This window comes from Bariatricus sp. SGI.161, assembly GCF_050313695.1.
Lineage (GTDB): Bacteria > Bacillota > Clostridia > Lachnospirales > Lachnospiraceae > JAFBIX01.
This window is the reverse complement of record NZ_JBNPLX010000008.1, coordinates 1-115343: the sequence shown is the minus strand read 5'-3', so window position 1 is coordinate 115343 and position 115343 is coordinate 1. Positions and strand designations below refer to the sequence as shown.

General features: G+C 39.0%; 107 protein-coding genes, 1 tRNA gene and 2 riboswitches (1 of these 110 running past the window's edge). Of the genes, 7 read left to right on the top strand and 101 right to left on the bottom strand.

Going from position 1 to position 115343, the window contains the following annotated elements:
- The 6 genes in view from lspA to ACQRBH_RS06815 are tightly spaced (at most 22 nt apart) and all read right to left on the bottom strand, a layout consistent with a single transcriptional unit that may run on beyond the window.
- Positions 1–479 carry the 5' portion of a signal peptidase II gene (gene lspA / locus ACQRBH_RS06840; RefSeq protein ID WP_427742022.1) on the bottom strand. Its footprint begins 67 nt before the window's first position, so only the first 479 of its 546 coding nucleotides appear in the window; it begins with the start codon at positions 477–479; its stop codon lies beyond the left edge, outside the window.
- 11 nt (positions 480–490) lie between these two features.
- Positions 491–1246 (bottom strand): RNA-binding protein, encoded by a 756-nt coding sequence (locus tag ACQRBH_RS06835; RefSeq protein WP_427742021.1) that lies wholly within the window; start codon positions 1244–1246, stop codon positions 491–493.
- Positions 1247–1251: 5 nt separating this feature from the next.
- Entirely contained in the window at positions 1252–1797 is a 546-nt protein-coding gene (locus tag ACQRBH_RS06830; RefSeq protein ID WP_235231457.1) for a cell division protein SepF, read from the bottom strand.
- Between the two features lie 22 nt (positions 1798–1819).
- Positions 1820–2515, bottom strand: coding sequence for a YggS family pyridoxal phosphate-dependent enzyme (locus ACQRBH_RS06825; protein ID WP_427761247.1), 696 nt, complete (start codon positions 2513–2515; stop codon positions 1820–1822).
- A 17-nt stretch (positions 2516–2532) separates the two neighbouring features.
- Positions 2533–3909 (bottom strand): HlyD family efflux transporter periplasmic adaptor subunit, encoded by a 1377-nt coding sequence (locus ACQRBH_RS06820; RefSeq protein ID WP_427761246.1) that lies wholly within the window; start codon positions 3907–3909, stop codon positions 2533–2535.
- Between the two features lie 17 nt (positions 3910–3926).
- Positions 3927–4877 (bottom strand): TIGR01212 family radical SAM protein, encoded by a 951-nt coding sequence (locus ACQRBH_RS06815; protein WP_427761245.1) that lies wholly within the window; start codon positions 4875–4877, stop codon positions 3927–3929.
- An 82-nt stretch (positions 4878–4959) separates the two neighbouring features.
- On the opposite strand from ACQRBH_RS06815, the gene ACQRBH_RS06810 reads away from it, so the two are divergent.
- Positions 4960–5160, top strand: coding sequence for a DUF378 domain-containing protein (locus ACQRBH_RS06810; protein WP_235231453.1), 201 nt, complete (start codon positions 4960–4962; stop codon positions 5158–5160).
- Between the two features lie 49 nt (positions 5161–5209).
- Here the strand turns inward: ACQRBH_RS06810 and ACQRBH_RS06805 are convergent, their stop codons facing one another.
- The 34 genes from ACQRBH_RS06805 to mscL all read right to left on the bottom strand — a co-directional run bounded on the left by ACQRBH_RS06805 (position 5210) and on the right by mscL (position 38188).
- The gene (locus ACQRBH_RS06805) at positions 5210–6184 is read right to left on the bottom strand and encodes a D-alanyl-D-alanine carboxypeptidase family protein (protein ID WP_427742017.1); all 975 of its coding nucleotides are present in this window, start codon (positions 6182–6184) and stop codon (positions 5210–5212) included.
- The gene (gene mgsA, locus ACQRBH_RS06800) at positions 6168–6563 is read right to left on the bottom strand and encodes a methylglyoxal synthase (protein WP_235231451.1); all 396 of its coding nucleotides are present in this window, start codon (positions 6561–6563) and stop codon (positions 6168–6170) included. Before mgsA ends, ACQRBH_RS06805 begins: the two co-directional genes overlap by 17 nt.
- A 12-nt stretch (positions 6564–6575) precedes the next feature.
- The gene (locus ACQRBH_RS06795; protein ID WP_235231450.1) at positions 6576–7700 is read right to left on the bottom strand and encodes an FtsW/RodA/SpoVE family cell cycle protein; all 1125 of its coding nucleotides are present in this window, start codon (positions 7698–7700) and stop codon (positions 6576–6578) included.
- Complete coding sequence (locus tag ACQRBH_RS06790) at positions 7697–7909, bottom strand: cell division topological specificity factor MinE (RefSeq protein ID WP_235231449.1); 213 nt, start codon at positions 7907–7909, stop codon at positions 7697–7699. Before ACQRBH_RS06790 ends, ACQRBH_RS06795 begins: the two co-directional genes overlap by 4 nt.
- Positions 7910–7921: 12 nt before the next feature.
- The gene (gene minD / locus ACQRBH_RS06785; RefSeq protein ID WP_235231448.1) at positions 7922–8713 is read right to left on the bottom strand and encodes a septum site-determining protein MinD; all 792 of its coding nucleotides are present in this window, start codon (positions 8711–8713) and stop codon (positions 7922–7924) included.
- On the bottom strand, positions 8695–9285 hold the full coding sequence (locus ACQRBH_RS06780; RefSeq protein ID WP_235231447.1) for a septum site-determining protein MinC: 591 nt from the start codon (positions 9283–9285) through the stop codon (positions 8695–8697). Before ACQRBH_RS06780 ends, minD begins: the two co-directional genes overlap by 19 nt.
- A gap of 18 nt (positions 9286–9303) precedes the next feature.
- Positions 9304–12246 (bottom strand): penicillin-binding transpeptidase domain-containing protein, encoded by a 2943-nt coding sequence (locus tag ACQRBH_RS06775; protein WP_235231446.1) that lies wholly within the window; start codon positions 12244–12246, stop codon positions 9304–9306.
- Entirely contained in the window at positions 12239–12757 is a 519-nt protein-coding gene (gene mreD / locus ACQRBH_RS06770; RefSeq protein ID WP_235231445.1) for a rod shape-determining protein MreD, read from the bottom strand. The genes ACQRBH_RS06775 and mreD overlap by 8 nt, the downstream gene beginning before the upstream one ends.
- A 3-nt stretch (positions 12758–12760) precedes the next feature.
- A complete protein-coding gene (mreC, locus tag ACQRBH_RS06765) occupies positions 12761–13639 on the bottom strand; it encodes a rod shape-determining protein MreC (protein WP_427742016.1) in 879 nt (292 codons plus the stop codon).
- 1 nt (position 13640) lies between these two features.
- A complete protein-coding gene (locus ACQRBH_RS06760) occupies positions 13641–14663 on the bottom strand; it encodes a rod shape-determining protein (protein WP_235231443.1) in 1023 nt (340 codons plus the stop codon).
- Between the two features lie 15 nt (positions 14664–14678).
- Positions 14679–15371, bottom strand: a complete 693-nt coding sequence (gene radC, locus ACQRBH_RS06755) for a RadC family protein (RefSeq protein WP_427761244.1) — start codon at positions 15369–15371, stop codon at positions 14679–14681.
- A gap of 36 nt (positions 15372–15407) precedes the next feature.
- Positions 15408–15668: a DUF4321 domain-containing protein gene (locus ACQRBH_RS06750; RefSeq protein ID WP_235231441.1), complete on the bottom strand. Its 261-nt coding sequence runs from the start codon at positions 15666–15668 to the stop codon at positions 15408–15410.
- 106 nt (positions 15669–15774) lie between these two features.
- Entirely contained in the window at positions 15775–17400 is a 1626-nt protein-coding gene (locus ACQRBH_RS06745; RefSeq protein WP_427761243.1) for an NAD(P)/FAD-dependent oxidoreductase, read from the bottom strand.
- Positions 17401–17426: 26 nt separating this feature from the next.
- Positions 17427–18650, bottom strand: coding sequence for an NAD(P)/FAD-dependent oxidoreductase (locus ACQRBH_RS06740; protein ID WP_427761242.1), 1224 nt, complete (start codon positions 18648–18650; stop codon positions 17427–17429).
- A gap of 14 nt (positions 18651–18664) precedes the next feature.
- Entirely contained in the window at positions 18665–19951 is a 1287-nt protein-coding gene (locus ACQRBH_RS06735) for an aminotransferase class I/II-fold pyridoxal phosphate-dependent enzyme (protein ID WP_235231438.1), read from the bottom strand.
- A 28-nt stretch (positions 19952–19979) separates the two neighbouring features.
- Positions 19980–20273 carry a hypothetical protein gene (locus tag ACQRBH_RS06730; protein ID WP_235231437.1) on the bottom strand — a complete coding sequence of 98 codons (294 nt, stop codon included), beginning with the start codon at positions 20271–20273 and terminating at the stop codon, positions 19980–19982.
- Positions 20267–21208, bottom strand: a complete 942-nt coding sequence (miaA, locus tag ACQRBH_RS06725) for a tRNA (adenosine(37)-N6)-dimethylallyltransferase MiaA (protein WP_427761241.1) — start codon at positions 21206–21208, stop codon at positions 20267–20269. The genes ACQRBH_RS06730 and miaA overlap by 7 nt, the downstream gene beginning before the upstream one ends.
- Before the next feature lie 2 nt (positions 21209–21210).
- A complete protein-coding gene (mutL, locus tag ACQRBH_RS06720; RefSeq protein ID WP_427761240.1) occupies positions 21211–23142 on the bottom strand; it encodes a DNA mismatch repair endonuclease MutL in 1932 nt (643 codons plus the stop codon).
- Positions 23143–23145: 3 nt separating this feature from the next.
- Positions 23146–25794, bottom strand: coding sequence for a DNA mismatch repair protein MutS (mutS, locus tag ACQRBH_RS06715; protein WP_427761239.1), 2649 nt, complete (start codon positions 25792–25794; stop codon positions 23146–23148).
- Positions 25795–25874: 80 nt separating this feature from the next.
- Positions 25875–26291 carry a putative ABC transporter permease gene (locus tag ACQRBH_RS06710; protein WP_427742009.1) on the bottom strand — a complete coding sequence of 139 codons (417 nt, stop codon included), beginning with the start codon at positions 26289–26291 and terminating at the stop codon, positions 25875–25877.
- Positions 26292–26369: 78 nt separating this feature from the next.
- Positions 26370–27809 carry a tRNA (N6-isopentenyl adenosine(37)-C2)-methylthiotransferase MiaB gene (gene miaB, locus ACQRBH_RS06705; protein WP_427761238.1) on the bottom strand — a complete coding sequence of 480 codons (1440 nt, stop codon included), beginning with the start codon at positions 27807–27809 and terminating at the stop codon, positions 26370–26372.
- Positions 27775–27957, bottom strand: a complete 183-nt coding sequence (locus ACQRBH_RS06700) for a DUF4250 domain-containing protein (protein WP_235231432.1) — start codon at positions 27955–27957, stop codon at positions 27775–27777. Before ACQRBH_RS06700 ends, miaB begins: the two co-directional genes overlap by 35 nt.
- Before the next feature lie 5 nt (positions 27958–27962).
- Positions 27963–28538 carry a 5-formyltetrahydrofolate cyclo-ligase gene (locus ACQRBH_RS06695; RefSeq protein ID WP_347376675.1) on the bottom strand — a complete coding sequence of 192 codons (576 nt, stop codon included), beginning with the start codon at positions 28536–28538 and terminating at the stop codon, positions 27963–27965.
- Entirely contained in the window at positions 28507–28728 is a 222-nt protein-coding gene (locus ACQRBH_RS06690; RefSeq protein ID WP_347376668.1) for a DUF896 domain-containing protein, read from the bottom strand. The genes ACQRBH_RS06695 and ACQRBH_RS06690 overlap by 32 nt, the downstream gene beginning before the upstream one ends.
- 119 nt (positions 28729–28847) lie before the next feature.
- Complete coding sequence (locus ACQRBH_RS06685; RefSeq protein ID WP_347376669.1) at positions 28848–29228, bottom strand: hypothetical protein; 381 nt, start codon at positions 29226–29228, stop codon at positions 28848–28850.
- Between the two features lie 46 nt (positions 29229–29274).
- On the bottom strand, positions 29275–30096 hold the full coding sequence (locus ACQRBH_RS06680) for a pyridoxamine kinase (RefSeq protein WP_347376670.1): 822 nt from the start codon (positions 30094–30096) through the stop codon (positions 29275–29277).
- A 2-nt stretch (positions 30097–30098) separates the two neighbouring features.
- Positions 30099–31769: a putative polysaccharide biosynthesis protein gene (locus ACQRBH_RS06675; protein ID WP_427761237.1), complete on the bottom strand. Its 1671-nt coding sequence runs from the start codon at positions 31767–31769 to the stop codon at positions 30099–30101.
- A gap of 12 nt (positions 31770–31781) precedes the next feature.
- Entirely contained in the window at positions 31782–32276 is a 495-nt protein-coding gene (gene ybeY / locus ACQRBH_RS06670) for an rRNA maturation RNase YbeY (protein ID WP_427761236.1), read from the bottom strand.
- A complete protein-coding gene (locus tag ACQRBH_RS06665; RefSeq protein ID WP_235231426.1) occupies positions 32273–33280 on the bottom strand; it encodes a PhoH family protein in 1008 nt (335 codons plus the stop codon). Before ACQRBH_RS06665 ends, ybeY begins: the two co-directional genes overlap by 4 nt.
- Before the next feature lie 3 nt (positions 33281–33283).
- Positions 33284–34540, bottom strand: coding sequence for a sporulation protein YqfD (locus tag ACQRBH_RS06660; RefSeq protein ID WP_235231425.1), 1257 nt, complete (start codon positions 34538–34540; stop codon positions 33284–33286).
- 16 nt (positions 34541–34556) lie between these two features.
- Complete coding sequence (gene yqfC / locus ACQRBH_RS06655; protein WP_235231424.1) at positions 34557–34838, bottom strand: sporulation protein YqfC; 282 nt, start codon at positions 34836–34838, stop codon at positions 34557–34559.
- A 509-nt stretch (positions 34839–35347) separates the two neighbouring features.
- Positions 35348–37387, bottom strand: coding sequence for a polyphosphate kinase 1 (gene ppk1, locus ACQRBH_RS06650; RefSeq protein WP_427742004.1), 2040 nt, complete (start codon positions 37385–37387; stop codon positions 35348–35350).
- 136 nt (positions 37388–37523) lie between these two features.
- Entirely contained in the window at positions 37524–37652 is a 129-nt protein-coding gene (locus tag ACQRBH_RS06645; protein ID WP_268826667.1) for a hypothetical protein, read from the bottom strand.
- A 101-nt stretch (positions 37653–37753) separates the two neighbouring features.
- Complete coding sequence (mscL, locus tag ACQRBH_RS06640) at positions 37754–38188, bottom strand: large conductance mechanosensitive channel protein MscL (RefSeq protein WP_427742003.1); 435 nt, start codon at positions 38186–38188, stop codon at positions 37754–37756.
- Between the two features lie 173 nt (positions 38189–38361).
- Positions 38362–38470, top strand: a riboswitch (TPP riboswitch).
- A 174-nt stretch (positions 38471–38644) separates the two neighbouring features.
- Here mscL and thiC point away from each other — a divergent pair.
- Positions 38645–39955: a phosphomethylpyrimidine synthase ThiC gene (gene thiC, locus ACQRBH_RS06635; RefSeq protein WP_427761235.1), complete on the top strand. Its 1311-nt coding sequence runs from the start codon at positions 38645–38647 to the stop codon at positions 39953–39955.
- Positions 39956–40743: 788 nt separating this feature from the next.
- On the opposite strand, the gene ACQRBH_RS06630 is transcribed toward thiC, so the two are convergent.
- The 6 genes from ACQRBH_RS06630 to ACQRBH_RS06605 form a co-directional block, all read right to left on the bottom strand.
- Complete coding sequence (locus ACQRBH_RS06630; RefSeq protein WP_427761234.1) at positions 40744–41151, bottom strand: PH domain-containing protein; 408 nt, start codon at positions 41149–41151, stop codon at positions 40744–40746.
- Between the two features lie 84 nt (positions 41152–41235).
- A complete protein-coding gene (locus ACQRBH_RS06625) occupies positions 41236–42882 on the bottom strand; it encodes a glycoside hydrolase family 43 protein (RefSeq protein WP_427761233.1) in 1647 nt (548 codons plus the stop codon).
- 19 nt (positions 42883–42901) lie between these two features.
- Entirely contained in the window at positions 42902–44239 is a 1338-nt protein-coding gene (locus tag ACQRBH_RS06620) for a glycoside hydrolase family 30 protein (RefSeq protein WP_427761232.1), read from the bottom strand.
- Positions 44236–46242 (bottom strand): beta-galactosidase, encoded by a 2007-nt coding sequence (locus ACQRBH_RS06615; RefSeq protein ID WP_427761231.1) that lies wholly within the window; start codon positions 46240–46242, stop codon positions 44236–44238. The genes ACQRBH_RS06620 and ACQRBH_RS06615 overlap by 4 nt, the downstream gene beginning before the upstream one ends.
- Before the next feature lie 19 nt (positions 46243–46261).
- Positions 46262–47650 (bottom strand): MFS transporter, encoded by a 1389-nt coding sequence (locus ACQRBH_RS06610; RefSeq protein WP_427761230.1) that lies wholly within the window; start codon positions 47648–47650, stop codon positions 46262–46264.
- A gap of 34 nt (positions 47651–47684) precedes the next feature.
- Positions 47685–48854: a glycoside hydrolase family 5 protein gene (locus tag ACQRBH_RS06605; RefSeq protein WP_427741994.1), complete on the bottom strand. Its 1170-nt coding sequence runs from the start codon at positions 48852–48854 to the stop codon at positions 47685–47687.
- 187 nt (positions 48855–49041) lie between these two features.
- Between ACQRBH_RS06605 and ACQRBH_RS06600 the strand changes: the two genes are divergently transcribed.
- Positions 49042–50250, top strand: coding sequence for a helix-turn-helix domain-containing protein (locus tag ACQRBH_RS06600; RefSeq protein ID WP_427761229.1), 1209 nt, complete (start codon positions 49042–49044; stop codon positions 50248–50250).
- On the opposite strand, the gene ACQRBH_RS06595 is transcribed toward ACQRBH_RS06600, so the two are convergent.
- The 27 genes from ACQRBH_RS06595 to ACQRBH_RS06465 all read right to left on the bottom strand — a co-directional run bounded on the left by ACQRBH_RS06595 (position 50240) and on the right by ACQRBH_RS06465 (position 77083).
- Entirely contained in the window at positions 50240–50896 is a 657-nt protein-coding gene (locus tag ACQRBH_RS06595; RefSeq protein WP_427761228.1) for an HAD family hydrolase, read from the bottom strand. The two genes, ACQRBH_RS06600 and ACQRBH_RS06595, sit on opposite strands and share 11 nt — an antisense overlap.
- A 1-nt stretch (position 50897) precedes the next feature.
- The gene (gene ribH / locus ACQRBH_RS06590) at positions 50898–51371 is read right to left on the bottom strand and encodes a 6,7-dimethyl-8-ribityllumazine synthase (protein ID WP_427741990.1); all 474 of its coding nucleotides are present in this window, start codon (positions 51369–51371) and stop codon (positions 50898–50900) included.
- 21 nt (positions 51372–51392) lie between these two features.
- Entirely contained in the window at positions 51393–52604 is a 1212-nt protein-coding gene (locus tag ACQRBH_RS06585) for a bifunctional 3,4-dihydroxy-2-butanone-4-phosphate synthase/GTP cyclohydrolase II (protein WP_427741988.1), read from the bottom strand.
- Between the two features lie 28 nt (positions 52605–52632).
- Entirely contained in the window at positions 52633–53289 is a 657-nt protein-coding gene (gene ribE / locus ACQRBH_RS06580) for a riboflavin synthase (RefSeq protein ID WP_427761227.1), read from the bottom strand.
- On the bottom strand, positions 53271–54380 hold the full coding sequence (gene ribD, locus ACQRBH_RS06575; RefSeq protein ID WP_427761226.1) for a bifunctional diaminohydroxyphosphoribosylaminopyrimidine deaminase/5-amino-6-(5-phosphoribosylamino)uracil reductase RibD: 1110 nt from the start codon (positions 54378–54380) through the stop codon (positions 53271–53273). The genes ribE and ribD overlap by 19 nt, the downstream gene beginning before the upstream one ends.
- Positions 54381–54507: 127 nt before the next feature.
- A riboswitch (FMN riboswitch) is annotated at positions 54508–54622 on the bottom strand.
- 67 nt (positions 54623–54689) lie between these two features.
- Positions 54690–55301, bottom strand: a complete 612-nt coding sequence (locus ACQRBH_RS06570) for an HAD family hydrolase (RefSeq protein WP_427761225.1) — start codon at positions 55299–55301, stop codon at positions 54690–54692.
- 12 nt (positions 55302–55313) lie between these two features.
- Complete coding sequence (locus ACQRBH_RS06565; RefSeq protein WP_235234081.1) at positions 55314–55799, bottom strand: GNAT family N-acetyltransferase; 486 nt, start codon at positions 55797–55799, stop codon at positions 55314–55316.
- A 12-nt stretch (positions 55800–55811) separates the two neighbouring features.
- On the bottom strand, positions 55812–56291 hold the full coding sequence (gene rlmH / locus ACQRBH_RS06560; protein ID WP_427761224.1) for a 23S rRNA (pseudouridine(1915)-N(3))-methyltransferase RlmH: 480 nt from the start codon (positions 56289–56291) through the stop codon (positions 55812–55814).
- Between the two features lie 8 nt (positions 56292–56299).
- Positions 56300–57022, bottom strand: coding sequence for a DNA alkylation repair protein (locus ACQRBH_RS06555; RefSeq protein ID WP_235234076.1), 723 nt, complete (start codon positions 57020–57022; stop codon positions 56300–56302).
- Positions 57023–57086: 64 nt separating this feature from the next.
- Positions 57087–57938 carry a DegV family protein gene (locus ACQRBH_RS06550; protein WP_347375813.1) on the bottom strand — a complete coding sequence of 284 codons (852 nt, stop codon included), beginning with the start codon at positions 57936–57938 and terminating at the stop codon, positions 57087–57089.
- Positions 57939–57962: 24 nt separating this feature from the next.
- The gene (locus ACQRBH_RS06545) at positions 57963–58676 is read right to left on the bottom strand and encodes a YczE/YyaS/YitT family protein (RefSeq protein WP_427761223.1); all 714 of its coding nucleotides are present in this window, start codon (positions 58674–58676) and stop codon (positions 57963–57965) included.
- Positions 58677–58756: 80 nt separating this feature from the next.
- Positions 58757–59533, bottom strand: coding sequence for a ZIP family metal transporter (locus tag ACQRBH_RS06540; protein ID WP_427761222.1), 777 nt, complete (start codon positions 59531–59533; stop codon positions 58757–58759).
- A gap of 146 nt (positions 59534–59679) precedes the next feature.
- Complete coding sequence (gltA, locus tag ACQRBH_RS06535) at positions 59680–61068, bottom strand: NADPH-dependent glutamate synthase (RefSeq protein WP_347375816.1); 1389 nt, start codon at positions 61066–61068, stop codon at positions 59680–59682.
- Positions 61068–61955: a sulfide/dihydroorotate dehydrogenase-like FAD/NAD-binding protein gene (locus ACQRBH_RS06530; protein WP_347375817.1), complete on the bottom strand. Its 888-nt coding sequence runs from the start codon at positions 61953–61955 to the stop codon at positions 61068–61070. Before ACQRBH_RS06530 ends, gltA begins: the two co-directional genes overlap by 1 nt.
- 141 nt (positions 61956–62096) lie before the next feature.
- On the bottom strand, positions 62097–63278 hold the full coding sequence (locus ACQRBH_RS06525) for an iron-containing alcohol dehydrogenase (protein ID WP_235234070.1): 1182 nt from the start codon (positions 63276–63278) through the stop codon (positions 62097–62099).
- An 897-nt stretch (positions 63279–64175) separates the two neighbouring features.
- On the bottom strand, positions 64176–65450 hold the full coding sequence (locus tag ACQRBH_RS06520; protein WP_427761221.1) for a chitobiase/beta-hexosaminidase C-terminal domain-containing protein: 1275 nt from the start codon (positions 65448–65450) through the stop codon (positions 64176–64178).
- A 14-nt stretch (positions 65451–65464) separates the two neighbouring features.
- Positions 65465–66304 carry a bifunctional methylenetetrahydrofolate dehydrogenase/methenyltetrahydrofolate cyclohydrolase FolD gene (folD, locus tag ACQRBH_RS06515; protein WP_427761220.1) on the bottom strand — a complete coding sequence of 280 codons (840 nt, stop codon included), beginning with the start codon at positions 66302–66304 and terminating at the stop codon, positions 65465–65467.
- A 38-nt stretch (positions 66305–66342) separates the two neighbouring features.
- A complete protein-coding gene (locus ACQRBH_RS06510) occupies positions 66343–68742 on the bottom strand; it encodes a DNA translocase FtsK 4TM domain-containing protein (protein ID WP_427761219.1) in 2400 nt (799 codons plus the stop codon).
- A gap of 62 nt (positions 68743–68804) precedes the next feature.
- Entirely contained in the window at positions 68805–69503 is a 699-nt protein-coding gene (locus tag ACQRBH_RS06505) for a ClpP family protease (protein ID WP_347375822.1), read from the bottom strand.
- Between the two features lie 50 nt (positions 69504–69553).
- Entirely contained in the window at positions 69554–70834 is a 1281-nt protein-coding gene (locus ACQRBH_RS06500) for an O-acetylhomoserine aminocarboxypropyltransferase/cysteine synthase family protein (RefSeq protein WP_427743511.1), read from the bottom strand.
- A gap of 10 nt (positions 70835–70844) precedes the next feature.
- Positions 70845–71609 carry a CFI-box-CTERM domain-containing protein gene (locus tag ACQRBH_RS06495; RefSeq protein WP_427761218.1) on the bottom strand — a complete coding sequence of 255 codons (765 nt, stop codon included), beginning with the start codon at positions 71607–71609 and terminating at the stop codon, positions 70845–70847.
- 33 nt (positions 71610–71642) lie between these two features.
- Entirely contained in the window at positions 71643–72374 is a 732-nt protein-coding gene (locus tag ACQRBH_RS06490) for a YebC/PmpR family DNA-binding transcriptional regulator (RefSeq protein WP_235233406.1), read from the bottom strand.
- Positions 72375–72437: 63 nt separating this feature from the next.
- Positions 72438–73226 (bottom strand): hemolysin family protein, encoded by a 789-nt coding sequence (locus tag ACQRBH_RS06485; RefSeq protein ID WP_427743556.1) that lies wholly within the window; start codon positions 73224–73226, stop codon positions 72438–72440.
- 24 nt (positions 73227–73250) lie between these two features.
- The gene (locus ACQRBH_RS06480; protein ID WP_235233450.1) at positions 73251–73598 is read right to left on the bottom strand and encodes a type II toxin-antitoxin system PemK/MazF family toxin; all 348 of its coding nucleotides are present in this window, start codon (positions 73596–73598) and stop codon (positions 73251–73253) included.
- A gap of 80 nt (positions 73599–73678) precedes the next feature.
- Positions 73679–74848, bottom strand: a complete 1170-nt coding sequence (gene alr, locus ACQRBH_RS06475; RefSeq protein WP_427743515.1) for an alanine racemase — start codon at positions 74846–74848, stop codon at positions 73679–73681.
- Complete coding sequence (locus tag ACQRBH_RS06470; protein ID WP_427761217.1) at positions 74814–76349, bottom strand: NAD(P)H-hydrate dehydratase; 1536 nt, start codon at positions 76347–76349, stop codon at positions 74814–74816. Before ACQRBH_RS06470 ends, alr begins: the two co-directional genes overlap by 35 nt.
- A gap of 89 nt (positions 76350–76438) precedes the next feature.
- Positions 76439–77083, bottom strand: a complete 645-nt coding sequence (locus tag ACQRBH_RS06465) for a redox-sensing transcriptional repressor Rex (RefSeq protein ID WP_347375828.1) — start codon at positions 77081–77083, stop codon at positions 76439–76441.
- 130 nt (positions 77084–77213) lie between these two features.
- Between ACQRBH_RS06465 and abc-f the strand changes: the two genes are divergently transcribed.
- Positions 77214–79169: a ribosomal protection-like ABC-F family protein gene (gene abc-f, locus ACQRBH_RS06460; RefSeq protein ID WP_427761216.1), complete on the top strand. Its 1956-nt coding sequence runs from the start codon at positions 77214–77216 to the stop codon at positions 79167–79169.
- Here the strand turns inward: abc-f and ACQRBH_RS06455 are convergent, their stop codons facing one another.
- From ACQRBH_RS06455 to mgtE, 16 genes are all read right to left on the bottom strand, one after another.
- On the bottom strand, positions 79170–79892 hold the full coding sequence (locus ACQRBH_RS06455) for a flavodoxin family protein (RefSeq protein ID WP_427761215.1): 723 nt from the start codon (positions 79890–79892) through the stop codon (positions 79170–79172).
- A gap of 27 nt (positions 79893–79919) precedes the next feature.
- Positions 79920–80096: a DUF6472 family protein gene (locus ACQRBH_RS06450; protein WP_427743521.1), complete on the bottom strand. Its 177-nt coding sequence runs from the start codon at positions 80094–80096 to the stop codon at positions 79920–79922.
- Positions 80097–80215: 119 nt separating this feature from the next.
- Positions 80216–81412 carry an NADP-dependent isocitrate dehydrogenase gene (locus ACQRBH_RS06445; protein WP_427761214.1) on the bottom strand — a complete coding sequence of 399 codons (1197 nt, stop codon included), beginning with the start codon at positions 81410–81412 and terminating at the stop codon, positions 80216–80218.
- A gap of 21 nt (positions 81413–81433) precedes the next feature.
- Entirely contained in the window at positions 81434–82087 is a 654-nt protein-coding gene (locus tag ACQRBH_RS06440; RefSeq protein WP_427743524.1) for a GntR family transcriptional regulator, read from the bottom strand.
- 20 nt (positions 82088–82107) lie between these two features.
- Positions 82108–83508, bottom strand: a complete 1401-nt coding sequence (locus ACQRBH_RS06435; protein WP_235233418.1) for a 2-isopropylmalate synthase — start codon at positions 83506–83508, stop codon at positions 82108–82110.
- Positions 83509–83687: 179 nt separating this feature from the next.
- Positions 83688–84902, bottom strand: a complete 1215-nt coding sequence (gene ilvA / locus ACQRBH_RS06430) for a threonine ammonia-lyase (RefSeq protein ID WP_235233419.1) — start codon at positions 84900–84902, stop codon at positions 83688–83690.
- Positions 84903–84919: 17 nt separating this feature from the next.
- Positions 84920–85858 (bottom strand): signal recognition particle-docking protein FtsY, encoded by a 939-nt coding sequence (gene ftsY, locus ACQRBH_RS06425; RefSeq protein ID WP_235233420.1) that lies wholly within the window; start codon positions 85856–85858, stop codon positions 84920–84922.
- Between the two features lie 9 nt (positions 85859–85867).
- Positions 85868–89428: a chromosome segregation protein SMC gene (gene smc, locus ACQRBH_RS06420; protein ID WP_427761213.1), complete on the bottom strand. Its 3561-nt coding sequence runs from the start codon at positions 89426–89428 to the stop codon at positions 85868–85870.
- 7 nt (positions 89429–89435) lie between these two features.
- On the bottom strand, positions 89436–90131 hold the full coding sequence (rnc, locus tag ACQRBH_RS06415) for a ribonuclease III (protein WP_235233422.1): 696 nt from the start codon (positions 90129–90131) through the stop codon (positions 89436–89438).
- Between the two features lie 53 nt (positions 90132–90184).
- Positions 90185–90418, bottom strand: a complete 234-nt coding sequence (acpP, locus tag ACQRBH_RS06410; RefSeq protein ID WP_235233423.1) for an acyl carrier protein — start codon at positions 90416–90418, stop codon at positions 90185–90187.
- Between the two features lie 34 nt (positions 90419–90452).
- Entirely contained in the window at positions 90453–91475 is a 1023-nt protein-coding gene (gene plsX / locus ACQRBH_RS06405; protein WP_427761212.1) for a phosphate acyltransferase PlsX, read from the bottom strand.
- Between the two features lie 124 nt (positions 91476–91599).
- Positions 91600–91779 (bottom strand): 50S ribosomal protein L32, encoded by a 180-nt coding sequence (rpmF, locus tag ACQRBH_RS06400; RefSeq protein WP_004606185.1) that lies wholly within the window; start codon positions 91777–91779, stop codon positions 91600–91602.
- 3 nt (positions 91780–91782) lie between these two features.
- Entirely contained in the window at positions 91783–92316 is a 534-nt protein-coding gene (locus ACQRBH_RS06395) for a YceD family protein (RefSeq protein WP_235233425.1), read from the bottom strand.
- 203 nt (positions 92317–92519) lie between these two features.
- On the bottom strand, positions 92520–93710 hold the full coding sequence (locus ACQRBH_RS06390; RefSeq protein ID WP_235233427.1) for an acetate kinase: 1191 nt from the start codon (positions 93708–93710) through the stop codon (positions 92520–92522).
- Between the two features lie 45 nt (positions 93711–93755).
- Positions 93756–94757, bottom strand: coding sequence for a phosphate acetyltransferase (pta, locus tag ACQRBH_RS06385; RefSeq protein ID WP_235233429.1), 1002 nt, complete (start codon positions 94755–94757; stop codon positions 93756–93758).
- A 136-nt stretch (positions 94758–94893) separates the two neighbouring features.
- Positions 94894–96231, bottom strand: coding sequence for a magnesium transporter (gene mgtE / locus ACQRBH_RS06380; RefSeq protein ID WP_235233453.1), 1338 nt, complete (start codon positions 96229–96231; stop codon positions 94894–94896).
- 165 nt (positions 96232–96396) lie between these two features.
- Here mgtE and ACQRBH_RS06375 point away from each other — a divergent pair, with 165 nt between their 5' ends.
- On the top strand, positions 96397–97680 hold the full coding sequence (locus ACQRBH_RS06375) for a nucleotidyltransferase (protein ID WP_427743558.1): 1284 nt from the start codon (positions 96397–96399) through the stop codon (positions 97678–97680).
- 2 nt (positions 97681–97682) lie between these two features.
- On the opposite strand, the gene ACQRBH_RS06370 is transcribed toward ACQRBH_RS06375, so the two are convergent.
- Genes ACQRBH_RS06370 through polA form a run of 6 tightly spaced genes read right to left on the bottom strand, consistent with a single transcriptional unit; the run spans position 97683 to position 104288 of the window.
- Positions 97683–98540 (bottom strand): DegV family protein, encoded by an 858-nt coding sequence (locus ACQRBH_RS06370; protein WP_427743538.1) that lies wholly within the window; start codon positions 98538–98540, stop codon positions 97683–97685.
- A gap of 15 nt (positions 98541–98555) precedes the next feature.
- Positions 98556–99920 (bottom strand): PFL family protein, encoded by a 1365-nt coding sequence (locus tag ACQRBH_RS06365; RefSeq protein WP_235233431.1) that lies wholly within the window; start codon positions 99918–99920, stop codon positions 98556–98558.
- Between the two features lie 29 nt (positions 99921–99949).
- A complete protein-coding gene (locus tag ACQRBH_RS06360; protein ID WP_235233432.1) occupies positions 99950–100222 on the bottom strand; it encodes an ACT domain-containing protein in 273 nt (90 codons plus the stop codon).
- A 28-nt stretch (positions 100223–100250) separates the two neighbouring features.
- On the bottom strand, positions 100251–101048 hold the full coding sequence (locus ACQRBH_RS06355; RefSeq protein WP_235233433.1) for an MBL fold metallo-hydrolase: 798 nt from the start codon (positions 101046–101048) through the stop codon (positions 100251–100253).
- Between the two features lie 21 nt (positions 101049–101069).
- Positions 101070–101660 carry a dephospho-CoA kinase gene (gene coaE / locus ACQRBH_RS06350; RefSeq protein ID WP_235233434.1) on the bottom strand — a complete coding sequence of 197 codons (591 nt, stop codon included), beginning with the start codon at positions 101658–101660 and terminating at the stop codon, positions 101070–101072.
- Positions 101661–101672: 12 nt separating this feature from the next.
- Entirely contained in the window at positions 101673–104288 is a 2616-nt protein-coding gene (gene polA / locus ACQRBH_RS06345) for a DNA polymerase I (RefSeq protein WP_427761211.1), read from the bottom strand.
- A gap of 186 nt (positions 104289–104474) precedes the next feature.
- Here polA and ACQRBH_RS06340 point away from each other — a divergent pair.
- Positions 104475–104557: transfer RNA gene (locus ACQRBH_RS06340), tRNA-Leu, on the top strand.
- Between the two features lie 104 nt (positions 104558–104661).
- On the opposite strand, the gene ACQRBH_RS06335 is transcribed toward ACQRBH_RS06340, so the two are convergent.
- From ACQRBH_RS06335 to ACQRBH_RS06315, 5 genes are all read right to left on the bottom strand, one after another.
- Entirely contained in the window at positions 104662–105303 is a 642-nt protein-coding gene (locus ACQRBH_RS06335) for a hypothetical protein (RefSeq protein ID WP_427743544.1), read from the bottom strand.
- A gap of 87 nt (positions 105304–105390) precedes the next feature.
- Positions 105391–106665, bottom strand: coding sequence for a diaminopimelate decarboxylase (locus tag ACQRBH_RS06330; RefSeq protein ID WP_427743546.1), 1275 nt, complete (start codon positions 106663–106665; stop codon positions 105391–105393).
- Positions 106662–107345: a TrmB family transcriptional regulator gene (locus tag ACQRBH_RS06325; RefSeq protein ID WP_427743559.1), complete on the bottom strand. Its 684-nt coding sequence runs from the start codon at positions 107343–107345 to the stop codon at positions 106662–106664. The genes ACQRBH_RS06330 and ACQRBH_RS06325 overlap by 4 nt, the downstream gene beginning before the upstream one ends.
- 201 nt (positions 107346–107546) lie before the next feature.
- Positions 107547–108983 (bottom strand): pyruvate kinase, encoded by a 1437-nt coding sequence (gene pyk / locus ACQRBH_RS06320; RefSeq protein WP_347375836.1) that lies wholly within the window; start codon positions 108981–108983, stop codon positions 107547–107549.
- A gap of 39 nt (positions 108984–109022) precedes the next feature.
- Positions 109023–109895, bottom strand: coding sequence for a rhomboid family intramembrane serine protease (locus ACQRBH_RS06315; protein ID WP_427743547.1), 873 nt, complete (start codon positions 109893–109895; stop codon positions 109023–109025).
- 234 nt (positions 109896–110129) lie between these two features.
- Between ACQRBH_RS06315 and ACQRBH_RS06310 the strand changes: the two genes are divergently transcribed.
- Entirely contained in the window at positions 110130–114374 is a 4245-nt protein-coding gene (locus ACQRBH_RS06310; RefSeq protein WP_427761210.1) for an acyl-CoA dehydratase activase-related protein, read from the top strand.
- Between the two features lie 8 nt (positions 114375–114382).
- Here ACQRBH_RS06310 and ACQRBH_RS06305 read toward each other — a convergent pair whose 3' ends face one another.
- Positions 114383–115279: a ComEC/Rec2 family competence protein gene (locus ACQRBH_RS06305; protein ID WP_427761209.1), complete on the bottom strand. Its 897-nt coding sequence runs from the start codon at positions 115277–115279 to the stop codon at positions 114383–114385.
- Positions 115280–115343: the final 64 nt, after the last annotated feature.

Sequence of the window (115343 nt, the reverse complement as noted above, 5' to 3'; positions counted from 1 at the left end):
AAGCATATTAAGATTGCCAACGCAATCGTTGATACGGTGACATAAATATCTGCCACATTGAAGATTGGAAAATCTATCAGCTTAAAATAGAAAAAATCAACAACGTAATTAAGACGTATTCGGTCTATACAATTTCCCCATGCACCAGCCATGATGCAGACAGCACATATTCTCAGCGGAAGATATCTTTGTTCCATTGGAGCTTTGTAATAAAAAAGTACTACAATAATAGTTATCAAAATTACACTTGCGAAAAAGAAAACACGCTGGTTCTGGAATAATCCAAAAGCAGCTCCTCTGTTTTCCAAATACTCAAGTTGAAATACATTTTTAATGATAATGTAAGGTGACTGATTTTTCAGATTTTTTATTGCACATAATTTTGTGATTTGATCTAAAATGATGAGAACAACCATACATATGATTGATGTCAGATAGTGCTTATAAGTTTTTTTCCCTGTATTCATAGCAATATTCATTATTCCCTCGTCTATATATATTTGCGAACAGAAACCATATATCGTCCTTTTTTAGTCTCAGATAATATTCCTGTATATGATATTCGTCCCATTTTGCGAACAGAGATCATATCTCCTTCTTTTAGATGATACCCATTACTTGTGATTAATTTTCCGTTGACAAATACCCTTCCGGATTCAATCAGGGGTGTTAATTTACTCCTTGATAAAGGATATGCAATAGAAAGAATGGTATCCAGGCGAATAGAAGGAACTGTTCCCTTTAATTCTTCATACTTCGGCTCATATGACACTTCATAATCTGGTATGATTTTAGCCTGTACTGTCGTATGTTTGATACGGGTGAGATTTTCCTTGATATAATCAGCCAATTCTTCTTTGCTAAATAGAATTGCCCTGCCATTATCAACAATAATATCTCCAAGTTTACTTCGTTCGATTCCAAGATTCATTACAGATCCCAGATAATCTCTATGACTTAAATCTTCTGAAAATTTTTGGTTGATTGGTGCTATTTCTACCATCTGAATGGGATATTGATAATCATAATAAAGAGCATCAGGTAGAAATGCAACCATCTGACGCTCTGATAAGTCATACCCGCCATATGTCTCATATTGAGACATAAACAAATTTTTTGGAGTGGTATGTAATATATTTAATTCATTCAGATTTAGAAAATCAGAGAATGTAACAATCCCACGGGCATATGTAATTTTTGACAGTTCAATCAGCCGTTTTTGTAACAATATCTCTTCTTTATTCATAGCTATTAGAATCTTGAACGCATGGATGATGCGTCGAAAGAAGTATTTAATAAATCCTGTAAATCTCCAGAAATATCGACATTTGTAGGTGTTACCAAGAATATGTAATTGGAAATCTTCTGCAAATTACCGCTGATTGCAAACGCTGCACCAGAAGTAAAATCGATAATACGCTGCGCAACTTCGAGATCCAAGCCTTCCAGATTCAGGATTACAGTACGTCCACTTAATAAAGTCTCTGTAATTTCACGAGAATCCTCAACAGAGTTAGGTTTGATTACACAAACTTCCATGCTGACATTATTTCTTCTGGCCGGCTGACGCATCGGTGTTACTTTATTATTAGAAGAACGTGTAGACTTTGTCTTTACAGGAGGTTCATAATCATCGTCATAATCATCATAAACTTCTTCTTTATCTTTTCGGAAAAAACTTTTCTTTGGCTTTTCTTCGTAATCATCGTCATAATCATCATCGAAGAAATCGTCATCTTCATAATCGTCGTCATCACTCAGTTTCATAATATCTAAAAACTTATCTAATACTCCCATCTAAATTATCTCCTATCTTCGGTTATACTAGAGCATAATTGCGCGCACCAAAAATTCCGGTTCCCACCCGGACCATCGTTGCGCCCTCTTCTATGGCTACCTGATAATCATTTGTCATGCCCATTGAAAGAATGCTCATAGTAATATTATCAACGTTTTTCGCTGCGATGTCAACAGATAATTTGCGTAAACGCGCGAAAATTGGGCGGTTTTCTTCAGGATCTTCTACAAAAGGAGCGATTGTCATCAGCCCTTTTACCTGAATATGTGAAAAACCAGCAATTTTTTCAATGAATTCATCCAATTCTTCTGGCATTATTCCAAATTTGCTTTCTTCTTTTGCAACATTTACTTCAATTAGAATGTTGGCTGTCAGATTGTGTTTTGCGGCTTCTTTCTCAATCGTTTCTGCAAGACGTACAGAATCTACGGAATGAATCAGATCGACTTTATCGATAATATACTTTACCTTATTCCTTTGCAAATGACCAATCATATGCCAATGAATATCTTTGGGAAGTACTTCATATTTATCTGCCAGTTCTTGCACTTTGTTTTCGCCAAAAACACGGATACCTAAATTATATGCCTCTTCCAGTGTTTCAACAGGTTTGGTCTTGCTCACCGCAATTAATGTGACATCCTTTCTATCTCTGCCAGAGCGCTCACATGCAGTCTGAATCTGATTTTCAACGGATGTTAGATTTTCTTTTAACATAAGTTAACCACTCCTTCTTAAAATACCACATCATCTGTACGGACGCTATCTCCATATAATGCTATGTGGTCATAATTTGTCAGACCATAATCTTGACCAGATGCAACAATATAATACTCATCACTTTCACATAGAATCTGCACTTGTCTGAATATAGCATATCCTTTGTTGATATTATACACACCTTTCAATTTCTTGGTTTTAGTCAATTCATAGGTCTCGGATGAATCCGGTTTTTTTAATACAGTATTTGAATCAAAAGCATCATAATCAAGATAAACCAAATTCGATTCTTCGTCAGAATAATAAACTTCCACACTTTGGAATTGTGATTGATCTTTACCGATATCAACGAGTACACCTGTACCACTGCTGTTTCCTCCAGATGTCAGATAATCCTTTGGAACGGTATAGAACTTTTTCGTTACTACAGAAGATTTTGGAATCTTAAGCCCTGATTCATCTTCCAGAATTAATTCCAGATCCAGATACCTTTCTTCCGCATAGCGAATCATGGAGCTGTCGAAGGTAAGAATTCCATAGGAGGTATCTTTTTTCGTTTGTATGGAAAAGCCAGCATATGTAGTCTCGTTATCCTTAGAAAAAGAGACTTTTACACGATTTACATCTGCTAATTCTTTGGCTGTCTCATCATTTAGAAGAATAACAACAGACCAATCATTAGAACGAATTAATTTATATACAGGATCTCCAGCTTTGATTTTTGTATTATCAGTTAGATTTTTTGACTCATAATTAGTTTTTGATATGTCATCTTCTGTCACTTGATCAGTGGTTATGTTTTCATAACCGTCTGTAGAATAGAGAATGATTCCGTCAGAAACAGCTGTATATATCTGAAGATCATTGTTTCCTGCTGCAACCATAGCGTCTAATTGAGCTTGTCTGCTTTGATTAGATTTGCTTTCCAATACATTTGTAATATTATTTTTTAATGTATATACATCACTAAATTGTTCTTCTCTAAAATTTTCTGAAAATGACTGAGTCTTCATCAATATAGAGTTCTGTTCCTCAGAAGTAAGTTCCAGAGATTCTTCGTCAGTATTCGAGGTTAATTCCAGCTTTTTATCAGACAAGGTATATACGCGGGTCTTTGCTCCAACTTTGCTTCCTTCCAAAGCAAAATAATTGATATAGCCATCAGATTCTGCCTGTACAATTGTCTCGTCTCTGACAATAAAGCCAGTATAAGCGTTATCTTTTAAGATGGATCCTTCTCTTACTTCGTAAGCAGTTACATGATTCCCTGTCAGATATAGTAAAACTGTTACAACCAGATAGATGAATACAGCCCCGAAAATGATAACTCCTATATTTATATTCCATTTTTTTCGATAAACCTGAATGTTTGTAAGTTTGTTTCCTGCCAAAAATAAAGCCTCCTGTTTTATGTCTCTAATTCTTTCAGAGCAGCTCCGTTCAGATAATGATATTCTTTTCCCTGATAACTATTAGTCTGTTCCATATATGTCAACAATTCATCTCGTAATTTCCACCAGCTGCAACCCCAATTACAGAATACGGCATCTTTTTCCGGGATACGGCTAAAGAGCCGTTCCACAGCGATATCTGGACTTAGATATTCCAGAAACGCAGCTAGTCTTTTGATGTAATCTTCTTTTGAACATAAAGCTATTGTACCATTTTCGTAGGCGTTGCACAACTGTGTGTTTTTTGCAATGTACAGTGAATGAGCTTTAACGATTTGTATATGAAGTGCAGATAATATCTTTGCATTCTCAATGGCATCCAGCATATCATCTCCCGGCAGATTTAATATTACATGAGTACACAGATCAAAATCGTACCGATGAATTTTCAAAACAGCATCTATAAATTCTGCCAATGTATGTCCACGGTTTATGCTTTGAAGTGTATGACAGTTTGTAGTTTGAAGCCCTAATTCTATTGTGATTCCAACCTGGTAAGATTCTTTTAATGACTGAAGAACATCCAGATAACTTTCGGTGATACAATCAGGTCGTGTCGAGACGGCAATCTCTATTATATCAGGAACTTTTACAGCTTCATTCATATAAAACGCGAAATCATCTAATGGAAGAAAAGTATTTGTATAGTTTTGAAAATAAGCAATAAATTTATGCGCATGATATCTATTTTCAATATATTCCTTTGTTTTTTCTAATTGCTTATGAACAGGAATATGACAGTCCATAGCTTCAAATCCAGTCCCTGATTCAGCGCAAAAAGAGCATCCGTGACCATTTCTGCGATTCGGGCAGCTGACCGGAAGGTTGACAGGAAGCTTATACACTTTTTCACCGTATTTATTTTTTAAATAATCAGAATAAGGATAATATGGCAATTGTTGATTCATTTGATATTTTTTTCCTTTCCCATGTATAATTATATCTCCATAAGCCATACTAATGGTAGCATGTTAAAAGGAGGAATTTTGCATGAAATGGTTTGATAATACCGCTCTGACAATCGTAATCATAGGTGCCATTAACTGGCTTTTGATTGGGATATTCCGTTTTGATCTGGTGGCATTTCTATTCGGTAATCTTTCGTGGATTTCACGTATTATTTACACAATTGTCGGGCTGTGCGGCCTTTATCTTATTAGTTTGTACGGCAGAGTCACCAGTTTTTCATAATAATATGGTTTTTACAGACAAGAGGGGTATCCCGTTCGAGATGCCCCTCTTATTGCTTTTCTGGTATCGCATTTATTAGCATTGTCATATCCTGATAAAGGATACCTTTTGTATCTGCGCCCATTACAATGGAGATATATGGATGCTCATTAGCGCCTTTTTCTAATAGGATCAGACAATTTCCTGCTTCCTGGGTTGTTCCGGTCTTACCGCCGATAACTCTCGCAGAATCGGGTAATTCAGCTTCACCAGTCGCATAAAAATTCGTTGGCTGCCAGGTGATCTGTCGAACGGTTCCGTCTGCCCCTGTAATAGAAGCTACATGAGAATCAGCACTGATAATATTAACAAATTCATCATATTTTAGGCATTCATTGAAAATCAAATACAGATCATAAGCAGTTGTATAATGATTTTCATTGTGAAGACCATTAGAGTTTACAAAATGTGTGCCTGTAGCTAATAAATCCTGTGCTTCATCATTCATCATTTGCACGAAATGATCCATACTTCCACCTACATACTCAGCAATTGCAACAGCATTATCATTTCCTGAATATAAAAGGAGCCCATAAAGCAGATCAGAAAGTGTAAGTTGGTCTCCCGCATGGATTCCGCAAGTCTGTTCATCTGCTGCGAATCTTGCGGCGTCTGCATTGGCAGAAACTGTCACCATATCCGACAAATCTGCATTTTTTAGTGCCACCAGCGCAGTTAATATCTTTGTTGTACTTGCTGGATATAATCTTTCAAAAACATGATATGAAAAATCAACTTTTTTTCCATCCAAGTCAAATAAAGCAGCTGCATGTAAACCTGAAGTATCAGGAGTCCCCTCCAGATCAACGTCTTCGGAAACTACACACAAATTATCTGCAAATAAATCAGCTTTATAAATAGCTTTGTTATAGTTTTCTGTTTCATATGCTGCTACTACTTCTTCCTTTTTTCCACATCCTGATACAAGAAGTAAAAAAGAAGTAATAACAATTAGCACCTTGCCAAACTTACCGATACATTTCACGCCAATCAAGATCTCCTCTATCAATTGCTAATATAATTAATTCTGCGGTGGCAAGATTGGTTGCCATCGGGATATTATACATATCACAGAGACGTATAACGTCATTCACATCTGGTTCATGAGGTTTTGGGTTATTGGGCTCTCTTAAAAAGATAAGCGCGTCAATATCATTCTGTGCAATCTGTGCACCTAACTGCTGCTTACCCCCCAATGGTCCGGCAAGATACTTGTGGACATTCAGATTGGTTACTTCTTCAATTAAGCGTCCGGTTGTTCCGGTCGCATATAGATTGTGTTTACTAAGGATGCCTCTATATGCAATACAAAAATTTTGCATTAAAGTCTTTTTTGAATCGTGCGCTATCAGGCCAATGTTCATTGTTCTCACTCCTTATTGATATTTTTTCGGTTGCAACCCGACGTTCAAGACAAAACCTATACCCATATATAAACTAACTAGAGAAGTCAGCCCATAACTTACGAATGGTAACGGAACTCCGGTATTAGGTAATAACTGTGTGGCAACACCTATATTAATAAAACTTTGGACACCAATAAGACTGCCCACTCCACAACAGATGATCTTTCCCGCCAGGTCCTGCGATCGAGTACCTATTAAAATACATTGTATCACAATTAATAACAATAACGCAATAACTATACAACTACCAATAAAACCAAGTTCTTCACCTACAATTGCAAAAATAAAGTCTGTCTGCGGCTCAGAGATGAAATTCCCATTTTTGACAGAGGTGGTCGTATTATTATTTAACCCTTTTCCTGTCAACTGACCGGAACCGATTGCCATCACAGAATTCTTTTGTTGATATGCTTCATCACTGGCATATTTTTCTGGTTCCAGGAAGGCAAGGATACGTTTCTGCTGATAATCTTTTAAGAGCGGTTGGTTGGGCTGAACTACAATGCTTAGGAAAATAATTGCGACCGGAACAAGAACGACCAATACTGTTCCAATAAATTTATAACTCAGACCTCCGATATAGATTAAAATACAGATAACTGCTGCCGTACAAATAGTCGTAGAAAGATTAGGCTCTGATACGATTAATACAAGCGGTATTCCTGCAAGAATCGCATATTTTATAATCGTAAATTTATCACTGATATCCTCCTCATGCTCCATGATAAATTTGGCGAAAAACAGAATCAATAGAATCTTGGCAAGTTCGGACGGCTGGAATGTTGTAAAACCAAGATCGATCCAACGAGTTGCACCATTGACTTCTGTTCCAAAAACCAGAACTACAGCCAGAATCACTATTGAGAACAGATAAATCAGCCAATAAAAATTCAAGATCCATACATAATCAATCAACGATATTATAACCATGACGACAAGACCAATTCCAAGTCCTAAAATCTGTTTAGACTGATAAGCCGGTTTGGCACTGCCGACAGCAAGAACCCCCAGTATGGATATTGCTACGACAAGGATGATTAAACTGAATTTATAATCTTTTAAATGATAAGGTTTTGTAAATCTAGGTAATCTCACGTTTCTTCTCCTGCAAATGTAATAATAACTTGTGTCCGTTTTATATCTACCTGAAAATTTTCTTCTGTAAGTTCAAAATATTTGGAAAGGGATTCATATAATTCTTTGCAAATATTATCATATGCTTCTGGAGTACATTGCACACGGTCAGATACGACCAATGCTTTCAATCGGTTCTTTGCGATAGAAACAGAAGATCTTTTCAGCATTCTTATATCCTCCTATTCTTTTTTGAAGAGGTGTGAAAGCTTTGAAAAAATACCAGTGTTATGTTCCAGATCCATAAATGGAACTTCTACTCCCATGATCCGCTTACAGATGTTCATATATGCTGTCCCAGCCTGAGAATTTAATCCAACGACCGGTTCGCCCTGATTAGTTCCAATGACTACCTGTTCATCATCAGGAAGTGCTCCGATCAAAGGAACGGATAATATCTCTGTTACATCATCTATAGACATCATATCTCCACGTTTTACCATGTCCATACGAATTCGATTGATGATCAGATCAATTGTTTTTATCTGGTTCTTTTCCAATAGACCAATGATTCGATCTGCATCTCGGATTGCAGATACTTCAGGTGTTGTCACTACGATGGCGCGGTCTGCACCAGCAATCGCATTTTGAAATCCTTGTTCAATTCCAGCCGGACAATCCAAAAGTATGTAATCAAATTCTTCTTTTAATTCAGAAGTCAGTTTTTTCATCTGACCTGGCGATATTGCTGATTTGTCTTTTGTCTGTGCTGAAGGCAAAAGATAGAGATTTTCATAGCGTTTATCACGAATTAATGCCTGTTTTAATCGACAAGTCCCTTCAATCACATCTACAAGATTATAGACAATCAGATTTTCAAGTCCCATGACTACATCAAGATTGCGAAGACCAAGATCTGTATCTATGACCACAACTTTTTTGTCGAATTTTGATAGACCTGCACCTATATTTGCTGTTGTTGTCGTTTTGCCGACTCCACCTTTTCCTGATGTAATTACAATAACTTCGCCCATGAATAACTTCCTCCTATTACTGGTTTTACTTCAATGTCTCCTATTTTTAGCTTTGCGCGCTTTATTTGGAGTGCTGCTATTATCGCATCGTAACGACCAGATGCACCGGCAATGACAGTTCCGTAAATTGTACCAGTAGATATGACATTTCCTTTTGATATCACTTTGGCACCTTCCTCGATGTCACCGATAATCACGATACTTGTTTCAGATTCTAAAATCTGTCTTTCTCTTAGCGTACCTCTATAAAACCTGCCGTCTCTCTCATGGATGGCTTTCAGACTTTCATCCAGCATTCGTTTATGAATCTTTTCTGTAACAGTATCTTTTTCGATAATACATAATATACGTATCCCGGCAGCATCTTGAATAACTTCTGTCAGATACTGCTCTTCTTCTTTTGTGAAAGTACGGCCTTCAAATTCCACAGCCATTTCTGCATGATTAAAGAAATGTGCAGAAGCCTGGAATTTATTTTCCACCTCGGATATCAGTTCTTTGTAAGGTATATCCGGTTCAAAATAGATGGTGATGCCGTATCTGTTACTCTTAATGAGTACCGGTTCTTTCACATATGGTCATCCTTTCCCTTAATCTCCTCCTGATGTTCCTGTACTAATTTCTGCGGCTGCTCCGGTAATGATTTCATTTTCCGGTGTTATCTGATAATAGTATTCCATCACATTATTCCCAATTTCAGCAGCATAAGTAGAACTATATCCGTTTGCAATACGAATTGCAAATGCCACCTCTTGACTTTCATCTTGAACGAATCCAACGAAAAGTCCGTGGTCAGGATGTGTGTTACTCTGTTGTGCAGTACCAGTTTTCCCGTACAAAGACAGGCCACTGGAATTTAATTTGGAAAATATATCACTATGTGCGACGGTTACTACCCTTTGCATACCGTTATGAACGGCCGTCCAGGTGGAAGATGCGACATCCGTTATGGTGTTTGTTACTTCCGGCTCATAGTCTTTAATGATTTCTCCGTCTACAGAAGTGACTTTATCAATCAGGCTTAGATTATAGACAGTTCCCTTATTGGCAACTGCTGTAATATATCTTGCCAACTGACTCGTTGTATAATTGTTAGTACCCTGTCCAATCGCTGATGGGACAGATGATTCATCGGATATCTGTGGCTCAGATTCTGGAATTTCCAATCCCGAAGTTTCTCCAAGGCCAAACGCCTCCGCGTATTTTTTCAAAGTATCTGTTCCCAGATCACTAGAATAATATGTGCTTGTAGCTTTACCTTCTACGTTGTCAGAACTAATCTGGTCAAGGCCACTATCTTGCAAACTTAATCGATATCCTACTTCATAGAAGAAATTATTACATGAATTTTGAATAGCACCTTCTACATTTAAACTGCCGTGAGCATTCGGATAGATCCAGCATTTTGGATTTGGTTCCACTTTTTTATAAATACCGGTACAAGGGAGAATTGTATTCACATCAATAACCCCTTCTGTCAAGCCGGCAATTGCGACTAGCGGTTTATAAGTAGAACCCGGTGCAGTTTTTTCTTGTGTTGCATTATTATAGAATGGTCTGGCCTGATCAGTTACCAGTTTATTATAATAATTGGAATCCATGGTATTTGCCAGGCGATTATTGTCATAACCAGGATAAGATACACAGGCAAGTACTTCACCACTGTTCGGATCCGTCACAACCATGGAACCGGTACAAGGCTCTAAGGCAAGTTGTCCAGGTGTAATCTCCAGTGTCTGAATCTTACCGCGAAGGAAATCATAGGCAGTAATACTACCTGAATTCAGACCATCATATTGTGCCTGATCATATTCCAGAACTCCCTGTTCATACAACATCAGACATATCTGTCTTCCAGAGACTTCGCCTGATTTGATCATATATTTGTATATCAGTTTATCAAAACTATTATCAGAACTGATGTAATCAAGGAGATACGCAACAATTCCCTGATAAAGTTCACTGGAATCGGAATATTCTTCACCTTTTGAAACATATTCTTTTAACAGAGAAGTATCGATCCAGTTTTGAGAAATTGCATAATTTAAATACGTATTGATATTAATGCTTTCGTCGTCTTTCCATGCTTTATAAGTACTGTCATTGGTATTAATAGCATCTGGCATAATAATCTGAGTCCCATTTGTCAGAACATCTGTCACAAGATAGGTTAAATATGCCTGAATCTCTTTGGGCTGATCTTTATATGCAGCAGCATTTGTATCCTGAAGAATGTCAGAAATTTGCTGAACAACCTCTTCTTTTCTGTTGGTAAAGATACCATAGACTTCCTGTTCGGCAGCGCCGGCATCCTCTTCACCAAAATGTGTCATATCCAGAATATCATTGCTGATAAAGGTATTGTATACATCACCAATAGGAATGATAACATCGCTTCCATCCTCGACCTGATTTCGATCATAATCTAATGCGTTTTGTATCTTCGCCAGAAGAATTCCGGCTAATTCCTGTTCAATGATATGGTATGCAGCTTTTTGAAGATTCGCGTCAATCGTAAGATGGACATCGTTTCCAGCTTCAGGATCTTTTCCTTTTACTGTCTCAATAACCTTTCCGACACTGTTAACGTATAGTTTTACTTCTCCTTTTTTCCCTTGAAGCATGGTATCCATCGTCTTTTCCAGTCCAGACTTCCCTACAGTGTCCGTTTTTGAATATGTTTCTTGCTCTTCTTTGCTTAATGCATCATATTCTTCCTGGGAGATCTGTCCGGTATATCCAATAATATTGGCAAAACAGTAACTGTCTGTATATCTTCTTAAAGATTCTTCTTCGATATTGACTCCCTGCAGACTATCTAGATTTTCCATAACATCTGCAACCGTTTCTTCACTGACATCTTCTGCGATTGTAGTTGTTATATATTTTTGGAAATTATTCAAAGAAATTGCGTAGCGGACATTTATCAACTTCAACACATCTTCTTTTTCCATTTTTTTCTGGTCAATTCCATAACCATATATTTCGTCTGTACACAAATAATCAATGATATCCTGCGCAGACATATTTTGTTGTTTTTTAGACAATTCGTCAATTGTTTTTTTGCCAAACACATCCGCGATAAATCTTAATTTCTGTGTCTCATTTTCATGGACAAACATATACTCGTTATCATTATCCAGAATAATGCCAAAACTATTGATTACAGTATCTCCATTGGATTCGACCATCTCAATGACGGTTGTAATGACTTTATTCATCTCTTTGTTTTTTTGCTTGATACTGTCATATTCTCCCGTATCTTCAATCGTTACAGAATATGCCAGTTCGTTATATGCAAGAAGGTTACCATTGCGATCGTATATATTACCACGGGTACCTTGAACTTCCTTCGTCTTCTGAATCTGAAGTTTATAGTCATCATAATATTCCTGGCCTTTGACAATCTGCAGGTAAAAGACACGCTGAACAAGAATTGCTGACATTACACAAAATACTACAATGATAACAAATATTCGGGATTGTAAGAATTCCAATATTCCGGTTTTGATCCGGTCCCATAAATTATACAAATTTGCTTGCACTCCTTTGTTCTTCTACTTCAAGTTTCTTATTGACATGTAATATAATTTGATATAGTACCAGAGTAACCAGAATTGTGTATACCAGTTCTGGCAAAATAATGCTTGTCAAGTGATGAAAAAATGCAAAATCACCTTGAAGCATATACATACAAATATAAATGATCAAACCATAGACAAGTTCACTTGCTCCAATTAACGCGATTGGAAGTTTGATATCGTCATCATAGAATAATCGTTGGAAAAATCCATTAATATATCCAATAACTGCATATAACAACATATGGAATCCCAATACATTGCCCCAAAAGATATCGACAAGAAGACCGGAAAAGAATCCAACAAAAAGCCCTTCCTTTTTCCCACGCATAAATCCAAATGATGATGTTACGATAATCAAAAGATTCGGCTTAATGGAAGCAAAGGATAAATGATGGAATACAGAACCTTCCAGTAAAAAACAGAGGATAATAATAATAAAAGTTATTAACTTTCGCTTCATAGACTATTCTCCTTTACTGCTGTCATCCTTAGAATCCAACAAGTCCTGCTTGGTAGTTGTGATTACCAGAACTTCCTGTAAATTACTGAAATCAACAGCCGGTGTAATATAACCGGAGCGTGTCAGATTATTCGCATCCACTTCAATTTCACTGACATATCCAATAAATAGTCCCTGAAGAAAACGATTGCTGACATGTGATGTTACTACCTGCTCTCCAACTTCGATTTCATTTTCGTTATTGGCAAGTTTTTCAAAACGAATTCTTCCGTCCGCCATTAGCTCCAGATCACCTCGAACAACACACGTATCAGAAGTAGAAAGCATCATGGCACTGATATTGCTTGAGTCATCAATAATAGAACGTACGCGGGCATAATCAGGACCAACTTCTGTTACAATCCCTGCCAGACCACTGCCCGCAAGAACATTGGAATTGACTTGTACACCGTCATTGCTCCCCTTATCAATAGTAAAATCGTTGAACCAATTACTCCCATTATTGGCGATTACATGGGCACCGATTTTTTCATAGTCAGAATAATTCTGATCTAACTTGTATAATTCTCTAAGGCGCTCTAATTCATATTGCTCCTGTCGAAGTCTGGTATTATCAATCGTAAGCTCGTCAACCTTAGACTGCAGTTCTTTATTTTCTTTCTTCACATCTTCTAAGGTCTCAAAATTACCGGATACATCACTCATAAAACGACCCACATAACTGATTCCTTTCTGCATAGGAATTACTGTATAATTAGCAATAAAACGTAAAGGACCGCCACCATCTGAAAAACGTTCAATGCCCAGCAGGATGATACAGATGGCTGCAAGGATCAAGAGCCAGTATTTACTTGAAAGGGAAGATTGATTTTTTATTTTCATTTTATCTCATCCACCTATAATTTTCATTCAACATTGAGTAAGTAAGTTTCTTTAAATCTTTTGACATAATGATCTTTTTTAGACCGGACACAGCACAGATATCAGGTTCCAATGCTGTCCTTGTTGTAATTCCGACCATCTCTTCGATATAAGTCTCCAATCCCTGTGTATGGGCCACTCCTCCTGTTAAGAAGATGCCATTCTCATGAATTGCTTTACGTACTTCCGGTGGTGTACGGTCAAGCAACGAATTAATCGCATGTACACATTCCAAAAGAGGATCTTTCATAGCAGACCTCACAAGATTGATGGAAATCGGTTTTCTCATCGGTACACCGGTAATCAGATCACGTCCTGCCGCCGGAAGAACAGAATCAGAATCGCTGGTAAAAATCCCGAAATTCTTGCGCAATTCTTCGGCAGTATGTCTTCCAATCAGGAAATCGTGGCTGTGACGTATTAATGTCACAACAGACTGATCGAAAGTCGAACCTCCAATCTTCAGCAGACGATTCATAACCATACCACCGCCTGCAATTACAGATAATTCCGTAGTTTCCCCACCAAAATTAACGATAAACAATCCCTTTGTGTTCTTAACATCCAGGTTCAGTCCCACAGCATCTGCGATAGCACGTTCAACAATATTGACTTCTTTTGCTTTTGCCGTAGAATGAATCACCAGATCAAAGAAAGCCTTTTTCTCAACTTCCGTAACATCCGTTGGCACTGCAATAACATATTCGGAACCTCTTGCAAATTGTCTTCCTTTTTTCAAAAGATTCTGAAGCAGGAACTGCATATAATTAAATCGTGATATGACTCCCTCTTTCATCGGAAATACAACTTCAATATTAGAAGGTGCCTTTTCATACATCTCGAAAGCATCATCTCCCACGGCAAAAATATCCCGTGAATCTTTGATTGCAATGACATCTTTCTCTTTCCATATAGTATCCTTCTTCTTATCATAGACCTTGATTTCATAAGAACCAAGGTCTAATCCGTATACATTTCTTGCCATTTGATACGATCCTTTCTAAAGCATTCCCTCCTCCCGGAAACTTATATAACAATTATTGCCAATGATGATATGGTCTAACAATTCTATTCCGATCAAAGCCCCTGCATCAAGGATTCTCTTGGTTGTCAGCATATCTTCACGGCTGGGAGTTGGATCACCACTTGGGTGATTATGCATAATAATTATGGATACAGCATTCTTTTGTAATGCTTCTATAAAAAGCTCTCTTGGTGTGATTAAGGAAGCGTTTACAGTTCCTTTTGATATATTAGTCTCACCAATCAATTTTGCTCTTGAATTCAACATTAATAATTTCATCTGTTCTTGTTTTTCATGCCGCATATCTTCCATATAATATTTTGCAACTGTTTCCGGGCACGAAAAACTTAATGTATCCTGATAGGAAGCTTTTGCAAGCCTTTTGGCAAGTTCTGAGATACATGATATCTGAATTGCTTTTACCTTGCCAATCCCTTTAATTTTTTGCAAACGCTCCAGATTAAACTGATGGATTCCTAATATTCCTGTTTCTCCTGCGTGATAAAGAATTCTCCTTGCAAGAGAAAGTGCGTTTTCACCATGAGTGCCGGTACGTAATAATACAGCAAGCAATTCTTCATCACTTAAACTGCCAGCTCCTTTTTGTTCGCATTTTTCATAGGGACGTTCCATTTCAGGTATTTCTTTCATGGTATTTGACTGATTCATCTTATCTTTAGATTCGTACGACACTCATAATAGAAGTTATAAGAAACGATAAATGATAATAGCAAGAATCATGCCAATAATACTTGCGATGGTAATCTTGATGGAAAGGCCAAATGTCAGAACCAGTATCCCAAGATTCAGGACAATCGGTTCTTCAAGTCCAAAGGACTGTCCATAGGCCAGCCAACCAAGAGCGGGAGTGCCTTCAGCCAGCATTCCAATAAAACCTCCCAACACAATTCCTGTTAATAATAACAGAAATAAAGACCAGGCATTCTTGCTTCCTGTTCCCTTCATATGTACTCCTCCTCGTTTTTCTCTATCTAAAAAACTCACTACATTTTATCATATTTCAGAATCAGTGTATAGACTTATCCCATTAAAAATTTCTTAAGCATTTCGACTAATTGTCGAAAATTTGGTATTTTTGGGCGATGGATTCTGCAACCTTTAGGCCATCCATAGCAGCAGATGTAATACCTCCGGCATAGCCAGCACCTTCTCCGCAAGGATATAGCCCACACAAATCACTTTGCATAGTATCATCACGGTGAATACGCACCGGAGATGATGTACGGCTCTCCACGCCCGAAATGACAGCATCCGGGCGAGAATACCCGGAAAGCTTGGTTTCAAAGGTCTTAATACCGTCTTCCAGCGAAGCGGCAAGTTCTTCCGGAAAAATGGCTCTTACGTTAGTCCAAGTGTAATCCCCTTTCATCTGCGGAGTAATATTTCCCGGTTCTTTTGATGGGAGATTTTGACAGAAATCAGCAAACAATTGTACTGGAATTTTTCCAGAACCAGCTTGATAAGCTTTCTCTTCTAGTCTTCGTTGAAATTCCACACCTGAAAGAGCATTTTCAGCTCCGTAGTCCTCCGGTGTTACTGTTACAATGACGGCACTGTTGGCATTACGTCCATCTCTTGCATGATAACTCATTCCATTTACCGCCAGGCGACCGGATTCCGAAGATGCATTGACAACGTATCCGCCGGGACACATGCAGAAAGTATACACGCCTCTTCCGTTGGGGAGATTGGCAGTTAATTTATATGCAGCGGCAGGAAGGTCTTTGGAATACCTCTCTCCATATTGATTCTGATTAATCATTTCTTGAGGATGCTCCATTCGAATACCGACAGCAAAAGACTTTGCATCCATTGGAATACCATTTTTATAAAGCATAGAAAATGTATCCCTTGCACTATGTCCTATCGCAAGTACAGCAAGATTTGTATTTAGGATGCTGAATGTTCCGTCTAACAAATTCTTAACCTTTAATGCAGTCAGTTTTTTTTGCCCATTATAAGTTTCAGTCTGAATATCCACTACTTGTGTGTGAAAATGGACTTCTCCTCCATGAGAAAGGATAAATGCTCTTATATTCTTTACAACCCTGGCCAGAATATCCGTTCCGATATGCGGTTTATTCTGATATAAAATTTCTTTTGGCGCACCCTGTTCTACGAAGATTTCAAGGACGCGAGTATTGCGGCCTTGTGAATCATGCACTAGAGTATTCAGTTTTCCATCTGAAAAAGTTCCTGCGCCACCTTCCCCAAATTGAACATTAGAATTTAAATTCAATAATCCTTTTTCCCAGAATCTATCTACATCTGCGATTCGCTCATCTACAGATGCTCCGCGTTCCAGAAGAATTGGACGATATCCGAGTAATGCCAGTTGATATCCGCAGAAAAGTCCGGCAGGACCGGTGCCAATGATAACAGGACGACAGGATAGTTTTTCAGTCCCAGTTACATGCACTGTATAAGGAATTGGCTTCTCTCGAAATAAGATGTTCTTATTTTTTATGTGCTTTTTCAGAGCTGATTCATTTTTTACTATAACATCTATCGCATAGACATAAAAAAGATCCGGTTTTTTACGGGCATCTATAGACTGCTTCTGAATAGAATAAGAAAGAAGCGCATCCTCCTTTATGCGAAGGGTTTTGAGAATCTTCGCTTTTAGATCCGCCTCTGAGTGGTGAATATCTAATTTCAATTGATTGATTCTTATCATACATGTCTCTCCTTTCGAAGTAATGATCAAGATGCGGCAGAGCCACCGGCCAGATATCCTGTTGCCCATGCCCATTGAAGATTATATCCTCCACAGATACCGTCTACATCAAGCAATTCTCCTGTCAGATAAAGACCTTCTACATATTTAGATTCCATTGTTGCAGAATATATTTCTTCGGTACACACACCACCAGCGCAAATCTGGGCATTTTCAAATCCATTCGTATCCGAAATGGTTAAGACAGTTTTCTTGCACGTATCCACAAAAGTTTGTAATTGTTTATGCGTGAGATCACCAACTTTTGTCTGGATACGAATATGCGCCTGTTCTAATAACCTTGGAATTAATTTCTTGTTGAATATTCCTGTCAGATAATCACCAATATACATATCTTCATGCCCGTTTTTTCGTTCAAAGAGAAAATCCCTGAATTCACTGTGTGTTATATCTGGCAAAAAATCGATATGCACTTCTGTATTTTGTTTGTTATACAATCCATTTGCAATGTAACGACTGATCTGGAATACGGGAATTCCAGAAATTCCATATGCCGTAATCTGTAATTCACCTGTGTCAGAACCCAGTTCATTTCCACTGACATAGGCGGTCACTCTTGCATCTGTGCGTACACCAGAGGCCTTGGCAAATGGATGCTTCTGTACTTTCAACTGAACCAATGCGGGAAACACCGGTATGATTGAATGTCCCATAGATCTGGCCAGTGAATATCCACTCCCATCAGAACCCAATGCACTGGATGCCTTTCCACCGCAGGCAAGAATTACTTTATCAGCCCGGAACGTCTGTTCTTTTGTATATACGCGAAATCCCCTTTTACTTTTTTCCAGTTTTGTCACATGAACACCGGTATATATCTGTACCCCTAGTCGTTTCAGTTCCAGTATCAATAGGTCTAATACGGATGATGCCTGGTCAGAACGGGGATATATATAATTCCCACGAGATTTGGTAATCAGCCCAAGAGAATGAAAAAAATCCAGTGTTGCCTGATATCCAAAACGGTTCAGAACTTCTTCTACAAAGGAAATATTTTCACTATGGTAACAGGTAGCCTCCATTATCTGATTTGTCAGATTGCATCGTCCATTACCCGTTGCCAATATTTTTTTTCCAATTGTATCTTTATGTTCAAGAATGAAAACTTGTGTATGACTGTCTGATCTGGCGGCTGAGATCGCTGCAATAATTCCCGAGGCACCACCACCGATAATTCCAATTCGTTTCATAAGCTCTCCTTACTTTATAACGTTACAATTCCTTCTCGGACCAGATATTCCAGAGACATCAGTATTCCAAGTTTTGCATGCGGCCAGGTCAATCCTCCCTGAAAATATACAGCATAAGGTGGCTTGATCGGACCATCAGCGCTCAATTCAATGGAGGAACCTTGCACGAAAGCTCCTGCCGCCATAATCACATCACTGTCATACCCCGGCATTGCCCATGGCTCTGGGGTAACATAAGAATCAACTGGTGCAGCCGCCTGAATTCCTTTACAGAATGCAATGACTCCTTCTGGAATACCGAATTCTACAGCCTGAATAATATCATGACGACTTTCCGTGCCGTTCGGGACCACATGATATCCTAATTTCTCATAAATATTTGCAGCAAAAATTGCACCCTTCAGTGCACCTGCTACAACGGTAGGTGCAAGGAATAATCCTTGATAAAAAGAGCGCATAATACCGAGGGATGCACCAACTTCTTTTCCTAATCCAGGTGATGTCAACCGATAACCGCAAGAATCAATCAAGTCTTTTCGGCCAGCAATATAACCGCCAATTGGAGCAAGTCCACCTCCCGGATTCTTAATCAAAGAACCAACGACCATATCTGCACCCACATCACTTGGTTCAATAATTTCCACAAACTCACCGTAACAATTGTCTACCATGCAGATGATATCGGGATTAATCTTTTTAACAAAAGCAATTGCTTCCCCAATTTGTTTTACAGAGAAACTTGGACGTGTCTGATAACCTTTGGAACGCTGGATCGTAGCAATCTTGGTGTGTTCATTGATAGCTTTGCGAATATTATCATAATCAAAGCTACCATCTTCCAATAGATCTACTTGGGCATAAGTGATACCATATTCAGCAAGTGAACCATTCGATGGACGAATTCCAATTACTTCTTCTAAAGTATCATATGGTTTCCCGGCAATGGAGAGAAGTTCATCTCCCGGTCTTAGATTCGCACTAAGTGCCAGAGCCAAAGCATGTGTGCCACAAGTAATCTGTGGACGTACCAACGCACTTTCTGTATGAAACACAGATGCATATACTTTTTCCAGTGTATCACGACCATAGTCATCATACCCATATCCACTGGCATAATTAAAGCATGTGGCATCTACCCTGTTTTCCTGCATTGCGCGGATGACTTTCAGCTGATTATACTCCGCAATCTGATCAATGTTTTCAAAGCGTTCTTTCAAATCAGCCTCTATGGCCTGACCAAATTCCAGTACTTTAGGCTGAATGCCAATTTCTTTATATAAATGTTCTTTTTCATCTAACATAATATTCCCTTTCCATTTTTACAATACTCTATAATGCTTCCAGAATTTTTGTTTTTACAATTGCGCACTGTGCGTTAAACTCTGGATTTATTGGCTGGATTTCAACAATCACATCCGCTGCCTCTCGATAACGTTTCATATCATATAACAAAGAAGCGCGATTTAGCTGGAACCAGGCTTCTTCTCCTTCCGTACGGATTAATGGCTTTAATTCCATTAACTGTTTATAAGTAGAAGATGTATTTTGTGACTGTGCATAGACTTCCATTAATATATTCATCTTTTTTAAAAAAGCAGATCTGCCAAATAATCTTCTTAACATATGACTCCTTCCAAAGATTTTATCATCTCATGTAATATTTTTTCCTCATCGTAGTTATAATCTTTCTTATTAATCCAGCTTACCTGTCTTTCGCGTTTGAACCAGGTAAGCTGACGTTTTGCGAAATGTCTTGTGTCACGTTTTATTTTGTAAATAGCTTCTTCTATACTGCAGGCACCTTCCAGATAATCAAGAATTTCTTTGTAACCTAGCCCTTGCATGGATACCATCTCTCTGGTACATCCCATCTCCTTCAAATGTGCTACTTCTTCTACCAATCCGTCCTGAAGCATTTGGTCAACTCTTTGATCAATGCGGTGATATAGATTCTGTCGGTCATCATTCAGCACAAAATACTTAAAACAATATGGTGATTCTTTTTGGCGTTCCTTTTCATTATGTTCAGAAATGCGCTCTCCTGTCTGATAATAAAATTCCAGAGCACGAATGACACGTTTTACATTATTCGCATGAATTTCTTTAGCAGCATTAGGATCAATATCAAGCAAACGCTCATGAAGTTTTTCATTGCCGTATGTTCTTGCATATTCTTCCAATTCATGACGATAGGATAAATCTCCATCATTTTCCGAAAAATCAATATCATAAAGCAACGCCTGAATATAAAAACCAGTACCGCCTACAATGATTGGAATATGGTGGTGAGAATAGATTTCTTCCATTGCTTTTTTGGCCATCTGTTGAAATCGTACTACATGAAATTCTTCCCAAGGTTCTAGTTCATCTACAAGATAATGAGGAATACCCTGTATTTCATCCTGGCGAATTTTCGCGGAACCAATGTCCATGTGCTTATATATCTGCATGGAATCTGCAGATATGATCTCTCCGCCGATTGCTTTTGCAAGTCCTATAGATGCTTTGGTCTTTCCGACAGCCGTAGGCCCGGTTAGAACTACTAATGGTTTTTTCATATTTAAACAATCCTTTTGAATTTTTTCTCTAACTCTCGTTTACTCATTGCAATAATCGTTGGCCGTCCATGTGGGCAATGGTATGGATTCTCCAATGTCAAAAGTTCGCCAATCAGCGAATCTACTTCAGCTGCAGATAATTTCATATTTCCTTTTACAGCAGCCTTACATGACATGGAAGCAACTTTTTCATCAATCATATCCGGCGAAAGATTACGGTGAATTTCATCAGAAAGACTATCCAACATCTGTAATAACAAATCTTTTTTGGCAATTCCAAATAGGTTATCCGGAACTGCTCTGACAGCATAAGATTCTTGCCCAAATTCCTCAAATTCAAATCCAATCCGTGTGAACTGATCCATATACCGGTTCAATAATTCAGCTTCCTGCATGCTTAGATCTAATACAATCGGGGGACTGATCATCTGAGATGTGAATTCTCTTGTCTTCATACTTTTTAGAGTTCTTTCATACAGAACTCTTTCGTGGGCCGCATGCTGATCTATAATATAGAGATTGTCATGGAATTCTACCAGCCAGTATGTCTCAAATACTTGTCCAATTAGTTTATATTCATTTTTCGCCTCTTTGGTTAATAACTTTTCTTCAAAGAAGTCTAATTGTTTTGCTTCTTCTTCCTTTTTCGCGTAACTTACTGTTTCACGAATCCTGTCTGCCTGTATCTCTGGCTTGAAGATCTTCTTCTGCTCAACAACTTCCGCAGAAGAATTCTGATTATGATATGATTGCACACGCTCCCGCATCTTTGACATAAAATAATCAAGATTTCGTTCTTGCTGCGGGGCAGATGAACTGTTTTTTTTCTCGGTTGACTTTGCCGGGACAGTACGCATGAGTACATTGTTCTTTACTTCCTTTGGCATAGGCGGTGTAACTGGTGGATCCGCTTTTGGTATGGACACTTCCACGTGAGGAATCAGCTCTTGAGCATGTAGTCCCTGGTCAACTGCAGTATATACTGCATTATAAACCTCCTGTTGATTATTAAAACGTAATTCCATCTTAGTCGGATGCACATTGACATCCACATGTTCTCCATCAATTTCAATATGAAGAACGGTAAAAGGATATTTATGCTGCATGGTGAAGTCTTTATATGCATCTTCAATAGCTTTTGAAATAATAGTACTTTTTACATATCTTCCATTAATAAAATAATTTTCAAAATTACGGTTACCTCTTGAAATTATCGGTTTTCCCAGAAATCCTGTAATCTTTATTCCATTAGACTCATAGTCTGCTTTCAGAAGATTCGATGCAATCTCTCGGCCATAGACATGATAAATGACATCTTTCAAATTGCCATTACCTGAACTATGCAGCTTGGATTGCTGATTATTGATGAACTGAAATGATATCTCAGGGTGAGACAATGCCATTTTTGTCATTAAGTCACCAACATGGCTTGCTTCTGTCATAGGAGTTTTTAAAAATTTTCTTCTTGCTGGTGTATTATAAAAGAGTTGTCGAATCAAAAATGTAGTTCCATCTTTTGCTCCTGTATCATCCAGCTCCTCTTCCTTTCCGCCGGAGATGCGGTAAAGTGTTCCAAAGGTCTGTTCTTTTGTCTTTGTAATCAATTCTACCTGAGAAACTGCTGCAATACTGGACAACGCCTCTCCGCGGAATCCGAGAGAACCGATGTGTACCAGATCATCAACAGAGCGAATCTTGCTGGTGGAATGTCTCAAAAATGCATTTGGAACATCTTCTTTTCCGATTCCGCATCCATTATCAGCAATGCGGATCAAAGCGATCCCCCCATCCTGGATTTCCACAACAATTGCTGTAGCACCTGCATCAATGGCATTTTCAACCAATTCTTTCACAACAGACGCGGGACGTTCAATAACTTCTCCTGCTGCGATTTTATCAATGGTTACCGAATCTAATATGTGTATCTTGCTCATGTTTTACCACCTGTTTTTTAGTTTGTTCTGTAATTGGTATAAGGTATTTAAAGCTTCAATCGGTGTCAGATTACTGATATCAAGACTTTTGATTTCATCGATTACATCATCATCTTTTACAGTATCGAACAGAGACATCTGTGCCAGGTCTACTTCATCATAATGTTTTGGCTTCGCTTTAGGTTGTTCATGTCCATGAGATGCTATATCTTTGATGCGCTCTGTAATATCTGCATGAACCAGTTCCTCTACGATTTCTTTCGCACGCTGAATCACAGAATCCGGCACTCCGGCAAGTCTTGCCACCTGAATTCCATAGCTCTTATCTGCGCCTCCTTTTACAATTTTACGAAGAAAGATGATATCATCTCCTTTTTCTTTGACAGCGATACAGTAATTATTTACATTATCAATTTTGCCTTCTAGTTCTGTAAGTTCGTGATAATGGGTTGCAAAAAGTGTCTTTGCTCCTAATAGCTTACTGTTGCTGATATGTTCGATCACTGCCCAGGCAATACTTAATCCGTCAAAAGTACTGGTCCCTCGCCCAATCTCATCAAGAATCAAAAGGCTTTTATTCGTCGCATTTCTTAAAATATTAGCAACTTCTGTCATTTCTACCATAAAAGTACTTTGTCCACTAGCCAGGTCATCAGAGGCTCCGACTCGGGTGAAAATACGATCTACCAGTCCGATGTCTGCACTGGCAGCCGGAACAAAAGATCCAATCTGTGCCATTAATACAATCAACGCTGTTTGACGCATATATGTAGATTTTCCTGCCATATTAGGACCAGTAATAATTGAAATACGGTTTTTCTTATCATTCAGGTAAGTATCGTTGGCGATAAACATGTCATTTGGAATCATCTTCTCTACAACTGGATGACGTCCATCTTTGATATTGATCACACCTTTTTCATTGATCTTAGGCCTTACATATTGATTTCTCTCGGCGACCAACGCCATTGAGGCAAATGTATCAAGTTGTGCGATGGCATGAGCAGTACTTTGAATTCTAAGAATTTCTTTTGCAATCTGATCGCGTACTTCGCAATAAAGCTGATATTCTAATGCATACAGTCTGTCTTCTGCACCTAAAATAGTATCTTCAAGTTCTTTTAATTCTGGTATGATATATCGTTCAGCGTTTGCAAGTGTCTGCTTACGAGTATAATAATCAGGCACCAGATTCTTGAAAGAATTGGTAACTTCCAGATAATAACCAAATACTTTATTATAACGAATACGAAGGTTTTTAATGCCTGTCTTTTCTCGCTCATCTGCTTCCAATTTTGCAAGCCATTCTTTACCATCTGATTTTGCTGATCGGAGTCGGTCTACTTCTTCATTGTAACCATCTTTTATGATTCCGCCTTCTTTCATAGCAAGTGGCGGATCATCCTGAATTGCTGTTTGAATCAGATTGCACAATTCCTCCAATGTATCAAGATTTTCATAGATCTCGTGTAAGAGTGGTGCTTTCATTTCCTGAAGAATGTATTTTATATGCGGAAGCATGGACAATGAGCTTTCAAATGCAATCAGATCTCTTGGGTTCGCAGACTGATAAGTAATCTTGCAGACCAATCGTTCCAGATCATAGATTGGAGAAAGATATTCTCGTATTTCTTCCCGTGAGATTGCGTTATTCTTCAACTCATCTACAGCATCCAGTCGACGTTCGATTTCTTTGCGATCAATCAATGGCTGTTCAATATATTTACGCAGAGTTCGCGCTCCCATAGCCGTTTTAGTCTTATCCAGTACCCAGAGTAAAGATCCTCTTTTCTGCTTTTCTCGTAATGTCTCGCATAGTTCTAAGTTTCGTCTTGTTGAACTGTCCAGAAGCATATATTTTCCAGAAGCATATACAGATAATTTGGTAATATGAGATAAATCTCTTTTTTGTGTTTCCAGCAGATATTGAAGCAGTGCTCCAGCTGCAATGACTCCACAGTCATAATCCGCAAGTCCCAGACCTTCCACTACATTCACATGAAAATGCTCTTTTAAAGTCCGCTGACAGATGGCATCATCAAAATACCATGCATCCAAAGAATAGATTGTGATGCCTAACTTTTCTTTTAATAGTTCCAGATCCATGCCACTCATATAAAAAGCCTCATTGCATATCAGCTCTGAGGGCATAAATTTATAGATTTCATCAAATAATTTTTCGCTGTCACCTAATTCTGTCACCAGATATTCTCCGGTTGTAACATCCGCTACTGATAATCCATAACGATCGGCTATATAGACAACGCACATAATATAATTATTTTTCGTTTCATCTAATGACTGTGTGTCCAGATTAGTTCCTGGCGTCACAATACGAACAACGTCTCTTTTGACCAGTCCTTTTGCTGTGGCTGGATCTTCCATCTGTTCACAGATAGCAACTTTATAACCTTTAGATACAAGGCGGTTCAAGTAACCATCTACAGCATGATAAGGAACGCCACACATTGGTGCACGTTCCTCAAGGCCACAGTTTTTTCCGGTTAATGTAATTTCAAGTTCCCTGGATGCAGTAATTGCATCATCAAAGAACATCTCATAAAAATCTCCCAATCTATAAAACAAGATGCAGTCAGGATATTCCTTTTTTGTCTCCATATATTGCTGCATCATTGGTGTTAATTCCGCCACGTTAATTCTCCTCTTTTGCTAACATTTTTACATTTTATTATATCATTTCTTCTCAAAATAAGAAAGATAGAATTTCTCATTTATAATACATGGTAATAAGGCTTTTCTTCACCATATAACCAATAAGAGAGATAACCTCCCAGAAAAATTCCACAGACACATAGTCCTGAAAATATGATTACAAAAGGCAGACAAATCTGTCCAAACAACTGAAAAGGCTGATCGGAATAATCCCAGACTTTCCAGTTCATCCATTTATTAACGATGATCCCGGTAATGAACTCCATTGCAGTGACAAAGATCATACAACGAAGAAGCTGGCGCCATAAAGGATCTTTCCAATGAACCATTTGGCCTTGTATAGTAAAAAACACAAGACAGATTCCACCTAGTATAAACATGGTCCAGTGGGAAAACCCTCGAAATGCGACTTCAAACAGATAATATATACTTCCTCCCAGAGTCCATAAGAATAAATACTCACTTAATTTTCTCATAAAAAACGCCCTCACTTTGTTGTTCATACATAGTGTGAGCGTTTTTGATTCATAATATAGGTGGTATATATTTCTTGACTAGATTTTCTCTCCGAGATAGTAAAAGCCCTTGCATTCTGTCAAATGTACGTCTATCAGCTGTCCTATTAATTCTTCACTTCCTGCAAAATGTACCAGGAGATTGTTACTTAGACGTCCGGTTACCATTGAACTGTCATGTTCACTGACAGATTCCACCAATACTTGCTGAGTAGTTCCTTCATGAACAGCACATACTTCCGATGCAATGGTCTGCACTTCATTCAGCAGACGATCGAAACGATCTTTGATTACGTCTTCCGGTATCTGGTCTTCCATGACTGCAGCCGGAGTTCCTGTTCTTTTTGAATAGATGAAAGTAAACGCGCTATCGTAGCGGACTTTGCGTACAATATCAAGCGTCTCTTGAAAATCTTCTTCTGTTTCACCCGGAAAACCGACAATAATATCTGTTGTCAGAGATATATCTGGTACAGCTTTCCGAATCTTATCTACTAATTCCAGGTACTGTTCTTTTGTATATCTGCGATTCATTTTTTGAAGTATTCTGGTACTGCCTGATTGAACCGGCAAGTGCAAATGTTTACAGATTTTTTTCGAATTTCCCATAACTTCAATCAATTCATCAGACAGATCCTTCGGATGTGAAGTCATAAAACGAATTCTTTCAAGACCGTCAATCTTTTCAATTTCCTGGAGAAGCTGCGCAAATGTAATCGGCTGTTCCAGATTCTTACCATAGGAATTTACATTCTGACCTAACAGCATAACCTCCACTACACCGTCTGCAATCAATCGCTCAATTTCACGAATGATCGCCTGGGGTTCACGGCTACGTTCTCTTCCTCTGACATATGGGACGATACAATAGCTGCAGAAATTATTGCAGCCAAACATAATGTTAATTCCGGACTTAAAGAAATATTTTCGTTCATTTGGAAGATCTTCTACGATTTGATCTGTATCTTTCCAGATGTCAATGATCATACGCTGGGATTCCAGACGTGTTACGATTAGTTCTGCGAATTTAAAAATGTTATGAGTCCCAAAAATAATATCAATAAAACCATAACTTTTCTTGAGCTTTTCCACAACTTCCGGTTCCTGCATCATACATCCACACAGACCGATCATCATATTAGGATTCTTTTTCTTCCTTGGCTTCAACTGTCCCAAACGTCCGTAAACTCGTGTATTTGCATTTTCACGAACGGTACAGGTATTGTAGATAACAAAATCGGCGATATCTTCAGATGCTTCTATATAGCCGATTTCCAATAGAATTCCGCGTAATTTTTCGGAATCCCTGGCATTCATCTGACAACCAAATGTGGTTACACAAAAGGTAAGCGGTCGTCCAATCTCCTGGGATTTTTTTTGAATATATTCTTTGGCTTTTTCTATGTAATAATATTGACGCTCAGGTTCCTTATCCGGTATCTCATTAGACAAATTGATGTTTTGATTCGTCATATTCATAATCAATTCCTTTCAGTTTGCATATAATCTCATCTTTTTCTACATTCATGTCCTCACATAATGCATCCAGAGTATGGTAATAATCTCTGATTTTCGTATTTACCACACTCAGCAAAAGCATAGGATCTTTTGGTAATCCTGTCTGCATATCACTTACTCCTCATAGTATTCTCTCTGGCATATTTTTGTCTCTGTAATCAGTACTTCCGGCTGGATATCATGTGTCTCATGAGGAATCTGTTGAAAAATCTGAAAATCAAAGGCAATGGCCATTGTACGAAGTCTTGGATGTGCGGCAAGATATCGGTCATAATAACCACCGCCATAACCAATTCGATGGAAGCTGCTGTCAAAAGCGACTCCCGGTATGATCATCAATCCCTCGGTCCCTTCAGATATCCAGTCTGTTTCTGGTTCCAATATGCCATATGCCCCTGGCCGCAGCTCTTGTATACTGCTGATATGACAGAAAATCATTTCAGCGCCAATAACTTTCGGAACCCAAACATTTTTCCCCAATCGCCAGGCTTCTTCTATTATCTTAGTTGTACCGGTTTCTCCATGGCAATCAACATAGCTATAAATATCGGTTGTCTCTCTAAACCACGGATGGGAAATCACCGCTGATGCGATGGATTCTGTTTTTTGTTGCCATATAAGAGGATCTAATTCCTGTCTCAGTCGGCTAATCTTTTTTCTAATTTCCTTTTTGGTTTCCAAATTTCTCACCCAAATCTGTAATTGTTCCATCCGCTTCCTTGATGGAAATGTTATTAAGCTGGCTGCGAAGGTTGCGCTTAAATGAGTCAATATACTCTCTTCGTAATATTTGTTGTTCTTTCTGTTCGGCGGTTGTCAATCCTTCGGCTTTCGATTTGTGATATAATTCATTAATTCTTGCGATTTTTTTTTCGTCCATATCTTTTGTCCTTCCTTATCTGGTTTCTAAGAAATTACGATACTTATCTTACACTATCTTTTCCTAGAAGTCCACTGCTTTTCTTTTTCCAAAATGTTAGATTTATCGTAAAGAGTATATTAGCTGGAATAATTTTCCAGGAATCCATATAAAGCTTCGGTGTCTTCGATATATTTTCCATTTTTTATTTCTTCACGCAGAGTGCCTGGAAGTTCATCATATAAAATATCTGTATATTCATAAGGCGTCTTCTTATCACTTAAATATACGACTACATATCCATTAACTTCCATCAGATAAAAACAGTCATCTTTAAGTGCCTGTCCTTCCGTTGCAACAGAAGGTTCCAGAGATGTTGCTGCTTTCTCTGTTTTTTCTTCGGTAACTTTTGATTCGGCAAGTTCTTTTGATTTTTGATAACTTGATTGATAAGCTCCTGCGATTAAAACAAAAGCAATGATCATGACCACAAAAAAACCAATACCATACTTATTTTTCATAAGGACAACTCCTTTTTTAGTACAGTATTGGCTGAAAATTCCTGATTTATACAAGTTTACGCAAAGTTTTTTCGATCAAGAGACCCTCTCGTTCAGGATAATCGAATTTTTGGCTTTCCTGAATGCACGCACATACAAAAGCATGAGAAGCCTGTACACTTTCTAACAATGAATAACCCTGAAGTAGTTTTGACAAAAACATTCCGTCAAACGCATCCCCAGTGCCATGATATTCACTTAAAACTTCACCATTTCCAATATATAGGAATGCGTTATCTTCATAAAGTACAATTCCTTTTTTACAGTCATCTTTTGGGACACTGGTGATAACCATATCAAAATTTCCGTATTTACGCAATTCCTTACATAATGGCAAGACATTTCGATGGTTTCCAGTAATCTGATATTCTTTCCCGGTTAAAAGATAACATTCCGTTAAATTAGGGAGAATAACATCTGCATAAGGCAGCAGTTTTCTCATAGCCTTTCCATAAGAAGCATCAAAATTAGAATAATACTGTCCATGATCGCCCATGATTGGATCGAATATTACCATAGTATCTGGAAATTGTTCAATAAAGTAGATAACAGAATCTATGATCTGTACACTTCCTAGATAACCGATAAATATAGCATCAAAAGAGATCTGTTCTTTTTTATAATGATCAGCACAATTACGGATATAATCTCCTGGAATGTGTGAAATAGCCGGCGTTTTGTATCCACCGGTATGAGTGGATAATAATATTGTTGGAATCGGACATGCTTCAATTCCCATTACACTTAATATCGGCATCATATTCATAAGTGCAGCTTTTCCGACGCCACACAGATCATGCAGCAAAGCTACTTTTTTTACTGGTCTCATTTTTATCTGTATTCTCCTCTTATCAAATGTAATTTTCTGCATAGAGATATTAAGGTTGTTCCTTTTGGCATTTCCAGCATCTCTTCTTCTGTTACTCCACCGAGCAATACAAGTGATGCACCATATGTAACGACAGCTACAAGTAATGCAATAATTGTGGCAATACTCTCACCAGCAAATAGTTCAAACAACAAATGAATAACAATCGTCACCACAGCCATAATAGCAGACGCTATCACTGGAATCACAAAAGTACGTTTCTTTTCTTGAACATAACCAACCCGTTCTCTCAGAGAATGAGCATTCAAGATACAGATAGCACCAGAAAAAACAATCTTGCTTAATACAACTGCATAGATATTCCATTTGAAGATGACCATCATCAGTATTAGAGATATGACATGAATTAATAGAGAAATTGCTGCATTTTTGACAGGAGTAATCATGTCATCAAGTCCCTGAAGCACAGAATTCGTTACAGTGGACAAGCAGAAAAATACAACAGAAATAGAACCCATCTGTAACATTAGAGCTGCTGTTGCATTATCTTCCGTGTAAAACAACAGATCCATAATTGGTTTTGCAAGAATTAGAAATCCAGCAGCACATGGAATTGCAATCATCATATTGAATCTGGTAACCGTATGAATCTTATTATGTACCTGTTTGCGATTTCCCGTCTGTACAGTTGTAACAAGGCTTGGAATCAATGAAGCTGCAAGAGAACTTGCAACAGATAATGGAACGTTCACCAAAGTACTGTACTGACTGCTGAACATTCCCATTAAACTGGCATATTCTTCATTCTTATATCCCTGAGCAGCCATAATATTATTAAAGATTGCGGTGTCTAAAAAGTCGCTGATATTATAAACGGTTGCGCTCAGGATGACTGGTGCGATCGTGAGGAGAAGAACTTTGGATAATTTTTTATAACTTTCCCTATGGCGGGAGCGGTCACGTCTTATTTTACGCTTAAATATTTTCTGATAAGCAAAATAAATGACTGCACTGACTAAGAGTGCAAAAAATGCACCAGAAATCGTACCTATGGTACCGCCTGCAGCAGCATAAGCTGGACCAAACGATTGATTTCCTCTTGTTTCCGCAATATTTTTTCCTGCGCTAAGCAACAGATATGCGCCAACAACAGACATGACTGCATTGACGATCTGTTCCAACACTTGAGAAACTGCGGTTGGAACCATGGAACCATTTCCCTGGAAAAACCCTCTTAAAACTCCCAACAAAGCAACAATCAGTATACATGGAGCAAGAACACGCAACGCATATACACTCATTTCCATGGACATGATATTTGTTGCGATAAAGTCTGCACTCACAAATATAATTAAAGAAACCAGCCCTCCTGCAATCAATGCAAAAGCCATGGCACATTTGAATACTTTATATGCATTCCGATATTCCCCTACAGCGATTCTGGCCGATACCAGTTTTGAGACAGCAAGAGGAAGACTGTATGAGGTGAGCATTAAAGCTACCGTATAGATAGAAAATGCAACGTTATAATACCCCATTCCTTCGCTTCCAACGATATTGGTAAGAGGAATTCTATAAACTGCTCCAATCAGCTTAGTGATTACCCCGGCAATTGCCAGGATAGAACCCTGAACCAGAAAATTTTTTTCTTTTCTACTTTGTTGTTTTGCCATAATAACTCCATCTTATCGTAAAATATTTAATATATTCATGATCTCATTCTGTTTTTCTTCCATAATCTGACGTTCCTCATCTTCCATATGGTCATAACCAGTTAAGTGTAACACAGAATGAGCAATTAAAAAAGCATATTCTCGCAACACAGAATGACCATATTCTTCTGCCTGAGTCAGAACCTTTTCTTTAGAGATAACGATATCGCCCAGAGAAAGTTCTCCTGATTCCGGATTAAAACAATCATCTCTTTCTTCCAGAAAATCGAATTCACCAGGAATTGGATAATCAACCAATGGAAAAGACAATACGTCTGTAGGACGATCAATCCCACGAAACTGCAGATTCATCTCATGAATCTGTTCATTCATTGTAAGCAAAAGATTCACTTCAGCCTCATACGGACATCCCACATAATCTAAGGCAGCTTCAACCACCTGTTGCGCAATCTGCTGACATTCCAACGGAAGCTTTACTTCGCCTTCTTCTTCAAAATACAGTGTCATGATCTTCGCCTCTTCTCTCTGTTCTTTGACCGGTTACGGTTTTGAATCTCGTGTTTCTCATATTCTTCATATGCTTTTACAATCTTTTGTACCAATGGATGCCGAACTACGTCTTTACTGGTAAGATGGCAGATACTTATATCATCAATATTTTTTACAACGGATGTTGCTACGTCAAGTCCAGATATCTGTCCGGATGGAAGATCTTTCTGCGTGGCATCTCCGGTAATTACAACCTTAGATCCAAATCCGATTCTCGTCAAAAACATTTTCATCTGCGCTGGCGTTGTGTTCTGTGCCTCATCCAGAATAATAAAAGCATTATCTAAAGTTCTGCCACGCATATATGCCAATGGGGCAACTTCAATCAGTCCTTTTTCTGAATTCTTTATAAAACTCTCTGCTCCCATGATCTGATACAAGGCATCATAGAGTGGTCGAAGATAAGGATCAATCTTACTCTGCAGATCTCCTGGAAGAAATCCTAATTTCTCGCCAGCTTCAATTGCCGGACGTGTCAGGATGATTCTTCCTACTTCATTATTTTTAAAAGCAGTAATTGCCATTGCCATGGCAAGATATGTCTTTCCTGTACCGGCCGGTCCAAGGCCGAATACAATCATCTGCTTTCGTATTGCATCTACATATTTCTTCTGACCAAGAGTTTTTGGTTTGATAGGTTTCCCTTGTAAGGTATGACAGATAATATCTTTATCGATTTCTAACACATTCTCTTCACTGTCTTCCATAACGAGAGCAAGTGTATAATCTACATTCTGTTCCTGAATGGTGTTGCCCCTGCGGGATAATTCCACCAATTGTCCCAGCACATTTCGTGCTCTTTCTACATTGGCAGCATCTCCCATGATTTTTACACTTTCTCCTCTTGCAATTAAAGTTACGTGAAGTGTCCGCTCGATTTTTTTTACATAAGCATCAAATTGGCCAAATACATTCTTTTCATGCTCAGCCGGTATGTCAATGACTGCTTCCATTAATCCCATTCGTTATTCTCCTGACTCATCTTGTTCTTCTTGCACTGGAATCTCCAATAATTGAGAAGGAGCTGAGGTGCCGATCGACATAATAACAGTTAATGTTCCCCGTGCCTCGGCCTTTTCAGACTCTGTGTATATTTTAACATCATTCTCAATAATTTCTACCCCTTTTTTCTCCAAATCCTTACAATATTCCTCAAATTTATCGGATAATATCTGTTGAACTTCTTTTGTTGAATATTTTTTATTGATTGATTTATACGGTTTTGCGTCTCTGATTCCATAAAAAACCGGAAGATAAAAGTTTTCCCCAAACTTTAACTGTTTTTCCCAACCGTGCATTTCCCATGAGTCATACTGATTATGGATAGATGCAAATCGTAATCTATAATTACCAATACTTAGATAATATTCTTCTTTTTCTACAGATAGATATTCCTTTTCTTCATATGTCATCTGCATCTTTTCTTGATATACAATTGTGGTCCGTCCACGAATGTCGGCATCTGCTTCGTAATATTGATAGCTGATTATTTCACCAGAATCATCGGTGACAGGAACCTGACCGGACACCAGAATATCTCCCTGCTTTACTTCGGTTCCTTTTTCTACAGCCGGTACACCATTTCTTGAAATAATCTCTGTAATAACACAGTCGTGATCAGCTATGATATCGGTTGGTAATATTTCTGTAGTGTTATCTGAGGTGATCGTAGAAGTGTCCATAGAATCTTCATTTTCTTTGATTTGAATGATAAGGCGGCTTCCCTGAATTGATGCGGATACCCAGATGATATCATCATATTCTTTTCGAATATCTTTTACGATTCGGTCACAATCAACTTCGGATTTTGGCATTCCATTTGCAACATTCTTTTCTGCAAGAAATTTCAATAATGTATCATCTGTATATGTCTGATTTCCAGTGATGTTGATATTCCATATGTAATGCGACATCAAGATGGTAAGGCAAACACAGATGAAAGCACCTGCAATGAAAAATCTTCGTCTGTGATATTTGTGTAAAAAAAAAGGAAGCCCCAGTCTTTTTACAATTACCACTTTTGTTCCAGTCTTTCTGATAATCGGTTTCAACTGTCGGAATCCCTGAATTGAAATATTCATTTCATAAGCGCCTTGCACCGGCTGTAGTTCCCATAACGAAATTCCTTTATGGCAGCATGCATTTAGGAAACGTTCTGTTGAGTACCCGGTGACCCGTATTCGAATAAACCCTTTCATGTATCGAATGATCTTTGGCAGCAACTTAATATCCTCCTTTTTAATGCTGATATTCAACGGACAAAATCTGACCGTTTACCTTCATCTCGTCGTTCGTATAATAGATGACATGTAGATTTTTTCCAAAGATGCGAATCTGCCCGGTTTTTGTCTGAATGCGTACTAAAGAATCTGTGTATTCAATAATTCCTCTATAATTCTCCAGACACAATTCATTTTGTCCAAGGATAGTCAATACCGGCATTCCCATGACAACATCCTTTGGCAATTCGGACAACTCAGCTATTTTATTTCGAAGGAAATGATCGTTATTTGATTTCATAGAAATGCCACTCGCAGAATTTATAATAATCTATGTGGCGAGTATGAAGATTATGCATGCCTCCTTTTTATTCTTACGGGACACTTTGAACCTAACTGACAAGGAATCATACATTTATAAAAAATACAGGCAATTGTCAGTAACCAGAGTATTCTTTGCCTTTGCCCTGAATCATTGGTTAGATTATGTATGCTGTCACAGACCTGCCGAAATCTGGGAATACCTGTGACAGCATCTCTAAGGATTTTAATGCCTGCCCAAGACTGAAACGATGTAAAAAGAATCAGCCCTCCTTTTCTCCAACGGTTCAATTCCTTTGTCATTAACTGGTATAAACCGGCATAAATTCCTGTAACTGTCGCAATATGATGAAGCCACGTGCACAGTGATACTTCTTTTTCCTGCATTGTATCAAATCCTCCTATCATTCAATAAATATGATATTATTGTACAGGATTTTTTTATTGTTATACAGAAAAAGAATTCGCAAGTTTCAACATTGTTCGTGTCTATTCTTCATGATATGCCATTGCATAAAATTTTTCCTGTGAATTAAGAGGTTTCTGATCATTTTCTACTCTCCGGTATGTACCATCCGGATATAATTGCCTTGCTTTTTGATTATCATTTAACATAATATCAAACATGTTCTGCAATTCTTCTTTTAAATGCTCTGCATAGACTGGTGCCGCAACTTCTACTCTTCTTACTGTGTTCCTAGTCATAAAATCTGCAGATGCAATATAGTATTTTCTTCGGTCACCAGATCCAAATATATAGATTCTGGAATGTTCCAGAAATCTTCCTACGATACTGATAATACGAATATTATCTGTCTTTCCTTCAATTCCTGGAATCAGACAACAGATTCCTCGAATGATCATATCAATCTTAACACCGGCACTGGATGCTTCTATTAATTTATCGATGATCTTCTTATCAGTCAATGAATTCAGTTTAAAACCAGCATAAGCTTCCTCTCCATTTTTTGCACGTGCGATCTCTTCGTCCAACATCTCAAGAACTTTATTCTGAAGACATTTGGGTGCTACAAGAAGATGTTCGGATTTTTCTATGACTTCCCCTTTTGCAAGTGCCTGAAAAACATTAGAAGCCTCTATACCAATATCCACGTTGGATGTCATTAATGATAAATCTGTATAAAGTCTAGAAGTTTTTTCGTTATAGTTTCCGGTTCCGATCTGTGTAATATATTCAATCTGCTTATCGGTCTTTCGGGTAATCAGACATAATTTTGAATGCACTTTGTAACCGTCGAGTCCATAGATGACCTGACATCCTGCATTTTCCAGGCGTCTGGACCATTCAATATTATTTTCTTCATCAAACCTTGCACGAAGTTCAACTAATACTACTACTTCTTTGCCATTTTCAGCAGCTTCGATCAATGCCTCTACCACTTTACTTTGCTTTGCCACACGGTACAAAGTCATCTTGATAGAAACTACATCTTTATCTTCTGCGGCTTCGTTTAACAAATGTAAGAAAGGGCGAATTGATTCATAAGGATAAGAAAGAAGCTTATCTTCTTCTTTTATCTGTTCTATGATACTTCTTCCTTCCTGAAACTGATCTGATTTTTGAGATGTTCTTTTGGGGAAGAACAGTTTGGTTTCTTTTCGAAGAAGATCTTGTATCTGAAATACAAAAGAAAGATCAAGCGGTGTTGAAGTTTTGAACACATGATTCTTTCCTAATTCGAGATAATCACAAAGAAGGGAGATGCCATAAGAATCCATTTCTCTTGAAAGCTCCAGACGGATTGGTGCCAACTTCTTCCTTTGCTTAATGATACCTACCATAAATTCCCGGTAATCCAGATCTTCATCATACAGAGCGTCCGCGTCAATATCTGCATTTCGTGTAACGCGCATAAGTGATTTTGATTTAATCTTATAACCTTTGAATATTTTTGATACAAAATGTAAAATTAATTCTTCTGTCAATATGTAACTTCCCTGCATGCCAGGAATATTGACCATACGGCCAAATACACTACCGGTACATGGAATCAGACCTATTCTTTCTTTTTTATTCTTTGTTTCCAACACAACAACTGCATATATCTCTTTATTGCGAAGAAATGGGAATGGCTGCCGTCTACCTACAACAGTTGGCGAGATTAGCGGGGCAATCTCTGAATCAAAATATTTTTCCAGATACTTGCATCCTTCGGAATCAATATCCTGGAATCTTAAAATTTGAATTCCTTCTTTTGCAATACATTCCATGAGTTCGTCATAGACAGCTTCTTTACGGCAGTCTGTCTTACGAGTCTGCTTCAATATTGCATCTACTTGTTCCTGAGAAGTCATCCCTGTCTTATTCTCCCGGATTTCTTTTTGAAGCAATGTCTGATCAAAAAGTGAACCCACACGCACCATAAAAAATTCATCCATATTAGTCTGATAGATTGACATAAATGTCAGCCTTTCACATAACGGCACAGATGGATTTTCTGCTTCTTCCAGTACTCGTTCATTGAATTTGAGCCAGGATAATTCTCTGTTCATATACATATTATCCATTGTATACACCTTTCTTTGTCAGTATTGTATAAGTTTATATCGTATTACATATATCACAACTACAAAAAGAGCATTTATAATCTATGTTAAATTCATGTAAAAAATCTCCGTAATTTTGTCACGGAGATTTTTGAATCTAAGCTACTTTATATGGTTTTCTTTTAAATATTTCTTTTGCCTTTGGATCAACTTTAGATTCCATGCTGGAATAGTACCTTATCATATCGTTTTTAATCTGTTTCCGGTTTCTTCTCTCTTTACGCATAACACAGACATCCTTTCATGGTTCATATAATACTTAATATATCTTTTGATAAAGATAATTTATCGTAGAATTATTTTTATTATATGAAATCACGTTTAAGTCTATGTTAAATCCGAACTTTCTTCTAGCACAGAAGTGCAATGCGGACATCTAAGTGCATCAATTGCAATCTCACTTTTGCAAAACGGACAAGTTTTTGTCGTTACAGGCGCTTCTTCCGCTTCTTTTTTCGGTGCAAACTTTGCAGCAGCGTTGTTCATTGCTTTGATGATTATAAACAGTACTAATGCCATAATCAGGAAATTGATGACAGCTGTTAAAAATTTTCCATAATTCAAGGTCACCTCACCAAGAATATTCCAGGACAGCTTGTCAAAATTCATTCCTCCAAATAATCCAAGAATTGGATTGATGATATCTTCTACAAATGAAGACACAATACTGGTAAACGCACCGCCTATGATAATACCTACTGCCATATCCATGACATTGCCACGGCTGATAAACTCCTTAAATTCTTTTATAAAGTTTTTCATCTTTCGTCTTCCTCCTTATGATCGAACTGTTATTAATCATTATAATAAATAATCTATAAACTGTACAGAATAATTACTACATTTTCTGATATTAACAGACGCATCATTCTTTCCTTGAAAATCAAATTCAATATTTTGTTATTGTATTTCACAAAAAAGCACGATATAATAACTAAGTATAAAAGGGGTGCTTGCTTTAAGCAGGCTGAGAGTAAGCTAGTGTGCTTTAACCCATGACCTGATTTGGATAATGCCAACGTAGGGACATAAAGTATGAATTATGTACGGTATGCTTCCTTTGCGTACCGTTTTTTGTTTTATAAAAACATTTCGCGAGAATGCACACTTTTGCTCTTTCTCAATACCTCATGCGGCAGATTGGGAGCACCACCTTTTGCCGCACTATAAAATTTAATGAATATGTTCATTAAAAGCAAAGTGAAGGAGGAAAAGAATATGTCTGGTTACACAACACAGATGGATGCTGCCCGTCAGGGTATCGTCACACCTGAAATGAAAATTGTTGCAGAAAAAGAACACTGGGATGTAGAAGATCTGCGCAATGCAATTGCCAAAGGAGAGATTATCATTCCATGCAACAAAAAACACACTTCTTTGAATCCAAGCGGAGTAGGCGCTAAGTTAACTACAAAGATTAATGTCAACTTAGGAGTCTCCCGCGACTGGAAAGATGTGGATATGGAGTATGAGAAGGTACGTTCTGCTGTAGAAATGGGAGCAGAGGCAATCATGGATCTAAGTTCCTATGGAGATACCAGAAGTTTTCGTCGTAAACTCACACAAGAATGCCCTGCCATGATCGGTACAGTTCCGATTTATGACGCAGTCGTTTACTACCACAAACCGCTGGGACAGATTACTGCACAGGAATGGCTGGATATTGTAAGAATGCATGCAGAAGATGGTGTGGATTTTATGACGATTCATTGTGGTATGAATCGCGCAACGGCTGCAAGATTTAAACAGAACAAACGTCTGATGAATATCGTATCTCGCGGAGGCTCCATTATGTTTGCCTGGATGGAAATGACCGGGGAAGAGAACCCGTTCTATGAACATTATGCTGAGATCCTTGATATCTGTCGTGAATATGATATTACGATGAGCCTTGGAGACGCATGTCGTCCAGGCTGTATTGCAGATGCTACTGATACCGCACAAATCGAGGAGCTGATTACCCTGGGAGAACTGACCAAGCGTGCCTGGGCCAAGGATGTACAGGTTATGATTGAAGGACCCGGACATATGCCTATGAATCAGATTGCTGCAAATATGGAAATTCAAAAAACCTTGTGCCATGGTGCACCGTTCTATGTACTTGGTCCATTGGTAACCGATGTTGCTCCTGGATATGACCATATTACTTCTGCTATTGGAGGCGCAATCGCAGCTGCATCCGGCGCTGCATTTTTATGTTATGTCACTCCGGCCGAACACTTACGTCTTCCAAATGCTGCTGATGTAAAGGAAGGTATCGTAGCTGCAAAAATCGCAGCACACGCAGCTGATATAGCAAAAGGAATTCCTGGCGCAACAGATTGGGATTATCAGATGAGTGAAGCAAGAAAACGCCTTGACTGGGAAGCAATGTTCAAGCTTAGCATGGATCCTGAAAAAGCACGTCGTTATCGTGAAGAAGCAAAACCAGAAAAAGAAGACACCTGTAGTATGTGCGGAAACTTCTGCGCAGTAAAAAATACGAATCGAATCCTGGATGGAGAAATTGTAAGTATTTTTGACGAGTAAATGGGAATTTAGATTAGTTAGTTGGTAATTGGGAGGTGTACGGCGAGAGGACGGATGGAATGGTTGCCATTGCGGAGTCCTTCGCTAAGAATCCATAACTGAAAAAGAAGCAGATATTTTGTGACCAGGCTGATTCACCCCGAAATCTTGATGATTTCGAGGCTCAGCAGCCTTCTCAGATTTGGCTTGAAGCCAAATCTTCGCACAAAATATCTGCTTCTTTTCCAGTAACGGATTCTAGCGCTTGTCCAACGAACGGCAACCATTCCATCCGTCTTCTTGCCTGACATCCCCCAAGTCCGCAACTTCCTCATCTGGGAGAATTCCTGCGCGTCATGCAGATGGAAAGATCATAGTAAAGATATTGTCAAAAAACTGGCAGAATAACTAACTGAATCTTCCCCTGAAATCACGATGAATCGTATAAAAACTCCGCTCCCCATTGCACTTCGCGCCAGGAATTTCTCCAGATGAGTTCGTTCAGTATTTGAGAATGTCAGGCGCAAGGAAGCTGGACAGGCTGGTCTGTATCCGTCTAGCCAAGCGTTAGAATTCGTTACAGAAAAAAGAGTTGCAATTCCGTGTGAGAATTTGGCCTCCAGCCAAATTCGAAAGGACTGCTGAATCGAGAAATTATCTAAATTTCTCGGTGAATCAGTCCGGTCACGAAATTGCAACTCTTTTTTCTGTTATGGATTCTCAGCGAAGGATACCGGATACAGACCAGCTGTCCAACTTCCTTGCGCCGTACACCTCTCAATTACCAACTAACTCATCTAAATTCCCAACTAAATTACATATTTAATCTTTTTGTTCAGCTTCATTAGTTCATTTGCAAATTCTCGATTCTCGTATAATGCAACGAAAACGGTACTCATTCTTTTCGACTCGATTCCTACCCGGTCAAAGGATGCGGCAAAGGATGCTGAATAATTTTTCATTTTCCGTATTGATGTGATTTCTTGTGTAGGGAGAGTCTTTGTCAATAAACCAAAATGTATTACTACTTGTTTTTTATCAACAATAACTTCGTTTCTGAATAATACGGGAATAGAATATAAATCTACTAAAACTAATAAAATCAGATATCCCCATACCGTTGTAAATCCGACATTGAGTGTAATTCCCAATGTAATCCCATTTAATAGTGCGATAACTACATACCACCATATATCGATTTTCCCTTTGAATGTCATAAAAAAGCCTCCGTTGTTCATTCGTATTTGCTACTGCTATTATACATACGAATTTCAACGGAGACAATCTTTTTTTGTTTTCTTTTATTCTACATTTTTGTCTTCATCTGCAACATATTCGAAAAAGTCAAAATCGGCATAATGTTTGTGCTTGACACGGTCGGCACAGGTGATTCCTACCATGGTTCCTGTAAATTCTCCATATTTGCAATATTCATCCGAAAATTTTGTTGTATCAAAGACTCTTCCGATCTTCTGATACTTGTTTCCATCCAGGCTCCATTCGAACCAGGACTTACGTCCTTCAATGTAGAGTCGCAGATAGACTGGGCCATCTTCTATCGGAATCCGGGAATTTAAAAATTCCGTTTTTTCTCCGTTTTCAAGCTGAATTATAGACAATGCACTCTGACCTAAAGTTTCACTGTAATATTTTCTGAGATTGATATAATTCATATTGTCATAATATAGGATGAGTCCGGCACTGTGCTGATGAACTTCTGGGACGAATTCCATTTTTGTTGTAATTCTGGCATAGACACTTGTAAGCTTGCGGGCAAGGATACTGACTCTATTCAGTGATGTACGGGATTCTTGTCCGCGGATTCTGACGTAACCCGGACGAGCCTTTACATCTGCAAAGGATTGAGGCATCATTCTTGGAGCATAATACCAGATGCCGAGTTCTTCGGAATCAAAGTCATCATAATCCGGAATCTGTGCAACCGGATATTCCGCAAGAGTGCTTTCTGGAACTTCAACCTTTGCCAGATTACTTCCGTCTGCCATGCGAAGCCAATGATCTTTCGTCCACATCATTTTCTGAATTGCCGTCTCTCTTCCAAGTGTACAGCGCAGTTCCGGTACGAACGGCCGTGCAGTCAGATGAACCAGATAGACTTCGCCATCCGGTGTCTCTACGTAACTTCCATGTCCTGATTTTTGAAGTACAGATTCTGGATTATAGTATTTCGGCTTTAAATGATCTGGATCATGACGCTCATAAGAATCTCCCGGAACCGATGTCACAATTGGATTTTTGGGATCTTTTTCATATGGTCCCCAGACATTAGCTGAACGTCCCATGGTCACACAGTGATTATATCCTGTGCCACCCTCTGCACACATAATATAATAATAGCCATTCTTTTTAGTCAAATGGGGTGCTTCAATACAGCCTCTGTCTGTTCCCCCGCTCCAGATTCGCTTTGGATAACCAATGATTTCTTTCTTTTCCGGTGAATATTCCACCATACAGATTGCTCCTGGTTTTTCATAGCCTTCTCTCGTCTCCCATTCAAGGGATACAACCCATTTACGTCCGTCATCATCATGGAATATTGATGCATCAAAGCCAGAAGAATGAAGGTAAATCGGTTCACTCCATGGACCTTTGATATTCTTTGCTGTAATCAGATAATTATCTACGTCAAAATATCTGGCATTCATAGAATTCATAATGCCATATACCACATAGAACAGATCATCTTCCTCACAATAAGTCAGGCAAGGTGCCCAGATTCCCTTCGCAGAAGGTAATTTTTTTAGGTCTACTTCCTGGTCATCTGTCAGAACATGAGTATATAGTTCCCAGTTCTTCAGATCCCTAGAATGGTAGATTGGAATTCCAGGAAACCATTCAAATGTGGAAACTGCAAGATAATAATCTTCCCCTTTTCTGCAGATACATGGATCCGGATTAAATCCGGGAAGTATTGGATTCTTTATCATAATTTATGTTCTCCCTATATTAACAATTCTCTTCTATCTGTCCAGTGATAATGGAATTCGGCGGAATCACAAACTCAAACTGCTGGCCTGCAATACGAAGATAACAAGTCTTAGATTCTGATTGCCGATTTAGTAATACAAAGACTATACTGTCATTTCTATTTTTCCAAGCCGTCAGATCTAACTGATCTGTATACTTTGTGCTTGCAATCCTTATTGCTCCAGGCTTTATAAAGTTTGCGAAATGGCGGTAATATTCCAGACATATGCGCTCCATTAACCGATTATTCTCCATATCAAACATATAAGGAGCCTCGCAGTAGTTCTGCGTGTGATTCGGTCCGCCTTCTCCATCTAGTAATATGTTCCAGTCATAAAAACCAACCATCCAATGATTAAGATTTCCGATCATATCATGGGCGAGGCGAGCGGCGTTCTCCGCTTCAGCATCTTTATCATATTTGCCAAATTCCAGACAGCTTTCGGAAAGTATCAGTTTTTTGTCGGGATGAATCTGATGAACCAGGTCTAATGCCTCAAAGTGATCTCCACTATACCAGTGAAAAGCAAGTCCATCAACCATAGAATCTGTTGTCTCATCAATGATTGCTTCTGCTCTGTCAAAAATGCGCTCTTTGTTATGATCCCAGATGAATATTTCGATATCATCAAGGTCATGCTTTTTCATAGCTGGTACCAGATAATCTCTTAAGAATACTTTCTCTTCTTCTGCTGTATAGACACAGGAATCCCAGTCTTGAACTGCTTTTGGCTCATTTTGTACAGACATCCGCACAACTTCAAATCCTCTGTCTTTGAATTCTATGATATATCGGCACAGATATTCTGCCCAACGTGCACGATATTCGTATTTCAGAGAACCACCTTCTTTTCTTCCATGGTTGGTCTTCATATATGCCGGCGGTGACCATGCAGACAACATGATTTTTAACTTCTTTTCGGCTTTTTTCTCCGCTGCTTCTAATAATGGGATAATGTATTTTTCAGTATCTGCGAAAGAAAATTTTTCAAGTTCCGTATCATCCTTATATGGGTCTGCTTCATACATATGGGTGGAAAAATCACAACTGTCCATATGAATTCTGACTTGATTATATCCCATATATTCCGGTGCAAAATAAGTAGATAACATCTTGTCCTGTTGTTCTCTGGATAAATGAGAAAACACATATCCTGCGGCATCAGTAATTGCACCGCCGAATCCTTCGAATGTTTGATATTTTACATTCGGATAGAGATTCAGTACATGATTTTCCATACCGTCATCCTTTACAGATAAGATGACACTTTTCTGAAAATGTTCTTTTTCTGTTGTCGTATATAATACTGCTTTCATGATAGTTCCTCCAAGATCTTAACATCCCAGTCTTTTAATATAATTTCATCATCCTTCAGATAGATAGTTCCACTTAACAAATCTTTTGCTCTACTGTATGGACAGTGAATGACGCATTCCTCTTCACTATAGTGAAACATATAATGTAAGACATTTCCATACTGGTTTTTTCCACTTCTTACAATGACCGGCCATGTCAGATCATCGATGTCCTTTCTGATTCCTGCCGCATCCACTGCCAGCTGATAAACTTCTTTTAAGATACTTTTCCTTGTGTAACATCCAATATAGAATGCATGTCCTTTTCCGTAAGTATGTCTGGTTATTGCTGTATAATTTCCCCAGTATTTGTGCTCATAATTTGCAATGGATTCTGCATCTTCTAGCTGTAATAACTCAGCAAAATATTCTACTTCTTCACCTTGCAATTTTGTCTTTCCTGGTTCTGTAAACTGCTGATAACTCATTCCAAAGCATTTGCAGAGTCGGTGAGGCTGCGTATCTGGATAGACACTTAAGTGTTCATCACTGACAAAAGAACGGAAGGAACTTACAAGCACTCCTCCATTTTCTACAAATTGCTCTAACTTTTGTAATGTCATTTCAGAAGCACTGTAAAGCGCCGGTGTTATGATTATCTTATATCTACTAATATCCAAAGCATTGACATCCACTACATCACACTCAATATTCATCTCATACAAGCTGTCATACATCCAGCGTACCACATCATTGTAACTCAGGTCCTTGTCAATTGGGAACCACTGAAGTGCAGTCAGAGAATGATTATCAATGACAACAGCGACTTGATTCTGTTTCTTAAGATGTATCAGCTTATCTCCAATATTCTTCCATTCATTGCCAAAGATACAGGCTTCTTCATAAGCAGGGTTCACGGACAGGTCATGGCTTAGCAGCCCCCTCCAATAGGTCTCGTAACCATTGTGGATGGAATGCCAGTTCCAGTACATGATTCCATCGGCACCACTTGCAAGATGACTGTAAGCATGGAGCCTTAGCTGCCCTGGGTATGGAGTCCAATATTTGAATGCTTGTGCCTGACATTCCATAACCAGATAGTTATCATCTTTCAGACTGCGGATAGAATCTCCGCCAAAAGCGATTTCCGCCCCGGTCAGTTCGTCCTGCGTCGGATGGTAGATATCCGTTCCGGCAATTGTCAGACACCGGGCTGCTTCATAATGATTAATGTCCGGCTGAACCCCATAAGAATATCCATCCTGTGCGATATCTGCTCCGAATTTCTTCCACTCAAAGTCAAGATTATGAGTAATAAACTGGTATGGCTTCTTATATTCTCTTACGATATCTGCCTGCCACGCCAGATACTCTGCAGCAAGTTTTCTCCGAAACTTTTCGAACTCTGCATAAAGCCCTGCATTGACACACCCTCTCATGTCCGGAAGATCTTCCCAGTCATGGATAGAATTGCTCCAATATGCAAGATAAAATGCCTGGTTCAGGTTCTCGATTGTCTGAAACTTTTCTTTTAGATAATTACGAAACATAGACTGAACCTGTTCACCTGTATTTCCATAATGTTTCGTCTCATTATCGATCTGAAAGCCAATGACCTGCGGATGATCTGCCGTATGAGCAATCAATTTTCGAATGACTCTTTCAGCATGGGCGCGAAATGTAGGATTCCACAGGTTCATGAGCTGGCGGTGGCCGTAGGCTTCTCTTCCTTTGGCTGTTACCGCCATGACATCATGATCTTTTTTCTCAAGCCATGAGGGAATCGCATAAGTCGGTGTGCCGATGATAATCTCCATACCATATTCTTCTGCCATATTAAGAACCTTATCAATATAAGAAAAATCAAATATTCCATCCGCAGGTTCCAATGTGCTCCATGTAGATTCTGCAATACGAATCACATTCATTCCTGCTTCTTTCATCATCTTAAGATCCGTCTCAATTCTGTCATAAGGCATATATTCTGGATAATATGCCGCACCAAATAATAATTCCTTACTCATAGCAATTTCTCCATACATTTTATTTGTCAGTTCTGTGTCTGCCCTGTGCAAGGTCAGCAACTGCCTGATCATATTTCTTATCTAAGTCAAAGAAGAACATACAAACTATACAAATCACAGATGTGATAACCGGTACCCATGCAAAGGAAATCGTAATTGCGCTGATAGAAGATGCGCTCTGTACAGCTGCTTCAGCATCAAAACCGCCTGCACCTAATATCCATCCAAGGGCAGCAGTTCCAACACCAGAGCCGACCTTCATACAGAAGGAAGATGCTGCATTTCCCATACCAGCAGTACCATATCCATTATACCATTCGCCATAAGTAATTGCATCCTGAAGACATCCAAACATGGTAGCTCCGGCGCATCCAAATCCCATTCCTTTAATAACGGATGATGCACAGATGATTGCGTAGTTTGTTGTGAATGCAGATAATACAAATCCAATGGTCGAGATACACATACCTGCCATAAAAACATTGCGTTTGCTGATTTTTTTCATGACAAATGGTGTGATAAACAGCGTTACGATCTGTGCAATAGACAGCAGATTTGCAACCATAGAATAATAACCTTCATTGTTCATATTGTATTTTGTGAAATAAAAAGCAGAACCAAAGAAGCAGGACATCATAAAATACATAGAGAACAAAGCTACTACCATTAACAACCAATATTTATTCTTTACCAGGCAGGAAAGCCCTTTTACAAAAGATACTTTTTCTTCTTTTTTCTCGGTATTCTGTTCTACGACACGCTCTTTACATACAAAGAATGTGAACATATTTAAGAGAATGAATACAATCATCAGCACAATGATAGTTAAAGTCCATCCCTTTTGAGAATAAGCATCTCCGCCGCCAAATGCAGTCGTCATCTTCATAACAACAGTATTGATAGTCATTGTTCCGGCTGTTGCCAATAAGTTACGAAAGTTTCCAAGAAGTCCTCTTTCGTACTGATTGGTAGTCATCAATCCATGCATAGTCGCATAAGGTACGTTAATACCGGTATAAAATATCGTAGATACAAGATTGTATGTCAAGAACATGTAGGCTATCTGAGCTTTTCCTTCCAGACTTGTCGGTACACTGAACATCAGGACAGTACATACTGCAAGCGGAATACATAGTCTTGCAATCCACGGACGTGCCTTTCCCCATTTGCTGTGAGTATGGTCTACAATGTAACCCATGGCAAGGTCAGAGACACCGTCCAGTAACTTTGAAAATGCGATGATAGAAGCTGCAGCCGCTGCACTCGCTCCCACAACATTGGTGTAATATACTAACAAAAATGCACTGATTGCGGAATATACAAGGTTTCCGGCATAGTCGCCAATACCATAGGCGAATCTTTCAAGAGATGATAATTTTGCATTGGGGTTCATATCTGGTGTTTTCATGATTTTCTCTTCCTCTCTTCTCATTCTTTTTTTCTTATCTATCTAATGGGAACCAACCAAAATCTACACATCTTCCTAAGTCCCAACTGTCCCATCCGATCCATCCATCGCTATTAACAGTATCTGTCAACAACTTGTAACTCCAGTAGAAATAGCCGCTTCCTTTGTTCCATGCATCCAGCTGAGCTTTGGCAACTGCCTGATAAATCTCTTTCTTTTTCTCATCACTCATGGATTCTTCAGAGACACCTTCCATTCCATTAAGGACTGTCTGGCCACCTTTGGTATCTCTTCCTACTGCAAAGGAATTAAACAGACACCATTCTCCACAGATGACGGGGAAATATTGCTGCATCTCTTCGATGTCTTTTGCATAATGTTCTTCAATATATCTGGTATATCCCTCAACGGTTTGTTCACAACCATTCATCTCAGCCATCATCAGATACTGATGTGTATCAAGAACAATGTTCTGATATTTTTCCTCGCGCATGAAATCCTTCCAGGCTTTTAATCGGAATGCATCATGGATGACGATGTATTTATCATCCGCAAGATACGGTTTCATTCTGTCATAAGCATCCAGATAGAACTGCCTTACAAATTCCATGGTATTTGGCTTTGTTCCTTTTGCTTTTTCAGGATCGACCGGTGGATATCGACCAGGAACATCCATTGCTTCCCACATATCTTCCAGAACAGGTTCATTGATTACTTCAATTCCCCATAATCCTTTTCTTGTTCCATAACGTTTAGCAAGGCGTTCCAGTACAGTAAGCTCGAATTCGACCTCATCTGGCTCCTGGGACCATTTACATACTCCGCTGATTCCACCGTTGTCAAATCCATTCTGGCTATCCGGAGCTGTATGTAAGTCAATTAAGATCTGAAGGCCGTATCTTTCTGCCCAGTTAAACGCCTTATCCAGTTCTTCCATACAGCCAATAAATGGCTCTCTGTCACCAAAGATAAAGTACGGAACCGGAATACGGACAGCATCCATTCCCATCGCTTTGATTCTTGTAAAATCACGTTCTGTGATATATTCAGAACGATGAATCTTAATTCTTGCCTCATACACTTCTTTGGAAAGCTGTGTCGGCAGATAATATTCATCTTCTGCAGTTGTGCCTTCGAATAATGAAGGACTCATCCATTTCTCAAGTACCAGCCAGTTACCGAGATTTACACCTTTTACATGCATCTTCTTTGTCTCCCTTTCTTTTGTTTGTCTCATTTTCTGACGATAGTTTAAAATAATGGCCGGGATATTTATATCATATTTCTCATGCTTTTATCACATATCTCACATAATTATGTTATACTTATGAAAATGTGATATTCCTTGTCTACATCTGCAGATATACAAGGCTAATTACGGGAGGTTCCTTATGAACGAACAATATCTGATGCAATATATTTCATACCATCTTCATACATTTGTACGAAAATATTCTAATACAGGAGACTTGGCCAGCAGTTTCTGTGCTCGTATAGAATTTGATGATGCTCCTATAGGAAACGAGATATTCCAGACATTTTTCTCAGTCTGCAAAGACCTGACGAAACCTGTCTATCTAACTGTAAATAATCAGATAACCTATGCCTGCACCACTGTACAAGATGGATACTTTGTTATTGGCCCGGTCCGTTTTACATCCACAGTATATCTGAAACATCATATCACAAACGAACAATGGAATCTTTCATGGATTGCCACAGTGCCTTTCTGTGAATTCAGTGATCTGACAAAAGATATTTTACTTACATATAATCTTTGCCATTCTGACATCATAGATGAAAATGCGCTTCTGATGTCTAACTGCATCAATCTGGATGCAGAAAAAGAAATCAGGAAATATTACTCCGAACTGATATTTGAAAATCGGGAATATGGAAAGACTCACAACCCCTATGATCAAGAAATCCGTGAATTTACAAGCATTGAAAATGGCGATCTTGAACAGTTAAAAAGAAGCCATGAAGAAGATTATCCCGGCGAGATTGGGACACTTGCCAAAGATCCACTCAGACATACGAAAAATCTTGCAATTGTTAACATCACTCTTGCCAGCCGTGCTGCAATCCGAGGGGGGCTTTTATCAGAGATATCTTTTTCTCTGAGCGATTCTTATATTCAGAAGATTGAAGCCTGCGAGGATATTCCGACTATCATTCATTTGTTTCGAACTGCTGAATATCACTATGCTCAGATGGTGCATGATCTGAACAGCGAAAAAGCCGGCACAGCCGAAAAGGATACGAACCCTCATATTAATAAATGCAAAGACTATGTATTTTCCCATCTGCATGGAAAGATTACCGTACAGGAGATTGCGGATGAACTTTGTCTGAATGCCAATTATCTGTCCGAACTTTTTAAAAAATGTGAGCATATTTCTCTGACAAAATTTATCCAAAAAGAAAAAATCAGCCTGGCGAAAAACCTGCTGATTTATTCTCATTACTCTTATATTGAAATTGCTACGTATCTAGGCTATTCTTCCCAGAGCCACCTCGGGAAACAGTTCAAAGAAGAAACTGGATATACTATGCGGAAATACCGAGAAACCTATGGGATGAAAGATTTTATCTGGTAAGATCGATGATCTCTGGAAGCTGCTGTATTGCATCAATCAGATAATCTGCTTCTTCCAGTTCGTTTTCTTTACCAAAGCCATATTTGCAGCCTACAAACAGACTGTCACAGGCTCTTGCACATTCCAAGTCACTATATCTGTCGCCGATCACAATATATGGCCCTGGAAATTGATTCTGCACATTATGTATAATCTCTGTCTTTGGTGCAAAATCATATGATTCACAATCATAAAACGCAGAAAACCATTTTTTCATCGCAAATTCTTTCCAGTGAGACTTACGATATGATATCTTACAGTTACTCAATATCAACATCTGATACCCTGCTTCATACAATTCATTCAGTACTTCTTTTGCTCCAGAATACCAGACTGCTTTGTGTGTCTTAATCTGTTCGACCATGGAACTGCCAACCCGATGGCTTGCTTCATCCTTAACTTCCTGCGGAAGCTGGGGCAGAAAAGAATTCCACATCTCTTTACTGTTCAGTCCAAGCCATCCGGCAATTTGTTCTGATGATATCGGCTGTTCCTCACAATATCTATTTTCCACAAGCCATGCATAAGTCTCTCGAAAGGCAGGTTCATAGATGCGCATGGTATTGTGAATGGCACCATCATAATCGAATACTAAGGTCGGTCTCATCTTACATCTGCTCCATCAGATTGACCATTTCGATTGCAGACAATGCACAGTCATACCCTTTATTGCCAGATTTACTTCCCGCACGGGCAATAGCCTGTTCAATATTTTCCGTTGTGACTACGCCGAACAAAACCGGAACCCCTGTAGCAAGTCCAACCTGAGCTACTCCTTTTGAAACTTCATTGCAGACATAATCATAGTGTGAAGTATCTCCGCGGATAACGGCTCCCACACATATAACAGCATCATATTTGCCGGATGCAGCCATTTTAGATGCAACTACAGGGATCTCAAATGCCCCCGGAACCCATGCAGCCGTAATATTTTCTTCCTCGACACCATGACGGACCAGACCATCTACCGCACCGCCTAGTAATTTATTTACTATAATTTCATTAAATCGGGAAGCAACGATTCCCACTTTCATTCCTTCCTTTGCTACTACTTTTCCTTCTAACACCTGAATCTGTTTCATTTTTTTATCCTCCTGATCATTTTATAAAGTAATTTTGTTAAAAATATGTCCCATCTTTTCTTGTTTTGTCTTCATATATACAAGATCATATTTCTGTGGTGCTATTTCAATTGGCACGCGTTCTTTAATCTCCAGGCCAAAGCCATTCAATCCGTACACTTTTTCTGGGTTATTGGTCAAAAGCCGAAGGGATTTTACTCCCAGATCTGACAGAATCTGTGCTCCGACCCAATACTCTCTCAAGTCTGGCGCAAACCCTAATTTGATGTTTGCCTCTACGGTATCATAACCCTGCTCCTGTAATTCATAGGCTTTCAGTTTGTTGATCAATCCAATTCCACGGCCTTCCTGACGCATATATAATACAATTCCACGGCCTTCTTTTTCTACCTGCTCCATGGCCTTTTGCAGCTGCTCTCCACAGTCACATCTTGCAGAGCCGAAGGTATCGCCTGTCAGACATTCAGAATGAACCCTGCAGAGAACATCTTTCCCGTCACCGATATCCCCTTTTACCAATGCCACATGATGCTCTCCGGTAATATCATTTACATATCCATATATTTTAAAATTTCCATATTTTGTCGGCAGATCTGCACAGGCTTCTTTTACCACGTGTTTCTCATGTATCCGGCAATAATTCTGAAGACTTTTGATAGTAATGAACTTTAAATTATATTGCTTTGCCAACTTCCAAAGATTAGGAGTGCGCATCATGGTTCCATCATCTTCCATTACTTCACAGCAGACACCGCATTCTTTCAGCCCTGCCAGACGCATCAGATCTGTTGTAGCCTCTGTGTGACCGTTTCGTACCAGCACACCTCCGTGTCTGGATACTAATGGAAATACATGTCCCGGCCGGCGCAGATCTTCTGGTCTGGTACGACCGTCCGCACATTTCATCATTGTATAAGAACGTTCTGCAGCCGAAATACCAGTCGTTGTGTCCATATGATCAATAGAAACCGTAAATGCAGTACCATGATTATCGGTATTTTCCGAAACCATCTGCGGCAGACCTAACTTCGCGGCAACCTTTTTGCTCATTGGTGTGCAGATCAGCCCCTTTGCATGACACGCCATAAAATTAATATTCTCCTGTGTTGCAAATTCTGCTGCACAGATCATATCTCCTTCGTTTTCACGATCCGGATCATCCGTAACGAGAATTATCTTTCCTGCCCGAAGATCTTCCAAAGCTTCTTCAATGGTGTTAAATTGATACTCCATATCTTTATTCCTCCTTTACATTCCAGATTTAAAATCCATATTCTTCCAGAAGTTCCATGGTAATTCCCAATGACCTAGTCTCTTCTTCAGTAGAAGAATTCAGTCCTATTAACTTCTGAACATACTTCCCAACAATATCATTCTCAAGATTCACCAGACTTCCGGGTTTCTTCTTCAAAAGCGTGGTCTCCTCACCTGTATGCGGTATAACCGATACCTGGAACTGCTGACCTTTGACACTGGCCACGGTCAGACTGATTCCGTCAATACAAATGGATCCTTTTTCAACAATCAACTGCATGATCTCCGGTGTAGTCTCAATTGATACCCACACTGCATTTTCTTCTTTTCGATAAGAAGTGACCTTTCCTGTTCCATCAATATGCCCAGAAACAATATGCCCGCCGAATCTTCCATCTGCCGCCATTGCTCGTTCCAGATTAACAGCATCTCCAGACTTACATTCTCCCAGACTGCTCCTTCGAATAGTTTCCGCCATCACATCTGCCGTGAAACCATCTTCCGCTATTGAAACAACCGTCAAACAGATTCCATTTACTGCAATACTGTCCCCAATTTTCGTCCCCTCTAGCACTTTTTTTGCCCGGATCATAATCTGTCCGGAGTTACCCTGAAGCTTTATCTGTCTGATGATCCCTGATTCTTCTATAATTCCTGTAAACATCTCTTTTTCACTCCATATTCCAACAAAATATCTTCTTCTATATGGCGGATATTTTCCAGTTTCAGCATGACCGCATCTTCTGGAATGTCCACTCCACAGCCTGCAACCGGAGATTTCGCCAATGCTCCTCCAAATACTTTTGGTGCAAGAAAGACCATAATCTTCTGAACGATACCTGCCCTTAATGCACTGTCATTCAATGTTCCGCCACCTTCCAGCAAGATACTGTCAATTCCAATCTCTCCAAGATATTTAACCAGTTTTTTTATATCCACTTTTCCATCTAATGCCGGAATCTTTACAACTTCCAGCCCCAATTTTATGAGCTGATTTACTTTTGTCTCATCTGCGTCTTCAGTGCAGGCCATTATCGTACGATATTTTCCTGCGCTTTGGCAGATCTGACTGTCTATTGGAATTTGAAGACGGCTGTCACAGATAATCCGGACAGGATTTCTTTTCTGATCTAATCGTACATTCAACATGGGGTCATCAGCAAGAACAGTCCCAATTCCTGCCATAATTCCCATATATCTATGCCGCATTTCGTGGACTGCTTCTCTTGCCTTTGATCCTGTAATCCATTTGGATGCTCCTGTCTTTGTCGCAATCTTTCCATCCGCAGTCATGGCATACTTCATGACAACGTACGGAGTATTTGTCGTAATATAATGAAAAAATACAGGATTCAGGCGGTCACATTCTTCTCTCATAAAATCTTCTTCTACACTCACACCAGCTTTTCGAAGAATTGCGGCTCCTTTTCCGGACACTTTAGGATTGGGGTCTCTTGAACCTATAACAACTCTTGCTATTTTTTGTTCCAGAATTGCTTCTGTACATGGCGGAGTCTTTCCATAATGGCAACAAGGCTCTAATGTTACATATAATGTTGCTCCTTTAGCTGATTCGGTCAGTGAAGCGATTGCATTCCGCTCAGCATGCAATTCGCCGTATCTGGCATGATATCCTTCTCCTATGATTCTGCCATCTTTCACGATTACAGCACCTACTAAGGGATTCGGATTGGTCCATCCAATTCCCTTTTCTGCAAGTTTAATCGCACGTTCCATATAATCGCGGTCTGTCATTTTTCTTCTCCTTCCATCCAGGGCAAGACAAAGAGTTCTAAATGATGTCTGATAAATAAAAAACTCTGAAACGGAAAATCCATTTCAGAGCATTCTACGCAAAATATGATGATCTTTCTGATCATCTACACATCTTCTTTCATCCAGACTATACTGTCGGCCCTGGAATCTCACCAGATCATACCTTTCGGCTCGCGGGCTTTACCGCCGGTAGGGACTTACACCCTGCCCTGAAGATTATCTATTTTTTTATTATCATAGCAATCCTATCTGCATATGTCAAGCAAAGCAGTCAAATTGATCTGCTATCTATATTATTTTGTCTGTTATCTGTAAGAGTAATTCTTTGATTTTCTGGAAATCACCGTAAAATACTGCCCCATTCATTCCAATCTGCCTTGCGCCTTCAATATTTTCCGGTCTGTCATCAATAAAGAAACATTCTTCCGCAATGAGTTGATACTGATTCAGCAAATATTCATAAATACCTCTTTCTGGTTTTATAATATGTATATCACAGGATACCACGATTCCATCAAAATAGGAAAGCGGTGCAAATTCTGGAAAATAATCATAAAAAGATGTACTTGCATTAGACAGAACATATAGATGATATCCATTTTCTTTCACATATTCACAGAATTCTTTTGCACCATTGACAGGTTTCATACACATATGCCATCTCGTTGCACAATTCTTGAGTGCAGGATGAAGGCGCTCTGGAATCTGATCCTTGACACGCTCATATATATCCTCATCAGTCAACAGTCCCCGGTCGGCATCTATCCATTCCTGCCCATTGAATAATATTTTTTTAATCAAAGCTTTGTCGTCTTCATTATCCAGAAAATAATTCAGGCAGACATCTGGATTATAATCAAGAAGTACATTGCCCATATCGAAAACAATATTTTTTATCATTATAAATCACACCTACTCTATAATCGCCTTTAATACATTTTCAGGCGCACGAAAAATTGTACATTCATCAAGTGGTATTGCACCCATTGAGCGATAGAAATCCATACTTGATTGATTCCAGTTCAGACAACACCATTCCATTCTTCCACAATCACGCTCCAGAGCTGTTCTTGCCATATACTTTATCATCTGTTTTCCATAACCCTTTCCCCGGTATTCTGGATCAACATACAAATCGTCAATATAGATTCCGCCTTTTCCAAGGTAAGCAGGAAATGTCTGATAAAAGAAAACAAATCCAATTTCCTTTCCGTCAATCTGTGCAAATATTACTTCTGCTCTTTGCTTATCGAACATCCACTCTTCCAGAAACTCTTCTGTAGCGTAGACTGACTCCGGTATTTTTTCATATTCCGCAAGTTTTTTAATAAACCGAAGAATTAATGCAGCATCCTCGCGAACTGCATACCGAAAAGTAACTTTCTGTTGTTCACTCATTTAAAACCTCCATTACTTATGATATGGTTCTCCATTGATAATTCGGTAACTTCGATATATCTGCTCCAGCAAAATGACTCTCATCAACTGATGTGGAAATGTCATCTTAGAAAAACTAAGTGCATAATCTGACCTGGAAAGTACTTCTCTCCCAAGTCCAATAGAGCCTCCAATAATAAAGATGATATGGCTGACACCCTGAATTCCTAATTTGTCAATCTTTTCTGCAAGTTCTTCAGAGGCGAGCTGTTTTCCACCAATCTCAAGAGTAATTATATAGGCATCTTCTTTGATATACTTCTGGATTCTCTCAGCTTCTTTGGAACGAATTGCGTCTTCTACACTCTCACTTGCATGATCCGGCGTCTTCTCATCGGTAACTTCTATAATATCCAGTTTACAATATCGACTTAGACGTTTGCTGTATTCTGCAATAGCATCTTTCAGGTATTTTTCTTTTATTTTCCCTACAGTTATTAATGTAATCTTCATAAATATAGTTATCCCTTCTTTGCCCGGCGCAAAGTGTTAAGTCTTTCCTTTTCTTCTTTACTGACACGGAATGATTCCCGGATTTTTTGAATAGATTTCTGATGAGTAATATCATCTAGCTGATTTCCGGCAAGTAAATCCCAGGTAAGTTCAGGAAATTTAACGTAACAAACGGACACCGCCCATGCAACTGCCATTTTAACATAATAGGCCTCATGCTTTACATCACCCAATATTCTGAGTACTCTTTCGATGTAATTTTCGGTTACAAAATAGTCTAAAAGAGATACAATGGCAAAGCGAAGTTCATATTCTTGTGTACTGTCTAGGTATTTCATTAAATACTCAAACCATAAATCCATGTCTTTTTTCATAAATTTATAGGTCATACAGCTGCTGTCACACACTGCCCAACTGTCGATTACTGGGACAAAATCGTCTAACAGCTTTTTTCTCTCATCCAGGCTACATTTCATATATCCAATAATCATTCCATGAAGCAATAGTTCTTCATGATAGACTTTACCTTGCTTTTCTTGCTCCTTTACGGCATTTACGTATTCCAGACCATTTTCTCTAGCAATACTTTTCGCAAACTCTCGAAGTCTTGGAACACGTACTCCAAGCATGGTCGAATTATCTCCTGGCACAAGAGAACGATTAAATTCGAGATATTTTTCGTCTGTCACATCTATTAATTGTTTTCGAATTTTTTCAAAAATATTTTCCATACTTTCACCGTATATTTTTTCTTATGCATATAGCTTTTCTTTTATTTGAATCTGAAATAAAATATTAAACTTTAGAGATAAATAAAACACCTAATGTACCCGGACCACAATGGCTGGATATGACTCCGCCTGCCCTTGTAACTAAAATTTCACTAAAAATATTCAAGCTGTCCAAATGCTGATAAATCTCTCGAATAATATCTTGATCACAGCCTGAATGCGTAATAAATACTCGATCTTTTTTAGCCTGTTTCAGCTCATTTTCCATATCCTTAACATAATCCATCAGAACTTTCTTCATTTTGCCGCGATACTTTTTGGCTGGATTCATTGCACCATCTTCCACAACAATTTTAGGATGCAGTTTTAATGCGCCGCCAGCCATTGCTGCGAGTCCGCTGCATCGCCCTCCTCTGTAAAGATATGTTAATGTATCAACCACAAAACTTGCGCGTACAAAAGGCTTTAACTCCTCAATTTTTTTAACAATATCCTGAGCATTTTTCCCATTTTGCGCCATAGTTGCTGCTTCAATTACCAATAATCCAATACCAGTAGAAAGATTGGCAGAATCAATCACTGTAACCAGCTTCTCTGCTTCTAGTTCTTCTGCAGCAATACGCATCACATTTGCTGATGTAGACATACTTTCAGATATCGCAAAACAAATGATTTCTCTTCCTTCTGCCACATATGGTCTCAGCAAATCCATAGCCCTGTCAAGAGCTGGAGCTGAAGTCTTAGGAGTAGTCTTGTTTTTGTCCGACCATTGATAAATCTCATCTGGGAATATATCCTGTCCGTCTTCATACTCCTGTTCTCCTAACAAAATATGCAAAGGCAGTATGGATACATCGTATCTTTGTAGTAATTCCTGCGACAAATCACAGGTACTGTCTGAGACAATCTTCACCATCTCAATCGCATCCTTTCTCAATCGTTATTTCCATTCTTCTATTCCTGCAAGTACACCCATTCTTTCTTTCAAGAAATGATTAAATATTGCAATTACGCGCCCGACACCAATGACTGCCAGAACAGTACCGACACCGATACCGATTATTTCACCGGCAAAAATAAGACCTACACAAGTTGTAAATGTAATATTAAACAAATCAAAACAATTCTTTGTAAGGCCTACACTTTTTCCTACTGTATCTGCAATGGCCTGTACAATTCCATCACCAGGATTCGGAATTAACCGCATATTCAGAGATACTGCAGCGCCAATTCCTGTTAATATAATCCCAATGACCAGTATCATAACTCTGCCAGTCATACTTTGGTAAAAAACAGGGACTCCAGGCGTATCATAAGCCGGAATTAATGCTGAGAACAAATTCATAAATCGAGTAAAAATCAAACTTAATGGAAACTGAAGCGCATCTTTTAATAACTGCACCTTTAAGTTCAGATACTTTCCCTTTCGAAAATGTTCTCTTGTATGTAGAAACATCTCCACCACTACAAAACTACTGTAAAGAATCAGCGTCATATTGCCGAAATTCATATTTAAAATCATTGATATACTATAAGATACGGAAATAATCGGAGAAACTCCCAGCCCGGCTTTTGTATTTAATATAATTCCCAATGCCAGTACTAATAAACCAACAATATAAAAAATTCCTCTTAAAATGTTTGTTTGCTTCATAATATTTATCCTGTTCTTGTTGTTTTTCTGTTTTATAATGCCGACCTGGTTTATCTGTCTAATCCAATGCTAATCCAATGCTAACCCAATGCCACATCCAGAATCATCATCAACACAAATCCAACTGAAAAACCAATAGTACCTATATTACTATGATCTCCTTCTGCTGATTCCGGTACCAGTTCCTCTACTACGACATAAATCATAGCACCTGCTGCAAAAGCAAGAAGATAAGGAAGGATTGGCGTGACATAAGAGGCCAGAAGAACGGTAATGCCACCGGCGATAGGTTCTACAACTCCTGAAAACATTCCATGCAAAAATGCTCTTCCCCGGCTTCCACCCTCACTTCGAATCGGAAGTGATACAATAAATCCTTCCGGAAGATTCTGAATCGCAATTCCGATCGCAAGAGAAAATGCACCTGCAAGTGTCACATTTGTATTTCCTGTTATCAGACCTGCGAAGACAGCTCCGCTTGATATTCCTTCCGGAATATTATGAATGGTAACCGCCAATACGAGCATAGTAGACTTTTTCAGTGAACATCTTGGTCCTTCTGTCTCATCCGATCCAATGTGCATATGCGGAATAACCTGATCCAAGATTAATAAAAAAGCAATTCCAAGTAGAAATCCGATTGCTGCCGGAACAAATGCAAACTTTCCCATATGGTCCGACATCTCCATCGCTGGAATCAAAAGAGACCATACAGAAGCAGCAACCATGACTCCCGCCGCAAATCCAAGAAGCGCCTTCTGAATCTGTGGCTTTAATTCATTTCTCATGAATAAAACGCAGGCAGCGCCTGCGGTCGTTCCGATAAAAGGTATGATTAACCCTAGAAAAATTACCATAAATATGTCCTCTTTTCTTTTTACACTTTAATAAGCATACCACAAATCTCCATTTGGGTACAGGGCATTTTTTATTTTGGTACACCATAAAGTGCAAAAGGGGACGTAGACTTTTGCAAAAAGTCTACGTCCCCTTTTTAACATTTTTACTTCTTTGATAACATTTCGTGGATTCCTTTTGCTCCTGCTTTTCCAGCTCCCATTGCAAGGATTACTGTTGCAGCTCCGGTTACTGCATCTCCACCGGCGAATACGCAGGCTTTTGATGTCTGACCGTTTTCTTCTTCTGCCACGATACATTTTCTCTTGTTTGTCTCGAGTCCTTTGGTTGTAGATGCAATCAATGGGTTTGGAGATGTTCCAAGTGACATGATAACTGTATCAAGTTCTATCTCATACTCAGAACCTGGAATTTCTACTGGGCGTCTTCTTCCAGAAGCGTCTGGTTCGCCAAGTTCCATTTTGATTACTTTCATACCTCTTACCCATCCATTTTCATCAACAAGGATTTCCTTTGGATTGGTCAAAAGATCGAAGATGACTCCTTCTTCTTTTGCATGATGTACTTCTTCAACTCTGGCTGGGAGTTCTGCTTCACTACGACGGTATACGATATGAACTTCTGCTCCAAGACGGAGGGCTGTTCTTGCAGCATCCATTGCTACATTACCACCACCTACGACTGCAACTTTCTTTCCAGCTGCGATAGGTGTATCATAAGAATCATCAAATGCTTTCATCAGATTACTTCTTGTCAAATATTCATTCGCAGAGAATACGCCGTTAGCCGTCTCTCCCGGAATTCCCATGAACATTGGAAGACCAGCACCAGAACCAATAAATACTGCTTCGAAATCTTCTTCTTCCATCAACTGATCGATGGTTGTAGATTTACCGATTACGACATTTGTCTCAAATTTAACGCCTAATTCTTTAACTTTTTCAATTTCTTTCTTAACAACTTTCTGCTTTGGAAGACGAAATTCAGGAATACCATATACTAAAACACCACCAAGTTCATGCAGTGCCTCAAATACAGTTACTTCGTACCCCAATTTTGCAAGATCACCAGCACAGGTAAGTCCTGAAGGACCTGAACCAATGACAGCAACTTTATGTCCGTTCATTTTTTCTGCTTTTTCTGGTTTAATATCATTTTCCAATGCATAATCAGCGACAAATCTTTCCAATTTACCAATGGATACTGCATCACCTTTAATTCCACGGATACATTTAGATTCACACTGAGACTCTTGTGGACATACACGACCGCAAATAGCTGGAAGAGCTGAAGATTCGCCGATTACTTTGTATGCCCCCTCAATATCTCCATCTTTTACTTTTGAAATAAAACCTGGGATATTGATGGACACTGGGCATCCCTGAATACATTTGGCATTTTTACAGTTCAGGCAACGGCTTGCTTCCTCCATTGCCTCTTCCTTATTATATCCGTAACATACTTCTTCAAAATTAGTTGCTCTTACTTCTGGTTCCTGCTCTCTTACAGGCACTCTTTTTAATACATCTGCCATTACTCGTCACCTCCGCAATGACCACATCCACCATGATGTGTGTCACCTTCCTGTAATTTCAGCATTGCACGTCCTTCCTGAGTTTTGTACATCTGCTGTCTCTTCATTGCCTCGTCAAAGTTCACAAGGTGTCCGTCGAATTCAGGTCCGTCTACACAGGCAAATTTAATCTCATCACCAACATGCAGACGACAGGCACCGCACATACCCGTTCCATCTACCATGATTGGATTCATGCTGACAATCGTTGGAATCTCAAGTTTCTTTGTCAACAGGCATACGAATTTCATCATGATCATTGGTCCGATTGCTACACAGACATCGTATTTATTTCCTTCTTCTACCAGTTTCTCTATTTTAGTAGTAACCATTCCAGCATGACCATATGTACCATCGTCTGTACATGGATAATAGTTACCCGCAACAGCTTCCATTTCTGATTCTAGGATTAACATATCTTTTGTCTTAGAGCCCACGATAACATCAACATCAATACCATGTTCTTTCATCCATTTTACCTGCGGATAAACAGGAGCGGCTCCAACACCACCAGCCACAAATAAAATCTTTTTCTTCTTCAGACTTTCCGGATCTTCACTAATAAATTCAGATGGGCATCCTAATGGACCAGTAAAATCACGGAATGCATCCCCTGCTTTTAATTGGGACATCTTCGTTGTAGATGCTCCAACTTCCTGGAACACAATCGTGATGGTTCCTGCTTCTCTATCGTAGTCACAAATTGTAAGTGGAATTCTCTCCCCTTTTTCGTCCATCTTAACGATAACGAACTGTCCAGGCTCACAATGTCTAGCTACACGCGGAGCTTCTACGTCCATAAGATAAATCTTATCAGCCAGTTTTTCGGCTTTTAATATCTTGTACATCTTGCTTCCTCCTAATATTTGATACTTCTTTCATAATAATGTATCCTAAGAAAAATATCAAGTTTTTTGTTAAAATATTAACTGTTTTTTGCATCAAAAAAGCAAACGCCACATGGCATCTGCTTTTTTGACTATTTTTATCTAAAAATCAACTTCTGTTCCATAATATGTACATATAAATAATTTTTCCATTGTAGCAGGATCAATTGCTCTTGGATTAGAGCCTGTACAAGCATCACCAACAGCTAATTCTGCAATTTTGGCAACTTTTTCTTTAAACTCATCTTCATTGATACCAAAATCCTTTAAAGTCTTAGGAATGTTTAATTTAACATTGAAATCATCAATTTTTTCACACAGACTGTTAATCAATGCTTTTTCAGAAGTTCCTGCAAGTCCCATTCTGCGCGCAATCTCAGCATAACGTTTTGCTGCAACTGGATCTTTAGCATTATATTTGATTACATACGGAAGATAAATTGCATTTGCACAACCGTGTGGGATATGGCCAGTTGAGAATGCCGCACCTGTCTTATGAGCCATTGAGTGTACAATACCAAGTAATGCATTGGAGAATGCCATACCTGCTAAACACTGTGCATAATGCATCTGTTCTCTGGCAACCATATCGCAATTATATGAAGCAGGAAGATAATCTAATACCATCTCAATTGCCTGTAAAGCAAGTGGATCCGTAAATGGACAATTTAATGTTGATACATAAGCCTCTATTGCATGTGTCAATGCATCCATGCCTGTATATGCAACCTGTTTTACAGGAAGTCCCATTACAAGATCTGGATCAACAATTGCAACGTCTGGTGTAATATTAAAGTCAGCAAGTGGATATTTTACACCTGTCTGATAATTTGTGATAACCGAAAAAGCTGTTACCTCAGTAGCTGTTCCAGATGTAGAAGGAATTGCAGCAAATTTTGCTTTCTGTCTTAATTCAGGGAAGTTGAAAGGAATACATAAATCTTCAAAAGTTGTCTCTGGATATTCATAAAATGCCCACATAGCCTTTGCAGCATCAATCGGTGATCCACCACCCATTGCAACGATCCAGTCTGGTTCGAACTTACGCATAGCTTCTGCGCCTTTCATAACCGTTTCAACAGACGGATCCGGTTCAACACCTTCAAACAATTCTACTTCCATGCCACCTTCTTTTAGGTAGTTCACAGCTTTGTCAAGAAATCCCTGACGTTTCATAGAACCACCACCGACTACAAGAATTGCTTTTTTACCTTTTAAATTCTTCAATTCCTCTAAACAACCTTTTCCATGGTACACGTCTCTTGGTAATGTAAATCTACTCATTTTGCGCATCTCCTTTATATAATATTGTTAATTTATTGTCAATATTATATCTCTGTTAAATAATTAACGCAACAAGATTCACTAAACAAATTGTATTTATTTCAAAACAATGGGAATTTAGTTGAGTTAGTCGATAATTGGGTGTGTACGGCGCAAGGGAGCTGGATAGGCTGGTCTGTTTCCGGCATCCTTCGCTGAGAATCCATAACAGAAAAAAGAGTTGCAATTTCGTGACCGGACTGCTGAATCGAGAAATTTGGATAATTTCTCGATTCAGCAGTCCTTTCGAATTTGGCTGGATGTCAAATTCTCACACGGAATTGCAACTCTTTTTTCTGTAACGGATTCTATCGCTTGGCTGGACGGAAACAGACCAGCCTATCCAACTCCCTTGCGCCTGACATTCCCAATTACTGAACAAACTCATCTGGAGGAATTTCTAGCGCGAAGCGCAATGGGGAGCGTTGTTTTTATACTATTTATCATTATTTCAATGGAAGAATCAGTTAGTTATTCTGCCAGTTTTTTGACAATATTTTTACTATGATTTTTCCCTCTGCATGACGCGCAGGAATTCTCCCAGATGAGGAAGTTGCGGATTTGGGGTGATGTCAGGCGAGAAGATGGATGGGATGGTTGCCATTCGTTGGACAAGCGATAGAATCCGTTACAGGAAAAGAAACAGATATTTTGTGCGAAGATTTGGCTTCAAGCCAGATCTGAGAAGGCTGCTGAGCCTCGAAATCATCAAGATTTCGGGGTGAATCAGCCTGGTCACAAAATATCTGCTTCTTTTCCTGTTATGGATTCTTAGCGAAGGACTCCGCAATGGCAACCATCCCATCCATCCTCTCGCCGTACACCCCCAATTACCAACTAACTAATCTAAATTCCCATTTACTCAACTTCCAGTACATAGTTTCTCGTAGTAACACCACTACTACGTCCTTTTCCGTTAACCAAAATCGCTTTAAATATCGTTTCACCTTCTGGCATATTTATTGGACCTGAGTATTTTTTAGACGCAGTTGTCGGATCCGTTCCATCCATGGTGTAATATGCCTCATAACCATCTGGTACTTTTATTTCTATCTGATTCGCAGTCTCATATTGACCAGTGGATGGAGAAACTGCAGGGGCATCTTCTATAGGTAATTCTACTAAATAATTCTTTTTTACGGGAAGACTTGGAATCCCCTTTTCATTAACAGCAATTGCTGTAATTATAGTCTCGTCTTCTCCGATTTGGATCGGTTCTGAATACTTTATACTATTGACTGTCGGTTCTGAACCATCATCAGTATAATATATCGTACAACCCTTTTCTGTACTAAGAGATAATTCTTGTACATCATCAAAGGTTTCATCATCATCCAGACTAAACTCCGGTCCGACAACAATATAGCCAGCCAAGAGTTTTGTAACACTATCATCAGCATCTTCGAGAAGTAAAGGAATCTTTTCTTTCTGATCAGTATCCATATAAAAATTCACACATGCTTCATAGATGTCTGCATTCTTGGGCTGTTGTTCTATTGCGTCCAAAAATACCTTTTCAGCTTTGTCTAATTGTTTCTGTTCAATATATACCTTGGACAATCCCGTATATGCCTCCGGTTTTTCCTTACTTTTATTAATGGCTTTCTGAAAATACCCAGCCGCAGCATCGAACTCTTTCGATTCTATTGATTTATATCCTTTTGTCACTATCCCTTTATAAGAAGTCTGATACACTCCAATGCCGATTCCGATAAATGCAATAAGTAAAACCAAAAATATAAGCAATATCCGTTTTCTTTTTTTACGACGCATTGCTTTTTTGCGCTCCGCCTGTCGACGGCGTCTTTCACGTTCTGACATATTTCTCGATGTATTATTACGCGATGTATTTCTTGATACATTCTGTGATGTATTTCGAGAAGTAACATTTCGACGTGAATTTCCATTCTGTCTTCCCGTATTTCTGCTTGCAGTATTACGTCTTTCTGTATTTTGACTGTTCATAGAATCATAATCTATATAATCATCATCCCCATTAATAGCCCCTCGGATCTGAGCAGTTAACATATCATCCAAAGGATTATAATCTGGGACAATGCGAACTTCCTTTCCGCAGTTTTCACAATATAACATTCCTTCTGGTATTTTTTGTCCGCAATACCTACATTTCATCTTAAGCGAACCTCCTACTTACTAGCTGCTTTCACACAATTACACATTAGCATCGCAATTGTCATTGGTCCTACACCACCTGGCACAGGGGTTATAGCAGATACTTTGTCTTTAACATCTTCAAAATCAACATCTCCGCATAGCTTATTTTCAGAATTTCTATGCATACCTACATCTATCACTACAGCACCATCTTTTATATATTCAGACGTGATGTATTTTGGTTTTCCCATCGCTACAATCAAAATATCTGCTCTCTTTGTCACATCTTTTAAGTTCTTTGTCTTTGAATGCGCAATAGTTACTGTACCATTTTCTCGAAGCAAAAGCAAGCCCATTGGCTTTCCCACATTATTGCTTCTGCCAACAACTACACATTCTTTTCCGGCGATTTCAATACCAGAACGTTTTAACAGTTGAATTACACCGGCTGGAGTACATGATTCAAAGCCATCTTCCCCAATGACCATTCTCCCTACACTTTCTGGGTGAAAGCCATCCACATCTTTTTCTGGAATAATTGCTTTCACAATTGCATCCTCATCAATATGAGAAGGAAGTGGTAGCTGAACCAGAATCCCATGTACATTTTTATCATGATTCAACTTTTCAACCAGCTCTAGTAATTCTTCTTGTGTGGTTGTTTCTTTTAACTCATAAGACAAGGATTGGATTCCGATATATGCACATGCTTTCTTTTTATTTCTCACATAGATGGAAGAGGCAGGATCATCACCTACTTGAATTACTGCAAGACAAACTGACTGTCCATCTGCTCTCATTGCTTCCACTTGCTCTTTCAATTCTTCTTTTATCTGTGCGGAAATAGCTTTTCCGTCAATCAATCTTGTCATATCTAAATAATCTCCTTAAACTAGTTAATCATATCATATTAACAACATTCATCTACATACTGTTCAAATTCTTCCGTAGACATTAACACCTTTCTTGGTTTTGTACCTTCTTCCGGTCCAACTACTCCAGCCTCAAAAAGTTGATCCATGATACGTGCCGCACGATTAAAGCCAATTTTAAAAGTACGCTGAAGCATTCCAATAGACGCTTTGTCTTTATCAATAATAAGACGTCCTGCATCCACAAAATACACATCGCGATCTTCACCATCTGCAGAACATGATGACATAGTACCTACTGAATTGGTGTTCACATGATTTACAATTTCTTCATCGTATGTAACATCACTGTTGTGATTTTTTAAATAATCAACAACACTCTGTACTTCTTTGTCAGTTACGAATGATCCTTGCACTCTTGCTGGTTTCTGATAACCAGAAGGGTAAAAAAGCATATCCCCTTTCCCTAACAGCTTTTCAGCTCCATTCATATCTATAATTGTTCTGGAATCTACACCTGAAGAAACTGAAAATGCAATTCTCGACGGCATATTTGCTTTGATCAAACCAGTAATGACATTAACTGATGGTCTCTGTGTCGCTAGTACCAGATGAATTCCTGCTGCTCTGGCCAACTGTGCCAGACGGCAGATTGCTTCTTCTACTTCTCCTGGTGCGACCATCATCAAGTCCGCCAGCTCGTCTACGATAATGACAATCTGTGGCATAGGTTCTTTTGATTCACCTTCCACATATGGCATAGATACAATCTTTTCATTGTATCCTTTCATATCCCGTACATGATATTCCGCAAATGTCTGATAACGTCTTGTCATCTCTGCCACTGCCCAATTCAATGCACCGGCAGCTTTTTTGGGATCTGTAACAACTGGAATCATCAAGTGTGGAATTCCATTATAAACACTTAATTCAACAACCTTTGGATCAATCATGATTAACTTGACTTCGTCCGGTTTGGCTTTATATAAAATACTCATGATCAAAGTGTTGATACACACGGATTTACCCGAACCTGTTGCACCGGCAATCAGAAGGTGTGGCATTTTGGCTATATCTGTCACCACAACTTTTCCACCAATATCTTTTCCTACCGCAAAAGATATCTTTGAAGTACTGTTTTTGAATTCGGAAGCTTCAAGAAGATCTCTCAACATAACTGCAGAATTTTCTTTATTCGGAACTTCGATTCCAACCGCTGCTTTTCCTGGAATAGGAGCTTCTATACGAATATCTGCAGCTGCAAGATTCAACTTGATATCATCTGAGAGTCCAACAATTTTACTTACCTTTACCCCCATCTCTGGCTGAAGTTCATAACGAGTAACTGACGGTCCGCAACTTACATTCGTCACCGTTACATTGACACCAAAATTCTGTAAGATTTGCTGCAGTTTCATAGCAGTTTCTCGAAGACTGGCATCCGATTCACCAGCATGTTTCACACCTCTTTTTAATAGAGAAATAGGTGGAAATTGATAATCTTTTTTCGGTTTAACAGCCTCTTCGGCTACTGCCGCAGCAACATCCGCTACTTCATTTGCAATGGCTGATGCGCCAATCTTACTGCTACGCTTTTTATTTTTGGCATTCTCTGCTCCATCTCGCGGTATATCTTCCATCATAGGTTCTGTCTCTATATTATCGGAAACCGAAAGGTCTTCTCCACGATTAATTACAAAATCCATCTTTTCAGGTGCTGATTCTTTCTTTTGGATCTTTTCACTTAACGGGTCAATTGTCAACTCTTTCACATCCGGTGACTTTTTTGCAATAGTAGTATCAAACGAAACTCCTTCCACATGTTTGTCTTTTCTTTTATTCGACACTTTTTTGTCTGTCTTTGACTGAGTTTCTCGTATTTTCTTCTTCTCTTCTGCATGTTCCTTTATGCGCTGCGTATCTCTTTTGGCCTTATTGTAAGCTTTATCTCCCTGATTTTTTACGCTTTTTAAGGCTGATTTTCCAGTAATAATTACAAGACAGATAATCATCAATATGATATCTACCACATATGTACCAGCAACGCCAATGGCGGGTACAAGAATATTTACAAGGATATCCCCCAGTTTCCCGCCTTTGTCATTGATCAATTGTAAAAAAGTGCACACCAGAACCAAAAAAAAGAGACTGGTAAAAGTTTTCATATAAGCATTGAGATTCCCACGATTTGATATGAGAAACGTAACTGTTCCAAATAAAACGAATGGAATTATATATGCGACCCATCCGAAAATGCTTTCCAGAAAGTCAGCAATTGCTTCTCCTACAAATCCCCCAATTCCAAAATTACTGAGTAATAGTAAGATGCTGACTGCAAGTGTCACCCAGATAATAATCTCGTCTCTGACAAAACTCTGTTCAGAATTCTTCTTATTTGTCTGTTTTTTACTCCCTCGTTTCTTAGATTTAGCAGCCATATTATATCCCCCTTATTCTGGCAATACTATTTATAGTATAGCATTTTTAAAAAGGGCTGTCATTACATATTTTCACACTTTTTCTGCCTCCATTGGTCTATCATTTCGTGCAATTTCCTCAATGCATCGCTCATACCACCTACTTCATCAATTAACCCTTCTCGTACTGCATCCTTTCCTTCTAGAAGAGTTCCTACGTCTTTGACTAACTCTGTAGGATTTAACATCAATTCTTCAATTCTTTTTTGAGAAATATTTGAATGTTCAGACAGAAATTTCGTAATTCTGTCTTGTGTACGAATCATATTCCGAAGACTTTGTGTTACTCCAATGAACATTCCGTTCGAGCGCACTGGATGAATGATCATAGTTCCGCTCGGTACGATAAAAGAATACTTTGCAGATACTGCCAATGGACCTCCGATAGAATGGCTTCCACCAAGTACAAGAGATACTGTCGGCTTACTGAGGGAAGCAATCATCTCGGCGATCGAAAGCCCGGCTTCGACATCTCCTCCTAATGTATTTAAAAGAATAAGCACACCTTCAATCTCATCACTATCTTCGATTTCAGCTAAAAGAGGTAATATGTGCTCATACTTTGTCGCTTTGGCATTACCCGATACTGCTTCATGCCCCTCAATCTCACCAATGATAGTCAACAGTTTAATCTTATATTGATTGTGATTCTCGTTAAGATCTACACTTCCCCATTCTCTGATCTGTTCATTCTTTTGTTCCTCACGTGTTGCATTTGCCATAAAAAACACCTCCATACATTTTCTATTAGTATGGAGGTGTTTGAATGATTTTATACCTGTTCTAACGCCTGAGAAAGATCAGCGATTATATCATCGATGTGTTCAATTCCTACACTAAATCGAATCAGATCTGGCTGTACTCCAGCTTCTATTAATTCCTGATCATTCATCTGACGATGTGTATGGCTGGCCGGATGAAGCACACAGCTTCTTGCATCTGCCACATGTGTAACGATTGCAATCATCTTTAGACTATCCATCATACGAACAGCTGCTTCTCTTCCACCTTTCAGCCCAAATGTAATAACGCCACAGGTTCCGTTTGGCATATATTTCTGTGCAAGGTCATAATACTTATCTCCTGGTAGAGACGGGCAATTTACCCACGCTACTTTCTCATGCCCCTGAAGATATTTTGCTGCCTGAAGTGCATTTGAACAATGTCTTTCCATACGAAGTGGCAAAGTCTCAAGGCCAAGATTCAGAAGGAATGCATTCTGAGGTGCCTGAATAGATCCCAGATCTCTCATCAACTGAGAAGTTGCTTTTGTAATGTAAGCTAATTTTCCAAACTTCTGCGTATAGACAATTCCATGATAAGTCTCATCAGGAGTTGTAAGTCCCGGGAATTTATCTGCATATGCTTCCCAGTCAAAATTACCGCTGTCCACAATCGCACCCCCAACACAAGATGCATGTCCATCCATATATTTTGTCGTAGAATGGGTTACAATATCTGCACCCCACTCAAAAGGGCGACAATTCACAGGTGTTGCAAAAGTATTATCAACAATAAACGGTACGCCATGTGCATGTGCTGCTTTTGCAAATTTTTCAAAATCCAATACTACTAAAGCCGGGTTAGCAATACTTTCTCCAAATACAGCCTTCGTATTTTCCTGAAATGCTGCATTCAGCTCTTCTTCAGAACAATCCGGATCAACGAATGTTGCATCCACACCCATCTTCTTAATAGTATGTGCATAAAGATTATATGTACCACCATATACCGCAGAAGCACATACGATATGATCACCAGCCTCCACAATATTCATAATTGCATAAAAGCTTGCAGCCTGGCCGGAAGATGTCAGCATTGCTGCAACACCTCCTTCCAGATCACAGATCTTTGCGGCTACAGCATCGTTCGTAGGATTCTGAAGACGGGTATAAAAATATCCGGCTTCTTCCAGATCGAACAATCTTCCCATCTGCTCACTGGAATTGTATTTAAATGTTGTACTCTGATAAATTGGCAGGACTCTTGGCTCCCCATTGCCAGGCTGATAACCAGACTGTATACATTTTGTTTCCAACTTATAACTGCTCATATACTTCCTCCTATGACTCTAAATATTTTTCCTGTAAATGGTGTACCATATCCATATACAGTTTTTTACACTCTACATTTTTACCATTCTCTGCATATCGAATACAAGGAATCAAATATTCCTGATAAATCCCATCATAAATCTGAGCGGAATCTTCTCTTCGATTCAATGCCATCACAATGGAAGGCGCAAGAGCATAATATTCTGCCACAAGTCTCTGCCCTTCCTCTGACATCATGAGATATTGATCCCTATATTCTCTTAATACGGTCAATTCATGACAATCATCCGGTTTATTCTGACTCTCACAGACAGCTGTCGTAATATAACAAAATCCCTTTTTGAATCCACCTTCAATTCCTTCAAAAGTTTCTTTTTTCACTTCCATTCCAGTTACTTTCGTCTCGTTCCAGATAGAAACCAGCCGATCTGCGATTGCTTCATTCACTGGGTGATGATCATATAAAAGCATAGGAATAATATAGACAACAATAGTCATGTTATAATCAATCGCTGATATTTCTTTCTGGCGCTTGGATAATGATGCAAGCTTTTCTCTGGCATAATCTGGAATTACAGTGGCCAATTCTTTTATTATTCTATCCTTTTTCGATTCTTCTGCTGCATCAACAAAAGACGACAATGACAAAAACAGTTCTCGATTTTCTTCATATTTTTCCTTAAATACGGAATGATAGCTTGTTTTCTTAAAAAACTGTATGTTTTTTATCATATCATCAAAAAGATCTTCCAGAGATTTTTTTATATCATTCATTAATTTTATTCCTCCGCATGTAAGATACCGGAATTATTCGTCCCAATTATGGTAGACGTCCTGAACATCATCATCATCGTCAAGCATATCCAGAGTCTTCGTAATGTTTTTAATATCCTCTTCAGATGTAAGCTCAACATATGTCTGAGGAATCATGGTCACATCTGCGGCAGCCATTGGAATACCAGCTTCTTCAAGTGCCTGACGTACTGCACTGAAGTCCTCTGGGGCTGTCAAAATCTCAAAGCTGTCTTCTTCCTCGGAGAAATCCTCTGCCCCTGCATCCAATGCTGCCATCATCAGTTCGTCCGCATCTCCTTCATATTCTTCTTTTGCAACGACGATTTGCCCCTTTTTGTCAAACATAAAGGAAACACATCCCGGGGTACCTACATTCCCCTTTCCTTTTGTAAAAGCATTTTTTACATTGGTAGCAGTACGGTTTCTGTTATCAGTAAGCGCTTCTACGATAATTGCAGTACCGTTAGGGCCATATCCTTCATATGTAATATGCTCATAATTAGCAGCATTAGCATCACTATCTGCACGTTTAATATTTCTATCAATTGTATCATTAGGCATATTGTTAGCTTTTGCCTTAGCAATAACATCTCTCAGGCGGCTATTATTAGCCGGGTCTGCACTACCGCCTTCTTTCACTGCAACTGCAAGTTCTTTTCCTATCTTCGTAAATATCTTTCCTTTTGCTGCATCATTTTTTTCTTTCTTATGCTTAATATTGGCAAATTTTGAATGTCCTGACATTTCACATACCTCACTTTATATCTTATCATTATATTTTTACACACTTTATCTATTTTAGCACTTTTACGATAGTTTTTCAATCTTAACTCTTTGGATTGTATTGTTATCTACGAGAAGAATTGTAAATCGATAACCTTCATAATCAATCACACATTGTTCGTCCTCTGCTGGAATTCTTTCAAGCTGATCGATCAGAAATCCGTTTAAGGTCTCATAATCTTCTTTTTCAAACACAATCGGGAGCATATCTTCCAGATCTTCTAACTCTGTCAAACCATTTGCCATATAACTTCCGTCTGGCTGTTTTGTGATCATTTCTTCCTCTTCATCATGTTCATCCAGAATATTTCCCACAATTTCTTCAAGAATATCTTCCATGGTAACAAGTCCAGAGGTTTGTCCATACTCATCCAGAACAATAACTACGTGATTCTTTTCTGCCTGCATTTCCTTAAATAATGTGTCAATGCTTTTTGTCTCCGGAATAAATGTAACTGGTCTTATGTATTCTTTCAGCTCCTTTATAGGCGTCCCTCTCAATTCCTTTCTAAGATAACATGTCATTGCTTCTCTCAAATGAATGATTCCGATAATCTCATCAATGTCTTCCCGAAAAATTGGAAACCTGGAATAATTTTCATCCAGCATAAATTTCAGTGCCTCTTCTAAACATTCGTCGCCATCAATTGCAACAATATTTTTTCGATGGGTCATGATATCTTTTGCATCTTTATCCATATAGCGGAAAATATTACGAATCAGACCTGCGGCCTCACGCTGCATTCCTTCGTCCATTTCATCTTCCAACTGGAATATCTGTCTCATTCTTTGGAATAAACTACCTTGTTCCATATCTCTTTGTTTCATACTCCTTTGCTATGTATGAAGCTCAAAACTCACCTTTAAAGCCTCATCTACTTTGTTCATTATCTCTTTATCTAAATGGCATACCATATCCTTAAGGCGCTGCTTATCAATTGTTCTGATTTGTTCTAACAAAATGACGGAATTCTTTACAATTTGATATTTACTCGCATCAATCTCCACGTGGGTTGGTAATTTTGCCTTATTCATTCGTGAAGTTATGGCCGCACAGATGACAGTCGGGCTATGTCGGTTTCCCACATCATTCTGTATAATCAGAACCGGACGAATCCCCCCTTGTTCAGAGCCTACGACCGGGCTTAAATCTGCATAAAATATATCTCCACGTCTTACCTGCACTCTATTCACACTCCGATTTTCTTAAGATAAAATTAGTATTTCCATCTTTTTCGGATGTATTCTATAGAGTTTTATTTCCTTCATTCTGCAAAATAATCTACTTGTTCTACAACTTCACCGTGACGAATGTATTCTCTCGGGATACGTTTGCTCAGAGCACATACAAATTCATAGTTAAACCTGCCAGACAGGTCACTTAATACTTCTACCGGAAGTTTTTCTGATCCATCTTCACCGATCAGTGTTACCTTATCCCCGAATTGAACATTTGAAATCTCTGTCACATCAACCATAAACTGATCCATGCAGACACGCCCCAGAATTGGTGCTTTTTTCCCTTTGATGAGAACATACCCCTTGTTAGATAAGCTTCTGGGATATCCGTCCCCATATCCTACCGGGATAGTTGCAACTCTGGTACGCTTATCCGTCACAAAAGTTCCACCATAGCTGATTGGTGTCCCAGCCTCAACCCATTTGACATGCGTTACATGACTGATTAATTCCATTGCAGGCTTCAAAGGAACATTTTCTTTAACAACTTCTTCAGACGGATACATTCCATAAGTTGCGATTCCGGCTCTTACCAGATCCATGTTCGTTTCTTCCAGATCAATGATCCCCGCACTATTGGAACAATGATAATAAGTAAATGTAACAGCCTCTTTTGTCAGAGCATCCTTCATCCAACAATACTCTTTCATCTGTTTTCTGGTAAATGACTTATCCGTCTCATCTGCTTTTGCAAAATGTGTAAACATTCCTTCCATAATGAGATTCGGCATCCTGCTAATGTTCGTAATATGCTCTACACTTTCTTGACAGGTTGGAAAACCTAGCCGTGACATTCCTGTGTCCAACTTGATATGAATATAGGCATTCTTTCCCATGCTGACTGCGAGATCTGATACTTCTCTTGCCATCTCCTCTGTATACACAGTCATACGGATTTCATGCTCAATCATTGATCTCCTCTGATCCTGGAAGATACATCCCAGTACGAGAATGGGTTTTGTGATACCTCTGTGGCGAAGGATAACTGCTTCCTCAAGCGTTGCGACTGCATAACCCCAGATGTATTCTTTCGTACTAAGAAGCCTTGCTATCTGAACAGCTCCATGCCCATATCCATCCGTTTTAATAACTGCCAGCATTTTAACACCATCTTGTATATTTGCCTTCATCATCTCAATATTATATTCTATTGCATCAAGATCAATCCTTACACAGACTCTCGTATAATTCTTCACTTTTTACCTCCTCCTGCTCTTTAAATGCATTGGATAGATACTCCGTCAAATTTCTTGCCAAAACACTATAACTTCCTTTATCGATACGGGCATAATCACCTGCTCTTCCATGTAGGTATGCTCCCAAAACAGCGGCTTTCCTACAACTGAGTCCTTGCGCCAAAAGCGCAGCTATTATTCCCGCCAGTACATCTCCAGAACCAGCTTTTGCCATTGCCGAATTACCCGACATATTTACATAGTTTCCTTCAGAAACTGATGCAACAATAGTTCTGGCATCTTTCAGTACACAAGTCCATTGACTTTTTTGAACAAATGAATCCAGTATATCCATCCTATGTTGTTTTAATTCCTCTACACTTATATGTAACAGCCGTGACATCTCTTTCATATGTGGTGTTATCACAAAATCTGTATGATGAATCTTTTGAAGATAAGCGTTATGCTCCGCAATCAGGTTCAAACCATCTGCATCAATCAGACAAGGTACTTTCACATGCTCAAGAGTTGCCTTCAATATTCTCCTGGAACGCTCACTGATTCCAATTCCAGATCCAATACAAACTGCATCTGCCCATGTTAAAAGATTTAACAACTCAGTCTTATCAAAAATGTCATAAGTTGTAATAATTGCTTCCGGAAGGAGCTGCTGTAAAATAATCCTATTTTCTTCCGGTGTATAGATCTGTACCAGTCCTGCTCCAGACATATATGCCGCTTTTGCATTCAGATAAGCCGCTCCAGACATACCTTTACTTCCTGCAATTACAAGTAACTTCCCATATGTCCCTTTATTCGAATTTTCTTTTCTGGCTGGCAGAAATTTACAATATTCCTTCTTCTCATAAGTATATGCCGTTTTTTCGGTAGCAATTATTTTTTCCGTATGGATTCCGATATCAGCTACAATCACTTTACCAGAATATTCCTTTCCGGGATAGATTGCAAGTCCCAGCTTTTCTATTTGAAAAGTCACCGTAATATCTGCACGGAAAGCAATTCCAAGGACACTTCCATGATTCGCAGATATTCCAGATGGCATATCTACAGCAAATTTTACAGCCTTTGCTTCATTCATCTTCTGAATAATCTGAAAATATTTTCCTATAATCTCACGGCTAAGTCCAACACCGAACATCGCATCTATTATGATACTATATTCATCTTCTTTGTACTCTTTGAATATCTCAACACCTGTTTCCCTTAATTTACTCATCTGCTGTTTTGTTTCATCCGTACGATGAGATTCATTTCCTACAAAACAAACTGTCACAGGATATCCTTTTTCCTTTAAAAGTCTCGCTATCGCAAATCCATCACCACCATTATTCCCTGAACCACATACGATACACGCTTTGGACAGATCAAGCTTTTCCGCCTCCATAGTCTCTACACATCTCTTTGCAGCACGCTCCATTAACTCCATAGACGGAATTCCCAGTTCCTGTATTGTATATTGATCCGCCTTTTTCATTTGATTTCCATTAAGCAGATATCGCATAATCTCACCTTCCAAGTTCATTTTATAATATAAAAGGACGTGTAAAAACCAGCCCGTCTGCGCATGCCAGTCATTACACGTCTTTGCTTTTATTTCTTATGTTCTTCGTTATATCGGCTAATATTGTATGATAACTGCATTAAGCTTTCAGACAAGTGTACATTCTCAACAATAATATGATCCGGCAGATTCAAATCTGTATGGGCAAAATTCCAAATTGCACGAACACCATTGTCTACCAGCATATTAGCCACTTCAATTGCCTTATCCTTTGGAATAGTCAAAACTGCAATCTCAACATCATTTTGTTGGACAAATGTCTTTAACTCATCCATCATACGAATCGGCACGCCCCTGATTGAAACACCCACCAATCTTGGGTTGACATCAAAAATTCCTTTTAATACAAATCCTCTCTTCTCAAAAGCTGCATAATTAGCAAGAGCCTGCCCCAAATTACCAGCTCCTATAATAATCATATTATGCGCCTCTTCCAAGCCAAGAATCTTACCAATCTCTGTATACAAATATTTAACGTTATAACCATAGCCCTGCTGACCGAACCCACCAAAATTGTTAAGATCCTGACGAATCTGAGATGCAGTCACTTTCATACGCTTACTCAAATCGTTAGACGAGATACGCTCCACTCCATTTTCAAGTAGCTCTCCTAAGTATCGATAGTATCGTGGCAATCTACGGATGACCGCCTGGGAAATCTCTCTCTCTTCCAATAGTCTCACCTTCCATTTCATTCTAAGAAATATTATATAGAATTGTGTGAACAAAGTCAAACTTTTAGTTGTATTTTGTCCTATTTTCGCTATAATGAAAACGAGTGAATAAGGAGGATATGAAAATAATATGATATTAGCATGTCACGGAATCAGTAAATCTTTCGGCGAAAAAGTGATTATCGCTGACGGTTCTTTTCATATAGAAGATCACGAAAAAGCAGCTCTTGTTGGTCCCAATGGAGCGGGAAAATCAACGCTTTTTAAAATGATTGTAGGCGAGCTTCCTTCTGACCGCGGAGAAGTAATTTTAACCAAAGGCAAAACCTTGGGATATCTTGCACAGCATCAGGCCATGCAAAGTGGAAGCACTATCTATGAAGAAGTGAAACTTGCCAAATCTGATATCATCGAAATGGAAACACAGATCCGTTCCATCGAATTAGAATTAAAACATTTAGAAGGTGATGCATTGACATCACGCCTTGAAACATATAATCGTCTGACAGCTTCTTTTGAACGCCAGAATGGTTATGCATATGAAAGTGAGATTAACGGGGTATTAAAAGGTCTTGGTTTTACAGAAAATGATTTTTCTAAACCCGTAGATACCCTTTCTGGGGGTCAGAAAACCCGCGTCTCTCTTGGTAAATTATTGCTCACCAAGCCAGATATCTTGCTTTTGGACGAGCCTACTAACCACTTGGATCTAAACTCCATAGCTTGGTTAGAAACTTATCTTCTGAATTATCCAGGAGCCGTTCTGATCGTATCTCATGACCGTTACTTTTTGAACAAAGTAGTGACTAAGGTTTTAGAAATCGAATCTGGAAAATTGATGACTTATAATGGAAATTACAGTGATTATGCTGCCAAAAAGCAGCAGCTTCGTGATGCTCAGATAAAAGAATATTTAAATCAGCAGCAAGAAATAAAGCATCAGGAAGCCGTAATTGAAAAGCTTCGTTCTTTTAATCGTGAGAAATCTATCAAACGTGCAGAAAGCCGTGAAAAGATGTTGGAAAAGATCCGTCCTGTAGAGAAACCCTTGGAAGCAAATAATGAGATTCACTTAACATTAGAGCCTTCTTGTGTCAGCGGTAACGATGTTCTGTCTGTTGAACATCTAAGTAAATCATTTCCAAATCAAGTTCTGTTTCAAGCTATAAGTTTTGACATTAAACGCGGGGAACATGTTGCAATCATCGGTGACAATGGAACGGGGAAAACAACACTTTTAAAAATCTTAAATCAGGTAATATCAGCAGATTCCGGTACATTTACATTGGGAACTAATGTAGCGATCGGATACTATGATCAGGAACACCATGTACTACATATGGACAAAACCATTTTTGACGAAATTTCAGATGATTATCCGGATTTGACTAACACGAAGATCAGAAATATGCTGGCCGCTTTTTTATTTACTGGGGATGATGTGTTTAAACGGATCGGTGACCTAAGCGGTGGAGAACGTGGCAGAGTATCTTTAGCGAAGCTGATGCTTTCGAAGGCTAATTTTCTGATTCTTGACGAACCAACAAACCACTTGGATATTCCATCAAAAGAAATTCTGGAAAAAGCATTGAACAACTATACCGGAACTATCTTATATGTTTCACACGATCGTTATTTTATCAATCAAACAGCAACAAGGATCCTTGATCTGGTGAATCAGACTTTTGTAAATTATATAGGGAATTATGACTATTATCTTGAAAAAAAAGACGAGCTAACAACCATTTATGCTGGTGCCCCGTCTTCTGTTTATATTCCAGGAACTGCAAATTCTGCTATATCTTCTGGCAAAGACTCTGTTGCAGCAAATGTGTCAGATTCTAAGCTCGACTGGAAGGAACAAAAAGAAGCACAGGCTCGCGAGCGAAAACGAAAAAACGAACTGAAGAAAACCGAAGAACGCATCACTACTCTTGAAGAGCGAGATGCTAAGATTGACGAAATGATGTTGCAGGAAGATATTTTTACAAGTTCCATTAAATGTCAGGAATTAGCCAATGAAAAGGCAACTATTGCGGAAGAACTTGAAGAGCTGTATATAAAATGGGAAGAGCTGGCTGAATAGCTATAGCTCTTCCTTTTTCAGTAATTTCCATGGACGTTCTTTTCCAAGCCATCCCATTTCTTTCCAATAATTATCATCCACCGGACTCATTCCTTTTTTATGAAAGCTTCTCATAATATAGAACAGAGCACGAGTCTTGATTCCTGGATTCACTCCATCTGGATCTTTGGAAATCTTTAATACAAGCTTACTCAAATCTCTGTCAATCCGCTCTTTCTTATCTGCACTGACACCATCCCAACCAAGCGATGCCACCGACATTCCGTAGGTATACACTCTAGCGGCACCCCAGAACTGGAGACTAATCTTCATATCCTTAAGCGTAGATCTCACGCCGCCTCCCGCGGCAGTTGCAATACACACTGCCTGTTTTCGAAACATAGAAGCTCCCGGTCTGTGAACCATAAAACGATATCCATAATGATCCAACATAGATTTCATCGCTCCCGTTACATGCATGACATGAACCGGTGAAGTCAGTATCAACAGGTTAGCTTTATCAATCAAGCCAGTCAACCGCTTCATGTACATTAGATAATCAAAACATTTTGTCTCATCTTCCATAATACATCTTCCACAGCCTCTGCAAAACTCAGGCATATCCTTCGGTAGAAATAGTTCAATTACCTGATCCTCCTTTGTAGCAATCTTATCAATCAACATTTTTCCCACATGATAAGTAGAACCCTTTCGCATAGTTCCATTAATCATCAATATATTCATCTTCTATACTTCCCCCATTCATATAATCTACATCTGATGTCTAACAATCGTATATTCATCGCCATAACTATAATATGGACAATCGTAATATGTATTGGTCACAAATCGATACAATTCATCCTCATCTAATGCCATCTGACAAGTGCAACATTCATAGTCCTCATCATATTCATAATGAGCACATGATTCACAATTACTCTTCACGATACACAACTCCTTCCTGGGAACAAGTATAACATATTTTTCATTTGGGTACACCCTAAATGTAAAAAGGGGACGTAGTAAAAGTTAATTTTACTACGTCCCCTTTTTTACTTTAACTACTACAATTTCTCAGCAATTGCTTTTATAAAATCTTCACTATTCAACACGGTTGGATTCTCTAAAGTTGTAATTAAAGCAAGATCTTTAGTCATCTTTCCTTCCTCAATTGTGTCGATCGTTGCTTTTTCAAGCTTATCTGCAAAATCCATCAATTCCTGATTGCCATCTAATTCGCCACGTTTTCTCAACGCTCCGGTCCATGCAAATATAGTGGCAACTGAATTGGTTGATGTTTCTTCTCCTTTTAAGTGTTTATAATAATGACGCTGTACTGTTCCATGTGCGGCTTCATATTCATAATAACCTTCTGGAGATACCAGTACAGAGGTCATCATAGCCAATGAACCGAATGCGGAAGAAACCATATCACTCATTACATCTCCGTCATAGTTCTTACATGCCCAGATATATCCGCCTTCTGATTTCATAACGCGGGCAACTGCATCATCGATCAACGTATAGAAATATACGATACCAGCTTTTTCAAATTTTTCTGCATATTCTGCATCATAGATTTCCTGGAAAATATCTTTGAATGTATGATCATATTTTTTAGAAATCGTATCTTTCGTCGCAAACCACAGATCCTGCTTGGTATCCAGAGCATAATTGAAGCAGCTTCTTGCAAAACTTTCAATGGATCCGCACAGATTGTGCATTCCCTGTGCAACACCTGGTCCTGCATAATTATGTACCAGTTCTCTCGTTTCTGTTCCATCTTCGGCAGTATAAACCAGTTCTACTTTTCCAGGTCCCGGAATCTTCATCTCCGTATTCTTATAAACGTCACCATAAGCATGTCTCGCTATTGTAATTGGTTTCTTCCAATTCTTCACACAAGGTTCTATTCCCTTTACCACAATTGGAGCGCGAAATACTGTTCCGTCAAGAATAGCACGGATTGTTCCATTCGGGCTCTTCCACATTTCTTTTAGATTATATTCTGTCATACGTGCGGCATTTGGTGTGATTGTTGCACATTTCACTGCTACTTTATATTTTTTAGTAGCATTTGCAGAATCGATGGTTACCTGGTCATTGGTCTCATTTCTGTGTTCCAGTCCAAGATCATAATACTCCGTGTTCAGTTCAATAAATGGTTCCAGAAGATTCTCTTTGATCATCTTCCACAAGATTCTTGTCATCTCATCTCCATCCATCTCTACAATTGGTGTTGTCATCTTAATCTTTGCCATCTTGCTTCTCTCCTTTTTGATTTACTTCTCCATATGGAGATTCTCCATAACATTCATGATATGCTGATTCGCAAGCATTTCAGCCTGATCAGCGTCTTTATTCTTAATTGCCTCAAGAATACCTTTATGTTCCTCGATTGATTTCTGTGCTCTGTCCTTGGCACCTACCGACAAAGTACGTGCCATCTTCACATATTTGTGAAAATCAGATAATACATGTTCTAGTATACGACTGTTGGATGCCTCATACAAGACTTTATGAAATTTACCATCCAATTCAGATACCTGTGCCGCTTTTCCTTCACTCTTTTTTTGCAAATGAAACTCTGACAATAGAATAATCTCCTCTAATTCTTCTATCTGTTCATCGGAAATATTATCTGTCGCCCATCTTGCACATAAGCCTTCCAAAAGAGATCTTATTTTATAAATATCATGTACATCTTTTTGAGTAATACCTTTTACATAAGCTCCCTTATTAGGAATGATCGTCACCAGCCCCTCTAGCTCCAACTGTCTAAGCGCCTCCCTAACTGGCGTTCTGCTGACTCCCATTTCTTCTCCAATGGAAATCTCTCTTAATTCATCATCATCTTTATATACTCCAGAGAGAATATCTTCACGGAGTTTTTGAAATACCTTTCCTCTAAGAGAACGGTCTTGATATTCTTCCATGTTCTGCTCCTTCTTCGATTCTATTTCTCCTGGACAAGGCTGACTCCAAGCTGTTTACATGCATCATCAATAACAACAAGCAATTCATTATCTGTCAGTACCGTAACACGGCCTTCCTCATACTCTTTATCTACCCATGCCTTCACCATTATTACTAATTCTGAATTTTTATCTACTTGTTTTTCTTCAGGCAGATGAAAGTACGTATTGATCCAATGCGCAATCCCAGCAAGACCAGATGTATTGGATACTGCAACCAACGGTGGTCGTTTGAGGAATTTATCTGTATCAAATATATTATAAATCTCTTCATTTTTTAATAGTCCATCTGCATGAATACCCGCTCTGGTAACATTAAAATTCTTTCCTACAAATGGTGTCCTTGACGGCAGCTGATATCCTATCTCTTTCTCGTAATAGTCTGCAAGATCTGTAATTACCGTTGTATCCATACCATCCAATGTTCCTCTTAACTGTGCATATTCAAATACCATAGCTTCCAAAGGTGTATTGCCAGTACGTTCTCCAATGCCAAAAAGAGAACAGTTTACACCGCTTGCACCATATAACCATGCAGTTGTAGAGTTACTGACTGCTTTATAAAAATCATTGTGACCATGGAACTCAATTAATTCGCTTGGCACACCCGCATGAACACGAAGTCCATAGATAATTCCAGGAATAGATCTTGGAATCACAGCTCCTGGATAGTTTACTCCATATCCCATCGTATCACAGACACGAATCTTCACTGGAATCTTATATTCATCCATTAATTTCATAAGTTCCAGACAAAATGGAATAACGAAACCATAGATATCAGAACGCGTAATATCTTCCAGATGGCATCTCGGGCTCACTCCAGTTTCCAGACATTCACGGATCACTGATAAGTAATGATTCATACACTCTCTTCTTGTCATCTTTAATTTATAAAAGATATGATAATCAGAACAGCTTACTAGAATTCCAGTTTCTTTCATTCCAATCTCTTTTACCAGTTCAAAATCCTTTTTACTTGCGCGGATCCAACTAGTCACTTCCGGAAACTTATATCCTTTTTCCATACACCTATATACTGCATCCCGATCCTTCTTGCTATACAAAAAGAATTCACTCTGGCGAATCTTTCCCTTCGGTCCACCTAGTTTATGAAAATAGTCATAGAGTGTCACAATCTGTTCTGTGCTATATGGCGCGCGAGACTGCTGACCATCACGAAATGTAGTGTCTGTAATCCAGATTTCATCCGGCATACTATGGGGTACAATACGATCGTTAAATGCAATCTTCGGAATCTCATCATAATGAAATAGATTCCGGAATACATTCGGTGTATCAACATCGACCAGAGGATACATATGCTCCTCCAATTGAAGCAAATTCGAATGCTTGTCCAAATAAACTTTTCTATTTTCCATAATACACACTCCTTAAAATGACATTACCAAAACAAAGCATTATTTTATATCTTAATGTGTATAATTGTATACAATTATACATTTTGTGTCAAGAGGAATTTTTCTCTCTTCATACAAAAAGAGACAGAAAATTCTAACAAATTTTCTGTCTCTTTAATGTTGTGAATTCTCATCTCATTTTAGTACAGCTTTGCTCCAATCTCTCTTGGACGGAATCCTTCATCTTCAAGTGCCATCAGTATATCATGTTTATGTTCTGTTCCGAACGCCTCCATAGTGATACGAAGTTCTACTGCCGCATTTCGGTTGGTACTTACAAACTGATTATGTTCCAACTTGATAACATTTCCCTGTGCATTGGCGATGGTTGCAGCAACTCGTACCAATTCACCTGGTTTATCCGGAAGAAGTACGGATACAGAGAAGATTCTGTCTCGTTGTATCAAACCATGCTGTACAATAGAAGACATGGTGATTACATCCATATTTCCACCACTTAAGATTGCAACTGCCTTTTTACCTTTCAAATCAAGCTGACGCAGAGCTGCGACTGTCAGCAGACCCGAATTCTCTACTATCATCTTATGGTTCTCTACCATATCCAAAAATACGGCAATCAATTCATCATCAGCAACCGTCAAGACACTGTCGATATTCTCTTTTGCATACGGAAAAATCTTTTCTCCAACACGCTTTACAGCGGTACCGTCTGCAATTGTATTAGCACTATCTAGGGTAACAGGCTCTCCTGCTTCCAGAGCCGCTGTCATGCTTGCTGCGGCAGCAGGTTCTACACCAATTACCTTAATCTTAGGATTCAGCATTTTCGCAAGCGTTGATACACCTGTCACCAGACCGCCGCCGCCAACCGGCACCAGAATATAATCAACTGTAGGTAATTCCTGAACAATCTCCATCGCAATCGTACCCTGACCTGTTGCGATTGCCAGATCATCAAATGGATGTACAAACGTATAGCCATTTTCTTCTGCAAGTTTCAATGCATATTCGCAAGCATCATCATAGACATCCCCATGTAAGATCACTTCTGCTCCATAGCTTTTCGTTCGATTTACTTTGATAAGCGGAGTGACCGTTGGCATTACAATCGTTGCTTTGCAGCCAAACTTCTGAGCAGCGTACGCAACTCCCTGTGCATGATTTCCTGCAGACGCAGTAATCAATCCTTTTTCACGCGCTTCTTCTGTCATCGTGCTAATCTTATAATATGCCCCCCTTACTTTATATGCACCTGTATACTGCATATTTTCCGGTTTCAAATAAATCTTTCCGCCAGTCTGCTGACTAAGGTATTCACTATATACCAATTTTGTCGGATTTGTAACCTTTTTTACAAGTTCACTGGCTTCTTCAAATTTTTCTAATGTAAGCATTGAATATTTCTCCTCTCTTATTCTGCTGTAAATAAAGCGTTTACAAAAGTATCTGCGTCAAATTTCTGAAGATCATCTATAGTCTCCCCTACGCCAATATATTTGACTGGAATCCCAAGTTCAGCCTGTATTGCCACAGCGATACCCCCTTTGGCAGTTCCGTCCATTTTTGTCAAAATGATTCCTGTGATGTCTGCTACTTCATTAAATTCTTTTGCCTGCTGCAATGCATTCTGACCTGTTGTAGCATCTAGAACGACCAATGTTTCCCGAAATGCTTCTGGATACTCACGATCAATAATTCGATTCATTTTCTTTAATTCTTCCATCAAGTTCTTCTTATTGTGGAGTCTTCCGGCAGTGTCACATAACAGCACATCCGCATGTCTGGCCTTAGCAGCCGCAACCGCATCATATACAACCGACGCAGGATCAGAACCTTCCTGTCCACCGATCAGATCTGCCTGTGCCCGGTTTGCCCATTCTTTTAACTGCTCCCCCGCTGCAGCTCGAAACGTATCCGCAGCAGCCAATATAACTTTCTTATTTTGTGCCCGGAGTTTACCGGCTAATTTTCCAATTGTTGTAGTCTTTCCGACACCATTGACTCCGATTACCATAACAACCGACGTCTTTTCCTCGAACTCATAAGCAGTTTCACCTACATCCATCTGTTCTTTGATACTGTCAATCAATATCTGTCTGCATTGTGAAGGTTCTTTGATATGCTGCTCTTTTACTTTGGTTTTCAAATCATCCAGAATATCATAAGTAGCCTGAACACCAAGATCTCCCATGATTAGAACTTCTTCCAGCTCTTCATAGAACTCATCATCTATATGAGAAAATCCATTAAAAATACTGTCCATCCCAGATACAATATTATCCCTCGTCTTACTGAGACCTGAGACCAGACGTTTAAAAAAACCTATATTTTCCTTATTCTCTTCTGTCATATTGTCCTCCTATTGCTCCAACTCATCTTCTAACAAACTTACAGATACAAGTGTAGATACACCTTTTTCCTGCATAGTAATACCATACAGTCTGTCGGCAGCAGTCATTGTTCCCCTTCGGTGTGTAATTACAATGAACTGTGTATGTTTCGTTAATTTATGCAAATATTGCGCAAACCTTACAACATTGTTATCATCCAATGCCGCCTCAATCTCATCCAACAGACAGAATGGGGATGGTTTTAAATTTTGAATAGCAAATAATAGCGCAATAGCCGTCAAAGCTTTCTCGCCGCCGGATAATTGCATCATATTCTGCAATTTCTTTCCTGGCGGCTGAGCAATGATTCGAATACCCGCTTCCAGAATATCTTCATCTTCCATCAGCTCCAATGTACCTTTTCCACCGCCAAACAACTCTTTAAATACTGTATCAAATTCCTTGGCTATCAAGGCAAACTGCTCCTGAAACTGTTTACGCATCGCAGTATCAAGTTCTTCAATAATCTGTTCCAGCGTTGCTTCTGCCTCCACCAGATCATCATGCTGTCCTTTTAAGAAATCATATCGTTCGGATACACTCTTATATTCTTCTATCGCGTTAACATTCACATTTCCAAGTGCACGGATCTCACTTTTTAATTCCTGTATCCTCTTTTTCATCTTTGCAAGATCCGTCAGATTTTTGTCTCTTAACTCTCTTGCATGGTTAAACGTAATCTCATATTCTTCCCACATATAATTCATCTGTTTGTCAGAGGATGCCTCATAATTCTCTCTCTGACTCTCCAGACGGAATATTTCTTTATCAAGACTTGACATATGCTTGGACAGATCTTCTCGTTTTTGCAGGAATGCTTTGTGTTTTTGGTTTAATTCTTCACGTTCTTTTTTGAATTTTTCTATTTCATTCTGAATCTCTTTAAATAAATCTTTTGAATTCTCTATAGTCTGTCGCAGTTCTGTGATCTGCTCCTCTTTTTCTTCGATTTCCTTTGAAGTACCACCTTTACTCTTCTCCAATTCTTTTAATTCATTCTGAAATTTGCCGATTTCTTCTTGAATACGATTTACATTCTCTATCACGAATGTAAATTTTTGTTCCAGACTGGCATATGCAAGATGAATCTCTTCTGTTCTTTTTAACTTCAAAGTCTCTTCTTCATGTTCTTTATCAAGAACTTTCTGTTCTTTTTCAATTCGTTCTGTCAGATCCTTTTCAAGTGTTTCTGATGTATCTAACTCAACATTGATGGATTCCTGATTATCAATAATGTCTGTAATCTGTACATCCAGCCTTTCTGACTCTATTCTAGTCTGCTCAGAAATCTCATTTGCATTTTTCATTCTAGATGCTGCCTGATCGGCATTCATTTTTGCCGTGTTCTGAATGACGTATGCTTTCTGGAGTTTGTTACTGATCTCATCCAGTTTCTCATAATAACCGGCACGCTCTTTTCGCAAGGCTTCGGAAGACGCTTCCATCTCATCCATCTCTTGCTTCAGTTTCTTAACTGTTTTTTCAAACTCCTCTATTTCACGTCGCCTGCTTAACAGATTACTGGAATTTTTAAAAGCTCCACCAGTCATGGAACCTCCAGGATTAATCAATTCTCCCTCTAACGTTACAATGCGTATAGATTGTTTGTACTTTTTTGCAATTGCAATTCCATGATCAATATGGTCAACAACAAGCGTCCTTCCAAGCAAATAATCTGCTAATGTTTTATATTGGCTTTCCACCTTTACAAGGGTGTTCGCAGTACCGATAACGCCTTGTTCGTGTAAGGCTTCCGGCTTAGTAATTCCTGAATAGGCATGGATTGTAGTCAACGGAAGAAATGTTGCACGTCCAAACTTGTTCTTTTTCAAGAACTGAATCATCTTTTTGGCTGTTTCTTCATCTGAAGTTACAATATTCTGAATATTCCCTCCAAGGGCTGTCTCAATGGCAATCTCATAATTTTTGTCCACTTTGATCAGATCAGCAACAACACCTAACAATCCTTTTTCTCTGTCCCTATTGTCCATTACTTTGCGAATACTATTGCCATACCCATCATAACGCTCAGTAATATTTTTTAAAGATTCCAATCTGGATTGCTCTCTGTGAAATGCTGTCTGTCCGATACGGAATTGCTCCGTCTGCTTTGCCAGTCGTTTCTGAAGTTCTTCAATTTTCGTCTCATACTGACTGCTCTCTTCAGACAGCTCAATAATCTTAGAAGATACTTCTTTTAATTCATTCTGATAGCCTTCTAGTTTTTTGCCCTGCTCCTGGATCTCCGTTTCAGATTCCTGAATCTGACGATCCATTCCAGCCTTTCTGACATGAATCTGCTCAAGCATGGTATCGTACTTTTGAATCTTTGCCTTAGTAGATGCCCTGCTATTCAGTAATTCCATGATATCATTTTTATTTTTATCTACAGAAGCAGTGATTTCTGCAATCCTGGATTGAACATCAATCAGCTCTTTTTTGGCCTGTTCTTCAAGATTCATCTGTTCATCCATCTGTTTCTGGATTGCTTCCTGTTCTGACTTTAATTCTTGAAGTTGACCCTCACGGACATTTATTTCTGAATCGATAGTTCTTGCACGCTGATCGTAATGTGCATCATTCATATGCATACTTCGAATCTGCTCTTTGAGCAATTCTATCTGATTCTGAAGCTGCTGTTTCAACATAGTAGTCTCATTGAGCTGACTTTTCGCTTTTTCAATCGATGCATCAATGCCATCAACTTGTTCTTCCACAGATTCATATTCTGTTTTCATGGCATCATATTGACTGCTCGCTTCTCCAAGTTCTTCTCTGGTCACGTCAAGCTTTTCATCAATTCCCTGAATCTGTTCCTGTAGTCTCTCAGTCTCAAGTAAGAACATATTAATATCATACGTTTTCAACTGTTCTTTCTTTTTTAAGTATTCTTTTGCCGTCTCTGCCTGTCTCTCCAGAGGTCCGACCTGCTTCTCAAGCTCTGCTAAAATATCATTTACCCGCAAAAGATTCTGCCGTTCTTCTTCCAACTTTTTGACGGACATGTTTTTTCGGCGTTTGAATTTTACAATTCCAGCTGCTTCATCGAATAATTCTCTTCGTTCCTCTGGCTTACCGCTTAGGATTTTGTCAATCTGTCCCTGACCAATAATAGAATAACCTTCTTTTCCAATTCCAGTATCATAGAATAACTCATTGACATCTTTTAGACGACAGGCGCTCCCATTGATTAAATATTCACTTTCTCCAGAACGATATAGTTTTCTGGCGACCGTTACTTCTTCATAATCAATCGGGAGCTGATGATCTGAATTATCCAGTGTAATTGCAACAGAAGCATAACTTAAAGGCTTCCGATTCTCCGTACCGGAGAAAATAACATCTTGCATACTTCCGCCGCGCAATTGTTTTACACGCTGTTCTCCAAGCACCCATCGCACGGCATCCGCAACATTACTCTTACCGCTTCCGTTCGGTCCTACAATGCCTGTAATCCCGTTATGGAAGTCAAATTTAATCTTGTGTGCAAATGATTTAAACCCTTGCACTTCTATGCTCTTTAAATACATGCTACACCTACTTTATATTCATCTTGTGCAGCTTCAAAATACTCTGGTAAGCTGCGTCTTGCTCTGCCGCTTTTTTGGTACGGCCCGTACCAAGGCCATAGACCTTTTCTCCAATAGAGACGGCCACATGAAACGATTTATCGTGATCAGGACCTTCTTCTCCAATCAGTCTATAGGAAATGACCTCTTTAAAATTGGCCTGTACAATTTCCTGCAGGATAGTCTTGCTATCATAAAAGAGCTTTTTATTCTCAAGATCTTTCAAGATAAATCGCTGAATAAACTCTTTTGCATTAGCAAAACCACCATCAATATAGATTGCTCCAATCAGTGCTTCCATTGCATCTGAGGTGATAGATTCTCTTTTACGTCCTCCAGTAGCTTCCTCTCCTTTGCCAAGCAGAAGGTAATCACCTAGCTTCAAATCTCTGGCACAAAAAGCCAGAGCCGGCTCGCATACCATACTGGCTCTTGTCTTTGTAAGTTCACCTTCCGGCATCTTCCCATGTTCATAAAACAAAAATTCACTAGACACCAATTCCAATACAGCATCTCCTAAAAACTCCAGACGCTCATTACATTCATATTTTGGCAGATGCATTTCATTTGCATAAGAACTATGAATCATCGCTTTTTTTAATAAATGAAAATCTTTAAATTTATATCCGATTTTATTTTCTAATATTCTTAAATCCAGTCCCATAATATGCCTCACATAAGAAAAAGCCCTACTGGGCTTTTTCTTTTCTATATTCCCTAGTTATTTGTTGCATTTTTGATCTGTTCTACAGCATCTCCTACTGTAACGATCTTCTCAGCATCATCATTATCAATTTCAATATCAAATGTCTCTTCTATCCCCATAATAATCTGAAAAATATCAAGAGAATCTGCTCCCAAGTCATCTACAAATGTAGTATCCATCGTAATCTCGTCTGCATTAATATTCAATACATCAGCAATAATTTCCTTAATTTTTTCGAATTCCATTTTGTTTCTCCTTTTCTCCTACTTATTGTTCTCTCTATTCAGCGGATATCACATCCGTTTGAATACACTCTTTGATTTTTTCATTAATTTTCTGATTCTTAAAGGTTACACACTGAATCAATGTATTGCTCACTTCTTTTGCTTTTGCACTTCCGTGTGTTTTCACTACAAGACCATTCAATCCAAGAAGTGGCGCTCCACCGTACTCACTGGCATCAAATTCCTTCAACGTTGCTTTCAATGCCGGTTTTACAAGAAGTGCACCAATTTTACTGCGAAGGGTACTCATCATACCTTCCTTGATCTTTCCAACCAGTGTAGATGCAAGTCCTTCTGTCAATTTCAAAATTACATTCCCAGTAAATGCCTCACAGACAATCACATCTGCCTGTCCATGTGGAATTTCTCTGGCCTCAATGCTTCCTGTGAAATTGATTCCTTTTGTCTCTTTCAGCAATGGAAATGTCTCTTTTACCAATGCATTTCCCTTTTCTTCCTCTGCTCCAATATTTACAATCGCTACCTTAGGATTTTTTATTCCTACAATATGCTCCATATATATGGAACCCATCTTGGCAAACTGAATCAGATGCGATGGTCTGGCATCCACATTCGCTCCGCAGTCAATCAAAAGACTGACTCCCTTTTCTGTTGGAATTAATGGTGCAAGCGGTGGTCTCTCAACTCCTTTAAGCCTTCCTACAATCGTCTGACCGCCAACAAGAATGGCTCCAGAACTTCCTGCAGACACAAAAGCATCTGCCTCTCCTTTCTTCACCATCTTCATACCAACTACGATTGACGAATCCTTCTTCCGACGAATCGCATTGACAGGCGGTTCTGCGGTCTCAATCACTTCTGTGGCATTCACTACCTCTATCTGCTCTTTCTTATAATTGTAAGATGAAAGCTCTGAAGTAATCTCCTCTTCTCGACCAACCAGAATCACTTTCAGGCCAGCTTCTTTTGAGACAGCTTCAACAGCACCTTTAACCATCTCTTTTGGTGCATTGTCACCGCCCATGGCGTCCAATACTACTTTTGTAATTTCTGACATAATTTTTCCTCCTAGCCTACTAGATTTCATTCTACTAAACATTGTTATAAAAATCAATGATTTCTACATAAAAAATAAGACTTACCAACCACTAGTAAGTCTTACCTTTCAACATCATTCTAAATTAGTCCTGAGGAATAATTTCTTTTTTGTTGTATGAGCCACAAGCCTTGCACACTCTGTGAGGCATCATTAACTCGCCACACTTGCTGCATTTAACCAGGTTTGGAGCGCTCATTTTCCAATTAGCTCTTCTTTTATCTCTTCTTGCTTTAGAAGATTTGTTCTTTGGACAAATTGACATGGGTTACACCTCCTTAAAATTCTTAAACACATCGCGGATAACTGACATTCTAGGGTCAAGACTTGTATCTTCACAACTACAAGTTCCCTGATTCAGGTTTTGACCACATACGTTGCAAATTCCTTTACAGTCTTCGCTACACAGAATCTTCGTCGGCCACCCTATTAGTACCTCGTTGTAGATCAGTTTATCTACATCGAGAGCATATCCGTCAATATAATTTGATTCATCGAATTCATCTGAATCCATCTTCTCTTCTTCAGAAACTCCTGCTTCAACCTTTTTTGTAAAATCAAGATGAAATTCTGTCGGAACAGGCTCCAGGCAACGATCACAAGGTATCTCTATCACAAGTCCGCATGTCCCGTGAATCTCGATCTGTCTATCTTTTACATAATCAATCGTAATATAGACATCCTCTTTTGATAAAACCGGAAACGTACCGAGTTTTGATTGAAATACTTCTAATGTACATGGAACTGTTTCATCCAAGGATTTATGTGGTTCAGACAAAACATTGGATAGGTCAATTAACATATAGTCACCCCTATTCATACCTATATTATTATATCACGTAAAAGGTTTTTGTCAACAAATATTTGTTGATTTTGCTTAAAACCTTTCAAATTTTTCGAACTGTTCCAGAAATTCGACGTTTTCTGATACATCAGTATGATGAAACCCTCCCACAAAACTGCAGGAGGGTATTCCTAAAACCATATCATATTCTTATATCTTGTTTATACTAATGCTACCGTCTCACGAGCAATCGCAAGCTCTTCATTGGTAGGAATTACAAGAACTTTTACCTTAGAATCTGGAGTTGAGATTGCAATCTCCTCACCACGTTTGCCATTTGCTTCTTCATCAAGTGTAATTCCAAGATATCCAAGATACTTGATAACATCTGCACGCATGGATCCAGAATTCTCTCCGATACCTGCAGTAAATGCAATGACATCTACACCATTCATTGCTGCAACATAACTTCCAACATATTTTGCAACACGATATGCAAATACTTCTAATGCAATTTTAGCAGGTTTATTTCCTTCACTTGCAGCAGCGTCCAGATCACGGAAATCGCTGGAAAGATTATTGGAAAGACCATATACACCAGACTTCTTATTCAGCATTGTCATAAGACCAGCAATGTCAAGATCTTCCTTCTTAGCAATGAATTCAAGGATTGCCGGATCAATATCACCGGAACGCGTACCCATTACCAGACCTTCCAAAGGAGTAAGCCCCATAGAAGTATCCACGGATTTTCCGTTTTCTACTGCACAAATGCTGGCTCCATTTCCAAGGTGACATACAATTGTCTTTACCTGATCATATGGTTTGCCAACTAATTCAGCTGCTCTCTTAGATACAAAACTGTGGCTTGTACCATGGAAACCATATCTTCTTACTTTGTATTTATCATAATACTCATATGGAAGTCCATACATGTATGCTTTCTCCGGCATTGTCTGATGGAATGCAGTATCAAATACAGCAACCATCGGAGTACCTGGCATTAATTCCTGACATGCATTGATTCCGATCAGGTTTGCCGGATTGTGAAGTGGTGCAAGATCATTACACTCTTCAATTGCTTTCTTTACTTCATCTGTAATCACAACTGAACTTGCAAATTTTTCCCCACCATGTACCACACGATGTCCAACTGCACCAATCTCATCCAAGCTCTTAACAACTCCTGTCTCTGGATCAGTTAAAGCATCAATTACAAACTGAATTGCTTCTGTATGTGTTGGCATTGCTTTGTCGGATTTCACCTTTTCTCCGCCTGCCGGCTGATAAGTAAGGCTTCCGTCGATTCCGATTCTCTCACAGAGTCCTTTTGCCAGAACTTCTTCAGATTCAGAATTAATCAATTGGAATTTTAAGGATGAACTACCACAGTTAATAACTAATACATTCATAAATACATACCTCTCTTTGATAATTTATAATATCTCACTAAATAATTAGTCTTCTGCCATACACTGTACAGCTGTGATTGCTACTACACCTTCGATATCTTTCGCACTGCATCCACGGGATAAGTCATTGACCGGTGCTGCGATACCTTGTGTAAGTGGTCCGTAAGCTTCTGCTTTTCCAAGTCTCTGTGCAAGCTTGTATCCAATGTTACCAGCATCAAGATCTGGGAATACTAATACATTAGCCTTACCTGCCACCGGGCTACCTGGTGCTTTAGAAGCTCCTACTTCTGGTACAATAGCCGCATCCAGCTGGAATTCTCCATCAAGAAGCAATCCTTCTGGAGCATTTTCCTTTGCAATACGTGTTGCTTCTACTACTTTATCAACGTCAGGATGTTTTGCACTTCCCTTTGTAGAGTGCGAAAGCATTGCAACGATTGGTTCTTTTCCAGTCAGAAGCTTGAATGAATCTGCAGAAGAAAGTGCGATTGCAGCAAGTTTCTCAGGATCTGGATTCTGCTCAAGTCCAGAATCTGCAAATACGAATGTTCCGTCAGCACCCATATCGCAATCCGGTACTACGATTACGAAGAAAGCAGAAACTAATTTTGTTCCTGGCTTTGTCTTCAGAATCTGCAGACATGGTCTTAATGTATCTGCTGTAGAATGGCATGCTCCAGATACCATACCGTCAGCATCTTTCATCTTGACCATCATAACACCATAATACAGATAATTTGTTAACAGAAGTTCTCTTGCCTGTTCTTCTGTCATACCTTTTTTCTGTCTTAACTCAACAAGCTTTGCAATGTATGCATCTGTCTTCTCATAGGTTGCAGGATCTACAATTGTAGCTCCGCTGATATCAAAAGAGCCCTTATTCTTTGCGATCTCTTCTTCGCTTCCGATTAAGATCAGATTAGCAGTTCCTTCTTTTAATACGGCTTCTGCTGCTTCATAAGTTCTGATGTCTTCTGTCTCAGGAAGTACGATTGTTTTTTTACATGTTTTTGCTTTTGCTTTAATTTCATCTATAAATCCCATGATTGATAGACTCCTTTCCATATATTCTCAGTATTTTTATTATAATACAAAGAGACCTCGTGGACAAGGTCTCTTCTTAGAATCTTATGTCTATTTTTATATACAATTGTCATAAAAATTAGATTATTATAGTGAATCATAGCTGAAATACATGGCTTACGATTGCAAAATATACACTAATAGTACTGATATCTACCAATGTGGAAATCAATGGTGTTGCCATGATTGCAGGATCTAACCCAATCTTTTTTGCAAGCAGAGGCAAGGTACATCCCACTACTTTTGCAATTACGACTGTACATGCCATTGTTAATCCAATCGTAAATGCCATCAACGCATCTCCTTGTCCCATCAGCATAATTCGAATTCCATTGACAACCGAAAGAATCAGACTAATACAGACAGCAACACGGACTTCCTTCCATACTACTTTGAACAGATCACTAAACTCTATCTCTCCCACCGACAATCCACGGATTATCAGCGTGGAACTCTGGGATCCGCAGTTTCCTCCGGTTCCGGTCAACATCGGTATAAATCCCGCAAGCTGTGGCATAACAGCAAGTGCCGCCTCATAACTATTCATGATCATCTGAGTAACTGTTGCAGAAAGCATCAAGAACAGAAGCCATGGGATACGACTCTTTACATGTTCAAACACAGTCGTTCCAAAATAGGATTCTTCACTCGGATTGACACCGGCCATGATACTGATATCTTCTGTGGTCTCTTCCTGTAATACCAACATAGCATCGTCAACAGTTACGATACCGACCATGCACATCTCATGGTCTACAATGGGCAATGCAATCAAACCATATTTTGTGATTGTCCTTGCCACATCTTCCTGGTCATCTGTAGTATGTGCATAAAGCATATTCGTGTCCATGATCTCTTCGATAGTCTTGGATTCACTGGTTGTAAGAAGTTCTTTGACATCGACTTGACCGATTAATTTTCTCTTTTCGGTCACATAACAAGTATAGATTGTCTCACGATTCAGACCTACTTGTCTGATTTTTAATATGGATTCCGCCACCGTCATCTCACGCCGCAATGCAATGTAATCTACATTCATTACACTTCCGGCACTGTCTTCAGGATATTGCAGTAATTGATTGATCTGCGCTCTGGTCTCCTCATCTGTCACCATCAAAAGTCTGTCCACCACGTTGGCAGGCATTTCTTCCAGAACGTCAACCGTATCATCGAGGTACATTTCTTCCATGACTTCTTCCAGCTCGGAATCCGTCAGTGCATTGATCAAGACTTCACGCATATCACTGTTCATATACGTAAAAGTCTCTGCTGCTTCTTCTTTTGCCAACAATCGGAATACCATCACTAACTGTTTCTGGTCAAATTCTTCCAATATATCTGCAAGGTCGACAGGATACATATTATTTTCAAGTTCTTCTTTTAATTCTTTGAACTGACGGTTCTCTAACATGTCAAGAATACGTTCTTCAGTCAGTTCTTCACGTTCTTCCAGATAGTCAAACTCTTTTTCTTCCTGTTCTGTATCTTCTGGCTTAACGTTCATCTCTTCGCTTTCCATATATACCCTCCCTCCCAATATTTGCGAACTTAATCTTTCTATAGTATAATCAATTTCAAAAAGATATACAAGGAGATTATGATGAAAATCGTCGGATTAATTACGGAATACAACCCATTTCATAATGGACATTTATACCATATAGAGAAAGCCCGGGAACTTACTGATGCAGATGCTGTCATTGTTGTTATGAGCGGAAATTATGTTCAGCGCGGTGCTCCTGCTATTATGCCAAAGCATTTGCGGGCAGAAGTCGCCCTGGAAGCAGGTGTCGATCTCCTTATGGAGCTTCCCGTATGTTACGCAGTCGGAAGTGCTGAATATTTTGCAGCTGGTGCTATCTCTCTGTTTGAACAGTTGGGATGCGTCGATGCGATCTGTTTTGGAAGTGAATGTGGGGATTATAATGTCCTGGAAAATATTGCACATATCGTTTCAGAGGAACCTGAAGAGTATAAGTTTTCTCTGCAGGAAGCATTACGGAAGGGCATGTCTTTTCCACGCGCAAGACAAATGGCTCTCGCCAATTATCTAAAAGATGATTCCATAGATATGATTTTAGAGCAGCCCAACAATATTCTTGGAATTGAATATATTAAAACCCTTCATAAAACCCACAGTAATATCAAGTCATATACTATCAAGCGAAAAGTATCTGGATATCACGATGAACATCTGACTGGGAACTATAGTTCAGCTTCTGCGATTCGCAAGCTTCTTGCATATGCAAGCAATTCCATTCATCTAGAAGGAGAAGGTATGTTTGATGAGCCTGTCATGTCTGAAGTATTGACTAGACTGGAGGATCAGGTACCACCTTCTTGTATACGTATGCTTGAAGAAATGCATCGTAATCGATATCCTATTTATGCCAACGATTTTTCTCTTATCTTAAAATACAAATTATTGTCAGAAACACGTGATACTTTAGTAAAATACAAAGATGTCACCGAAGATCTGGCAAATCGGATCATGAACCATGTCAATGACTTTATAACTTTTGAGCAATTTTGTGATTTGTTAAAAACAAAAGATATAACTTATACTAGAATCAGCAGAAGTTTATTTCATATCTTGCTGAATATAACGAACGAAGATATGCTGATCTACGAAAAAGAAGGCTTTTGCCAATATGCACACATTCTTGGTTTTCGCAAAGATGCCGGAAAACTTTTATCTCACCTGAAACAACATTCCAAAGTACCATTAATCACAAAACTTACGCAGACAAGTGAGCTAAACAATACTGGATTACAGATGTTAGAGCAGGACATCTTTGCTTCCAACCTATATGAAAGTGTTATCACCAACAAATTTAAAATGCCTTTTATCAATGAATATCAACATCAGATTATTAGAATTTGAGATTATAATTCTATCACTTTACTGCACGCAATCGCCATGGAGCCAGCCCCTATGTGGCATGTCACACTCAATGACAGGCGATCCATCACGATATCATAGTCTGGAAAGCGGTTCTGAATCTCCGCTTTCCACTGCATTGCTTCTTCATCAGAACAGGTATACGCAGCTTCCAAATGCACAGTTTGTCCAGCAAATCTTTCACTGATATCCTTTTCCATTGCATCTAACATAGTTTTTTTGGCAGCTTTCCATCCACGTACTTTAGCAAATGAATCTAATTTTTCACCTTGAATCTGCAGGACTGGTTTCAGGTTCAGAACTGTTCCCAATGCAGCGGCTGCCGGAGTCACTCTTCCACCTTTTTTCAAATATTTTAACGTATCTACTGTAATATAAATACTGGCTTCTAATTTTTCCCGCATTAAAACATCTTTAATCTCAACTGCAGACATTCCCTTTTTGGCCATCTCAATAGCATCTAATACAGACTGCCTTTGAGTTACAGAAATTCTCTGGTTATCGATTACATGTACTTTTCCATCAAAATCCTGTGCCAAAGCCATCGCAGTCTCACAAGAACTACTCAGACCGCTTGACATCGGAATATGTACAATTTCCTCATAGCTTTCCAACAGTTCTTCCCACAACTCCATTACATCTGCAGGAGACGGCTGTGAAGTAGAGATATCCGCATCATTTTCCAATCTTTTATAAAATTCATCCTGCGTCAATGTGATATCTTCATAATAAAGTTCTCCATCAATATAAAAAGGCATTGGGAGAACACGAATTCCCAATTGTTCTGCTTGTTTCTGTGTAATTCCGCTGTTGCTGTCTGTTACAATCGCCACTTTTCCCATTCTTCATTTTCCTCTCTAATTCTTAAAACTGTGAATCGGTGCGGGAATTCTTCCCTGTCTGTTCACAAATGCACTGCAATCATATTCATTCACCGGTATAATCGGTGCATAACCCAATAATCCACCAAACTCTGCCGTTTCCCCGACATCTTTTCCAATCACAGGAATCAACCGGACAGCCGTTGTCTTCTGATTGACCATGCCTATTGCCATCTCATCGGCAATAATTCCCGAGATTGTTGATGCTTTAGTCTTTCCGGGAATTGCAATCATATCCAGACCAACTGAGCAGACACAAGTCATTGCTTCTAATTTTTCTATCGTCAAAGCTCCAAGATTCACAGCATCGATCATCCCTTTGTCTTCACTGACCGGGATAAACGCACCGCTTAACCCTCCTACATAAGAAGAAGCCATGACGCCCCCTTTTTTCACCTGATCATTCAACATTGCGAGTGCTGCAGTCGTACCCGGAGCGCCAACTCTTTCCAATCCAATTTCCTCCAGAATCTCCGCAACACTATCTCCTACAGCAGGAGTCGGTGCCAAAGAAAGATCAATAATTCCAAATGGAATTCCCATTCTTTTTGAAGCCTCTCCAGCAACCAGCTGTCCAACTCGAGTCACTTTAAATGCAGTTTTCTTAATTGTCTCACACAATTTTTCAAATCCCTGTCCGCGTACCTGTTCAATCGCATGCTTTACAACGCCAGGGCCACTAACTCCAACATTAATGACCGCATCCCCTTCAGTAACTCCCAAAAATGCACCCGCCATAAACGGATTATCATCAGGGGCATTACAAAATACCACTAATTTTGCACAGCCCAGAGAATCATTCTCCTTTGTGGCCTCGGCAGTTGCTTTTATTATCTCTCCGCTCAATCTGACTGCATCCATATTAATTCCTGTTCTGGTTGATCCAACATTAATAGAACTACAGACACGGTCAGTGCATGCCAAAGCCTCTGGAATAGATCGAATCAAGTTCTCATCACTTTTCGTCATGGACTTTGAAACCAAGGCAGAATATCCACCGATAAAATTCACACCAACTTCTTTTGCTGCTTTATCTAACGTCCTTGCAATTGTAACATAATCTTCAGACTTCTTACATGCCGAACCGCCGATCAACGCTATTGGAGTCACGGAAATTCTTTTATTTACAATAGGAATTCCAAATTCCCGTTCAATCTGTTCGCCAGTCGAAACCAGATCTTTTGCTGTTGCTGTTATCTTATGATATATATTATCATTTAACTTCTTCAGATCCGAATCAATGCAATCCAATAAACTGATTCCAAGAGTAATCGTCCTGACATCCAGGTTTTCCTCCTCGATCATCTGGTTTGTCTCGTACACTTCATATCTGTTAATCATATTCTAATACCTGGCCTTTCTGTCTTCCTCTATAGTCTGTGCATTTTTTCAAAGATTTCTTCTCTTTGGCAGTGAATCGTCACACCAATGGAAACCCCCAACTCCTCTAACTCTTTTGCCACGCATTGAATCTCTTTTGCAGAATTTGTGACATCAACGATTGCCATCATATTAAAATATCCATCGACAATCGTCTGTGAAATATCCAGAATGTTAATATTCGTCTCTGCCAAATACGTACAGACCTTTGCAATGATTCCTACGGTATCCTTTCCCACAACTGTAATTACACACTTTCTCATCTTAGTTCCTCCTGCTTCTCATGTTTGCCTATAGTGTTATAATATCTGATACAGTATCTCGTTTAGCCACCATGATTGGAATATCATCTCCCTTATATGGGTTGTTTCCATAGCTGACCTCCAGTTTTACTGTCTCATAAGCCAGTTCTTCATAATTGTTTTCCTTACTCAGATGACCAAGTATCACATACTGTAAATTGTCATGTAGTATATCACAAAGAAGCCGCCCTGACAATTCATTTGATAAATGTCCCTTATCACCCATCACTCTTTTCTTCAAAGGATATGGGTATGGACCGACTTCCAGCATATGAATATCATGATTTGCTTCCAGAACAATTCCATCCAGATTCTGTAAATGTTTCACAGTATAATCATCATATTTTCCAAGATCTGTCGCAACAGCAACAGCTTTTTTTTCATTTTCAATTCGATATCCTGATGGTTCTTTTGCATCATGCGATATAGAAAAAGGGCAGATATTCATATCTCCCACAGAAAACACTTCATCAACATTTACTTCGTGCAGTAATCCATCAGGCATCTTGCCCAGGCTACTGCAACCGCGTATTCCCGCTATTGTACCTTTTGTCGCATAGATTGGAATCTCATATTTTCTGCTGAACACACCAAGTCCCTGAATATGGTCAATGTGTTCATGAGTAATCAAAATTCCTTTCAGTTCTTCTCCTTTGACTCCCAGTATATGTAACCCTTCTTCAATCCTCTTCTTACTAATCCCTGTATCTACCAGAAGATGCGTATTATCATCTCCTACATAGATACAGTTACCGCTGCTTCCACTGGCAATGCTGCATAATCTCATACTGTATATTTTCTGCCTTTCTTATAAATCTGCCACAATTTTATCCAACTGTATCTTTGTCTCTTCAAAAGTATTGCTATTATCAATCACACGGTCACAGTGTTTCATAAACATACTCTTTGGAAGCTGTGCCGCAATAATATCATCTACTTTCTTTGAATCATATCCTCTTGCATAGATTAATCTTTTCTTACGAATAGAATCCTCCACATAGATATACCATAATTCATCACAGATTTCCTCGTAGTGATCTTCAATGAGAATCGCTGACTCCAGAATAAATAAATTCGTATTCTTACGTTCTTCTTTGGCAATCTTTTTATAAATCTCTTCTTTCACTGCCGGATGCACAATACTATTTAAAACAGATAATTCTACTTTGTCCGAAAAAACAATATCTGCCAGTTTTTCTCTATCCAACTCGCCTTTTGCATCTAAAATCTCTGTACCAAAATGTGCCACGATTGCATCAAAACACTCTGTACCTTTTTTCTGGAGTTTTTTTCCTACAGCATCAGCCTGACAGATGGTAGCACCATACTTATTATTCAAATATTCTAAGATCTGAGTCTTTCCCGCGCCAACTCCGCCTGTAATTCCAATAACCTTCATTCTCTTACACCTCTACTTTGCCTCGTACCAGTTTTCTCCTGTGTGCATATCAACTTCCAATGGTACATCCAAGGAAGCTGCCTGTTCCATCTCTTCCTGAAGAATTGCCTTCACTTCCTCTAATTCCGGTTGAAAAGCCTCAATCAATAATTCATCATGAACCTGAAGAACCAGTTTTGATTTCATATGCTTTTCCTTCAGCCTTCGGCTGACCCCTATCATGGCAATCTTCATTATATCCGCTGCAGTTCCCTGAATCGGCGAATTCATCGCCACTCTTTCTCCAAAGGAACGTTGCATAAAATTACTGGACGCCAACTCTGGAACCGGACGACGTCTGCCAAATAACGTAACAACATAACCCATATCTTTTGCATGTTTTACCGTGTCATCCAAAAATGTCTTGATTCCCGGATATGTCTTAAAATAATCATCTATATACTTTGCTGCTTCTTTTCGACTGATACTCAGATCCTGACTCAATCCAAAAGAACTGATTCCATACACAATTCCGAAATTAACTGCTTTCGCATTCCGCCGCTGTTGGTCAGTGACTTCATCAAATGGAACATGAAAGACTTGTGAGGCAGTGATTCTGTGAATATCTCTGGCTTCTTTATATGCCTCAATCAAATGACTATCTCCTGAACAGTGGGCCAGTACCCGCAGTTCGATCTGTGAATAATCGGCATCTACAAATATATATCCTTCTTCCGGAACGAAAACCTTACGAATTAATCGTCCCAACTCCATTCGAATCGGAATATTCTGAAGATTAGGTTCTGTACTGCTGATTCTTCCTGTAGCCGTTATCGTCTGATTGAATTTTCCATGAATTCTTCCATCATCACAGATGTAATTTGCCAACCCATCTGCATAGGTAGATTTTAATTTGGAATACTGCCTGTATTCCAAAATTTTCGCAATAATTGGATAATCAGGTGCCAACTTTTCCAACACATCCGCAGCCGTAGAATATCCGGTTTTTGTCTTCTTTCCACCAGGAATCTTCATATTTTCAAACAGCACAACGCCCAGCTGCTTTGGTGAATTGATATTGAATGTCTCATTGGCTTCTTCATAGATCTCTTTCTCAAGTTCTACAATCTTGGCACCCAACTGATCACCATAGAATTTCAGAGCCTCTGCCTCCACTTTTACACCATTTGCTTCCATCTCATACAAAGTAAATAACAATGGCATCTCTATCTCTGTAAAAAGCTTGTCCATATGACATTCCTTAAGTTTTTCCCATAAACGTTCAGATGCTGTATATGCTGTATATGCTTCATAGCATATCTTAACATACAATTCTACTTTTTCTTCTATTACAATATCCAATTGTTCTCTTGCAACATCCTCATAAGTGTAATTGCTCTTTAACGGATTCAACAAATACGCTGCGATTGTCGCATCGAAACAGTTTGAAGTATTACTGATCTTTAAATACTTCATCGCTGATTTCAAATCAAACATAACATATCGTTCTGTTTCTTCGGCTATCACCTCCAGCTGATTCAACAGCCACGAAGTATCTATACCATGCCCAGTTCGAATACAATAAACATTCTGTTCAGAGAAACACAACCCGATTCCCCCGACACCTGCCTGATTGGCAAAAAGTGGTAATACATTTTCCGTATCCTGGAAAACACACGCACCTACACATTTTGCAGCCCTGGCTTTCGTCATAATCTCTTCTGCCGTCTGAATATCTGTAACTTCTCGAAACACAGACTCAATCTGATTGGAAGGAGCAGTTACATCAAACTTGGAAAGAAGATTCTTGAACTGGAGCTTCTGAAAATATGCATAAGCCTCTTCAGTATAGATATTTCCAAGCTTTGCGTCCTCCAATTTATAAGGAAAATCAGCATCCACATTAATCGTGGCAAGTTTCTTACTCATCACCGCCATATCCCAATGTTCTTTCAATGCTTTGGAGGCTCTAGGCGGCTTTAATTCATCAACATGGTCATAAGCATTCTCAATCGTATGATATTCTGCTATAATCTTCGTAGCAGTCTTTTCTCCAATACTTGGGACTCCAGGAATATTATCCGAGGTATCGCCCATCAAAGCTTTCAGATCAATAAATTCCAAAGGCGTCACTTGATAACGTTCCTTTACATCCTGCGCGAAATAATCTTCAACTTCTGTTCTGCCTTGCTTGGTCTTTGGAATACGTATCTTCACATGCCCTGTTGCAAGCTGAAGTAAATCTCTGTCTCCAGAAATAATCGCCACTTCCATTCCTTGCTTCTCACAACGTTTGGACAAAGTTCCCAGAAGATCATCTGCTTCCAGGCCAGTTGATTCAATCGTCTTGATTCCCATTGCATGTAAAACTTCTTTGATGACCGGGACCTGTTGACGCAATTCATCTGCCATAGGCTTTCTCGTACCTTTATACTCCGCATACATCTCATGACGAAATGTCGGAGCATGAACATCAAAAGCAACTGTCAGATATTCTGGTTTTTCTTCTTCTAAGATTTTGAACATAATTGTTAAAAATCCGTAGATTGCATTCGTGTGAAGCCCATCTGCATTCGTCAGATCCGGCAGGCCATAAAACGCACGATTTAAAATACTATGTCCATCTATCAATACAATCTTTTCATTCATATAGAATTCTCCATTAAAAACAAAACTACCCTATTACTATACACCAAAACATTGGTTTTTAAAAGGAAATTATTCACCAAATCAATTTTACCCTGTTTTTTTTGCAAAATTTCTTTATAAAACCATTGACATTCTCAAATTAAAAGGTTATAATTTACCATGTTGTTGCGAAAAGCAAAAAAACCTGCGGATGTGGCGGAATGGCAGACGCACAAGACTCAAAATCTTGCGAGGGCGACTTCGTGTGGGTTCAAGTCCCACCATCCGCATTAAAAGCCAGATCAAGTACAGATCTGGTTTTTATTTTTTAAGAAAAAAGATGCGTTATATCATTTATTAATCTGATATATAACGCATCTTTTTCTTAAACATATTAGAAACTATCTGCCGGAAACATTGCATCATCAAGTGCTGTCATATCTTCCTGAGAAATATAATATACACCATCAGCATCTGGCTGTACGGTAATTGTAACGATTGCAGGATCACCATATGCAGGATCTTCCATTCTTGCAGCCATAAGATCATACATTCTCTGGAATACCATCTGATTCAATTCCTCATCACTCGGGATCTCTGTCATATTACTTATTTCTTCTGTAAGAGAAGCCGTCACCTCTTCCTGAATTCCTTCAAAGGCTATAAACGGTTCTACTGTAATGTCAATCGTATATGCATCGTTATCTGATTCTTTTGCCTCTCCTACTTCGTATTTTGCATGCTTGACCATATCCAGGAACAATTCTCTGTAACTTGCCATCAGTTCTTCTGATATTCCAAGGTCAGAAAAACCAGCTTCTTCCATTGTTGTGTCAATATTGCCCTCATACAACTCATTTGCCTCATCTTCTGTGGATTTCGTCCATTCGATATAGTCATCAAATTCTCCTTTATAGCTGGCATCCAAAACAGACTTTGCATAAGAACTTGCATCTTCCGCACTCATTCCCCCGCAACCGCTCAAAAGAGACATTGCCATAACAAGCAAAACAGCCAAAAGTCCTTTTTTTCTCATTCCTATTCCTCCTACTTCTGTATAAGATATGAGTATACCATACACTTTATTTTTCATAAATTCAACTCTTGACAGGGGACCTTGTTGTTAATTTTCAGTTAATTTTCTGCCAATTTCAAAGCAATCAAATGTTGCAAAATAATCTGCCGGAGTTTCAGCCCTTCGAATTAACTGAGTCGTTCCGTCTTCTTTCAAAAGAACTTCCGCTGATTTTAACTTTCCATTGTAGTTATATCCCATGGAAAATCCGTGAGCACCTGTATCGTGAATCACTAGTAAATCGCCAATATCAATCTTTGGCAACATACGGTCAATGGCAAATTTATCATTATTTTCACACAAAGAACCTGTAACATCGTATTTGTGATCGCATGGATGATTTTCTTTTCCCATAACAGTAATATGATGATAAGCACCATACATTGCAGGACGCATCAGATTTACTGCACATGCATCAACGCCAATATATTCTTTGTGTGTATGTTTTTGATGAATCGCTGTAGTTACCAGGCAACCATATGGTCCCATCATAAAACGTCCTAATTCTGTATAAATTGCAACATCACCCATTCCGGCCGGAACCAGAACCTCTTCATATACTCTGCGGACACCGTCCCCTATTATCCGAATATCATTTGGCTCTTGATCAGGTGTATACGGAATTCCAATTCCCCCAGACAGATTGATAAACTTGATATGCACACCTGTTTCCTTCTGAAGTTTTACTGCCACTTCAAATAATACCTTTGCAAGCATAGGATAATATTCATTCGTCACAGTATTACTTGCAAGAAATGCGTGAATTCCAAATTCTTTTGCTCCTTTTTCTTTCAATATTTTAAATGCATCAAATAATTGTTCCGTTGTCATACCATATTTGGCATCTCCTGGATTGTCCATAATATCATTACTGATTTTAAACAATCCACCCGGATTGTAGCGACAACTAATGATCTCCGGAATATGTCCAATTGTTTTCTCCAAAAAATCAATATGTGTAATATCATCCAGATTAATGATAGCTCCTAATTTTTCAGCAAGCACGAATTCCTCTGCAGGCGTATCGTTAGATGAAAACATAATATCTTCTCCAGATGCACCTATTGCATTAGAAAGCATTAATTCTGTATATGACGAGCAATCACAGCCACAGCCATATTCTCGCAAAATATTAATCAAGAATGGATTAGGTGTCGCTTTTACTGCGAAATATTCTTTATAGCCTTTATTCCATGAAAATGCTTCTTTTAATGCTTTCATATTTTTACGAATACCTTTTTCATCATACAAATGAAAAGGTGTTGGATACTCTTTTACAATCTCATCTAACTGTTCTTTCGTTACAAATGGTTCTTTTTTCATTGTTGGTTTTCCTCCCGCATCGATAGTAGTTTTATTTCATTCGAAAGTGCAGTTTTGTATAACTCCACAAAATTTTTCTGTCCAGAATACAAACAAGTATTCATGCTTCCTTCTCCATATTCTCCAGTAAGAACATATCTAGAATCTGCAATCAGGCCAATCTGCATACCTCTGTTTTCACCAACATATACCTTAGCATTATCAAAGGATGCTGGCTGATCTGTAATAATCACAACCTTCTTTTTGTCGCGAATTAAGTCTTCTAATTCTCTGACTAAAAGAAGCAGATAATTCCTTGTGCAGCTGATATATACTCTTTTTTCCACCTGAGACAAGAGATTTCTCATCTTGTCCAGGATATGATCAGCACCTTCAATTGTAATATATCCTTCCACATATGTCTTTTCAGATGGTACATGTGCGATCAGCCATTTCTTTGATTCTTCCAGCTTACGGATACGATTCTTGCAGAATTCATCCAGTGGAACCGGAACATATTTTCGCGTATTTCCTTCTTCTACCAGATATGCAACACCCTTCTCCGTCATATTTGCAAGAGAATTATACGCATTCGATCTAGAAATTCCCGTCTGCTTAGCCACCTCATATCCTGTCACTTTTCCTTCAGTTATCATACATTGATAAATATTTGCTTCCTGCCGCGTAAGGCCAAATTCCATCAGACGTTCCACAAATGACAGCTGTTCCAATTAATCACCCCATTTCTTTTAGTAGTTCTCGATAGGAACACTATAAAGGATGTTAGATAATATGTCAATACATTCACAAGGTTTTTTTTAATTTCATAAAGGGTCTAATAGCTAACAAAGGTCAAGAAAAAAGAGGCAGAAACATTCCGCCTCTATTACTACAACGATTTCTTAATCTACAACCGCAATCCTCATCATATTGCTAACTCCAGTTTTCACTCCAGCTACATTGGTAGATGGAATTCCAGCTGTCAGGATCACAACATCTCCTGTCTCTGCCATCTGTTTTGCACAGATCAGATCAATTGCACTATTACAGATATCTTCTGTCGTATGAACTTCAATAGATTTTAATGGTCTTACGCCCCAGTAAATCTGCATTCTTCTCAAAGTTGTTTCATTCGGACTAACGCCAATGATGTCCATCTGTGGTTTGAACTTAGATACAACTCTTGCCGTTGCTCCTGACACTGTAGGAGTAATGATACATTTTGCTCTTAGGTTATTTGCAGTTGTTACAGTCGCATGGCCCAGGGCACTGGACGCACTCTTCATCCTATGCTCACCGGCTTTCTTAAGAATCAGATCATAATCCAGATGTTCTTCTGTACTTTCTACAATATGAACCATCATCTGAAGAGCTTCAACTGGATATTTACCCTGCGCAGTCTCACCAGAAAGCATGACCGCATCCGTTCCGTCATATACGGCATTGGCTACGTCTGTTACTTCTGCTCTTGTCGGGCGAGGATTGCGGATCATAGAATCTAACATCTGTGTTGCAGTAATAACCGGTTTGTAATTATCGTTACATTTCTGAATGATCATCTTCTGAAGATATGGAACCTCTTCTGCAGGAATCTCAACACCAAGATCTCCACGAGCCACCATGATTCCATCAGCGCATCGAATAATCTCATCAATATTCTTAATCCCTTCTGCATTTTCAATCTTGGCAATAACCGGAATATATGGGGCACCGCATTCTTTCAAAAATGCTTTAATTTCAAGAATACACTCTGCATTTCTCACAAATGATGCTGCAATAAAATCAACCTTCTGCTCTACACCAAATCGAAGATCGTCTCTGTCCTTATCAGTAATTGCAGGAAGTCTGACAGGAACATTCGGTACATTCACACCTTTACGCTCTCCCAATTCACCACCGTTCACTATCTTACACACAATCTCAGTGTCTCTTTTTTCTTTTACTTTCAACTCAATAAGTCCATCATCAATCAAAATCGTACTTCCAACCTGAACATCTGCGACCAGACCTGGATATGTGATAGATGTCTTCGTCTCATCTCCGACAATATCCTCTGTGCTTAAAGTAAATACATTACCAGCCTGAAGCATTACTTTCTTGCCATCTTTCAAGATTCCCGTACGTATCTCTGGTCCTTTTGTATCTAAAAGAATCGCAATTGGCTTTCCTTCCTCATCACGAATCTTTTTCAGCATATCCATTCTCATCTTCTGTTCTTCATGATCACCGTGAGAAAAATTAAATCTGGCAATATCCATACCACTCTGGACTAATTTTCTCATAAGGCTTTCATCATTCGTGTTTGGTCCCATTGTACAAATAATTTTTGTTTTTTTCATATTCCCTTAATTCCTCTCTTATAACTATTATTGGTAAAATCATTTTACATGTGTATGTGTAAACAAATGATCCTGACAATATTCATAATTACCATTACATTTAGAACAATACCTGAATTCCAGCTTTGGATCATCCAACTCCGTTCTGCCACAGACTGCACATCTGTGTTTTGCACCGTTTGCATAGGTATTAACAGGACGCTGTGCATGGCTTACTTTGCGTTGAAATTCCTTTTTCCGCTTCATCTGCCGCGGAGAATACGCCCTTGCATTTCTTGAATTCAAGAAAAAGATCAGAAAGTTCAGTATGGAAACCACTGCTGCAAGAGCGTTAGCCTTGTAATAAATACCATAGACACTTCCGCCATAAGCCGGCAAAAATGCCTGAACAATCGCATAGACAAAATATAATCCATCAATCAATGCCAGATATTTTGCTTTGATCGGTATCACAAAAAACAGCAAAAACTGTAGATCAGGATATAAAGCAGCAAAAGCAAAAAACAGAGACATATTCAGATACCAGGTATCCATCTGAAAAGAGATTCCTGTCAAGAGATAAGCAATAATTGCTGCAATCACATGGAAAATCATTCCGGAAAAGAAGTAAAGATTAAACCGAAATGCTCCCCAGGCTCTCTCTAACTGCTGTCCAATCATAAAATATAAATATAACGCAAATATAATAAAAATCAGGCTGGTAGACGGTGGTTGAATTATGAATGTCACAATCCTCCATATCTGACCATGCAAGATTGCCGAAGCGTTCAGGCTCAGATATTGATAATAGAATGATGGATTCACCAGATTTAAGACAAATCCAGCAGCATACAAAATAATAATATAATACATCAGATTCGGAATCGCATATCTTCCGAACTTTCTCTCCAGTTTATCTAACCAATTGTTCATAGAATAATCCCTGTCTTTCATATGTTTTACACTGTAGTCATTCTAACGTTTCATAGAATATTTGTCAATTCTGCTATACAAGTTTAAATAATTTTAACATTTATTTTATGCTAAAATAATCAATTGCGAATTGTCTTTTCGAATAATTTGTCGTATAATGTTACAGTCTGTAAAACAAAAACACATTTAATAAGAAGAAAGTCATAGATGAAAATGTAATAAGGAGTACATATTATGAGTCAAAAAGATATTTATACCCTTGGAATTGATATTGGTTCCACGACGGTAAAAATTGCCATTCTGGATGAGAATAATGATGTTGCCTTTTCTGATTATGAAAGACATTACGCGAATATCCAGGAGACATTATCTGATCTGCTTGGAAGAGCAATTTATAAATTAGGTCCTATTCATGCTTCTCCGGTCATCACAGGTTCCGGCGGACTAACCCTTGCCAAGCATCTTGGTGTTCCATTTGTGCAGGAGGTAATTGCCGTTTCCACCGCATTACAGGATTATGCTCCTCAGACAGATGTTGCCATTGAATTAGGCGGGGAAGATGCTAAGATCATTTATTTTGAAGGCGGTAATGTAGAGCAGCGTATGAACGGCGTATGCGCCGGCGGTACCGGATCCTTTATTGACCAGATGGCTTCTCTGCTCCAGACAGATGCATCTGGGTTAAATGAATATGCCAAAAATTATAAATCTTTATATTCTATTGCTGCACGATGCGGAGTATTTGCTAAATCCGACATCCAACCGCTGATCAATGACGGTGCTTCTAAAGAAGACCTGGCAGCTTCTATTTTTCAGGCTGTTGTAAATCAAACAATCAGTGGATTAGCCTGTGGAAAACCGATTCGAGGACATGTTGCATTTTTGGGCGGACCGCTTCATTTCTTATCTGAATTAAAAGAAGCTTTCGTCCGTACATTAAAGCTAGATAATGAACATACGATTGCCCCCGGGCATTCTCACTTATTCGCTGCCATCGGATCTGCACTGAATTCCAAGAAAAATCTGGATGTATCTTTACAGCAGATGCAGCAGCGTCTGGAAGGTAAAATCAAGATGGATTTCGAAGTAGACCGTATGGAGCCGCTTTTTGCCAGCGAAGCAGACTATCATGCTTTTGAAGAAAGACACGCAAAACATCAGGTTCCTGTGAAAGACCTGGAATCTTACCGCGGCAAAGCCTTTTTAGGAATTGACGCCGGCTCCACTACTACCAAAGCAGCACTGGTCGGTGAGGATGGCACTTTATTATACTCTTTCTATCATAATAACGAAGGAGATCCTCTTGGTACCACCATAACGGCAATTAAGGATATCTACAGTAAGCTTCCGGAAGGTGTGGAGATTGTTCACTCCTGCTCGACCGGATATGGTGAAGCCCTGATTAAATCTGCACTTTTACTGGATGAGGGCGAAGTAGAGACAGTCTCTCATTACTATGCTGCATCTTTCTTTGAGCCGGATGTAGACTGTATCCTGGATATTGGCGGACAGGATATGAAGTGTATCAAGATCAAGAATCAGACCGTTGACAGCGTTCAGTTAAATGAAGCCTGCTCTTCTGGCTGCGGTTCTTTTATAGAGACCTTTGCAAAATCTCTGAACTATTCTGTCGAAGATTTTGCTCATGAAGCATTATTTGCCCGTAATCCGATCGACCTTGGTACACGCTGTACTGTATTCATGAATTCCAAGGTAAAACAGGCCCAAAAAGAAGGCGCTGAGGTTGCTGACATCTCTGCCGGACTTGCATATTCCGTTATTAAGAATGCTTTGTTTAAAGTAATCAAAGTGTCCGATGCTTCCGAACTTGGCAACCATATCGTTGTACAGGGCGGAACCTTCTATAATAACGCAGTACTTAGAAGTTTTGAAAAAATCGCCAACTGCGAAGCAATTCGACCGGATATTGCCGGAATCATGGGTGCTTTCGGTGCAGCTTTAATCGCACGGGAAAGATATGTAGACTGCGAGGGCACAACTATGCTGCCTATCGAAGAGATCGAATCTCTGGAATATTCTACTACTATGGCCAAATGTAAAGGATGTACCAACAACTGCCGCCTGACCATCAACCACTTCAGCGGCGGTCGTAAATTCATTACAGGTAACCGCTGTGAGCGCGGCCTTGGTAAAGAGAAGTCCGCCAATAAACTGCCTAATCTGTTTGAATATAAGTTAAAACGTTATTTTGATTATACTCCGTTAACAGAGGAAGAGGCAAAACGAGGAACCATCGGTATTCCACGTGTCCTGAACATGTATGAGAATTATCCATTCTGGTTTACCTTCTTCCATACTCTTGGATTCCGTGTTGTATTATCGCCGGTTTCCACCAGAAAGGTATATGAACTTGGTATCGAATCTATTCCAAGTGAATCAGAATGTTACCCTGCAAAACTTGCCCACGGACATGTACAATGGCTAATTAATGAAGGAATTAAATACATATTTTACCCAAGTATTCCTTATGAACGTAATGAATTTGCAGAAGCAAACAATCACTACAATTGCCCAATTGTAACTTCTTATCCTGAAAACATCAAAAATAATATTGATGCTATCGTAAATGGGGAAGTTGATTTTATCCATCCATTCCTTTCATTTGCAAATGAAGAGACAATTGCCTATCGAATGGTAGAGGTATTCTCTGATAAGTTCTCCATTCCTGCTGCTGAAATCAAATCAGCTGTACATGCAGCCTGGGACGAACTCGATTCCTGTAGGAAAGATATGCAGAAAAAGGGAGAAGAGACCATCAAGTTTCTGGAAGAGACCGGTAATCGTGGAATCGTTCTTGCCGGAAGACCTTACCATATTGACCCGGAAGTAAACCACGGAATTCCGGAATTGATCAACTCTTATAATATTGCTGTATTGACAGAGGATTCCGTTTCTCACCTGCATCCGGCAGAACACCCGTTGAACGTTATGGATCAGTGGATGTACCATTCTCGTCTGTATGCGGCGGCAAATTATGTGAAAACAACAGAAAATCTGGATTTGATCCAGCTAAATTCTTTTGGTTGTGGTCTGGATGCTGTTACAACAGATCAGGTAGCATCTATTTTGAATGATTCTGACAAGATTTATACATCTTTGAAGATTGATGAAGTCAACAACTTAGGTGCTGCGAGAATCCGTGTCAGATCTCTGCTTGCTGCCATCCGTGTCAGAGAAAAACGCCACGAAGAAAGAGAGATTCATTCTTCTGCTATAACAAAAGTGCCTTTCACTAAAGAAATGCGTAAGGACTATACGATTCTCTGCCCACAGATGTCACCGATTCACTTTGAATTACTGGAACCTGCATTCAGAGCTTCCGGTTACAACATTGAAGTCTTGCCAAATGATAATAAGCAGGCGGTAGATGTAGGATTAAAATATGTTAATAACGATGCCTGCTATCCATCTCTTATGGTAGTCGGACAGATCATGGAAGCTATCCTTTCTGGTAAATATAATACCGATAAGATTGCCGTCATCATCAGCCAGACCGGTGGTGGATGCCGTGCATCTAACTATATCGGTTTTATACGACGTGCATTAAAGAAAGCCGGCTATGGACACATTCCAGTCATCTCTATTAATTTAAGCGGGCTGGAAAGTAACCCTGGATTCAAGATTACACTTCCACTGGTACTCCGCGGCGTATATGCAGTCGTATTTGGAGATATTTTCATGAAATGCGTATATCGCCTTCGTCCATATGAAGCTGTACCAGGATCTGTAAACGCCATGCATGAAAAATGGAAAAAGGTCTGCCAGGAGTTCGTATCCCAGGGTTATCCTTCCAGACACCGCTTCAGCCAGCTTTGCCACGATATCATAAACGACTTCGATCAGAATATTGAACTTCTGGATATCAAAAAGCCACGCGTCGGCGTTGTCGGAGAGATTCTGGTAAAATTCCTCCCGGCTGCCAATAACTATCTGGTAGAACTATTGGAAAGTGAAGGAGCGGAAGCAGTCGTACCAGATCTGCTGGATTTCCTTCAGTACTGCTTCTACAATCAGAATTTCAAAGTATCTCACCTTGGTATGAAGAAATCCAAGGCAACAATCGGTAATCTTGGAATTGCAGCAATTGAGTGGTTCCGCGCACCTGCTACCAAAGCATTTGAAAAGAGCAAACATTTTGCTCCACCTGCTGACATCCGCAATCTTGGCAAGATGGCTTCTGAAATCGTATCTCTTGGAAACCAGACAGGTGAAGGCTGGTTCCTGACCGGCGAGATGCTGGAGCTGATTCACAGTGGCGCGCCGAACATTGTATGTACTCAGCCATTCGCCTGCCTTCCAAACCATGTAGTAGGAAAAGGCGTTATCAAAGAATTAAGAAGACGCTATCCTGAGTCCAATATAGTAGCAATTGATTTTGATCCAGGAGCAAGTGAAGTAAATCAATTAAACCGAATCAAATTAATGCTGTCTACAGCAAATAAAAATTTAGGGAATTAGGCGCTTGCCTAATTCCCTGTTTTCCAATTGATGTTTTCTCCATCACTGATTGCAATAATCGTCCCCATCTGATCTGTCCGGTATATCTGTACATCATCATTTTCCAGTTTTTCTATAGTCTCCCAATGTGGATGCCCATATTGATTATCCACGCCACAACTAATGACAGCCCAGGTAGGATCTGTTGCTTTCAGAAACTCATCACTTGTAGCGGTACTGCTTCCATGATGACCACATTTTAACACATCACATTCTAATTCACTGCCAAAATGCTTTGCCATAGTTTCTTCGGACTTTTCTTCTGCATCTCCGCACATTACAAAGGAGTTGATTCCATGATTTAACTTGATTCCTACAGAAGAACTATTCAGATCGCTCTGATCCACTAATTCTTCGTCTGGACAAAGTACAGTAAATTCAGCATCTCCCAAAGTAAAAATCTCTCCTACTCTCGGATAAACAATCTGAATATTAAATTCTTTGATATCATCTACCACTTCCAGATAAGTTATGGTATCATTGGTAACATCTGGCATAAGCACCATCTGAACATCTATATTTTCCAATACATCATCTGCTCCTCCAATATGATCCGCATCGGGATGTGTAAGGATCAGATAATCCAGTGTATCAATCCCATTTTTCAGTAAATAAGACACTACAGATTCTCCCTGGTCATTATTGCCTGCATCTATGAGCATATTATGTCCTTCAGTCTGAACAATCGTACAATCTCCCTGACCAACATCCAGAAAAGTCACTTTCATCTCTCCCGTTGCAACCGTATCAGCTATACTTCTGTCGCTTTTTCCTGACACAGTAGTAATATCATCCAGATTAGCATAACCTGCCACTGCCAACGTTAGCGCAGCTATAAATGCTGCTATTTTCTTTACATTCTTCATATCCGTATACTCCCCTTAATACATTTCCATCTATTATAAAATTCTCGTTCTGGAAAATCAACCT

Excerpts from the sequence above, each read along its gene's own strand:
- ybeY (WP_427761236.1), bottom strand. The coding sequence starts at position 32,276 with ATGACACTGTATTTTGAAGAAGAAGGCGAAGTAAAGCTTCCGTTGGAA.
- ACQRBH_RS06510 (WP_427761219.1), bottom strand. The coding sequence starts at position 68,742 with ATGGCTGCTAAATCTAAGAAACGAGGGAGTAAAAAACAGACAAATAAG.
- ACQRBH_RS06365 (WP_235233431.1), bottom strand. The coding sequence starts at position 99,920 with ATGATTAACAGATATGAAGTGTACGAGACAAACCAGATGATCGAGGAG.
- ACQRBH_RS06810 (WP_235231453.1), top strand. The coding sequence starts at position 4,960 with ATGAAATGGTTTGATAATACCGCTCTGACAATCGTAATCATAGGTGCC.
- yqfC (WP_235231424.1), bottom strand. The coding sequence starts at position 34,838 with ATGAAATCAAATAACGATCATTTCCTTCGAAATAAAATAGCTGAGTTG.
- ACQRBH_RS06485 (WP_427743556.1), bottom strand. The coding sequence starts at position 73,226 with ATGGAACAAGGTAGTTTATTCCAAAGAATGAGACAGATATTCCAGTTG.
- ACQRBH_RS06525 (WP_235234070.1), bottom strand. The coding sequence starts at position 63,278 with ATGAGTAGATTTACATTACCAAGAGACGTGTACCATGGAAAAGGTTGT.
- rnc (WP_235233422.1), bottom strand. The coding sequence starts at position 90,131 with ATGGGACTGGATTTAAGAATATTAGAAAATAAAATCGGATATAAATTT.
- ACQRBH_RS06495 (WP_427761218.1), bottom strand. The coding sequence starts at position 71,609 with ATGAATGATATAAAAAAATCTCTGGAAGATCTTTTTGATGATATGATA.
- ACQRBH_RS06790 (WP_235231449.1), bottom strand. The coding sequence starts at position 7,909 with ATGCTGAAAAGATCTTCTGTTTCTATCGCAAAGAACCGATTGAAAGCA.
- pyk (WP_347375836.1), bottom strand. The coding sequence starts at position 108,983 with ATGAAAAAAACAAAAATTATTTGTACAATGGGACCAAACACGAATGAT.
- ACQRBH_RS06500 (WP_427743511.1), bottom strand. The coding sequence starts at position 70,834 with ATGAGCAGTTATAAGTTGGAAACAAAATGTATACAGTCTGGTTATCAG.
- ACQRBH_RS06530 (WP_347375817.1), bottom strand. The coding sequence starts at position 61,955 with ATGTACAAGATATTAAAAGCCGAAAAACTGGCTGATAAGATTTATCTT.
- rlmH (WP_427761224.1), bottom strand. The coding sequence starts at position 56,291 with ATGAAGATTACATTAATAACTGTAGGGAAAATAAAAGAAAAATACCTG.
- ACQRBH_RS06490 (WP_235233406.1), bottom strand. The coding sequence starts at position 72,374 with ATGTCAGGACATTCAAAATTTGCCAATATTAAGCATAAGAAAGAAAAA.
- ACQRBH_RS06305 (WP_427761209.1), bottom strand. The coding sequence starts at position 115,279 with ATGAAGAATGTAAAGAAAATAGCAGCATTTATAGCTGCGCTAACGTTG.
- ACQRBH_RS06830 (WP_235231457.1), bottom strand. The coding sequence starts at position 1,797 with ATGGGAGTATTAGATAAGTTTTTAGATATTATGAAACTGAGTGATGAC.
- miaB (WP_427761238.1), bottom strand. The coding sequence starts at position 27,809 with ATGAATATGACGAATCAAAACATCAATTTGTCTAATGAGATACCGGAT.
- ACQRBH_RS06370 (WP_427743538.1), bottom strand. The coding sequence starts at position 98,540 with ATGGGAAAAGTGGCGATTGTAACAGACAGCAACAGCGGAATTACACAG.
- ACQRBH_RS06360 (WP_235233432.1), bottom strand. The coding sequence starts at position 100,222 with ATGAGAAAGTGTGTAATTACAGTTGTGGGAAAGGATACCGTAGGAATC.
- ACQRBH_RS06315 (WP_427743547.1), bottom strand. The coding sequence starts at position 109,895 with ATGAACAATTGGTTAGATAAACTGGAGAGAAAGTTCGGAAGATATGCG.
- ACQRBH_RS06600 (WP_427761229.1), top strand. The coding sequence starts at position 49,042 with ATGAACGAACAATATCTGATGCAATATATTTCATACCATCTTCATACA.
- acpP (WP_235233423.1), bottom strand. The coding sequence starts at position 90,418 with ATGGAATTCGAAAAAATTAAGGAAATTATTGCTGATGTATTGAATATT.
- ACQRBH_RS06690 (WP_347376668.1), bottom strand. The coding sequence starts at position 28,728 with ATGGACGAAAAAAAAATCGCAAGAATTAATGAATTATATCACAAATCG.
- ACQRBH_RS06550 (WP_347375813.1), bottom strand. The coding sequence starts at position 57,938 with ATGGTGAAGATTGTCTCAGACAGTACCTGTGATTTGTCGCAGGAATTA.
- ACQRBH_RS06570 (WP_427761225.1), bottom strand. The coding sequence starts at position 55,301 with ATGATAAAAAATATTGTTTTCGATATGGGCAATGTACTTCTTGATTAT.
- mreD (WP_235231445.1), bottom strand. The coding sequence starts at position 12,757 with ATGAAGCGAAAGTTAATAACTTTTATTATTATTATCCTCTGTTTTTTA.
- ACQRBH_RS06665 (WP_235231426.1), bottom strand. The coding sequence starts at position 33,280 with ATGGGATTAATGGAAGCAGTCATTGACATACCGGCTGAGCATGAAAAG.
- minD (WP_235231448.1), bottom strand. The coding sequence starts at position 8,713 with ATGGGCGAAGTTATTGTAATTACATCAGGAAAAGGTGGAGTCGGCAAA.
- ribD (WP_427761226.1), bottom strand. The coding sequence starts at position 54,380 with ATGACAGACCGCGATTATATGGAACGTGCGATTAAACTTGCAGAAAAG.
- plsX (WP_427761212.1), bottom strand. The coding sequence starts at position 91,475 with ATGTCAGAAATTACAAAAGTAGTATTGGACGCCATGGGCGGTGACAAT.
- ACQRBH_RS06545 (WP_427761223.1), bottom strand. The coding sequence starts at position 58,676 with ATGAAGCAAACAAACATTTTAAGAGGAATTTTTTATATTGTTGGTTTA.
- ACQRBH_RS06745 (WP_427761243.1), bottom strand. The coding sequence starts at position 17,400 with ATGATAAGAATCAATCAATTGAAATTAGATATTCACCACTCAGAGGCG.
- miaA (WP_427761241.1), bottom strand. The coding sequence starts at position 21,208 with ATGAAAAAACCATTAGTAGTTCTAACCGGGCCTACGGCTGTCGGAAAG.
- ACQRBH_RS06585 (WP_427741988.1), bottom strand. The coding sequence starts at position 52,604 with ATGGAGTATCAATTTAACACCATTGAAGAAGCTTTGGAAGATCTTCGG.
- ACQRBH_RS06710 (WP_427742009.1), bottom strand. The coding sequence starts at position 26,291 with ATGAGAAAATTAAGTGAGTATTTATTCTTATGGACTCTGGGAGGAAGT.
- ACQRBH_RS06615 (WP_427761231.1), bottom strand. The coding sequence starts at position 46,242 with ATGAGTAAGGAATTATTATTTGGTGCGGCATATTATCCAGAATATATG.
- ppk1 (WP_427742004.1), bottom strand. The coding sequence starts at position 37,387 with ATGGATAATATGTATATGAACAGAGAATTATCCTGGCTCAAATTCAAT.
- radC (WP_427761244.1), bottom strand. The coding sequence starts at position 15,371 with ATGAATCAGTCAAATACCATGAAAGAAATACCTGAAATGGAACGTCCC.
- ACQRBH_RS06630 (WP_427761234.1), bottom strand. The coding sequence starts at position 41,151 with ATGACATTCAAAGGGAAAATCGATATATGGTGGTATGTAGTTATCGCA.
- ACQRBH_RS06505 (WP_347375822.1), bottom strand. The coding sequence starts at position 69,503 with ATGGCAAATGCAACACGTGAGGAACAAAAGAATGAACAGATCAGAGAA.
- ACQRBH_RS06335 (WP_427743544.1), bottom strand. The coding sequence starts at position 105,303 with ATGAGAAAAAAAGGACTTTTGGCTGTTTTGCTTGTTATGGCAATGTCT.
- ribE (WP_427761227.1), bottom strand. The coding sequence starts at position 53,289 with ATGTTTACAGGAATTATAGAAGAATCAGGGATCATCAGACAGATAAAG.
- gltA (WP_347375816.1), bottom strand. The coding sequence starts at position 61,068 with ATGGCAGATGTATTAAAAAGAGTGCCTGTAAGAGAGCAGGAACCAGAA.
- ACQRBH_RS06605 (WP_427741994.1), bottom strand. The coding sequence starts at position 48,854 with ATGCATGTAAAAGGTGTAAATCTCGGTAACTGGCTGGTACTTGAGAAA.
- pta (WP_235233429.1), bottom strand. The coding sequence starts at position 94,757 with ATGGGATTTATAGATGAAATTAAAGCAAAAGCAAAAACATGTAAAAAA.
- ACQRBH_RS06620 (WP_427761232.1), bottom strand. The coding sequence starts at position 44,239 with ATGAAAGCAGTATTATATACGACAACAGAAAAAGAACATTTTCAGAAA.
- ACQRBH_RS06750 (WP_235231441.1), bottom strand. The coding sequence starts at position 15,668 with ATGAAGGGAACAGGAAGCAAGAATGCCTGGTCTTTATTTCTGTTATTA.
- ACQRBH_RS06730 (WP_235231437.1), bottom strand. The coding sequence starts at position 20,273 with ATGTTAAGAAGATTATTTGGCAGATCTGCTTTTTTAAAAAAGATGAAT.
- smc (WP_427761213.1), bottom strand. The coding sequence starts at position 89,428 with ATGTATTTAAAGAGCATAGAAGTGCAAGGGTTTAAATCATTTGCACAC.
- rpmF (WP_004606185.1), bottom strand. The coding sequence starts at position 91,779 with ATGTCAATTTGTCCAAAGAACAAATCTTCTAAAGCAAGAAGAGATAAA.
- ACQRBH_RS06675 (WP_427761237.1), bottom strand. The coding sequence starts at position 31,769 with ATGGCAAAACAACAAAGTAGAAAAGAAAAAAATTTTCTGGTTCAGGGT.
- ACQRBH_RS06440 (WP_427743524.1), bottom strand. The coding sequence starts at position 82,087 with ATGGAAGAATATCAAGACCGTTCTCTTAGAGGAAAGGTATTTCAAAAA.
- ACQRBH_RS06680 (WP_347376670.1), bottom strand. The coding sequence starts at position 30,096 with ATGAGACCAGTAAAAAAAGTAGCTTTGCTGCATGATCTGTGTGGCGTC.
- ACQRBH_RS06610 (WP_427761230.1), bottom strand. The coding sequence starts at position 47,650 with ATGAAAACACCAGATATGAACCCCAATGCAAAATTATCATCTCTTGAA.
- ACQRBH_RS06395 (WP_235233425.1), bottom strand. The coding sequence starts at position 92,316 with ATGTTAATTGACCTATCCAATGTTTTGTCTGAACCACATAAATCCTTG.
- ACQRBH_RS06825 (WP_427761247.1), bottom strand. The coding sequence starts at position 2,515 with ATGTTAAAAGAAAATCTAACATCCGTTGAAAATCAGATTCAGACTGCA.
- ACQRBH_RS06540 (WP_427761222.1), bottom strand. The coding sequence starts at position 59,533 with ATGGTAATTTTTCTAGGGTTAATCATACCTTTTATCGGAACGACCGCA.
- ACQRBH_RS06815 (WP_427761245.1), bottom strand. The coding sequence starts at position 4,877 with ATGAATCAACAATTGCCATATTATCCTTATTCTGATTATTTAAAAAAT.
- mgsA (WP_235231451.1), bottom strand. The coding sequence starts at position 6,563 with ATGAACATTGGCCTGATAGCGCACGATTCAAAAAAGACTTTAATGCAA.
- ilvA (WP_235233419.1), bottom strand. The coding sequence starts at position 84,902 with ATGCTTACATTAGAAAAATTTGAAGAAGCCAGTGAACTTGTAAAAAAG.
- ftsY (WP_235233420.1), bottom strand. The coding sequence starts at position 85,858 with ATGACAGAAGAGAATAAGGAAAATATAGGTTTTTTTAAACGTCTGGTC.
- polA (WP_427761211.1), bottom strand. The coding sequence starts at position 104,288 with ATGAATGAAAAGATTGTATTGATAGATGGACATAGTATTTTAAATCGT.
- folD (WP_427761220.1), bottom strand. The coding sequence starts at position 66,304 with ATGACAAGATTGATTGACGGAAAAGCTATTTCCGCACAGATAAAAGAA.
- ACQRBH_RS06625 (WP_427761233.1), bottom strand. The coding sequence starts at position 42,882 with ATGATAAAGAATCCAATACTTCCCGGATTTAATCCGGATCCATGTATC.
- ACQRBH_RS06645 (WP_268826667.1), bottom strand. The coding sequence starts at position 37,652 with ATGCGTAAAGAGAGAAGAAACCGGAAACAGATTAAAAACGATATGATA.
- ACQRBH_RS06685 (WP_347376669.1), bottom strand. The coding sequence starts at position 29,228 with ATGAAAAATAAGTATGGTATTGGTTTTTTTGTGGTCATGATCATTGCT.
- ACQRBH_RS06740 (WP_427761242.1), bottom strand. The coding sequence starts at position 18,650 with ATGAAACGAATTGGAATTATCGGTGGTGGTGCCTCGGGAATTATTGCA.
- abc-f (WP_427761216.1), top strand. The coding sequence starts at position 77,214 with ATGATATTAGCATGTCACGGAATCAGTAAATCTTTCGGCGAAAAAGTG.
- ACQRBH_RS06330 (WP_427743546.1), bottom strand. The coding sequence starts at position 106,665 with ATGAAAAAAGAACCATTTGTAACGAAAGAACAGTTAGATGAGATTGTA.
- ACQRBH_RS06445 (WP_427761214.1), bottom strand. The coding sequence starts at position 81,412 with ATGGCAAAGATTAAGATGACAACACCAATTGTAGAGATGGATGGAGAT.
- ACQRBH_RS06735 (WP_235231438.1), bottom strand. The coding sequence starts at position 19,951 with ATGTTAGATGAAAAAGAACATTTATATAAAGAAATTGGCATTCAGCCT.
- thiC (WP_427761235.1), top strand. The coding sequence starts at position 38,645 with ATGTCTGGTTACACAACACAGATGGATGCTGCCCGTCAGGGTATCGTC.
- ACQRBH_RS06435 (WP_235233418.1), bottom strand. The coding sequence starts at position 83,508 with ATGGAAAATAGAAAAGTTTATTTGGACAAGCATTCGAATTTGCTTCAA.
- coaE (WP_235233434.1), bottom strand. The coding sequence starts at position 101,660 with ATGAAGGTTATTGGAATTACAGGCGGAGTTGGCGCGGGAAAGACTCAG.
- ACQRBH_RS06520 (WP_427761221.1), bottom strand. The coding sequence starts at position 65,450 with ATGAAATGTAGGTATTGCGGACAAAAAATACCAGAAGGAATGTTATAT.
- ACQRBH_RS06355 (WP_235233433.1), bottom strand. The coding sequence starts at position 101,048 with ATGAGATTATGCAGCATTGCCAGTGGAAGCAGCGGTAACTGTATCTAT.
- mutL (WP_427761240.1), bottom strand. The coding sequence starts at position 23,142 with ATGAGCAAGATACACATATTAGATTCGGTAACCATTGATAAAATCGCA.
- ACQRBH_RS06470 (WP_427761217.1), bottom strand. The coding sequence starts at position 76,349 with ATGCGATATCTGCTTAATGGAAATCAAATGAAAAAGGCGGATCAATAT.
- ACQRBH_RS06835 (WP_427742021.1), bottom strand. The coding sequence starts at position 1,246 with ATGAATAAAGAAGAGATATTGTTACAAAAACGGCTGATTGAACTGTCA.
- ACQRBH_RS06700 (WP_235231432.1), bottom strand. The coding sequence starts at position 27,957 with ATGCAGACAGGATTACCAAAAGATCCTATGCTTTTGCTGAGTGTGGTA.
- ACQRBH_RS06565 (WP_235234081.1), bottom strand. The coding sequence starts at position 55,799 with ATGAGTGAACAACAGAAAGTTACTTTTCGGTATGCAGTTCGCGAGGAT.
- ACQRBH_RS06455 (WP_427761215.1), bottom strand. The coding sequence starts at position 79,892 with ATGAATATATTGATGATTAATGGAACTATGCGAAAGGGTTCTACTTAT.
- ACQRBH_RS06595 (WP_427761228.1), bottom strand. The coding sequence starts at position 50,896 with ATGAGACCGACCTTAGTATTCGATTATGATGGTGCCATTCACAATACC.
- ACQRBH_RS06555 (WP_235234076.1), bottom strand. The coding sequence starts at position 57,022 with ATGGAAAATATTTTTGAAAAAATTCGAAAACAATTAATAGATGTGACA.
- ACQRBH_RS06375 (WP_427743558.1), top strand. The coding sequence starts at position 96,397 with ATGAAAATCGTCGGATTAATTACGGAATACAACCCATTTCATAATGGA.
- ACQRBH_RS06325 (WP_427743559.1), bottom strand. The coding sequence starts at position 107,345 with ATGGAATTTGGCCTTACGCGGCAGGAAGCAAATATTTATCAATGTATG.
- ACQRBH_RS06390 (WP_235233427.1), bottom strand. The coding sequence starts at position 93,710 with ATGAATGTATTAGTTATTAACTGTGGTAGTTCATCCTTAAAATTCCAA.
- ACQRBH_RS06310 (WP_427761210.1), top strand. The coding sequence starts at position 110,130 with ATGAGTCAAAAAGATATTTATACCCTTGGAATTGATATTGGTTCCACG.
- mreC (WP_427742016.1), bottom strand. The coding sequence starts at position 13,639 with ATGAAAATAAAAAATCAATCTTCCCTTTCAAGTAAATACTGGCTCTTG.
- mscL (WP_427742003.1), bottom strand. The coding sequence starts at position 38,188 with ATGAAAAACTTTATAAAAGAATTTAAGGAGTTTATCAGCCGTGGCAAT.
- ACQRBH_RS06760 (WP_235231443.1), bottom strand. The coding sequence starts at position 14,663 with ATGGCAAGAAATGTATACGGATTAGACCTTGGTTCTTATGAAATCAAG.
- ribH (WP_427741990.1), bottom strand. The coding sequence starts at position 51,371 with ATGAAACAGATTCAGGTGTTAGAAGGAAAAGTAGTAGCAAAGGAAGGA.